101 protein-coding genes and 1 pseudogene (1 of these 102 cut by a window edge) are annotated in these 115343 nt (G+C 55.6%); 47 read left to right on the forward strand and 55 right to left on the reverse strand.

The annotated features are described in order from the left end of the window. The first annotated feature begins 139 nt into the window (after positions 1-139). The 7 genes from HB779_RS00545 to HB779_RS00575 all read left to right on the forward strand — a co-directional run bounded on the left by HB779_RS00545 (position 140) and on the right by HB779_RS00575 (position 9073). The gene (locus tag HB779_RS00545) at positions 140-1270 is read left to right on the forward strand and encodes a LuxR C-terminal-related transcriptional regulator (RefSeq protein WP_188342419.1); all 1131 of its coding nucleotides are present in this window, start codon (positions 140-142) and stop codon (positions 1268-1270) included. A 249-nt stretch (positions 1271-1519) separates the two neighbouring features. After that, a complete protein-coding gene (locus tag HB779_RS00550; RefSeq protein ID WP_188342420.1) occupies positions 1520-3019 on the forward strand; it encodes an MDR family MFS transporter in 1500 nt (499 codons plus the stop codon). 216 nt (positions 3020-3235) lie between these two features. Next, positions 3236-3487, forward strand: a complete 252-nt coding sequence (locus tag HB779_RS00555) for an acyl carrier protein (protein WP_188342421.1) — start codon at positions 3236-3238, stop codon at positions 3485-3487. Then, complete coding sequence (locus HB779_RS00560) at positions 3487-4659, forward strand: acyl-CoA dehydrogenase family protein (protein ID WP_188342422.1); 1173 nt, start codon at positions 3487-3489, stop codon at positions 4657-4659. Before HB779_RS00555 ends, HB779_RS00560 begins: the two co-directional genes overlap by 1 nt. Positions 4660-4665: 6 nt before the next feature. Then, a complete protein-coding gene (locus tag HB779_RS00565; protein ID WP_188342423.1) occupies positions 4666-5574 on the forward strand; it encodes an amino acid--[acyl-carrier-protein] ligase in 909 nt (302 codons plus the stop codon). An 8-nt stretch (positions 5575-5582) separates the two neighbouring features. Continuing rightward, positions 5583-6596: a DUF1839 family protein gene (locus tag HB779_RS00570; protein ID WP_188342460.1), complete on the forward strand. Its 1014-nt coding sequence runs from the start codon at positions 5583-5585 to the stop codon at positions 6594-6596. Then, complete coding sequence (locus tag HB779_RS00575; RefSeq protein WP_371823842.1) at positions 6596-9073, forward strand: glycoside hydrolase family 2 protein; 2478 nt, start codon at positions 6596-6598, stop codon at positions 9071-9073. The genes HB779_RS00570 and HB779_RS00575 overlap by 1 nt, the downstream gene beginning before the upstream one ends. 3 nt (positions 9074-9076) lie before the next feature. Here HB779_RS00575 and HB779_RS00580 read toward each other — a convergent pair whose 3' ends face one another. The 4 genes from HB779_RS00580 to repA all read right to left on the reverse strand — a co-directional run bounded on the left by HB779_RS00580 (position 9077) and on the right by repA (position 14961). Beyond that, positions 9077-10876: an alpha/beta fold hydrolase gene (locus tag HB779_RS00580; RefSeq protein ID WP_188342424.1), complete on the reverse strand. Its 1800-nt coding sequence runs from the start codon at positions 10874-10876 to the stop codon at positions 9077-9079. 186 nt (positions 10877-11062) lie between these two features. Continuing rightward, positions 11063-12571: a plasmid replication protein RepC gene (gene repC / locus HB779_RS00585; protein WP_188342425.1), complete on the reverse strand. Its 1509-nt coding sequence runs from the start codon at positions 12569-12571 to the stop codon at positions 11063-11065. Positions 12572-12734: 163 nt separating this feature from the next. Continuing rightward, on the reverse strand, positions 12735-13631 hold the full coding sequence (repB, locus tag HB779_RS00590; protein WP_244642333.1) for a plasmid partitioning protein RepB: 897 nt from the start codon (positions 13629-13631) through the stop codon (positions 12735-12737). Positions 13632-13737: 106 nt separating this feature from the next. Continuing rightward, positions 13738-14961, reverse strand: coding sequence for a plasmid partitioning protein RepA (gene repA, locus HB779_RS00595; RefSeq protein WP_188342426.1), 1224 nt, complete (start codon positions 14959-14961; stop codon positions 13738-13740). A gap of 918 nt (positions 14962-15879) precedes the next feature. Between repA and HB779_RS00600 the strand changes: the two genes are divergently transcribed. The 3 genes from HB779_RS00600 (at position 15880) to HB779_RS00610 (ending at position 17637) form a co-directional block, all read left to right on the forward strand. Beyond that, complete coding sequence (locus HB779_RS00600) at positions 15880-16587, forward strand: hypothetical protein (RefSeq protein WP_188342427.1); 708 nt, start codon at positions 15880-15882, stop codon at positions 16585-16587. A 162-nt stretch (positions 16588-16749) separates the two neighbouring features. After that, a complete protein-coding gene (locus HB779_RS00605) occupies positions 16750-17178 on the forward strand; it encodes a hypothetical protein (protein WP_188342428.1) in 429 nt (142 codons plus the stop codon). A 90-nt stretch (positions 17179-17268) separates the two neighbouring features. Next, entirely contained in the window at positions 17269-17637 is a 369-nt protein-coding gene (locus tag HB779_RS00610; protein WP_188342429.1) for a YbaN family protein, read from the forward strand. Positions 17638-17906: 269 nt separating this feature from the next. On the opposite strand, the gene HB779_RS00615 is transcribed toward HB779_RS00610, so the two are convergent. Continuing rightward, a complete protein-coding gene (locus tag HB779_RS00615) occupies positions 17907-19466 on the reverse strand; it encodes a Fic family protein (RefSeq protein WP_188342430.1) in 1560 nt (519 codons plus the stop codon). A 365-nt stretch (positions 19467-19831) separates the two neighbouring features. Between HB779_RS00615 and HB779_RS00620 the strand changes: the two genes are divergently transcribed. The 8 genes from HB779_RS00620 to HB779_RS00655 all read left to right on the forward strand — a co-directional run bounded on the left by HB779_RS00620 (position 19832) and on the right by HB779_RS00655 (position 27759). Further along, positions 19832-20311, forward strand: coding sequence for a GNAT family N-acetyltransferase (locus HB779_RS00620; protein ID WP_188342431.1), 480 nt, complete (start codon positions 19832-19834; stop codon positions 20309-20311). Positions 20312-20341: 30 nt separating this feature from the next. After that, positions 20342-21367: a glycoside hydrolase family 3 protein gene (locus tag HB779_RS00625; RefSeq protein ID WP_188342432.1), complete on the forward strand. Its 1026-nt coding sequence runs from the start codon at positions 20342-20344 to the stop codon at positions 21365-21367. A gap of 38 nt (positions 21368-21405) precedes the next feature. After that, the gene (locus HB779_RS00630; RefSeq protein ID WP_188342433.1) at positions 21406-23058 is read left to right on the forward strand and encodes an ABC transporter substrate-binding protein; all 1653 of its coding nucleotides are present in this window, start codon (positions 21406-21408) and stop codon (positions 23056-23058) included. Positions 23059-23114: 56 nt separating this feature from the next. Continuing rightward, positions 23115-24092, forward strand: a complete 978-nt coding sequence (locus HB779_RS00635; RefSeq protein WP_188342434.1) for an ABC transporter permease — start codon at positions 23115-23117, stop codon at positions 24090-24092. Positions 24093-24107: 15 nt separating this feature from the next. Further along, positions 24108-24986 carry an ABC transporter permease gene (locus tag HB779_RS00640; protein ID WP_188342462.1) on the forward strand — a complete coding sequence of 293 codons (879 nt, stop codon included), beginning with the start codon at positions 24108-24110 and terminating at the stop codon, positions 24984-24986. Continuing rightward, positions 24983-25798, forward strand: a complete 816-nt coding sequence (locus tag HB779_RS00645; RefSeq protein ID WP_188342435.1) for an ABC transporter ATP-binding protein — start codon at positions 24983-24985, stop codon at positions 25796-25798. Before HB779_RS00640 ends, HB779_RS00645 begins: the two co-directional genes overlap by 4 nt. Next, on the forward strand, positions 25795-26721 hold the full coding sequence (locus HB779_RS00650; RefSeq protein WP_188342436.1) for an ABC transporter ATP-binding protein: 927 nt from the start codon (positions 25795-25797) through the stop codon (positions 26719-26721). The genes HB779_RS00645 and HB779_RS00650 overlap by 4 nt, the downstream gene beginning before the upstream one ends. A 135-nt stretch (positions 26722-26856) precedes the next feature. Then, positions 26857-27759 carry an AraC family transcriptional regulator gene (locus HB779_RS00655; protein WP_188342437.1) on the forward strand — a complete coding sequence of 301 codons (903 nt, stop codon included), beginning with the start codon at positions 26857-26859 and terminating at the stop codon, positions 27757-27759. On the opposite strand, the gene HB779_RS00660 is transcribed toward HB779_RS00655, so the two are convergent. The 6 genes from HB779_RS00660 to HB779_RS00685 form a co-directional block, all read right to left on the reverse strand. Then, positions 27756-28832: an ABC transporter ATP-binding protein gene (locus HB779_RS00660; protein WP_188342438.1), complete on the reverse strand. Its 1077-nt coding sequence runs from the start codon at positions 28830-28832 to the stop codon at positions 27756-27758. The genes HB779_RS00655 and HB779_RS00660 overlap by 4 nt on opposite strands. Then, positions 28829-29764 (reverse strand): PfkB family carbohydrate kinase, encoded by a 936-nt coding sequence (locus HB779_RS00665; protein WP_188342439.1) that lies wholly within the window; start codon positions 29762-29764, stop codon positions 28829-28831. The genes HB779_RS00660 and HB779_RS00665 overlap by 4 nt, the downstream gene beginning before the upstream one ends. A 2-nt stretch (positions 29765-29766) precedes the next feature. Next, entirely contained in the window at positions 29767-30789 is a 1023-nt protein-coding gene (locus HB779_RS00670; RefSeq protein WP_188342440.1) for an SIS domain-containing protein, read from the reverse strand. Continuing rightward, positions 30786-31631, reverse strand: a complete 846-nt coding sequence (locus tag HB779_RS00675; RefSeq protein ID WP_188342441.1) for a carbohydrate ABC transporter permease — start codon at positions 31629-31631, stop codon at positions 30786-30788. The genes HB779_RS00670 and HB779_RS00675 overlap by 4 nt, the downstream gene beginning before the upstream one ends. After that, positions 31631-32512, reverse strand: a complete 882-nt coding sequence (locus HB779_RS00680) for a carbohydrate ABC transporter permease (protein ID WP_188342442.1) — start codon at positions 32510-32512, stop codon at positions 31631-31633. Before HB779_RS00680 ends, HB779_RS00675 begins: the two co-directional genes overlap by 1 nt. A gap of 77 nt (positions 32513-32589) precedes the next feature. Then, positions 32590-33828, reverse strand: coding sequence for an extracellular solute-binding protein (locus tag HB779_RS00685; RefSeq protein WP_188342443.1), 1239 nt, complete (start codon positions 33826-33828; stop codon positions 32590-32592). Positions 33829-34048: 220 nt separating this feature from the next. Between HB779_RS00685 and HB779_RS00690 the strand changes: the two genes are divergently transcribed. Next, a complete protein-coding gene (locus tag HB779_RS00690) occupies positions 34049-35263 on the forward strand; it encodes an ROK family transcriptional regulator (RefSeq protein WP_188342444.1) in 1215 nt (404 codons plus the stop codon). On the opposite strand, the gene HB779_RS00695 is transcribed toward HB779_RS00690, so the two are convergent. Then, complete coding sequence (locus HB779_RS00695) at positions 35264-36592, reverse strand: aspartate aminotransferase family protein (RefSeq protein WP_188342445.1); 1329 nt, start codon at positions 36590-36592, stop codon at positions 35264-35266. A gap of 148 nt (positions 36593-36740) precedes the next feature. Between HB779_RS00695 and HB779_RS00700 the strand changes: the two genes are divergently transcribed. Then, on the forward strand, positions 36741-37289 hold the full coding sequence (locus tag HB779_RS00700; RefSeq protein WP_188342446.1) for a cupin domain-containing protein: 549 nt from the start codon (positions 36741-36743) through the stop codon (positions 37287-37289). Here the strand turns inward: HB779_RS00700 and HB779_RS00705 are convergent, their stop codons facing one another. Then, positions 37290-37877 carry a LuxR C-terminal-related transcriptional regulator gene (locus HB779_RS00705; protein ID WP_188342447.1) on the reverse strand — a complete coding sequence of 196 codons (588 nt, stop codon included), beginning with the start codon at positions 37875-37877 and terminating at the stop codon, positions 37290-37292. Positions 37878-37959: 82 nt separating this feature from the next. Here HB779_RS00705 and HB779_RS00710 point away from each other — a divergent pair. The 5 genes and pseudogenes from HB779_RS00710 (at position 37960) to HB779_RS00730 (ending at position 42807) form a co-directional block, all read left to right on the forward strand. Beyond that, a pseudogene (locus HB779_RS00710) lies at positions 37960-38707 on the forward strand (CoA transferase subunit A). Position 38708: 1 nt separating this feature from the next. After that, positions 38709-39350: a 3-oxoacid CoA-transferase subunit B gene (locus HB779_RS00715; RefSeq protein WP_188342448.1), complete on the forward strand. Its 642-nt coding sequence runs from the start codon at positions 38709-38711 to the stop codon at positions 39348-39350. Positions 39351-39635: 285 nt separating this feature from the next. Then, the gene (locus tag HB779_RS00720; RefSeq protein WP_188342449.1) at positions 39636-40892 is read left to right on the forward strand and encodes an efflux RND transporter periplasmic adaptor subunit; all 1257 of its coding nucleotides are present in this window, start codon (positions 39636-39638) and stop codon (positions 40890-40892) included. Beyond that, positions 40889-41605, forward strand: coding sequence for an ABC transporter ATP-binding protein (locus tag HB779_RS00725; protein WP_188342450.1), 717 nt, complete (start codon positions 40889-40891; stop codon positions 41603-41605). The genes HB779_RS00720 and HB779_RS00725 overlap by 4 nt, the downstream gene beginning before the upstream one ends. A 2-nt stretch (positions 41606-41607) precedes the next feature. Beyond that, on the forward strand, positions 41608-42807 hold the full coding sequence (locus tag HB779_RS00730; protein WP_188342451.1) for an ABC transporter permease: 1200 nt from the start codon (positions 41608-41610) through the stop codon (positions 42805-42807). A 698-nt stretch (positions 42808-43505) separates the two neighbouring features. Here HB779_RS00730 and HB779_RS00735 read toward each other — a convergent pair. The 4 genes from HB779_RS00735 to HB779_RS00750 all read right to left on the reverse strand — a co-directional run bounded on the left by HB779_RS00735 (position 43506) and on the right by HB779_RS00750 (position 46388). Then, positions 43506-44138: an outer membrane protein gene (locus HB779_RS00735; RefSeq protein ID WP_188342197.1), complete on the reverse strand. Its 633-nt coding sequence runs from the start codon at positions 44136-44138 to the stop codon at positions 43506-43508. A gap of 429 nt (positions 44139-44567) precedes the next feature. Further along, positions 44568-45530: a DUF6454 family protein gene (locus HB779_RS00740; RefSeq protein ID WP_188342198.1), complete on the reverse strand. Its 963-nt coding sequence runs from the start codon at positions 45528-45530 to the stop codon at positions 44568-44570. Between the two features lie 77 nt (positions 45531-45607). Further along, positions 45608-46180 carry a peroxidase-related enzyme gene (locus HB779_RS00745; RefSeq protein ID WP_188342199.1) on the reverse strand — a complete coding sequence of 191 codons (573 nt, stop codon included), beginning with the start codon at positions 46178-46180 and terminating at the stop codon, positions 45608-45610. Between the two features lie 22 nt (positions 46181-46202). Beyond that, on the reverse strand, positions 46203-46388 hold the full coding sequence (locus HB779_RS00750) for a hypothetical protein (RefSeq protein ID WP_188342200.1): 186 nt from the start codon (positions 46386-46388) through the stop codon (positions 46203-46205). A 265-nt stretch (positions 46389-46653) separates the two neighbouring features. On the opposite strand from HB779_RS00750, the gene HB779_RS00755 reads away from it, so the two are divergent. Then, entirely contained in the window at positions 46654-46920 is a 267-nt protein-coding gene (locus tag HB779_RS00755) for a helix-turn-helix domain-containing protein (RefSeq protein WP_188342201.1), read from the forward strand. Between the two features lie 92 nt (positions 46921-47012). On the opposite strand, the gene HB779_RS00760 is transcribed toward HB779_RS00755, so the two are convergent. From HB779_RS00760 to HB779_RS00775, 4 genes are all read right to left on the reverse strand, one after another. Continuing rightward, positions 47013-47837 carry an alpha/beta hydrolase gene (locus HB779_RS00760; protein WP_188342202.1) on the reverse strand — a complete coding sequence of 275 codons (825 nt, stop codon included), beginning with the start codon at positions 47835-47837 and terminating at the stop codon, positions 47013-47015. Positions 47838-47921: 84 nt separating this feature from the next. Then, on the reverse strand, positions 47922-48836 hold the full coding sequence (locus HB779_RS00765; RefSeq protein ID WP_188342203.1) for an ABC transporter permease: 915 nt from the start codon (positions 48834-48836) through the stop codon (positions 47922-47924). A gap of 5 nt (positions 48837-48841) precedes the next feature. After that, complete coding sequence (locus HB779_RS00770; RefSeq protein ID WP_188342463.1) at positions 48842-49624, reverse strand: ABC transporter ATP-binding protein; 783 nt, start codon at positions 49622-49624, stop codon at positions 48842-48844. 111 nt (positions 49625-49735) lie between these two features. Beyond that, entirely contained in the window at positions 49736-50710 is a 975-nt protein-coding gene (locus HB779_RS00775; protein ID WP_188342204.1) for an ABC transporter substrate-binding protein, read from the reverse strand. Between the two features lie 118 nt (positions 50711-50828). On the opposite strand from HB779_RS00775, the gene HB779_RS00780 reads away from it, so the two are divergent. From HB779_RS00780 to kynA, 3 genes are read left to right on the forward strand one after another with little or no spacing between them, the layout of a single operon-like run. Continuing rightward, on the forward strand, positions 50829-51572 hold the full coding sequence (locus tag HB779_RS00780; RefSeq protein WP_188342205.1) for a GntR family transcriptional regulator: 744 nt from the start codon (positions 50829-50831) through the stop codon (positions 51570-51572). A 16-nt stretch (positions 51573-51588) separates the two neighbouring features. Then, positions 51589-52830: a kynureninase gene (gene kynU, locus HB779_RS00785; protein WP_188342206.1), complete on the forward strand. Its 1242-nt coding sequence runs from the start codon at positions 51589-51591 to the stop codon at positions 52828-52830. Beyond that, the gene (kynA, locus tag HB779_RS00790; RefSeq protein ID WP_188342207.1) at positions 52827-53666 is read left to right on the forward strand and encodes a tryptophan 2,3-dioxygenase; all 840 of its coding nucleotides are present in this window, start codon (positions 52827-52829) and stop codon (positions 53664-53666) included. The genes kynU and kynA overlap by 4 nt, the downstream gene beginning before the upstream one ends. An 11-nt stretch (positions 53667-53677) precedes the next feature. Here the strand turns inward: kynA and HB779_RS00795 are convergent, their stop codons facing one another. From HB779_RS00795 to HB779_RS00825, 7 genes are all read right to left on the reverse strand, one after another. Further along, positions 53678-54037: a hypothetical protein gene (locus HB779_RS00795; protein WP_188342208.1), complete on the reverse strand. Its 360-nt coding sequence runs from the start codon at positions 54035-54037 to the stop codon at positions 53678-53680. A gap of 238 nt (positions 54038-54275) precedes the next feature. Further along, positions 54276-55595, reverse strand: a complete 1320-nt coding sequence (locus tag HB779_RS00800; protein WP_188342209.1) for an NAD(P)H-dependent oxidoreductase — start codon at positions 55593-55595, stop codon at positions 54276-54278. 67 nt (positions 55596-55662) lie between these two features. Then, positions 55663-56685: an aldose epimerase family protein gene (locus HB779_RS00805; RefSeq protein WP_188342210.1), complete on the reverse strand. Its 1023-nt coding sequence runs from the start codon at positions 56683-56685 to the stop codon at positions 55663-55665. A 2-nt stretch (positions 56686-56687) separates the two neighbouring features. After that, positions 56688-57665 (reverse strand): ABC transporter permease, encoded by a 978-nt coding sequence (locus HB779_RS00810; RefSeq protein WP_188342211.1) that lies wholly within the window; start codon positions 57663-57665, stop codon positions 56688-56690. Next, the gene (locus tag HB779_RS00815) at positions 57662-58660 is read right to left on the reverse strand and encodes an ABC transporter permease (protein WP_188342212.1); all 999 of its coding nucleotides are present in this window, start codon (positions 58658-58660) and stop codon (positions 57662-57664) included. Before HB779_RS00815 ends, HB779_RS00810 begins: the two co-directional genes overlap by 4 nt. After that, a complete protein-coding gene (locus tag HB779_RS00820; RefSeq protein WP_244642321.1) occupies positions 58657-60195 on the reverse strand; it encodes a sugar ABC transporter ATP-binding protein in 1539 nt (512 codons plus the stop codon). The genes HB779_RS00815 and HB779_RS00820 overlap by 4 nt, the downstream gene beginning before the upstream one ends. 102 nt (positions 60196-60297) lie before the next feature. Further along, positions 60298-61278, reverse strand: coding sequence for an ABC transporter substrate-binding protein (locus tag HB779_RS00825; RefSeq protein ID WP_188342213.1), 981 nt, complete (start codon positions 61276-61278; stop codon positions 60298-60300). Between the two features lie 176 nt (positions 61279-61454). On the opposite strand from HB779_RS00825, the gene HB779_RS00830 reads away from it, so the two are divergent. Further along, positions 61455-62585: a LacI family DNA-binding transcriptional regulator gene (locus HB779_RS00830; RefSeq protein ID WP_371823837.1), complete on the forward strand. Its 1131-nt coding sequence runs from the start codon at positions 61455-61457 to the stop codon at positions 62583-62585. Here the strand turns inward: HB779_RS00830 and HB779_RS00835 are convergent. Both HB779_RS00835 and HB779_RS00840 read right to left on the reverse strand, forming a co-directional pair. Next, positions 62582-63940 (reverse strand): sigma-54 dependent transcriptional regulator, encoded by a 1359-nt coding sequence (locus HB779_RS00835; protein ID WP_188342214.1) that lies wholly within the window; start codon positions 63938-63940, stop codon positions 62582-62584. The two genes, HB779_RS00830 and HB779_RS00835, sit on opposite strands and share 4 nt — an antisense overlap. A gap of 2 nt (positions 63941-63942) precedes the next feature. Continuing rightward, a complete protein-coding gene (locus tag HB779_RS00840; RefSeq protein ID WP_188342215.1) occupies positions 63943-65814 on the reverse strand; it encodes an ATP-binding protein in 1872 nt (623 codons plus the stop codon). A 230-nt stretch (positions 65815-66044) separates the two neighbouring features. Between HB779_RS00840 and HB779_RS00845 the strand changes: the two genes are divergently transcribed. After that, positions 66045-67370 carry a dicarboxylate/amino acid:cation symporter gene (locus tag HB779_RS00845; RefSeq protein WP_188342216.1) on the forward strand — a complete coding sequence of 442 codons (1326 nt, stop codon included), beginning with the start codon at positions 66045-66047 and terminating at the stop codon, positions 67368-67370. Positions 67371-67422: 52 nt separating this feature from the next. Here HB779_RS00845 and HB779_RS00850 read toward each other — a convergent pair whose 3' ends face one another. The 7 genes from HB779_RS00850 to HB779_RS00880 all read right to left on the reverse strand — a co-directional run bounded on the left by HB779_RS00850 (position 67423) and on the right by HB779_RS00880 (position 74562). Further along, on the reverse strand, positions 67423-68784 hold the full coding sequence (locus tag HB779_RS00850) for an FGGY-family carbohydrate kinase (RefSeq protein ID WP_188342217.1): 1362 nt from the start codon (positions 68782-68784) through the stop codon (positions 67423-67425). Between the two features lie 6 nt (positions 68785-68790). Next, positions 68791-69114, reverse strand: a complete 324-nt coding sequence (gene rhaM / locus HB779_RS00855) for an L-rhamnose mutarotase (protein ID WP_188342218.1) — start codon at positions 69112-69114, stop codon at positions 68791-68793. After that, positions 69111-70112 carry an ABC transporter permease gene (locus HB779_RS00860; RefSeq protein ID WP_188342219.1) on the reverse strand — a complete coding sequence of 334 codons (1002 nt, stop codon included), beginning with the start codon at positions 70110-70112 and terminating at the stop codon, positions 69111-69113. The genes rhaM and HB779_RS00860 overlap by 4 nt, the downstream gene beginning before the upstream one ends. Continuing rightward, the gene (locus HB779_RS00865; protein ID WP_371823843.1) at positions 70109-71107 is read right to left on the reverse strand and encodes an ABC transporter permease; all 999 of its coding nucleotides are present in this window, start codon (positions 71105-71107) and stop codon (positions 70109-70111) included. Before HB779_RS00865 ends, HB779_RS00860 begins: the two co-directional genes overlap by 4 nt. A gap of 10 nt (positions 71108-71117) precedes the next feature. Beyond that, entirely contained in the window at positions 71118-72638 is a 1521-nt protein-coding gene (locus tag HB779_RS00870) for a sugar ABC transporter ATP-binding protein (RefSeq protein ID WP_188342221.1), read from the reverse strand. 67 nt (positions 72639-72705) lie between these two features. Next, the gene (gene rhaS, locus HB779_RS00875; protein ID WP_188342222.1) at positions 72706-73701 is read right to left on the reverse strand and encodes a rhamnose ABC transporter substrate-binding protein; all 996 of its coding nucleotides are present in this window, start codon (positions 73699-73701) and stop codon (positions 72706-72708) included. Between the two features lie 48 nt (positions 73702-73749). Then, positions 73750-74562: a DeoR/GlpR family DNA-binding transcription regulator gene (locus HB779_RS00880; RefSeq protein ID WP_188342223.1), complete on the reverse strand. Its 813-nt coding sequence runs from the start codon at positions 74560-74562 to the stop codon at positions 73750-73752. A 217-nt stretch (positions 74563-74779) separates the two neighbouring features. On the opposite strand from HB779_RS00880, the gene HB779_RS00885 reads away from it, so the two are divergent. The 7 genes from HB779_RS00885 to HB779_RS00915 all read left to right on the forward strand — a co-directional run bounded on the left by HB779_RS00885 (position 74780) and on the right by HB779_RS00915 (position 83476). Next, a complete protein-coding gene (locus HB779_RS00885; RefSeq protein ID WP_188342224.1) occupies positions 74780-76870 on the forward strand; it encodes a bifunctional rhamnulose-1-phosphate aldolase/short-chain dehydrogenase in 2091 nt (696 codons plus the stop codon). A 21-nt stretch (positions 76871-76891) separates the two neighbouring features. Next, positions 76892-78184, forward strand: a complete 1293-nt coding sequence (gene rhaI / locus HB779_RS00890) for an L-rhamnose catabolism isomerase (protein WP_188342225.1) — start codon at positions 76892-76894, stop codon at positions 78182-78184. 142 nt (positions 78185-78326) lie between these two features. Then, a complete protein-coding gene (locus tag HB779_RS00895) occupies positions 78327-79856 on the forward strand; it encodes an ABC transporter substrate-binding protein (protein WP_188342226.1) in 1530 nt (509 codons plus the stop codon). 88 nt (positions 79857-79944) lie between these two features. After that, complete coding sequence (locus tag HB779_RS00900) at positions 79945-80886, forward strand: ABC transporter permease (RefSeq protein ID WP_188342227.1); 942 nt, start codon at positions 79945-79947, stop codon at positions 80884-80886. Further along, positions 80886-81755 carry an ABC transporter permease gene (locus tag HB779_RS00905; protein WP_188342228.1) on the forward strand — a complete coding sequence of 290 codons (870 nt, stop codon included), beginning with the start codon at positions 80886-80888 and terminating at the stop codon, positions 81753-81755. The genes HB779_RS00900 and HB779_RS00905 overlap by 1 nt, the downstream gene beginning before the upstream one ends. A 2-nt stretch (positions 81756-81757) precedes the next feature. Beyond that, positions 81758-82969 carry an amidohydrolase/deacetylase family metallohydrolase gene (locus HB779_RS00910; protein ID WP_188342229.1) on the forward strand — a complete coding sequence of 404 codons (1212 nt, stop codon included), beginning with the start codon at positions 81758-81760 and terminating at the stop codon, positions 82967-82969. Positions 82970-82978: 9 nt separating this feature from the next. Then, entirely contained in the window at positions 82979-83476 is a 498-nt protein-coding gene (locus HB779_RS00915) for a RidA family protein (protein WP_188342230.1), read from the forward strand. Here HB779_RS00915 and HB779_RS00920 read toward each other — a convergent pair. Next, a complete protein-coding gene (locus HB779_RS00920) occupies positions 83473-84285 on the reverse strand; it encodes an IclR family transcriptional regulator (protein WP_188342231.1) in 813 nt (270 codons plus the stop codon). The genes HB779_RS00915 and HB779_RS00920 overlap by 4 nt on opposite strands. Positions 84286-84419: 134 nt before the next feature. On the opposite strand from HB779_RS00920, the gene HB779_RS00925 reads away from it, so the two are divergent. Both HB779_RS00925 and HB779_RS00930 read left to right on the forward strand, forming a co-directional pair. Further along, positions 84420-85631: an aminotransferase class V-fold PLP-dependent enzyme gene (locus HB779_RS00925; RefSeq protein WP_188342232.1), complete on the forward strand. Its 1212-nt coding sequence runs from the start codon at positions 84420-84422 to the stop codon at positions 85629-85631. A gap of 45 nt (positions 85632-85676) precedes the next feature. Beyond that, entirely contained in the window at positions 85677-87527 is a 1851-nt protein-coding gene (locus HB779_RS00930) for an ABC transporter ATP-binding protein (protein WP_188342233.1), read from the forward strand. Positions 87528-87564: 37 nt separating this feature from the next. Here the strand turns inward: HB779_RS00930 and HB779_RS00935 are convergent, their stop codons facing one another. Genes HB779_RS00935 through HB779_RS00945 form a run of 3 tightly spaced genes read right to left on the reverse strand, consistent with a single transcriptional unit; the run spans position 87565 to position 90544 of the window. Next, positions 87565-88761, reverse strand: a complete 1197-nt coding sequence (locus HB779_RS00935; protein WP_188342234.1) for an ABC transporter substrate-binding protein — start codon at positions 88759-88761, stop codon at positions 87565-87567. A gap of 29 nt (positions 88762-88790) precedes the next feature. Beyond that, positions 88791-89810, reverse strand: coding sequence for an N-acetylglucosamine-6-phosphate deacetylase (locus tag HB779_RS00940; RefSeq protein WP_188342235.1), 1020 nt, complete (start codon positions 89808-89810; stop codon positions 88791-88793). Next, positions 89807-90544, reverse strand: coding sequence for a glucosamine-6-phosphate deaminase (locus HB779_RS00945; RefSeq protein WP_188342236.1), 738 nt, complete (start codon positions 90542-90544; stop codon positions 89807-89809). The genes HB779_RS00940 and HB779_RS00945 overlap by 4 nt, the downstream gene beginning before the upstream one ends. A 124-nt stretch (positions 90545-90668) precedes the next feature. Here HB779_RS00945 and HB779_RS00950 point away from each other — a divergent pair, with 124 nt between their 5' ends. The 4 genes from HB779_RS00950 (at position 90669) to HB779_RS00965 (ending at position 95370) form a co-directional block, all read left to right on the forward strand. Further along, a complete protein-coding gene (locus HB779_RS00950) occupies positions 90669-91847 on the forward strand; it encodes an ROK family transcriptional regulator (protein ID WP_188342237.1) in 1179 nt (392 codons plus the stop codon). An 83-nt stretch (positions 91848-91930) separates the two neighbouring features. Further along, complete coding sequence (locus tag HB779_RS00955; protein WP_188342238.1) at positions 91931-93121, forward strand: glycine C-acetyltransferase; 1191 nt, start codon at positions 91931-91933, stop codon at positions 93119-93121. Between the two features lie 10 nt (positions 93122-93131). Continuing rightward, on the forward strand, positions 93132-94169 hold the full coding sequence (tdh, locus tag HB779_RS00960; protein ID WP_188342239.1) for an L-threonine 3-dehydrogenase: 1038 nt from the start codon (positions 93132-93134) through the stop codon (positions 94167-94169). 100 nt (positions 94170-94269) lie between these two features. Then, positions 94270-95370, forward strand: a complete 1101-nt coding sequence (locus HB779_RS00965; RefSeq protein WP_188342240.1) for a (5-formylfuran-3-yl)methyl phosphate synthase — start codon at positions 94270-94272, stop codon at positions 95368-95370. On the opposite strand, the gene fae is transcribed toward HB779_RS00965, so the two are convergent. From fae to HB779_RS00990, 5 genes are all read right to left on the reverse strand, one after another. Beyond that, positions 95367-95849, reverse strand: a complete 483-nt coding sequence (gene fae, locus HB779_RS00970; RefSeq protein ID WP_188342241.1) for a formaldehyde-activating enzyme — start codon at positions 95847-95849, stop codon at positions 95367-95369. The genes HB779_RS00965 and fae overlap by 4 nt on opposite strands. Positions 95850-95906: 57 nt before the next feature. After that, the gene (locus HB779_RS00975; RefSeq protein ID WP_244642323.1) at positions 95907-96701 is read right to left on the reverse strand and encodes an FkbM family methyltransferase; all 795 of its coding nucleotides are present in this window, start codon (positions 96699-96701) and stop codon (positions 95907-95909) included. Between the two features lie 267 nt (positions 96702-96968). Beyond that, positions 96969-98234 carry a glycosyltransferase family 1 protein gene (locus HB779_RS00980; protein ID WP_188342243.1) on the reverse strand — a complete coding sequence of 422 codons (1266 nt, stop codon included), beginning with the start codon at positions 98232-98234 and terminating at the stop codon, positions 96969-96971. Next, entirely contained in the window at positions 98231-100354 is a 2124-nt protein-coding gene (locus tag HB779_RS00985) for a capsular polysaccharide biosynthesis protein (RefSeq protein ID WP_188342244.1), read from the reverse strand. The genes HB779_RS00980 and HB779_RS00985 overlap by 4 nt, the downstream gene beginning before the upstream one ends. Positions 100355-100359: 5 nt before the next feature. After that, complete coding sequence (locus tag HB779_RS00990; RefSeq protein ID WP_188342245.1) at positions 100360-101784, reverse strand: capsular biosynthesis protein; 1425 nt, start codon at positions 101782-101784, stop codon at positions 100360-100362. Positions 101785-102151: 367 nt separating this feature from the next. Here HB779_RS00990 and HB779_RS00995 point away from each other — a divergent pair, with 367 nt between their 5' ends. After that, positions 102152-103354 carry a Wzz/FepE/Etk N-terminal domain-containing protein gene (locus HB779_RS00995; RefSeq protein WP_188342246.1) on the forward strand — a complete coding sequence of 401 codons (1203 nt, stop codon included), beginning with the start codon at positions 102152-102154 and terminating at the stop codon, positions 103352-103354. A gap of 95 nt (positions 103355-103449) precedes the next feature. Then, entirely contained in the window at positions 103450-104097 is a 648-nt protein-coding gene (locus tag HB779_RS01000) for an ABC transporter ATP-binding protein (protein ID WP_188342466.1), read from the forward strand. A gap of 18 nt (positions 104098-104115) precedes the next feature. Here HB779_RS01000 and HB779_RS01005 read toward each other — a convergent pair whose 3' ends face one another. Then, complete coding sequence (locus tag HB779_RS01005; protein ID WP_188342247.1) at positions 104116-104874, reverse strand: bifunctional 2-polyprenyl-6-hydroxyphenol methylase/3-demethylubiquinol 3-O-methyltransferase UbiG; 759 nt, start codon at positions 104872-104874, stop codon at positions 104116-104118. Positions 104875-104927: 53 nt separating this feature from the next. Further along, positions 104928-105737 carry an ABC transporter permease gene (locus tag HB779_RS01010; RefSeq protein WP_188342248.1) on the reverse strand — a complete coding sequence of 270 codons (810 nt, stop codon included), beginning with the start codon at positions 105735-105737 and terminating at the stop codon, positions 104928-104930. A gap of 348 nt (positions 105738-106085) precedes the next feature. Here HB779_RS01010 and HB779_RS01015 point away from each other — a divergent pair, with 348 nt between their 5' ends. Then, on the forward strand, positions 106086-107078 hold the full coding sequence (locus HB779_RS01015) for a capsule biosynthesis protein (RefSeq protein WP_188342249.1): 993 nt from the start codon (positions 106086-106088) through the stop codon (positions 107076-107078). Here the strand turns inward: HB779_RS01015 and HB779_RS01020 are convergent. From HB779_RS01020 to HB779_RS01050, 7 genes are all read right to left on the reverse strand, one after another. After that, positions 107075-107917 carry a lipopolysaccharide assembly protein LapB gene (locus tag HB779_RS01020; protein ID WP_188342250.1) on the reverse strand — a complete coding sequence of 281 codons (843 nt, stop codon included), beginning with the start codon at positions 107915-107917 and terminating at the stop codon, positions 107075-107077. The two genes, HB779_RS01015 and HB779_RS01020, sit on opposite strands and share 4 nt — an antisense overlap. Further along, complete coding sequence (locus HB779_RS01025) at positions 107914-108906, reverse strand: hypothetical protein (protein WP_188342251.1); 993 nt, start codon at positions 108904-108906, stop codon at positions 107914-107916. The genes HB779_RS01020 and HB779_RS01025 overlap by 4 nt, the downstream gene beginning before the upstream one ends. Further along, entirely contained in the window at positions 108884-111205 is a 2322-nt protein-coding gene (locus tag HB779_RS01030; protein WP_188342252.1) for a glycosyltransferase, read from the reverse strand. Before HB779_RS01030 ends, HB779_RS01025 begins: the two co-directional genes overlap by 23 nt. Before the next feature lie 159 nt (positions 111206-111364). Next, positions 111365-112549, reverse strand: coding sequence for a Hint domain-containing protein (locus HB779_RS01035; RefSeq protein WP_188342253.1), 1185 nt, complete (start codon positions 112547-112549; stop codon positions 111365-111367). Between the two features lie 60 nt (positions 112550-112609). Beyond that, entirely contained in the window at positions 112610-113311 is a 702-nt protein-coding gene (locus HB779_RS01040) for an outer membrane protein (protein ID WP_188342254.1), read from the reverse strand. Between the two features lie 146 nt (positions 113312-113457). Then, positions 113458-114612: a hypothetical protein gene (locus tag HB779_RS01045; RefSeq protein ID WP_188342255.1), complete on the reverse strand. Its 1155-nt coding sequence runs from the start codon at positions 114610-114612 to the stop codon at positions 113458-113460. A gap of 9 nt (positions 114613-114621) precedes the next feature. Further along, a protein-coding gene (locus HB779_RS01050; protein WP_188342256.1) for a glycosyltransferase family 1 protein crosses the window boundary here: on the reverse strand, positions 114622-115343 show its 3' portion. 610 nt of this gene lie beyond the right edge of the window; 722 of the gene's 1332 nt are visible here — the last part of the coding sequence; its start codon lies beyond the right edge, outside the window; the stop codon is at positions 114622-114624.

The following is a 115343-nucleotide window of genomic DNA, read 5'->3' on the forward strand; positions in this document are numbered from 1 at the left end:
CGCGCATGTTTTCCCGTTTCGAATCCGCGCGTTTCAAACCGCTCGCAGAGTTTGCAGCCTGCCGCTTGTCGTCAACGGCGGCCGCGCTCCTTGGCAAGTGGCCCTCAAGCAAGCTGCATAGAGATCAAAGGAAATCCAAATGGCACCAGCAACTCTTGCTCAGGTTTCGGAAATGATCGGCCTGATCTATCAAGCAGCTTACGATGAAGAGCAATGGGACCCGGCGATACACGGCATACGCCAGTTATTCAGCCGGGGGACGTCCCGTCTCAGCAATCATGCGATACGCAAGGTAGCGAACTGCGCCTTTACAGCCAATCCGGGTTACGGCTATTTCCAAAAATATGTCGAGAAATACGCTCAAGCCAATCTCTATCTCGGCTCCCGGCCAGCCGACGCTCTTCAAAAAGCCCGCTCCTTCGTCAATGCCTTTGAGATGGATCAATATGACGACAACGATCCTTCGACCGGGTGGACCGAGTCCCATGCCACATATGACGAACCACCCGCCAAGCAATTGAATGGCGGCCATGCTTTCAGCACTCTTCGGCATCGCCCAAAACCCAATTGCGACACGAGCGAGGTGGAGACCTTCGCGCTGTTGGCTCCCCATTTTGAGCGGGCAAGCCAGATCAGCCAGCAGATCAAGCTTGCAAATGCATTGAAAGCAACATTTTCACGCCTGCCTTTTGGCGCAGTCCTCGTCACTGCGGATTTACGTATCCTTGAAGTCAACGATATTGCTGCAGCCTGGCTCGACGACAACCAGACACAGTTGATGCAACGCAACGGGTTTTTGACGGCAAAGCCCGCTATCCATCGACCTCTGCAAAAATTGGCGGCCGATGCCTGCGGACTTCACATCAATGGCCTGATGGGAACCGGCGGGCGCATGGTGCTCGAAAAAACGTCTGAAATAGGCGCGGTTGCAGACTGCGTGCTCGAAGTGGCTCCTATTTTTGATTCACCTTTCCCGGGGATGACAATCGGGCGCTGCGCCATTGTCATCATCAAGAAAATACACATGGGCAATCCGGAGGGTTTGGACGAACATATCGGGGCCATTTTCAAACTGACACGGTCCGAAGCCCGGTTGGCTGGCCTTCTGGCTGCCGGATATTCGCTAAAAGATGCTGCCAACGAAGCAAATCTGAAGAACACGACTGCCCGCGCTTACCTTGAGCGGCTGTTTCATAAAACGGGTACGCACCAGCAAAGCCAATTGGTAGCCCTGCTCAAGAATGCCGCCCCTGCCCTCCTCAAAACCTGAAGCTATTTTTCTGTAATCATCCGAATAGACGACATCGTGGCTCTCATGAAATCGTGATGACAGCACCTCATGGAAATGACATCGAGGCGATTGACATCTGCTGCACGCAGGAGTTGAGATGCGCGCGAAGTCTTGCAGCTACGCTGCCATAGGCTCTCCCGCTCTGACCCCACAATATCCAATACCCGCGCGATGGCCCTCCAAAGGCCGACCAGTATTTTCTTCGCGGGTGGAAAGCCAGAAAACGTCATGTCTCAATCGGTTGATCGTTCAAAACGTCCATTTGTGGTTGCTTCGATCGTGTTGGCAACGTTCATGGTTGCGATTGAAGCAACGATTGTTGCAACCGCTATGCCGCGGATCGTCGGCGAACTCGGCGGCTTTACCTATTACAGCTGGGTCTTCTCCGCATTCCTGCTGGCACAGTCCACGACGACCGTGATCTACGGCAAGCTGTCCGACATTTTCGGCCGCAAGCCGATCCTGATCGGCGGCATCCTGATCTTTCTCTTCGGTTCGGCACTGGCCGGTTTTGCCTGGTCAATGACGTCGCTCATAGCATTCCGTCTGCTGCAAGGCCTCGGCGCCGGAGCGATCCAGCCAGTCACGATGACAATTGTCGGCGACCTCTACAAACTGCAGGAGCGCGCAAAAGTACAGGGCGTGCTGGCCAGCGTCTGGGCGGTTTCTGCCGTGACTGGACCGCTTGCCGGTGGCCTGATTGTCGATAATGTATCCTGGGCCTGGATTTTCTGGATCAATCTTCCGATTGGCGTGTTCACCATTATAGGTTTCTCGCTTTTTCTGCATGAATCGATCGAGCCAAGGAAAGCCAAAATCGACTACTGGGGCACAATCCTTTTTTCCGTTGCGATTGTTTCGCTTCTGGTCATTCTGACCGAGACAGATGCAGACCTATGGATACTTGTGTCTTTGGCTGCCGTCTTTGTCATCTCTGGCATCCTCTTCGTGCTGCAGGAGCGGCGTGCACCGGAGCCGATTATCTCGATTGCGCTCTGGGGTCAGCGGCTGATTGCCACCAGCAATATCGCCACTCTTCTGGCGGGCATGGCACTCATTGGCTTGACAACCATTCTACCCATTTATGTGCAGGGCGTGCTGGGCCGCTCACCCCTCGTCGCCGGATTCACGCTCACGATGCTGATTGTCGGATGGCCACTCGCCGTGATGCTTTCAAGCCGTTTCTTTCGCGCCTTCGGAATTCGAACGACACTGCGCGTCGGCAGTCTGATGTTCCCGGTCGGCGCATCATTTCTGCTCTTCCTCACACCCGACAGCAGCCCGGTTTCAGCGGGATTCGGCTCATTTCTCATGGGCTTCGGCATGGGGCTTATCAGCCTCACAAGCATCGTTCTTGTCCAGGAAAGCGTTGATTGGGCGATGCGCGGCAGTGCCACCGCATCAATCATTTTCTCGCGCAGTCTTGGCAATACACTTGGCGCGACAGCGCTTGGTGCAATCCTCAATATGGGTATCATGCATTTTGGCAGCGGTGATCTGGCGGCAAAGCTGCATGAGGTCATCAATCAACCATCGGGGCTGTCCAGCCTGTCGGCAAATCCGGCCATCCAGCTTGTGTTCCACTCCGCACTGCACTGGAGCTTCTGGGGTGTTTTCGCCGTTGCGATATGCACGTTCGCCACGACCTGGCTCATTCCGGTATCGCCCGATGCTGGCCGCAAGAAGCTGCCAACGCAGGAAGAGGTTCAGGAGGCCATGGCACCCTGACGCAACGCTTCAGGTTTCGGCGCAAGCCACGGTTGCATAGGTTGCGATATACAACCGACGACGCTTAAAGGTTGAAAATCCCCATTCCGATCCGTTTTCTTGGCAAAATGATTCCAAAAAAGACACCATAAGACGAAATACGTCGAGCAAAGCGATAGAAACTGGCTCCGCATTAGGGTATTGCAGACCTCTGTAAATATGTGCGGGGGTACATCAATGAACGAAGCTATTCGGGAACTCTTGGCCAAGGTGGGCGGTTTGCCGGTCTCGATCGATCAGATCACGGACGAGGAAGATCTTTACAATGCCGGGCTTTCCTCATTTGCATCAGTCCAGCTGATGTTGGGTATCGAGGACAAATTCGATATCGAATTTTCGGACCAATATCTCAATCGCAAATCCTTTTCGAGCATCAAGGCTATCGAGCGGACCGTAGAGGCGATCCTCAAGAACAACGAGGATGCCTGATGAACGCCGGCGCCGGTACAAGTTTGTTGCAACGCGCCACACGCGTTGCGGCCATCGCCGCTCAATTCGCTGACACGGTTGATAATGAAGGCCGCTTTCCGCGTGAATCCATTGCGGCGATGAAAGCCGAGCATCTGCTTGGCATCCAGATCCCTGCCGATCTGGGCGGAGAGTCAGCACAGGTCGAGCAAATCGCGGAAATCTGCTCCATCCTCGGACAGTCCTGCGCCGCAAGTGCCATGATCTTCGCGATGCATCACATCAAGCTGTCGAGCCTTGTCGAGCATGGCCAGTCGGCGGAATGGCACCGCGCCTTCATGCGCCGCGTCGCAGCGGAACAGCTCCTTCTCGCCTCGGCCACCACCGAAGGCGGTATTGGCGGAGATCTGCGCAACAGTATCTGCGCGATCGAGATTGAGGGCGCCATCTGCCGTCTCGAAAAGAATGCAACCGTAATTTCCTATGGCACGGAAGCAGATGCCATTCTGATCACCTCCCGCTCGGGCACAGAAGCTGTATCGTCAGATCAGGTTATGACAGTCTTTGTCAAAGACCAGTACACACTGGAAAAGACCAACGACTGGGATACGCTCGGCATGCGCGGCACCTGCTCCGAAGGCTTCGTCTTCCGTGGCAGTGCGGGCAAAGAACAGATCCTGCCGCACCCCTTCGCCGAAATCGCGGCGCAGTCGATGCTGGCCATGGCCCATCTCCTGTGGAGTTCCCTCTGGTACGGTATTGCAGTCGATGCTGTTGGCCGAGCGCAGTCTTTTGTCCGCGCTGCCGCTAGGCGTTCTCCCGGCGTCCAGCAACCCGGTGCACTGCGCGTGGCCGAGGCATCCAACATGCTGCAGATGCTGAAATCCGAAATCATTGCCTGCCTCAATGCATACAGGCTGGCCAAAGACGACGCGGATAAGCTCGCGTCTATGGGTTTTGCCATCACGATGAACAATCTGAAGGTCGCTGCCTCGCAGACGATCCTTCAGATTATCAATCATGCCATGCTCGTCTGCGGCATTATGGGCTATAAAAACGGGACGCCTTACAGTCTCGGCCGCCATTTGCGCGACGCCAATTCGGCGCAGCTGATGGTTTCCAACGAACGTATCCTCGGCAACACAGCCACGATGCTGCTTATCCATAAGCAGAACACCAGTCTCTTGGGGTAATACGACATGGACGCACAAATCTCTTTTCTGGACCGGTTGTTCACGAGCGGCCTGTTGCTCGACACCGGCGTTGACGGCCTTTACGGACGCAGCGGACGTTTTGAAGATATTATTGCTGCTTTCGAGCGGCTGATCGATCGCACGGGCGGCGATGACGGCGCTGAAGCAATCCGCTTCCCACCAGGCATGAACCGCGCCATCTTTGAAAAAAGCGGCTACATGAAAAGCTTCCCGCAGCTTGCCGGGACTATTCACAGCTTCTGCGGATGTGAGCTCGATCACGTCAACCTCATCCAGTGCATGGACGAAGGCAAGGACTGGACGAAGGAGCAGCAGGCAACAGAGATCGTTCTGACACCCGCTGCCTGCTATCCACTTTATCCTGTCGTGGCACAGCGCGGCAATTTGCCTGAGGATGGCGGGTTGTTTGACCTGCAGTCCTACTGTTTCCGGCATGAGCCGTCGAAAGATCCGGCACGCCAGCAGATGTTCCGCATGCGCGAATATGTTCGCATGGGCAAGCCGGACGAAGTCATGGAATTCCGCCAACTGTGGATGGATCGCGGCACGCAGATCATGCAAAGAGTGGGCCTGCCGGTCAATATCGACGTTGCCAATGATCCGTTCTTTGGCCGTGCCGGACGCATGCTCGTCAACAATCAGCGCGATCAGAACCTGAAATTCGAACTGCTGATCCCGATCACGTCGACCGAGAATCCAACAGCCTGCATGAGTTTCAATTATCATCAGGACCATTTCGGCACCAAATGGGGCATCAATCTCAATGATGGCACCACGGCGCATACTGCCTGTGTCGGCTTTGGGCTCGAGCGGATCGCATTGGCCCTGCTCCATCATCATGGTCTGGATATCGAGGCGTGGCCCGAACAGGTGCGCAAAGAATTGTGGGGCTGACCGGCAGCATGCAGGCAGTTTTCCCCCACATCAATCCCGAAGGCTACACTCCGCATCCGCTGCACTCGCAGGAGCGCATCTGGCCGGAAACCAATTGCTATGTCGATCTCTGGATCGAAGTTCTGGCGGCGCAAAATCTGCCGCCGGAGGCAATGCTGGGCTTCACACTGAATCAGGACTTCGAGGGTGACCAGTTCACCTTTTTCAAGGTTCCTTTGGAAGATCTGGAGACACTCTACGATATCCGCGTCGGCGAGCTGGCAATTTTCGATAGGGTCGAAAGTCATATCGCCGCCCAGATCGCCCGCGGCCGTCTCTGCCTGGTGGAAATGGACAGTTACTTCATGCCGGACACGCAGGGTGTGGGCTACCACAGTGAGCACGGCAAGACGACGGTTGCCATCAACCGGATGGATACAGAAAGTCGCAGCCTTGAATATTTCCACAATGGCAGCTTCTTCCGGCTGACAGGAGATGATTTCGACGGACTGTTCCAGCGGCATCTCACCGATGAGGACATAGCTTTTCTCCCCTATACGGAATTTGCAAAATTCCCGGACGGCAAGACGGACAGCGCAGCCATACGGGAAAAGGCTTTGCGTCTTCTGCCCGCTCATTTCGCCCGCAGGCCGGCACAAAATCCTATCCGTGCGTTCATCGAAGTGTTTCCGCAACAAGCCGAAGCCGTGGCTGAACGGCCCTTCGCCTTCTTCCATAAGTACGCCTTCAACACGATGCGTCAGCTCGGAGCCAATTTCGAACTTGCAGCGAGCCATCTCACGTGGCTGCGCCCGGATGAAGCATTTGCAACCGCAGCCGAGCACGCGGTCAGGATCGCCGAAGTTGCCAAGGCCACGCAGTTCCAGCTTGCCCGCGCTGTTACCCGCAAAAGGTTCGACCCCCTTGCCGCGGCACTCATTCCCGCCGCCGATGCGTGGGATCACATGATGGAAGCACTCGGCCGGGAATTGGGCGCACCCGCTGACCGGACGGTCGTTTCCGAAAGTCGCGAGGACGCTTGATAGCCGGTGCTGCGCCATTGCCAGTCGACAGTGGCCGTCTTCTGGATGACGGATGGCAACTCATTCTCACGGCGTCAGGTGAAGCAGCTCTGCCGGACAATCTCCACCGCGAAAGAATGCTGCTGAATGTCCCTGTGCCGGGCACCGTTGCTGCAGCATTGGAACAAGCGAACCAGTTTGAGCGTGGCGCGCCAACTCCGCTCAATCAGCAGGACGCATGGTATCTGCGTTCATTCCAAGACGAGCTGCCCGGATTGGCGACCCTTCATTTCGAAGGGCTGGCGACGATCGCCGAAGTCTACTGGAATGGCGCGCGTATACTTGCCACCGACAATATGTTTCTGGCTTTCGACGCTCCGGTGCAATTGAGCGGCAATGATGAGCTGGCCATATGTTTTCGGGCACTGGCACCGCATCTTGATCGCAAAGGCCCGCGCGCCCGGTGGCGCACCCAATTGATGAATAATCAGGGCCTGCGGCTCGTGCGCACAACCGCTCTCGGTTATATGCCGGGCTGGTGTCCCGAGATTCATGCGGCGGGACCATGGCGTCCGGTGAGGTTGCTGCGGCCCGATCCTGAACAGATATCAAACATCACAATCGCCAGCGCGCTTACTGATAAGGGAGAGGGTATTCTTACCGTCCACTTTGATTACTCGGGTACATGCGAGGCGCTTGTTGTTGAGTGCGCGCATGCCAAGATTGCACCTGTACAAACGAACAATGGCTGCTGGCAGGCCCGGCTTGTTATCCCTGACATAGCCGTCTGGTGGCCGCACACGCATGGATCGCCGGTTTTGCACGACGTGACGTTGCACCTCGGAAAGCAACAATTTGCTTTGGGGCGCACCGGATTTCGCAGCCTTCGGATTGACCACGATGATGACGGTCAGGGCTTTGCTGTAATCGTCAACGGCAAACGGATTTTCTGCCGGGGTACTGTCTGGAGTTCCGCTGATATTGTTCGGCTGCCGGGAAACCGGGAGGACTATGCGCCGTGGCTGCACCTCGCCGTCGAAGCCGGGATGAACATGATCCGTGTCAGCGGCATCACAGTCTATGAGAGCAATGCGTTTTTTGATCTGTGCGACGAACTTGGAATTCTCATTTGGCAGGATTTCATGTTTGCCAATTTTGACTATCCCGCGAAGGACGCGAATTTCGCCGCCAATGTTGATGCTGAGGCCCGGCAGTTTTTAACACGGACGATGGCGGCCCCGTCTCTGGCTATCCTGTGCGGCGGCAGTGAAATCTATCAGCAAGGCTCGATGCTGGGTCTGCCCGAGACGGTGTGGAAGGGACCACTGACCGAGGAAATTCTTTCCGCTCTGTCGGCCAGCCTTCGGCCTGATGTTCCCTATGTCGCCAATTCGCCCTGCGGTGGCGCCCTCCCCTTCATTTCCAATGCCGGCGTCAGCCATTACTATGGTGTCAGTGCCTATTGCCGTCCGCTCGATGACGCGCGCCGCGCCAATGTGCGCTTTGCCACGGAATGTCTTGCCTTCTCCAACGTTCCGGAGGCACGCACGCTGAAAGCCCATCTGAATGTTCCCGCAGTTCATGATCCCCGCTGGAAAGCGCGGGTTCCCCGTGACAATGGTGTCAGCTGGGATTTCGAGGACGTGCGCGAAGCCTATCTGGAAATGCTGTACGGTTTTGATCCCGCAAGGCTTCGCCGTGAGGACAACGAGACCTATCTGCATCTGTCACGGGCCGTTACGGCCGAAGTGATGGAGACAACTTTCGCCGAATGGAGGCGGCCGGGCAGCACTTGTTCCGGCGGTTTGGTCTGGATGTTGCAGGATCTTTTATCCGGCGCGGGATGGGGTGTCATCGACAGCACTGGAGAACCCAAAGCAGCATGGTACGGTTTGAAGCGCGCTTCTCGCCCGGTCAATCTCACCCTCACCGATGAAGGCATCAACGGGCTCGCGCTTCATATCATCAATGAGCGTCAGAATAGCCTGAACGCCATAGTTCAAATCAGTTGCCTGCGCGGCGGCAAGCAGCCGGTTGTTTCAGGGCGCCACGAATTGACCGTTGGGCAGGATGAGCGGATAACGCTGGCCGCCACAGATGTGTTTGGTGCTTTTTTCGACACAACCTATGCCTATCGGTTTGGTCCGCCTTCGCATGATGTGACTATCGCGCGTTTGAAAGAAGCGGGCACGGGCAGGCTTTTGGCGGAAGCCTTCCATTTTCCGCAGGGCCGGACACGCGCTTTCCACGATGCAGTCATTGAGCCGACATTGACGGAAGCAGACGGGCACTGGTTGCTTGATCTGGCAACACCTGTCGTCGCACAGTCAGTTCATGTGGATGTGGAAGGTTATCGGCCCGACGATAACTGGTTTCATCTCGCGCCCGGGGAAACAAAGCGGGTCAGGCTCGTACCGCATCCCGGCATTGAAGGTTCACCCCGACCGTCCGGCGAAATTCGTATCGCCGGAAGTTCTCGCGTCGTCTGGTTTGAATAATCCTTATACCGGAAAGCGCCGCGCCATCTGTTCAAGGGCGTCTATATAGGCCTTGCGAGCATGCTCCGGGGTAAGGTTGTGATCGGCGTCGGCAATCTTTTCGACCGATACGTTTGGATAGCCGGATACTTTTCCGTCCTTTTCATCGAAGTAGAAATCGAAATATTCCAGACCCGGGTCACGATAGCTGTAGAGCAGTTGCACTGGAACATTCCTGTCCTTTAAAGCGGCAAAGGCTTTGTAGACTGCCTTTCCTTCCGTCGTGCGATGGCGCAGTAAACGCCGCGCAAGGCCGCGAATTCTTCGGCCGATCCCGCCTGCAACATTTCGGGCAATGCCCGGAAAATCGAGTTCTCCGCGCACGAGGCGGCGAAATGTCGAGGCGCGCAGCAAACGGCTGCCATAGTCCTCAAGCGTTCTGTTGCCTTCGCGCACAGCCTCGTCAACGGACCGTCCGGGTTCCCAGTAGAAGGTAATTGGGTTGACGAGAACAGCACCAGCAAGACCAGGCTCTGCAGCGGCGTTCTGAAAGCCGAGATATGCTCCGCTGCAACGCCCCGCAACAACGACAGGAACAGCGGCTTCCCTCATTTTCAGAAATTCCAGCGCTTCGGCCACATCTGCATTCTGCGCCGTATGATAGAGAACCTGATCGGGCGCGCCCGGTACTGGCGGACTGTCAGAGGCATTGGCCGAGTCAAACCGCAATGAAGCAATACCGCGCCGCGCCAGTTCACGCGATATATGGACTATGGAGCGTCCCCAACCCGCATGCCGGTCATAGGCTGATGTGAGAAACAAAATTGTTGCGCCCTGCTTTTGAATCAGCGGCTCGCACATCACTCCGTAGAGCCGTTGTCCCTTGCCGAAACGCAGCGGCGTGTCGCGAAAGCCATCACCCTGCAAATGTCCGCCTTGTATCGGCGCAACGAAGCCCTTGTTTTCAGCCATGGGCAGCCGCGATGCGACACTGGCAACCCAGTCAGTTACCCGGTCAGCAATATCCAGCGGTAATTGCGAAATGACAGGATTAGAGACCAGCTTGTCATAGCCGGTATAATCCTCGGTCGTAACGGCGCCCCCAAATTGGGCGAGATGGGACGCAAATTCCTTGTCTGCAGGCCGGTCAGTTCGCGCCAGCACGAGACATTCCGGTACCAGCTTGCTGTCAAGTGTCATCAGGTTCGACCGGCGCAAACCCTCGCCGATTTCTGCAGGCAGTTTCAATGATGCAATCGATACGCCACTTTTATCACGCTGTGTCTCATCCAAACCAAGATCCGCATCCACCATTCCCGACCAGATTGACAGCTCGCGGATATAGTGCCGGCCGGAAACAACCGGAGCCATGAATCCAATGGCTTCGAGCCCGTCGATCCGGGCGGCAGCTTCTGCAGCAATGGTCGATCCCATACCTTGGCTGAGAACAATGATCCGTTGGCGACCTGAAAGGTTCTGGAGCAGCTCTGCTCCCGCAACAAGCGCATCGCTCCAGACGGTAAAGCCGCTGGAAAAATCCCCGCCGTCCAGCCCGTCACCGGTCCCCGGCCAATCGAAGCGAAACGAAGGAATTCCTTCGGCCGCCAGTTTCTCGGAAATGATGCGCCAGAATTTCCGGGTGCAGAGTTCTTCCAATCCCCAGGGACTGGCAAACAATACCGCTGCATTGCCTCCCGCACCAGAATCCGCGTCCTGAAAAAGACCGACCGTTGCACCGAATACAACCGGCTGCGCTGCTGCGCGCCCATATGCAGGCTCTGACGGAGCAAACTTCTCCCGCCCGATCACTATTTCCTTGTTCATGCTCTGTCTTCCCCCAATACCCAGCGGCATGACTTAACAGGGAATTCCCGGAAATTACTATTAGACCTCCTTGCATATTTGGTGAAACCATTCACGCTTCATGTTAATTATTTGTTTAGGTTAATTTTTTCTCCAAAAGAGAAGCTAGTACGCACTTGAGTTCCCCTGAGTAGGATTTACTATGATTCACTTCCCAACCACTCTGACATGTGTTCCATTTGCTCTGAGCTGGGCGAGAAGCATTGGCCAGACGGAGAATTCGCCCTTAGCGGCCTTGTCGGTGAGGGAGCGCAGATAGCCGCCGGCGGAATTGATGTGTCCGGCACGCTGCAGAATGCAGGCAATGGCAATCGCGGCGTTTTCCTGACCGAGAATAGTGCAGGCTTCCTCATAGGCAGAGGGACTGACACCGAGCATGGAGCGCACGACAATGGCGGCCCCCATCAGTTCCGACCAGCTGGAAAGACCGTTCTTGGCATAGGCAGCAATATCGGGGCAGGCCTGGCGGACAAGTCCCAGCGGAACGGGTTTGGCATCAAAGGCTGAGACAGAGGCACCAAGTGCGGCCAGATTGATGCTGCGGCCGGAAAGATCGGTGCGCAGGTCCGATATGTCATCATCGCCGTTCAAACCGGACGGATCAGACGGTGCATTCAACCCGCCAGCCATGGCACGGCCACCAGTAAGACCGCCCTGCCCTGCACCGGCAGCGTTCCGGTCCAGCTTGTCCGCGGTGTGCTGCACATCATGCCCGGGTGTGCTTTCAGGCTGCCCGGTTATTCCCTTACTGTCGCTGGTTTGTCCAAGCGCATCTGGTTGTGAGGTTGGTTCGGTGTTTCGGCCTTGGTCTTTTCTAAAGCCAGGTTCAAGATCAGAAGTGGATTTGGTGTTTGAATTTTGTTTGTGGCGCTCAAAATGAGACTCTTTGGCGCTTGTTTGTTGTAAATTCAGCTTATCCTGCAACAACTTGGAGATCTCAAGTTGGATGCATTCAAGGCCGTCAATGACAGGCTCCAGATCGTCCGCCGTTGCCTGACGCGGAAGTGCATCAATCACACCCCTGAATGCCGTGTGGTGGCTGTTCCAGTCGATGTGCGGCATTTCCTCAAAGCCAAGCTCGATCAGCTTGATGATATCGCGGCGCAGCAGCGTCACCCGCTCCTTCATCAGTTTCAGCTGCAATCTTGCCGAGCGCACCTCTTCTGCCATGGCTTCAAACTCTGAGGCACGCACCACCAGAGGTGCCAGCGAGAACCCGAACGCTTCGCCGCCCTCCCCTGCCCCGGTCGCACCTGCCGCCCCGGTTCGGGCCTTGCGGGCATAGCGTTTGCCATTGGGGCTGTCTTTGCGGAAGATCAAACCGGTTTCCACCAGTGCACTCAAATGCCGGCGCAGCGTTGCCGGCGCCATGCCGTGCGAGCGCAGCGACAATTGCACATTGGATGGAAACACCACCAGGCCATTAGCCTCGGTGAGCTCGCTCTGCGGATAGAACGTCAAAAGTGCATTGAGCACCACCAGCGCCCGGTCGGATATCCCGATCAGCGCCCGTGCTTCGCACAGCGAGCGAAACAGTTTCCATTTATCAACAGCGGCCTCCGGATCGACCTCTCTGGCCTGGACCTGCGTTGCCAGCATGCCAAGCGACAGCGATCGCCGCCCAAAGGGCGTCGTGAATGCATTCCCGGTCTGCATGTCTCCTACCTTTCAATCAGGCAAAAGAAACCCGCTCGCCAAAACGACGCCAAACACTCTTGACACTGATTCCCGGAAATGCGATTCTCAAGCTGCTTACACTTTGAGAGGGCTTCCAGGACGCTGTTTTGGGGGCCTTTTCTTTTGGTGATTATCTCTCCAGTTAAAGTTGCCTTATACGCGGTTCACTCTTTTCACGGCGTTTGAAGGCCGCGAAAATCTCGGGTAGTTTTTCAATGAGATAGTGCGCAAATTCCGGCGTCCTGGTCTCATCGATAATGACACGTGTTCGTTCTTCGCTCTGTTCGATCTTAGCAAAATCCAGTCCGCCGTCTGATTTCAGCGGGTAGATATAGGTCCGGACGGCCTGTTTCGGCTGCAATCCTTTGAGGATCAAAGCAAAGCGTGCATCGCTGTCCAGCTTGAAGAAGCGCTCGCGATCAATGGCATCCTTCCAGTCGATCTCGCTGGCCTGCAGCAGCTGTGACAGCTGTTCCCAGCGCGGACGGCCCACTTTCGGCGCCGGTCCAACTTCACGGATCAATTGTTCGGGAAGAGAATTTGCGATGGCAATCATCGTTGACAGATTGCCCTTGTGCACAGACAAAGCCCCCATCAAGGCATGGCGATCAATCCCATGCGCTTCCAGACGGGCAGCAAAAAGCGCCCGTTCAATAAAAGACAGATCCTTGCGCTCAAGGTTTTCCTTGCCTTGCGCAACGATAAGCTCTTCGTCTGAAAGCTCGCGAACGATTGCTTTGACCGGCTGGCCTATCTCCTTCAGCGCCGCAAGACGGCGATGACCGTACGCAACCTGATAGCGGCCTTCAATCCGCGGGCTCGGCCGTACCAAAATCGGCACCTGCTGGCCATGTTCGGAAAGGCTCAGTTTCAGCTCTTCGAAGTCCGAAGTGTCGATATCATCCAGACGATCGCGAATGAATGATACATCAATCAACAGTGGATCGAGCTCGACCACATGTTCACCAGCAGCGAGTTTCTCGCGCAGCGCCTGCGCCTCATCCGCATCATCAGACAGGCTTTGCAGCGACAGTCCCATCGCTTTCAGCGATCCGGACTTTGCGCGGGCTTGGTCTGACGGTGCTCTTCCTGTGACGCCTCACTGATTGGCGTCATCATGGCTTTCAAAGCATCACGGCGTTTGTTCATGGCACCCTACCCCATGCTTCACGCACCAGACCTTCAATCTCCAGATTGACCGCATCCAGTGATTCAATTGCCCGGTCATAGGTGGCGCGGGTGAAATATTCACGGCCGACTTCATAAAGCGTCTGCTTGGTTAGTCCAGCGTCGGAGATGGCTGTGGATTTGAGCAAGGCATTGGTCAGAACCCGCTCGCCGAACAGGCTTTTCATCAGGCCGACAATCTGGCCTTGCGGCCCATCGCTGGGCTCATAGCGGGTGATGACATAGCGGAAGAAATCATAATCCGCATCGCCGCCCGCCTGCTCCACAACATCCAACAAACCGGCAGTCATATGCAGGAACTGCGACATGGACGCCACGTCAAGCATTTGCGGATGGATGGTCACCAGAACGCTCCGCGCGGCACACAGAGCCGACAGCGTCAGGAAGCCGAGCGATGGCGGGCAATCGAGGACAACAACATCGTAGCGATCATCAACCGTCTGCAAGGCACTGGCAATGCGCGAGAAGAACAGGCGTTCCGAGCCACGGCGCTTTTCCGCAAGGATGCGCGGCGTATCGTGTTCGAATTCCTGCAATTCAAGATTACCGGGAATAATATCGAGACCGGCAAAGTAGGTCTTGCGGATAACATCCGTCAGCGGCCGCTGCTCGTCGTCATAACGGATCGCCCCATATATCGTATCATTCTCTTCCAGATCGAATTCCGGCTGGATACCAAACAATGCCGAGAGCGATGCCTGCGGATCGAGATCAATGGCAAGCGTACGATATCCGCGCATAGCAAAATACTGGGCGACATGCGCCGCCGTCGTTGTTTTACCAGACCCGCCTTTGAAGTTCGTGACCGCGATAACCTGCATATGGTCATTGGCCTGACGGATAGGCAGATAGCTCTTCTTCGACTTTGCCAGATGCGTGCGAATCTCGTGAACCTGATCAAGCGAATAAAGCCGGCGCCCACCCGCTGTCTTTTCAGCCTCCGGCCCCTCGCCGGCCAGTGACAAATGCCGTATGTAAGCATCCGTCACACCGATGAGTTTAGCGGCTTCCCCAGACGAGAATTTACGCAGTTCCTTTTCGGCTGTTGGTGGAAAAGCGCGGGAGCGCAATTCCTGCAGCTGGGCGCTCAAGAGGTTTGCGTCAGCCTCGACAAGACGCGTCAAAGAGCGCACCTTCTTACCGGTACGATGACTCTGGTCTTTTTCAGTGGAAGACAACATAAACGCTCTAAATCCAATTTTCGAGATTAAAGCGTAAATTCGCCTGAGTCTGCGTGAGTCGTCAAGCGATTTAAGGTTAACGCTTTTTTCGTCGTCGCGCCTGTTTATAACTCGATCGAATGTTCTCAGTTGAGAACTCTGGGCGACAATCTCCAACGACCTTGGATTGGATCTAATAAAGTTGAAAATTGTGTCGCAGTAGGATCAAGCGAACCCGTTTCCTGGATTGACGGCATCCCAGTGAATCACAGGATTCATCGCACCTCTCTCAAATGTTCTCAGCTGAGAACTACGCAGCCTTCTTGCCCTATCCTCACAATTTTTAACAGCTTAACAGTTGACGCCATGAGCGTTGCATGAGACCTATTACGTGCGGTTCGATCCACCCAGTTCTATACTTATCGTATTATGGTCGCGCTCCCGTTTAGCCGTTTATTCCCACCACAACGATGGATCGAAAAATCCAAACGGGCGAAGCTAAAGCCTTCATGTCTTCCGCTGATTTTAATAGTTAACAGTTTCTCAATATCTTAGCCGTTCAACCACAACCCGGCATGTAGCTTGGATTGCTGCCGGTAAAGGCAAGCCCATATTCACAAATACTCTTCAATAAGCGCCGTCAAAACAACCTCCGGTAGGAGGCGAGCCTCACTTGCAATCGACAAATGAGAAGATCATGCTGCAAGCGTATTGATGCATGACACTGGATTAATTCGATGCGCAATTCCGTTGAAAATATTCCCGAATTGGAGACATTTTCAGCCACAATCGAAGTGCAGATTTGCTTTGATGACTTCGGATGATGCGTTGAAATATGCTTCATCCGTAGGGACGGGAGCCATCGAGATATTGTTAAACCGGAACGCATGGTGCGTCCCCGGGGGAAATGCGAACCTTTATCGCAAGGAACACATGACGATGAACCAGTTTCTTACAAACACGCTCGCCGCAACGGTGATTGTCAGCGCCGGAATGACATTATTCGCTCTCCCAGCTTCGGCTGCGAGCACAGCGGCTCAGTCCGTCACCAAGGAATGCAGCACGCAATACCAAACCGCCAAGGACGCGAATAAACTCAATGGTCAGACATGGCCACAATTCCTGTCCACCTGTAGCGCCAATTTGAAAACCGACGCAGCTGCACCAGCGCCAGCGGCTCCAGCAGCCAAGCAGGCAACCAAGGATGCGGCAAAGCCAGCCAAGGCGGCAACAGCGGCTCCAGCCGCTGCCGGAACCATGTCGGCCAAGGCAGTGACCAAGGAATGCAGCACCCAGTATCAGGCCGCTAAAACTGCAGGGACGCTCAATGGTCAGAAATGGCCGCAGTTCCTGTCCGCTTGCAGCGACAGCCTGAAGTCTGATCAGTCGGATGCCGCAACGCCACCCGAGCCAACCGCTGCTGCCGCTGCCGCGCCAGCCAAGATGACTGCCGGCAAGACTGCCGCCGCAGCACCTGCGACAGGCGCCAATGGCAAGCCATTGTCTGCGGGTGAAATTGCATTCCGCTCACGCATCACCGAGTGCGGTGCTGAATGGCAGAAGGCAAAAGCCGCCAACAAGGTCGCTGCGGGCGTTACGTGGCCACAATACTGGAGCACATGCAACACCCGTCTGAAGGCTGAATAGAAGCGCTTCATTCATACCACTGTTGATCCAAACGAGCGCCCGGACAGGATAATTCCCTGTCCGGGCGTTTCTGCTTGCAACCCCCGGCTAATTCTGGCGTCATTCAATTCTCACGAAGGCTTTGTAAGGTTCAGTCACGGCTTTGCATAAATGGAGAATGATATGCCGATACAGGATATGGTGGATAGCATCGCGACCAGTGCCAATCTTGATCCGCAGGTGGCGGAAAAAGCGGCGGGAACAGTGCTGTCCGTGCTTCAGCACGAAGCCCCAGAACAGGCGTCCGTACTGTTTGCCAAAATTCCGGGTGCAGCCCAGCTTGCTCAAACCTTCGATGTCATGGCTGCTGGCAATCAGTCCGGCGGCGGGTTGCTTTCCAGCATCACCGGCTTCCTTGGCGGTGCTGCGGGTGAGAAGGTTGGCGCAATTCTCAATGGCGTTGCAGCGCTGAAAGCAAGCGGGTTGACGGTCGAGCAGATCCAGCAAGCCGGTTCTGCCGTGATTGCCCATGCCAAACAATCTGCTGATCCGCAACTGGTCGATAAGATTGTCAATTCGGTCCCCGGACTGAAAGGCCATTTCGGCCTCTGATCCCATGTGAAAAGCGGCGGGCTGACATTTGCCGCCTTTCCAGATAAACCGCTCTTCGTATCGTTCAAGCGATACAAGGGAGCGGTACAGATGAAGGGGACAAAACGCGCGGTCTATTTTGCGCTTGGATGGGTGATGGTAGCGCTTAGCTTTATCGGCGCGCTGCTTCCCATCATGCCCACAACCATTTTCCTGATCATCGCTGCCTGGTGTTTCGGCCGGTCATCGCCGCGTTTTGAAAAATGGCTGCTGGAGCATCCGGTCTTCGGCCCAACTCTGGTCCAGTGGCAACGTCACGGCGCTATTCCTGCAAGGGTGAAATGCATTGCCTGTGGCGGCATGGCATTTGGCTACGGCTCGTTCTATTATTTCGCCAGACCGGCACCATTGCTCGCTACTTTTGTGGCGCTCTTTTTTATCGCTTGTGCCACCTATGTGGTTTCCCGACCCAGTGGCTAGAGCAAATTTTGTTTATTCGAAGCCAGTTCTGTTTCTCGGATGGCGAGACAATCCACGCGGAAGGTAGCAAGGCCGATGTTTTCCCATCGGACGAAGCTGCCTGACAAAGTGGGTGTCCGCCAGCCGGAAACCCGAAGGGCCGGGTGAATTTGGGCCAATTCCTGCGGGCTTTGACGTCGCCCGATGGGAAAACATCGGCCTTGTCAAACCCCTTGACCTTGCCCACAAATTCCCTCCGGCAGAACGGCTCCAAATAAACAAAACTTGCTCTAGGGGAGGGGAGGACCAACAGGCTCCACACCGTCAAAGGCATCCCTGACCAACCCTTCGATCACGGTGATTTCCGCGTCTGTCAGTTTGACAAACACACCCTCACGCCGCTTGCGGCCCAGTGTTCCGTTGTTCTGCCTAATGTAGATAATGAGATCCTGCGCCAAGCGATCCGGCATTTCGACCGCGTTCATAATCGCATGCAGAGCCTGGTCATGGCGTTTCAGATAATCAATCTCCTGCGGCAAATCCTTTTCAATGGTCCGCTGCACACACGCATAGAGGAACTCCGCCTCCGCAGTACAATCAAAATAGCGGTAAAGATCCGCCGTATCGTTCGTCACTTCGATATTGCGATCCGGTGTCACTTTCCAGTCGATGTCCTGCATCAGCGGTGAAGAATGTCCCTGCAGAACGGTGCGATAGTCATCGATCCGGTCAAGCATCACCGAGGAGACAGGGAACACCATTCCCGCCGGAGAGAACTGCCGCTCCGTCAGCACGTGATGAATAAGACAGCGATGCACCCGGCCATTTCCGTCAGCGAGCGGGTGAATATAGACGAAGCCGAATGCGATCGCCGCCGCTTGCAAAACAGGATCAAGACCCGAGGGGCGCATGCGATCATTGCATTGTCCAAGGCCATCCATAAGACTGGTGAGATCATCCGGCCGCGCACCGATGAATTCGGGCAGGGGATCATTGTTGTGATCCCGCTCACCGAGAAAGACGCCATCGGAACGATAACCGATTTCAGTAAAACGGTCATCACCGATGAGCAGGCGGTGCAGGCGATAAATTTCCGTCTGATCCAGCGGCCGTTTGCCAGCCTCGAGCACCGCACGCCCCCAACGCTCCAAACGGCTCTGTGGCGCACGCTCACCTTCAATGGCGAAGCTGGCACGACTGTCCGCCAGCAGCATGAAACTCGCCGCACGCGTCACCAGATGTCCGCCCGTCCGCCCGATTGTCTCGCGTGCCTGACGGGCGATATCGAGAGCGATGAACGATTGCAAGGCCTCCGTCCGGCGAATGACTGGACAGAACGCCGCCGTCCCCAGCAGATTGTTGCGTACCCGGTGGCGTTTGGACAGCAATGCCTCGCCGGTAAAATAAAGTTCCGTATCGAGCACATCCACCGCTGCCAGATTATCGGCGTCATCAATCGGCAATTGCTGCCCGGTTAGATACTCGTAAAGGAACCAGACACGCCGGGCGACGGCGCCCGTCGGCGTTGCGGTGATAAACTCCACCATATCCGCCTGAGGCAATGCCTCAAATGCCCGTTTGAGAATAAGAAGATCAATCGGCTCGTGCCGCAGGGCGAAGCTTAAGTGATCGGCAGCTTCACCGCTGGTGCTATAACGCTTGTCATAGACGGTCCAGCTGCCTTCAACCCGTCTGCTGCCGCCCACATATTTTGCCGAGACACAGGCTGGCTGCCGTACAGGTGCCCGGATCCCCAATCCCTGCACCAGAGCTGCCAAGCCGATAAGCTCGCAATCCTTGGGAACGAGTTCGCCTTGGAAATAATCAACGGGATGAAGATCAAGCTGCATGGATCGAAAACCTTGCGTTAATATCGAAATTCACACGTTTTATATCATCGATATCGAAATTTATATAAACCTTAGCGAATCGAAAAGTCAAAGCAAATATCGAGAACCACATGGAAAATCCTTTATATATCGAAAACTAATCATACCTCAAAATCGCCGACAACAAAGACCAATCACAAACCAATCCGGCCAACACCGGCATTATCATCAGAAACATCGGCAGCAACTCGCTCTACAAGGCTTACTTCTGGCAACGAGACCCTACCAATTAGAAACCAGTTGACAACAGCCCTCAAAAATCCAACTCTATTACATTAAAAGGGGATATATTCCATTATATTGGAATTTCATGGTGAGGAGCATCGGTGGCTGATTTACTCGTAGGCTTGTACTCCGACAAGCTGGCAGAACTAAAAGAGAAGGCTGAACGCGTCCCCGTAACGATCCGGCCCGTGCTTGCGCCCGAGGCGCAGCTCGTCGCAAATTGGGTGGGTGAACACTTCAGCGCCAACTGGGCCAGCGAAGTCACCATCGCCATTACACGCCAGCCATCCGCCTGTCTCATAGCCATCGAAAATGGCGAGCTTGTGGGCTTTGCCTGTTACGACGCCACGGCGCGCGGTTTTTTCGGCCCGACCGGTGTCCATCCGGACCGTCAGGGCAAGGGGTTCGGCCTCGCACTTTTTTCCGCAACCTTGCAAACCATGAAAACTCTCGGCCATGCCTATGCGTTCATCGGCGATGCAGGGCCGGTCGACTTTTATGCCAAGGCCGCAGACGCCATCGAAATTCCTGCCAAAGACAAAGGCATTTATCAGGGCATGTTGCGCGCCAAGCGGACCTAGCCCCAATCACAGACTCATGGAGTGAACACCGTGTCCAGCCAATTGCCTCTCGCCCTGTTTGTCGGCATTCCAAACCCCACCCTGTCACCCGACGAGATCGCTCTGTTTCGCGAAACGAATCCGCTTGGCCTGTTCGTCGGCCGCCGCAACCAGCGCGAACCGGAACAGGTCAAGGCATTGATCCGCAGTTTTCGCGAAGCGGTCGGCCGCGAAGACGCGCCTGTTTTTACCGATCAGGAAGGTGGCCGTGTCCAGCATCTCGACGCTGGTCCATGGCCTTTGTTCCGCAGCTTCGGCGAGTTCGCCCGGTTGGCGCACCATGATCTTGATCTGGCAAAGAAGGCGCTCCGCCTGTCATCCCGGGCCATGGGCACGATGATGACTGAGCTTGGCCATTCCAGTGGCTGTTCGCCCGTGCTTGATCTGGTGTTCGATACGACCAGCGACGTTATCGGCGCGCGTTCCTTCGGTTCCGATCCTGAACTTGTCACGGCGCTTGGCCGTGAGGTCATCGAGGGTCTTCTGGAAACCGGCAATATGCCGGTCATGAAGCACATTCCCGGTCATGGCCGCGCTACACTCGATTCCCATAAGGAACGGCCCGTGGTTGATGCCAGCAGGGAAACGCTGCTTGCCACGGATTTCAAGCCGTTCATCGATCTCAAGAACACCCCTTGGGCCATGGTCGCACACGTGGTCTATTCCGCCTATGACCGGGAACAGCCTGCGTCCGTCTCGCCCATCCTTCTCGACGTCATCCGCAACGACTTTGGCTATGACGGTGTGCTTATCTCCGATTGCATTTTCATGAATGCGCTCACCGGCACCATGCCGGAACGCGTCGCTCAGGTGCTTGATGCAGGCTATGACATTGCCCTGCACAGCCATGGCGATCTGGCTGACAGTGAAGCGGCTGCCAAAGCCTCGCGTCCACTCACCGCCGAAGCGGCTCGCCGCATCGCCGCCGCCAATAGTCGTCTCGGTTCGCAGAAAGTGGATATCAAGGCGGCTCATGCCGAAGTTGAAGACATGTTTGCGAGCGCGCTCGTCAGTTAAGCCAGCTCAATTCAACCAAAGAAAACAGGGGAATATACATGTTGAGAAACCGTCTGTTTGCAGCAGCCTCTGCATTCGTTCTTCTATCTGCGCCCGCAATGGCGCAGACCGTGCTAACCGTCAATATTGAACCTGCCACCACCTGGGTGCGCAACTTCAATCCGTTTAATCAGACATCGGCACGTCAAAGCACGCTCGACTTCATCTATGAGCCGCTCGTCATATTCAACCGCTTCGACAACAACAAGCCGAATTATCGTTTGGCCGAAAGTTTCAAACTGGCGGACGATCTGAAAAGCATCGAGTTCAAGCTGCGCCCAGATCTCAAATGGTCTGACGGAAAGCCGCTGACCTCCGCAGACGTCAAATTCACTTATGATTATCTGAAGAAGTTCCCGGCGCTGGATTTTGTCAGCATCTGGAAATTCATCGATGGCGTCGAGGCTGTCGATGCGCAGACCGTGCGTTTCAGCCTGATTAATCCGAGCTCACTGGCCGCCGATCAGCTGGTGCAGGTGCCCATCATTCCGGAACATATCTGGAAGGACATTGCCGATCCGGTCACCTTCGCCAATGAAAACCCTGTTGGCAGCGGTCCGATGACCGAGATTGCCCGCTTCACCGGTCAGACCTATGACCAGTGCCGCAATCCGAACTACTGGGACAACAAGGACCTGAAGATCGACTGCATGCGTTTCCCACAGCTTGCCGATAACAACCAGATCCTGACTGCGACCGCCAATGGCACGCTGGACTGGGGTGTTTCGTTCCTGCCCGACGTGGAAAACACTTATGTTGCCAAGGACCCGGAGCATTTCCATTATTGGTATACGCCGGGTAGCATGGTCGCCTTCCTGTTCAATCTGGAAACAGCCAATGAGAATAACCGCAAGGCGTTCAACGACGTGAAGTTCCGCCGCGCCGTCAGCATGGCGCTGGACCGGCAGGGCATGATTGATGTCGCCGGCTATGGCTATCCCACACTCAACGATGATCCGTCGGGTATGGGCGAGCTCTATAAGAACTGGTCCGATCCGTCGGTTCTGGCTGATTTCGGCAAGTACGGCAAATATGATACCGATGCTGCCAAAGCCTTGCTGGATGAGGCTGGTTATGTCGACAAGGACGGCGACGGCTTCCGCGATAATCCGGATGGCAGCAAGATTTCATTCTCTTTGATCGTGCCGAATGCCTGGACTGACTGGATCGACACCGTGCAGATCGCCATCGAAGGCATGCAGGCCACTGGTCTTGATGTGAAGATCGCCACTCCGGAAGAGGCCGTCTGGTCGGGCAATTTGATCAATGGCAGTTTTGACATGGCTATCAACAGCCTGCCAGCCGCTGCGTCGCCCTATTATCCCTATCAGCGCGCCTATAACGAACAGGATAAGGGCAAGACCCGCTTCACGTCGCAGCGCTGGTTCAATCCTGATCTCGCCAAGCTGCTGGTGGACTTTACCCGCACCGCCGATCCGTCTGCCCAGAAGGATGTGATGAACAAGGCGCAGCGCATCGTTGCGGAAAACCTGCCGATGATGCCGGTGTTCAACAATCCCAACTGGTATCAGTACAACACCAAGCGTTTTACCGGCTGGTCAACGAAGGAAAAGCCTTTCGTTAACCCTTCGATCACACGCAACAACCCGGCGCGTCTCATTCACCTTCTGGCGCTTGAGCCAGTTCAATAAACATCGCAGCAGGTGGAGACAGTGACTGACTGTCTCCACCGCGATGGGAGATGCATATGGCTTTCCTGCTCCGCCGACTTGGATTCTATCTGGCAGCCTTCATTGCGGCTGCCACGATCAACTTCTTCCTGCCGCGCCTCATGCCGGGAGATCCGATCCAGATCATGTTCTCAAGCACCGGCACCGAGTTATCAGCTGAGAACCTTGAATCGCTGAAACTGACCTTCGGTTTTGTCGATGGGCCGCTTTGGCAGCAATATTTCACCTATCTCAAAAGCATCTTCACCGGCGATCTCGGCCGCTCCATCAAATATTTCCCTTTGCCGGTTACCGAAGTCCTCGGCCATGCGCTGATCTGGACTGTCGGACTGATGGGCACGGCCACTTTGATCAGTTTCACGCTCGGAACATTCCTCGGCATTCTCGCCGCGTGGCGGCGCGGCAGTGTGTTCGACGTGGTGGTTTCGGTGGGCGCGATTTTTGCCACCTCGGTTCCGGCAGTCGTCACATCGCTGATCGTCCTCTTCTTCTTCGGCTTCACTTTGAACTGGTTTCCCACCGGCTATTCTGCCGATCCGGCACTCGATCCATCATTCTCACTCACTTATATCGGGAGCGTACTCTATCATGGCCTGTTGCCGATGCTCACCTTGTGCACGGTGTTGACCGGCGGGTTCGCTGTCACCATGCGCAACAATATGATCAATCTGCTGGGTGAGGATTACATCGTCATGGCCCGGGCAAAGGGTCTGTCCGACAGCCGCGTCATGATCTGGTATGCGGCGCGCAATGCGCTTCTGCCCACCGTCAGCAGTCTCGCCATCGCCATCGGCACCGTACTCGGCGGGTCGCTGGTGACGGAAGTGGTGTTCAACTATCCGGGCCTCGGTAACATCCTCTATCAGGCCATCCTCGCAAGAGACTATCCTGTCATTCAGGGGCAACTCCTGATCATGACTGTCGCCATGCTTGTTGCCAATTTCATCGTGGATATCAGCTATGTGCTGCTCGATCCGCGCCTGCGGAGGATGTGAGCCATGAAGCCACTCATTGCCGGACTTGTCCGCAACCGCAAAGCTCTTGTCGGCATGATCATCCTTCTGATCATCGTGCTGATCGCCGTCGCGGCACCATTGCTCACCGGCTACAATCCGGCCGCGCGCGTCGGCAGGCCCCATCAGCCGCCGTCAGCCGAACATTGGCTTGGTACAACGCGCATCGGTCAGGATGTCTTTGCCCGGCTGATCTATGGCGCACGCACTTCGCTCGCCGTCGGCTTCGGGGCAGGGCTTCTGATTACCGTACTTGGCACTGCCCTTGGCATCATTGCCGGTTATCGCGGCGGCAAGACCGATGAGATCATCAGCTTCTTCACCAATATGGTGCTTGTCGTGCCCAACCTGCCGCTGCTGCTCGTGCTCGCCTCCTTCATCGGTCAGGCCAGCCCGATGGTGATTGCCATTATTCTTGGTCTTACCTCCTGGGCCTGGGGTGCACGTGTCACCCGCGCTGAGACGCTGTCCGTCAAGCAGAAGGACTTTGTCAAATCCGCCGAAATGATGGGCGAGCCACGCTGGCGCATCATGACCTTTGAAATCTTTCCCAATCTGATTTCCATCGTTGGCATCAATTTCATCGGCAGTGTGATCTTCGCCATCATAACGGAAGCAACACTCGAATTCCTTGGCCTCGGCGATCCCAAAACAGTTTCGTGGGGCATGATGCTCTACAACGCACAAAAAGCGTCGGCTCTCTCGGTCGGCGCATGGTGGGATATCCTCACGCCGTGCTTCGCACTTGCGCTTCTCGGCGTCGGGCTTTCGCTATTGAATTTTGCCGTCGATGAAATCGCCAATCCACGTCTGCGCACCGGAAACAGCATGAAGCGCTGGTCATCGCTGATCCGCTCAGGGGAGGGACGCCTGTGACTGCACCTTTGCTTTCGGTAAAAAACCTCACCATCGATTATATCGGCGACACCACGGATTTTCGTGCCGTTGACGATGTCAGCTTTGATGTCGCGCATGGCGAAATCTTCGGTCTTGCCGGTGAATCCGGTTGCGGCAAAAGCACCATTGCCTTTGCCATCAGCCGCCTGCACAAGCCACCGGCACTGATCCGCTCCGGCAAAATATTGCTGGAGGGCAAGGATGTCCTCGATCTCAACCCTGTTGAGCTGCGCGACTTCCGCTGGCGCGAAGTTGCCATGGTGTTTCAGAGCGCCATGAACTCGCTTAATCCGGTATTGCGTATCGAAGCGCAATTTTACGACGTGCTTCATACTCATCAAGGCATGAACCGGGCACAGGCACGCGAGCGCACGGCCGAAATGCTGCGTCTGGTCGATATCCCGCCGGACCGCATGAAGGACTATCCACACCAGTTCTCTGGCGGCATGCGTCAGCGCATCGTCATTGCCATCTGTCTCTCACTCAATCCGAAGATTGTCGTCATGGATGAGCCGACAACAGCGCTTGATGTGGTGGTACAGAGGGAAATCCTGCAACGCATCAATGAACTGCGCCGTACTTTTGGCTTCTCTGTACTGTTCATCACCCATGATCTCGGTCTGATGGTGCAATTCTGCGACCGCATCGGCATCATGCTGGCGGGCAAACTGGTTGAACAGAACACCGCCGAGAAAATCTATGGCGACCCGCAGCATGAGTATACGAAAAAGCTCTGGGCCTCGTTCCCCTCATTGCACGGCGAAGCCATCACCGACGGGGCGGCATCATGAACGATAAGCAGACTGCTATTTTGACGCTTGACCGTGTGTCAAAATCCTTCGGACGGCCGCCTTTCACAGTGAACGCCGCACAATCCGTTTCCTTTGAGCTGCATGCGGGCCGGACGCTGGCGCTTGTCGGCGAGTCCGGCAGCGGCAAGACCACCTGCGCGCGGCTTGTCATGCGGGAATACACACCCAATGAAGGCCAATTGCTCTTCAAGGGCAAGCCAGTCGCCACCGATAATGCCAAAGCACTGGCGGCCTATCGCCGTTCCGTTCAGATGATCTTTCAGGACCCGTTTTCGTCCCTCAATCCGGCCCATACGATTGACTATCATTTGCGCCGCCCGTTGCAATTGCACCGGCGCGATCTCAGGGGCCGTCAGATCGACGGCGCCATCGAAGAGTTGCTGACGCGGGTCAAGCTCGATCCGAAAATCATCGCTCACAAACATCCGCATGAATTGTCCGGCGGACAGCGCCAGCGCGTTAACATTGCCCGCACGCTCGCGGTTGGTGCTGAAGTGATTGTCGCGGACGAGCCAACCTCAATGCTCGACGTATCGGTGCGGCTTGGCGTTCTCAACCTGCTCAATGAGATGAAGCGGGATATGAAGCTGGCATTGCTCTATATCACCCACGACATTGCCACCGCCCGCTATGTCGCCGAGGATATTGTCGTGATGTATGCCGGACAGATCGTTGAATGGGGCAATGTCAACAAGGTCATCGACAATCCGCAGCATCCCTATACAAGACTGCTGCTGTCAGCGGTTCCGGACCCCGAAATGCGGTTCGACGATCCGAAAGCACATCTGAAGGCCGGGGATGTGGAAGAAATCCGCCGCCTGTCTGCAGTGCCGCAGGATCGCACCATCGCCATCGATCAGGATCATTTCATCCGGCAGGTTGCGAGCAGCAGGGCAGCTTAAAGTTCAACTTGTGATTGACTGAAACTGCCGGATGATTGCACAATCCTCCAAATAGAACCAAAGTCGAAGTCGAGGCTCTGGTTCGCGTGCGTGATGCCACCTAAGTAGGACGGGCATTACCCGAGGAGACATGCTGTGGATAAAATCACCGAGCTTGCACAATTAATCGAAAAACACACGGGCGCCGATGGCCTTTTTTCGACCGATATTCCGCGCCTGAACCTTGCCCGCGCTTCAGCTCCATCCGAACCGAACCATGTCGTCCACGAACCTGCGGTTTGCATTATTGCCCAGGGACGCAAGCGAACCATGCTGGGCGACGAGGTCTATTACTACGACAAGGCGACTTACCTGACCGTTTCTGTCGATCTGCCGATTGTCGGCCATGTTGTCGAAGCCTCTAAAGATGAGCCTTATCTTTCTCTACGTCTCGATCTCGACCCCACCATGCTCAGCGCATTGCTGCTTGAAGCCCCCAAAGACAGCTTTAGCAATCAGCTGCCTGATCGCGGCATGTCACTGAACCCGATGGGCGAGGATCTGCTCGACAATGTCGTTCGGTTGCTGCGGCTGCTCGACACCCCGAGGGACATTCCCATGCTGGCGCCATTGGCTGAGCGCGAATTGCTCTACAGGCTGTTGACTGGAGAACAATCCGGACGGCTCAAGCAGATTGCGCAGTCGGAAAGCCGTCTGCAACAGGTCAACAAGGCCATCGGCCTGATCAAGCGCAATTTCCGCAAGACCCTGCGTATCGAGCATGTGGCCTCTGAAGCCAATATGAGCCCGTCTTCCTTCCACCAGCACTTCAAGGCTGTGACCTCAATGAGTCCGCTGCAATACCAGAAGCAACTGCGGTTGCAGGAAGCGCGACGGCTCATCCTCAGCCAGTCACTCGACGCGGCGACGGCCGGTCACGCCGTGGGCTATGACAGCCCCTCGCAGTTCAGCCGTGAATATGCGCGGCTATTCGGCCAGCCGCCCCTGCGGGACATTGCCCGCCTGAAGGATCTGCCAGAATATCTGATGGAAGCTTAAAGCCTCTTGCCGGTTGCCTTGTCGAAAATATGCAGGGCGCCGGCATCGATGGTGAAACGCTGTGCGGCGCCCGCAGTGACAGTGGATTTCGGCGGCAGGCTGGCTGTCAGCCGCTGATTGCCAATCGTTGACGTAACCACCAGTTCGGGACCGGTCAGCTCAACCACCTCAACCATCGCATCGATACCCGCAGCCGTATCGCCCGCATTGGTCAGACCGAGACTCTCGGGGCGAATACCGATCACCACATCGCGCGCTTGAGCCGCCTTCTCCCTGATATCAGCGGGGAGGGGGAAATTGCTCATCGAGCCGTCAATGTGAACAACACCGTCGGCGATGGTAGCTTCCAGCATGTTCATCGGTGGCGACCCGACAAAGCTTGCGACATAGCGGGTCGCCGGGCGATTATAGATTTCATCCGGTGTTGCCAGCTGCTCGATCTGCCCATCGCGCATCACGGCAATGCGGGTGGCGAGCGTCATGGCTTCGATCTGGTCGTGCGTGACATAGACAATGGTTGTTCCCAACATCAGGTGCAGGCGCTTCAGCTCCGTGCGCATTTCCATACGCAACTTTGCATCGAGATTGGACAGAGGTTCATCGAACAGGAAGATTTGCGGATCGCGCACCAGTGCCCGGCCAATCGCCACACGCTGGCGCTGACCGCCGGATAGTTCCGAGGGTTTGCGTTCGAGCAGGTTTTCAATCTGCAGGATTTTTGCCGTCTTCTGGATGGCTTGCGTCCGTTCCGCTACCGGGACTTTGCGCATTTCGAGGCCAAAGCCGATATTTCGCGCCACCGACATGTTCGGATAGAGCGCGTAGGATTGAAACACCATGGCGATGTCGCGGTCTTTGGGATGCACGCCCGTGACTGAACGGTCGCCGATACGCACATCGCCTTCCGTCGCCTCTGCCAGTCCGGCAATGATGTTAAGCAGCGTGGATTTCCCGCAACCGGACGAGCCGAGCAGGACGAGGAATTCACCGCTTGTCAGCGACAGATCGATACCCTTGAGGGTCTCCGCTGTGCCATAGCGTTTGCGAATATCGATGAGTTCAAGGGCGCTCATAGCGCTGTCTCCGGCAGTGTCTCGAGATCATGGCTGTCATAGCGGCGTGGTACGGTGGATATGGCTTTTGAAGCCACATGCACGCCTGCCGTGATGCTCTCCTGCAATGTTTGCTCGCGGGCGAGCGCCGCAAGAAACGCGGCATTGAATACATCACCGGCACCAATCGTATCGGCAACAAAAACCAGCGGCGCGCCCACTGAAACCAGCTCGTCGTCAGGCCCGACAGCCAAAGCCCCGTCTGGTCCGCATTTGACCACGACAATCGCGCTTTCGGGCATGAGCGCTTTGAGCTTGCGGGCAGCGTCGGCAGGTTCGACACTGTTGGCGAGACGCGTGGTTTCCACTTCATTGAACAGAGCGCAATGGCAGCGCGACAACCACTTGTGCGTGGCGACGCGGTTGGCCTCGGTCCAGCCGGCAATCGGCCAGCCCGTATCCAGCGCAATGCGGATATTGTTGGCATCGGCCCAATCAAATACTGCATCATATTGTTCGACCAACGTATCGGTGAGGAACGATCCGCACAGCAGCACATAGCCGCCGCGCAGCCGGTTTGTATCCAGCGTGGCAAGCACATCCGGCCACGACAAAGCACCGAGATGCCCCTTTGTGGTAAAGAAAGTACGCTCGCCATTGGGATGCGTAATGCCGACCGAAAGCGTGGTGCCTGTCGGGGCCACTGGCCAGCGTTCCGCACGCGAACCAAATTCCTTCTGCAACCATTCCCCGAACTGGTCTGTGCCGACATTCGCGGCAATCTGGAAATCAACGCCCAGACCTTCCCAGGTGAGCGCCGAATTGCCGGCCGACCCGCCGACACGCAGCTCATCATAATCAACCATGATCTCCGTTCCCGGCGTCGGCCAGGGATCAGCCGGGCCGAGGATCAGATCGACATTCACATTTCCAATAACTGCCAGGGGAAGCATGATCATTCGCTCCGCGTGATCTTGGTCGTGCGCACCGGCGTTCCCAAATCAGCGACCCGCTGACCCGCGAAAGCAATCATGAATTGCTGGGCAGCGGGCAGAAGCGCAAAGATGGCTGCAATACCACTGGCCTCGCCGACATTCACTGTCGTTGCACCTTCAACGGGGGTTTCACCGGAAGCATCGAACACCACGACCGGTGATCCGGCTTCGGATGCCGAGAGCGCCATGCGGGTTACGAGTTCAGACGTGGCATCCTTGGCACGGAACAGCACGACGCCGATCTTCGGCCCAAGCATTTCCATCGGGCCATGCCGCAGCTGACCGCCTTCCAGCGAGAAACAGGGAATACGCGACAATTCCGTCAGGCCAAGTGCAATGGCTTCGGCAACGCCTTGCGTGCGGCGGCCAGACGTGACCACTGACGTTACATTGCTGAGCGCCGCCACAGCTGCATCGACTTGAGAGATCTTACTGGTTTTAAGAATTTGCAGTGCCGCTGCCGGGTCCTCACCAAGTGCTGTGAGGATAGCCAGATGCAGCGCGAAAGAAACAGTAAGACTGCGTGTCGCCGCGAAGGCATTTTCCGTTCCGCCGGCACCCACCAGACAGGGCACCGTACGGGCCAAAGTCGATCCGCCTTCCAGCGTCAGACCAAATGTATCGGCAGGAACACCGGCCTCGGCAAACCAGCGCACCACTTCGGCGCTTTCACCGGACTGCGACGTCATCAAAATGGTCTTGCCCGCCAGCGGCACCGGCTGCCCCAGTTGTTCCGACAGGGGCATGGCGACAGCATCGATACCCAGACTGCGATAAAGCGGCTCGACTGCCCGGCTGACAGCATGCGAGCCGCCCATGCCAAGTAGAAGGAGACGTTTGGTCTTGCGCAGGGATTGGGCGATGGTAGCGGCAAGCGATGCATTGGCTTCGAACGAGGCAATCGCATCGGCATTTTGCCGCGCCATTTCCTTTTCAATCGCGATAAGGCCCACCGGCCGGTTGGGTTCAGAAGTCATGCTCATCCTTTGACGCCGCCATTGGTCAGGCCCGAAATCAGGGCACGCTGCATAAAGAGACCGATAATCAGCGGGGGCAGGGCGGCCAGCACACCCGCTGTAGCAATCAGTCCATAATCGGAGACCCGTCCGCCCGCGAGATCGGCGATGGCGACGGTGAGGGTTTTTGCCCGCTGGTCGGAGGTGAACAGCAGTGCGTAGAAGAATTCATCCCATGCCAGCAGAAAGGCAAACAGCGCGGCGGTCGCCATGACAGGCGCCGCGAGCGGCAAGGTGATCAGGCGCAGGATCTGGTCGAGCCGCGCACCATCAACCGTAGCGGCACTTTCAATTTCACGCGGAATGGAGTCGAAACCCGATTTCATCAGCCACGTGGTGAAAGGCGCAAGGATGGTCAGATAAACCAGCGCCAGCCCGAACACATTGTTGAGCAAGCCGAATGCCGATAGCGCCATGTAAAGCGGAACGGCCAAGGCAACTGGCGGTAGCATGTAGGTTGCAATGACTGCATAGAGCGACCAGCCGACACTCGGCGTGCGCGATACGGCCCATGCGGCGGGAATGGCTACGATCAAGGCTGCCGCCGTCGCCATACCGGCAACTTTGAGGCTGTTGAACAGCGAAGCAACGAAGGCTTCACCCGCGCTGTTGGCAGCCGTCGAAAGCAGTACGCCATAGCGGGAAAGGTCAATCGTCTCGGGCCACCAGCGCAGCGGCTTGGTGATGAGGTCCGTTGTCGATGAAATGCTCATGATAAAGAGCCAGACCACCGGCGCCAGAATAACGGCGGCAAGCAGCAGCGCGGCAAGATAGACAAAGATGGTGGCAGTGAGGCTGCGGCGTTCCATCAGGAAGCTCCTGCACTTTTGCGGATCAATGCCGCATAGGCCACGGCAAGGATGGTCACGAGAAGGGTGACAATCAAAGCGAGCGAAGCGCCCGACCCCGCTCGCTGGAAGGAGAACGCTTCCTGATAGACAAGGATGGACAGCGTGCGTGTGCTGTTGGCCGGACCGCCGCGTGTCATGACCCAGATAATGTCGAACACCTTGAAGGCTTCGATGGTACGCAGAACCAATGCTACCATCAGCGGACCAGCGAGATAGGGCATGATAACAAAGCGGAAGCGCGACCATGCTCCCGCACCGTCCACCATGGACGCGGCGGTAATATCGCGTGGCACGGCCTGCAAAGCGGCCAAGGCAATCAGCGCCACCAGCGGAAAGTTCTTCCAGCAATCGGCAACAATCAGCGCAGCCAGTGCCGTGCCGGGTTCGCCCAGCCATGAACGATAGGCATCGAGCATGCCAATCTGCGTCAGGGCGGCATTCAGCGCACCATATTCGGGATTGTAGATCAGCCGCCACAATGTGGCATTGACCACCGTTGGCAGCGCCCATGGCAGGATCATCAACGCCCGCAAAACCGAGCGGCCATAGAATTGCTGGTTGAGCAGCAGAGCGGCCAGAACACCGATGATCATTTCGGCGCCGACAGAGAGAACAGCAAACAGCGTTGTGGTGATGAGCGTGCGCTGGAAATTCGAGCCGGACAGGATTTTTACATAATTGTCGATGCCGACGAAATTGCCTTCGGTGCCCACCAGTTTGGCATCGGTAAAGGAGAGGCGCACCGTATCGATCAGCGGCCAGCCGATAATCGCAATCATGACGATGAGGAGTGGCAACATCAGAAGCCACGCGCGTGTCGTAATCCAGTTGCTCGTCATGAAAATCAGCCTGCCACAATATCAATCATTGAGAAAGATACGGGCGGCGGAGCAAATCCGCCGCCCGTATGGTTGTATCAGAGACCGCTGTTTTCAGCGGCGGTTTTCAAAGCGTCTTCAGGCTTGGCTGTACCCAGAAGCGATTCCTGCACGGCCTGCTGCAAAGCAGTCGACAGTTCCTGATATTTCGGCGTTGTCGGACGCGGATACATGGCAGCGAGACTCTGCTTGGCCGCAGCAATCAGCTCTTCCTGACCCTTGGAGACGGCCGGGTCCGTATAGGACGAAGCCCAGATCGGCAGGCTCAGCTTGGCATACTGGTTCTGCGTCTGCTGCGAGGTCATAAAGGTGATGTATTTCCACGCTTCATCCGGATGCTTGCTGGTCGAGGTGATACCAAGACCCATTGAACCGTTGACGGCAGAAACCGTGCTCTTGCCATCGATGCCGGGTGCCGGAACAACGCCAACCTTGCCGGCAACCTTGCTGTCCTTCGGATCATTGGCCATGTTGTACATGTAGGTCCAGTTCAGCGCGAAAGCGGCCTCGCCATTCTGGAACACGCGGCGCACGTCCTCTTCCAGGAATTCCTTGGAATTGGGGTTGGTGAGACCGGACTTGTAGCTATCAACCATATAGTTGAGTGCATCGAGACCGCCACCTGTCTGGAAGACCGGCTTGCCGTCTTTGATAAAGTCGCCGCCATAGGCGCTGACCAGCGTGGTGTAGTCGCAGATCGCAGCTTCCGCCTGTGACCAGCTCCAGGCAATCGGCGTTGCCAGCAAACCCTTATCCTTGATTATTTTGGCCTGCTCGGCCAGTTCGGCCCAGGTCTTGGGCGGCGTCTTGATACCGGCCTTTTCCAGAATATCCTTGTTGTAGAACAGATATTTTGTGTCAAGAATCCAAGGCATGCCATAACGCTTGCCGTTATATTCAACCGTGGTCCACGCGCCCGGCAGAACGCCAGTCTTCATGTCGCCGGTGATCTTGTCGGATACATCCAGCAAGACCTTGTTGGTTGCATATTCCGCAGGCCAGATTACGTCGAACAGAACGACGTCGTAACCGCCGCCGGAACCCTGTGCCAGAACCGTCTTGTCATGCAGGCCTTCATAGGGAACGAATTCCAGATTGACGGTCACATCCGGATTGGCCTTGGTAAAGGATTCCGTCATTGCACGCACATCCGCCTCGCTATAGGCAGCCTGCGCCATGAACAGGGCATTGATCTTGGTTTCTGCGTGGGCGGGAGAAGCAAGGGCTGCTCCCAGAAGTGTCGCGCCGAGCAGCGCGGTCTTTACGGATTTCAACATGGTACCTCCTATTGGCCTTTATAAGTTCCAGCCTGCCCGTCGTGGACAGATGCCGATTCGTCGTCACAGTCCGGGAGCTTTTCTGTTCAGGACCTGTCCGTGACGTGCTTACGTCCAGCCAGTGCTCACGTTCCCCAAGACTCTTATGGTCTTTTGCATTAAATCAATTGTCTTGACTTATTTCTTGATCAATATTGTTCTGGAGTCAATAGGGGGCGTAATGGACGCGAGAAAATCGATCCGGGCCAAGAGTGGAACCAATCTGGGTGGTGCCAGCGCGCACAACCGTCGCATCATGATCGATGCGCTGCGGGTCAATGGCGCCTTGTCGCGGGCTGACCTTGCGCGGGCAACCGGGCTGACACCGCAGACAGTTTCCAACATCATCGAGGAACTGGCGCAGGATGGGCTGGTACGCTCACAAGCCAGCGTCCGCAAGGGGCGCGGCCAGCCGGCAACACCTTACCAGCTTGTACCGGAAGGCGCCTTCGCCATCGGCCTGCAGATCGACCGCCATGTCACCCGTACGGTGATCGTCAATCTCGTCGGAGATGTGCTTGTGCAGTTCGAGGCCAAGCTGCCGGCGGGCGGTCCGGCCGAAGGTGTTGTCGTCATTCTTGATCTCGTCAAAAAGGCGCGCAAAGAACTGGCCGCGCAATTTCCGCAAGCGGCGAAAAAACTCGTTGGCCTTGGCCTTGCCATGCCGGGACCATTCGGCATCAACGAGCTTTACGACGATCCATGGATGATGACCGCCTGGCAAAACTTTCCGCTGGTCGAACGGGTCGCCGAAGGCACGGGCCTCGAAGTCGCCCTGCAGAATGACGCGTCAGCTGCGGCAACGGCGGAGCGCTTGCTCGGCGCGGCGCATGGCCTTGATCATGTGGTCTGTATTTATCTCGGTTATGGTCTTGGCGCGGGGCTGATCCTCAACGGCGAACTCTATGGTGGTGCCTATTCGAATGCCGGTGAGATCGGGATGATGCTGGCGCTGGCTCCCGGTGATGGTTCGGATGTGGAGCCGCTGGAACACTACACGTCGATGGCCTCCCTATGCAACGTGCTGGGACTGGATCATTCAGACCCCAGATTGTTCGAACAGGTCACCGACGCAGTAATCAAAGGCGGGCCCGTGGTGGAAAGCTGGATCGCCAATGCTGCCGAGCGCCTGCGCCGGACGGTGCAGATGCTGGAATCCATCTTTGATCCGCAAACCACCATTCTGTGCGGTGGCGCACCAAAAGCACTAATCGATAGTTTGATACAGCGGATGGAACCGGTCATGCCCTCCATTGCCGACCGGGCGTCCCGCTATCCCGAGCCCCGCCTTCAGGCAGGGCTCGCTGATCCTTGGTCGGTCGCCTTGGGAGCGGCAGCGGAACCGATCGCCCGGGCCTTCGACCCGCGCTTCTCGGCAATTCTCAAAACACCCTGATCAGGCGGCGTTTTTAATCGCATCACCCAGCATGGAAACAATGCTGTCGATCTGATCATTCTCGATGATCAGAGGCGGGGAGAGGGCGATGATATCACCAGTGACGCGAACCAGCAGACCCTTCTTGAAGCAGTCTGTAAAGACGTCATAGCCACGAGCACCGACTGCTTCAGGGCGCGAGGCCAGTTCAATACCGGCAACGAGCCCGATGGTGCGGATATCAATGACGTTGGCGAGGCCCTTGAGGCTATGGATTGCGTCCTGCCAATGTTCCGCCACGTCAGCGGCGCGGGTCAGCAAGCCTTCTTCCTCATAGACTTCCAGTGTCGCCAGACCAGCGGCGCAGGCCACCGGATGCCCCGAATAGGTATAACCATGGAAAAGCTCGATCTGGTTTTCCGGTCCATGCATCAGCGCATCGTGGACGGTTTCGCTGGCGAATACCGCGCCCATCGGCACGGCGCCATTGGTCAAGCCCTTAGCTGTTGTCACAAGATCAGGCACCACGCCGAAATAATCCACCGCAAACGGCGTACCAAGACGGCCAAAGCCAGTGATGACTTCGTCGAAAATCAGCAGAATGCCATGCTTCTGGCTGATGGCCCGCAGGCGCTCCAGATAACCTTTTGGCGGCAGCAGCACGCCAGTTGATCCGGCGACTGGCTCGACAATCACGGCAGCAATGGTTTCCGCACCGTGCAGCGCCACCATGCGCTCCAGATCATCCGCCAAATCGGCACCATGTTCCGGCAGGCCTTTAACGAAAGTATTGCGCACGGGATCGTGGGTATGGCGAATATGGTCCGTGCCCGGCAGCAACGGGAAAACGCGGCGGTTATTGACCAGACCGCCCACCGAAATTCCACCGAAACCGACGCCATGATAACCGCGTTCGCGCCCGATCACCCGGTTACGCGTGCCCTGACCAATGGCACGCTGATAGGCGATGGCGATTTTCAGTGCCGTATCCACCGATTCCGATCCGGACCCGGTGAAGAACACTTTCGTCAGGCCAGCTTCCTTGCCGCCCGGTGCACGCGCAGCCAGCTTCTCGGCAAAATCAAAAGCCAGCGGATGGCCCATCTGAAAGGACGGCGCATAGTCCATGGTCACGAGCTGACGGGCAACCGCATCGGCAATCTTCTCGCGGCCATGCCCGGCATTGACGCACCAGAGGCCAGCCGTGCCGTCAAGCACCTGTCCGCCATCGACATCGGTGTAATACATGCCCCTGGCGGATGCGAGCAGGCGCGGTGCCGCCTTGAACTGCCGGTTCGCCGTGAAAGGCATCCAATAATTTTCGAGTGATGGGGTGTTGCTCATAAGCATGGTGGAAGCTCCTCTTCTTGCAAGAGGGAGCCATGCTTTCTATTGGGCAACAAGTCCTTTTCTGATAACAGACAACCCATTGATTTTACTTATATGGTAATGCATAAATTCATTATATCGAACATATGCAACAGCCACGGAGGCGCCCATGCATATCGACCTTGGCGGACGGTTGCGGTTTTTGCGGCAAAGACACAGTCTTTCACAACGCGAACTGGCCAAGCGCGCAGGCGTGACCAACTCCACCATATCGCTGATTGAATCCAGCCAGACCAATCCGTCAGTCGGCGCATTGAAACGCATTCTTGACGGCATTCCCATCGGGCTTTCCGAATTTTTCGCCATTGAACCGGACCGCAAACAAAAAGTGTTTTACGAGGCAGGCGAGTTGGTCGAGATCGGCAAGGGTAATATTTCCTACCGGCAGATCGGCGAAAATCTCTTCGGCCGTGCCCTGCAAATTCTCAAGGAACGCTACGAACCCGGCGGCGATACCGGCCGCGTGATGCTGGTGCATGAGGGTGAGGAGGGCGGCGTCGTCATCAGCGGACGGCTTGAAGTCACCGTTGATGACCAGCGGAAGATTCTCGGCCCCGGCGATGCCTATTATTTCGAAAGCCGCCAACCACATCGCTTTCGCTGTGTCGGGCCAAACCCTTGCGAGGTTGTGAGCGCCTGCACGCCGCCGACGTTCTGATCACCGCAGCGATGAAAACCAGGCGATCAGTTCGGCGCTGTTGTGCAGGCCGAAGGCGCGCATGATGCGGGCGCGGTGCGCCTCGATGGTGCGTTTCGACAGGCCGATTTCCCTCGCAATCTGCGCATTGGTCTTGCCCTGTGAAACGAGCGTCAGAACCTGTTTCTGCCTATCCGAAATGAGGCTGGCATTACCCGCCACGGTGCGGTTCATCGGCTCGAAACAATAGAGCGCTTCGGCGAAGGGATCGGCATGGTTGCCGCTGCGTCCGCGCACCCGGCACCAGAAGCTGGTGCCGTCACGCCGCCGCATCACCCGCTCGTCATAATAGACGCGGCCACCAGCAAAATTGGTTCGCCACATTTCTCCCGTCCGCACAAAATCGGTGATTTTGGGATAGAGGCGGCTGAAACTCTGGTCGATTAGTTCGACGCGCTCATAGCCGAAAGTCTCGGCGAATTCGAAATTGCAATCGCGTATGATACGGTGTGTCGCATAGACCATCGGCACCGGCATGTCGGTCAGGATGAAGCGTTTTGCGCTTCCTGCAACGGCAATGTCGGAGATAGGAAACTCGGCTGCGGTCATGCAGTATTAATACGACTACCTGTGCCCTCAAGACAAGCCATACCGTTGCGGTAACGGCAGCGTTCCGAACCTGCCGCAGAGGATGGAGAACAATGGGAGAGTGTTCTTGAAAAAAGTTCATCGAGAAGTGAGTGATGCACTCGACGGCGTGCTGTTTGATGGCATGACCATCATGGCCGGCGGCTTCGGCCTGTGCGGCATTCCTGAGGCCCTGATCTACGCGATCCGGGATTCAGGCGTGAAGGGTCTCACCGTCATTTCCAACAATGCAGGCGTGGATGGCATTGGCCTTGGCGTGCTGCTTGAGACCAAGCAGATCCGCAAGATGATTTCGTCCTATGTTGGCGAAAACAAGCTGTTTGCCCAGCAATACCTTTCGGGCGAACTGGAGCTCGAATTCAACCCGCAGGGTACGCTCGCGGAACGTATCCGCGCAGGGGGGAGCGGGCATTCCGGCGTTCTTCACCAAAACGGGTGTTGGCACCATCATTGCCGATGGCAAGGATGTCCGCGAATTTGACGGCGAATCCTATGTGATGGAGCGCGGTCTGTTCGCTGATTTGTCCATCGTTCATGCGTTCAAAGGCGATACGGAAGGCAATCTCGTCTACCGCAAGACTGCGCGCAACTTCAATCCGATCATGGCAACGGCTGCCAAAGTGACGGTTGCAGAAGTGGAGCATCTGGTTGATGCGGGCAAGATCGATGGCGATCACATCCATACGCCGGGCATTTTCGTCAAGCGGATCGTGCACGTGCCTAATCCCGCCAAACATATTGAACAACGGACGACCCGTCCGCGTCTTGTCGCAGCAAGCGAGGTGAACTGAGATGGCCTGGACACGCGATCAGATGGCCGAACGGGCCGCAAAGGAATTGCAGGACGGTTTTTACGTCAATCTTGGCATCGGTATTCCCACCCTTGTCGCCAATTATATCCCGACCGGCATGAGCGTTCAGCTTCAAAGCGAGAACGGTATGCTCGGCATGGGACCTTTCCCCTATGAGGGAGAGGAAGATGCCGATCTCATCAATGCCGGCAAGCAGACCATCACCGAATTGCCGACCACCAGCTATTTCTCCGGTGCGGACAGCTTTGGCATGATCCGCGGCGGCCATATCGACCTGTCGATTCTTGGTGCCATGCAAGTGGCACGCAACGGCGATCTCGCCAACTGGATGGTTCCGGGCAAGATGGTCAAAGGCATGGGCGGTGCAATGGATCTCGTCGCAGGCGTCAAGAAAGTCGTCGTCGTCATGGAGCACGAGGCCAAGGGAGAGGCAAAACTGCTGGAGGAATGCAATCTGCCTTTGACAGGCAGACGCGTCACCGACCTCGTCATCACCGATCTCGGCGTTTTCACCATCGAGCGGCGCGGCGAGCCAAAGATGACGCTGATCGAGATTGCGCCCGGCGTCACGGTTGATGAAATCAAGGCCAAGACACAGGCGACGTTCGACATCGCTCTTTAATTATTAATTAGTGTACCGGCGGAGAAAATTGCTTCGCCGGTACTATTCTTCCTTGGCTTGCTCTTGCCGCCACTGAAACAGGCCCGTTCTATCGGGATTTGGCTTGCAATGCTGACGCAATCTCTTCCTGCCACACTTCTGCAGAAGATTGAATTGTGCCCATCCGCCAGCGCGAATGGCTATCAGCAAAAAAGGCTTACAGCATTGAAGTCTGTTTTTATTGCGTTTATGTCAGTCAAAGCGCTTTGGCGTATCATGCAACCAATCAAGCGGATGACATAGAGCGTGGATTCCTCAAACAGCCAACCTGACCTGAGCAAGACACTGGCCGCGATTGTCGATAACGGCAGCAAGCGCAATATTTTTCGCAGGCATCCTTTTCTCTGGGGCGGGGGCGCACTTGTTGTCGCCGGGATTATTGCCGCCTCGCTGTTTTCGCGCGGCACTCACTATGATTATACGCAGCGGCCGCTGACGAAAGGCACATTGTCGATTACCGTCTCAGCAACCGGCACAGTCCAGCCAACCGAACAGGTTGATGTATCCAGCGAGCTTTCCGGCACTGTGCGAACGGTACTGGTCGATTACAACAGTTTCGTTGCCAAGGGTGATGTGCTGGCAACGCTTGATATCGATACGATCCTCAGCAACATCGAAAGCTCGAAGTCTAAACTTCTGGCATCACGCGCCCGCGTTGTGCAATCGCAGGCAACGCTTGCAGCCAAGAAGAACGCATTTGAGCGGATGACCTCGTTGCAGGACAGCCGGGTGTCATCCGTGCGCGAACTGGATGTTGCCAAGTCGGAATACGATTCTGCCGTTGCTGCCCTTGATGTCGCGAATGCGGAAGTTACAGTCTCCGAGGCCGAGTTGCAGGTGAACCAGACATCGTTGCAGAAGTCGAAGATCATCTCTCCGATTGATGGTGTCGTGCTCAGCCGCTCGGTTGATCCCGGTGCGACGGTAGCCGCGGCCTTTCAAGCACCGATCCTGTTCAAGCTTGCCGGCAATCTGAAAAAGATGGAACTGCAGGTTAATGTCGATGAGGCTGATGTCGGTCTGGTCAGGCCGGATCAGGACGCGACCTTCAATGTCGATGCTTATCCCGACCGTACTTTCCCGGCAAAGATCGTCAACATCCGCTTCCAACCGGAAACGGTGTCGAACGTCGTCACCTACAAGGCCATGCTGGCAGTTGCGAACGAAGATCTGGCTTTACGTCCCGGCATGACCGCGACGGCCAACATCAAGGTCAACGAAGTCAAAGACGCTTTGCTTGTGCCGAATGCCGCCTTGCGTTTCACACCGCCGAATGAACCGGCAAAGCCCGAAGCAGCAAGTGCCACCGAACAAACGCCTGCGGTACCCGATACCAAAAAGGAAAATGGATCATTGCGGGCTGTCTGGGTTTTGCGGGACGGCAAGCCAGTCAAGGTTGATGTCCGCGCAGGCGCAACCGACGGGCGCAACACCATCCTCCTCTCCGGCAATATTAAGGAAGGCGACCAGGTCATCATTTCAGCAAGTACGCCACCGAAATGACCGGACAGCCACGACAAACAACGCCGTTGATTGAGTTCCGGCGGGTCACCAAGAGCTATGGCGAGGGTGAAGCCGCCGTCCATGCCTTGGCCGGCGTCGACTTTGCTATTGAGCGCGGCGATTTCGTTGCGATCATGGGGCCATCGGGCTCCGGCAAGTCCACGGCGATGAACTTGATCGGCTGTCTCGACCGGCCAAGCACGGGACAGTACCTTTTCGGCGGTACGGGCATTGATCAGCTTGACCGGCATCAGCAGACGACGTTGCGGCGCGAATTGCTCGGGTTTGTCTTTCAGGGCTTCAATCTTCTGCGCCGCACGTCAGCCGTGGAAAATGTGGAACTGCCATTGATCTATCGTGGAATGGGCCGCACCGAACGGCGGGAGCGGGCGCTGGAAGCCTTACAGCAGGTGGGTCTGGCAACCCGTGCCAACCACGTCCCCTCGGAATTATCCGGCGGCCAGCAACAGCGTGTTGCGATTGCCCGCGCAATTGTCACGCATCCGCAGGTGCTGCTTGCCGATGAGCCGACTGGCAATCTCGATACGAAGACAAGTGTGGAAATCATGGAGCTGATTTCCGGCTTTAACCGTGACAGCGGCATCACGGTGATCATGGTCACACATGAACCGGACATTGCCGCCTATGCCAAGCGCACGATCCGCTTCGTCGATGGTCACATCCAGAGCGATGAACGCAGACAGGATATCTGACAATGCTGCTTGAAGCGTTCCGGCTCGCCCTGCATTCCATGTCGCGCAATCTCATGCGTTCTTTCCTGACAATGCTGGGTATTGTCATTGGCGTCGGCGCAGTGATTGCCATGGTCACCGTCGGCAACGGCACCAGGCAAAGAGTGACCGGTGAAATTTCGAAACTCGGGACCAACCTGCTTTTTGTATCGCCGGGCAATCCCGAGCGCCGCTCCACTCTGCCGCCACGCACCTTTGATATCCGGGATATCGATGCCATTCGCGATCAGGTTCCGGGCGTTGCCGCTGTCGCACCGCTCGGTCAGGTGTCGGGCACAGCCATCCGCGAAGGCAACAGCCGGACGGCATCCATTATCGGCTCCACCAACGATTACTTCACCACCATGAACTGGCAGCTGGCGAGTGGCCGCAACTTTCTTGAATCGGAAGAACGCAGCGGCCGGTCGGTTTGCATTATCGGAGCAACTGTTCAGAAGGCCCTGTTCGGCGACACTGTTCCTGATGGTGACCGCATTCGTATCAACCGCATATCCTGCGAAGTCATTGGTACGCTCGCCTCGAAGGGCAAATCCGTCGATGGCCAGGATCAGGATAATACGGTGCTTATTCCGTTCCGCATGTTCCAGCGGCGCATTGCCGGTTCTACGGATGTGTCGCTGATTACCGTTTCTGCCAAGGATGGGGCAACTGCGCCGGTGAAGGCCTCGCTGGAGGAGCTGTTCAAGGAACGGCGCAAAATCCGCGAGTCCGGGGATCGTGATTTCGAGGTGACCGATCTCAGCCAGATCCTTGGCATCGTCTCCATGACGACAGTGATATTGACCGGGCTTCTGTCTTCTATCGCGGCTGTCAGTCTTCTGGTGGGCGGCATCGGCATCATGAACATCATGCTGGTCTCCGTCACCGAGCGAACGCGTGAAATCGGCGTGCGTCTGGCCATCGGTGCGACAGAGCGCCAGGTACTGACACAGTTTCTGGTTGAAGCGATCGTGCTGTGCCTGATTGGCGGCTTGATCGGGATGGTCATCGGCCTGTTGCTTGCCTATACGGCGGTAAGCTTCATGAGCGTGCCGTTTGTGCTTGACCCGTCAATTGTCCTGATTGCCTTCGGCTTTTCGGCCCTGATCGGTGTGATTTTCGGATACTTCCCCGCGCGCCGGGCCGCCAGAATGAACCCGATAGACGCCTTGCGCTATGAATAATCACATAAAGTGATGACAATGCGAGCTGTTAGTATGAGCAGCGCTGGCAAACTCTCTTTAAAACATGAAGTTAAGGCAAATTATTTCAAAAGTTGCAGTAAATCTAGATGATAATAATTTATTAGATAATGCACATAGTAAAGTATAAGACTCACATTGCTGACTACTTAACATGGAGGAATGTTAATGTTTGGAGATCTTCTGAAAACTATTCTTGAAGCTGTGGCTTCTATTGTGGCAGCAATACTTGGCGCATTGCCACTATAGCATATTATTATCCGGGTGCCTAACTCAGGCATCCGGATTTTTACATAATATTACACATGTATTATGTATAGTCTCATATAAATTCATAAAATATTCATAATTATTCATTCATGATAATAATCATCAAAGTATACAAGCATAAATACTTGTGTTTTTTTGTCTTATATTTATCCGCCGTCGTGGAAATATGAGGACCGGATTAATGGGCTTCGTATAAACGGGAACGAAGAGAAAACAGTCGTCAGACGGGCAGGGACTGATGGGCGGGATCGCTGCCAATGCTGCTAACCATTTTCTCTCCGAACAGTGCCCGCTATGGTTAGGCACTCCTACACCGCGAGCCTGCGAACGGGACTGATATCCACATTCTCACGGATAGTACGCAAGGCGTAATCCCGGCCACGGGACGGCGACCGGGATCGTGCCTGTCGTTAGAATCGGTAGTTAAGACCGGCTTTCAGTTCATGACTGCCAATGTCGGTTTCGCTGCGGCCAAGCGCCGACGTTGCCTTCACATTGGGTGTATGGATGTAGTTGTATTCGACCTTGGCCGAGAGACCACCGGCAAATGCCTGCTCCACACCGGCGCCAACGAGATAGCCGGCTTTCCAGCCACTGGTATCACGCACCTTGTCACCTGCGTCGAACTTGGTCATGGCCACGCCAGCCGTTCCGTAGACAAGTGTCTGGTTGAAACTCAGACCTGCCTTGGCCTTGGCTGCGGCGCGCCATTTTTCCTCGATCTTGCCGCCAAGTACCTTATGCTCGGCACCACCGAGATAAGAGCCTTCGATTTCAGCACCGAGCACGGCTGGACCCATCTGAACGTTGTAGCCGCCCTGGATACCGCCACTCCAGCCGTTTCTGTCGGCGAAGGGGTTGGGCATCTTGGTGAAGGCGGTACCGCCGTGCGCGCCGATGTAAGCCCCGCTCCATTGAAATGCGGGCGGGTCATTATAGGCGGGAGCGGAATTATAAAGGTCGGCGGCGACCGCCGGCCCGGTTGTTAATGCGGCCAGCGCAAAAGCGCCCGCCAGCAAGACAGTTTTTCCCTGAGAGGACATCGCATTACTCCAAACATACAAGCGCATGATCCACCGAACTGTAAGGCGACATGTTAATGCGCGGGTTCAACTCTTGAGAGCCTGATACACTTGGGAGGATCATGCTCTGCTACAGTTGTCTTCCGGCGCGCTGGTCACCTGATCTGTGGGCTGGCCACCGAAACTGACGCAAAACCTTTGCAATCGACCGCCCCATTTCCCATGCAACTACGCACCGGAAGACAGGGCTAATTTTGCAATTGAAGATTGCATGCACATTGCACAAAATTTCAAAACCAAAGTTTTTATTATATATTTCAATAATTTATACTGATTATGTTTACGTTTTTTTAATCAATAGTCTGGACGGCCATGTCTTCGCTAGCCGCCCAAAACAAGCATGGGAGCGCATCCGCCTCTATACTCACTGGTTATAGTTGTGCCTTAGGCTTATTTGCCCTGCGCTTCGTAAATATAGATCGTCGACTTGTCATCCTCAGGCATGAAATAGGCCTTCAATCCCTTGTCGGTGGGTTCGATCCAGAAAGGGTTCTGCGTCATCGGCAGGCCCGACTCCGTCCAGAGTTGTACCGGAACCTGATAGACCGGATCATTCGAGGTGAGATTGACGATCTCAAGACCACCCAACGAAAATTTCGGACTATCCTTCTTGATCTGATAGGCGGTCAGACCGCCACAGAGCATCTCGCTCTCGCCAAGATATTTGCAGTCCTGATAATCGATGTAGTGCGAAGGATTGAGCTTGGCGAGCTTCTGCCGCTCCACATCGGCATTGGTGACTTTACCGTCGCCATCCAGCTTGAATGCGTAGAAACGGCGCGAGCCCCAGCTGACCGCATTCAGTGTCTTATCCTTGGTGTCATGGATGACACCGCCGAGATGATCCCTATAACGAAAAACTTCCTGCGGCTTCATGGTCTTTGGATCGACCTTATAGATGATCGCGGCACTGTTCGGCCGGTACTCGGCCACAGGAACAAAGATGGACGTGCCATCGAAATCGATACCACCGGGATGATAGATGGAGCCTTCACCCAGCACAAGATCTTCAAGAAGATTGCCCTTGGCATCGACCTTGAACAGATGGCCCCTGCCTTCGCCGGTATCGCGGTCATAACCGTCTTTTGGCTGCTCATATTTCATTGTTGGCTTGGTGATCTCGACTGAGGTGATGTAGAAAACGTCGCCTATCTTCACCATGCCCTGCGGGTGGAATGTTGGAAAATTCAGCTGTATTTGTTCGACCGGCTTCCAGACTGTGCTGCGATCGAATGTCTTGAGACGTTCGCTGATGGTGCGGCCAGCGGCAATGGTTTCCGCCGATGCAGGCGAAAGAGCCATCATTGCCAGCGCAGCGATTGCTGCTGCCAGTACAGTTCGTTTTGCAGACATCTTTAATCCTCCCGAGCGTTCTTTTGTGAAGACCTATCCGGGCGAGATGACAGCAGCGTGAAACTGCTCAGTCTCCGTTATCCGCGCCCCAGCATATAGAACTCGTCATTCGGACGCATATTGGTGGTGTTCGCAAGCCGGTTCGACATGGCAAAGAAAGCCGCGATCGCCGCAATGTCCCAAACATCCTCCTCGCTAAAGCCATGCGTTGCCAAAGCAGCGAAATCCGCATCCTCAACCTTATGCGCTTCAACCGAAACTTTCATGGCAAAGTCGAGCATGGCTTTCTGCTTGGGCGTAATATCGGCTTTGCGATAATTGGTGGCGATCTGGTCGGCAATCAGCGAATTTTTTGCGCGTATGCGCAGAATGGCCCCATGGGCTATCACACAATACTGGCACTGGTTAGCGGCACTGGTCGCCACGACGATCATTTCCCGTTCCGCCTTCGTCAACCCGCCCGGTTTATCCATGAGCGCATCGTGATAGGCAAAGAAAGCCCGGAATTCATCCGGGCGATGCGCCAGCACCAGAAACACATTCGGGACAAAACCGGACTTTTCCTGAACCAAAAGGATCCTGTCAGCAATATCCTGAGGCAATTCAGTAATGGAAGGAGTCGGGAAGCGGCTAATTTGTGGCGATGACATCGCTTCGGAATCTCCAAAAGGTTTACCGGGTCTTCTCCACCACGCAGACCGGGCCCCTTTCCGGATGGCGTGCGTCCCGGTCAACACAGGTCGCGTCGTAGCGGAACGTGTCATAATAAACACCACCCGCACAGCCTGTCAGCACTGGAATGGTTGTAAACAGTGTTAAAAACACGGCTTTCAAATATTTCCGGCCCGGATGGTTCATTTCTGTGCCATAGCTCCTATATATACCCTGTCACAAACGACACAGTGGCGTAACAATCCACTGATATTCTTTAGGAATTGGTCGAGTTAACATTCCGCGAGTCCTCAGTACTTTACCGAAATCTGGTGCCTAAATAAGGCGCGTTCTGACCGGCTTTTTGATCACGATTTGTGTGATCGAATATAAAAGGCTTGATCGAACTCGATGGACGTATAAGTTCTGCCTTCCGATTTGTTAACCAACCATTCACGTTAGGAGCAAAGCGATGAACTCAACCGTCGGCGACTATTCATTGCCAGAAGCCATATCCACGGCGATAGCCAATGGTACAAACATTGTTAGGGCGTTCCGCGAGCAATTCGGATATTCCGTAGAGGATTTGGCCGTGGCATGCGGTCTGACTACCCTCGAAATTGATACAATTGAAAGCGGGCAGAATTCCGACCCGACGAAATTGGAACGCATTTCCCACGCTCTCGGGCTGCCGGCAAATGCGATGACACCAGACGTTTCCAAACGTCTAAGTGCATGAGACAATTGATTTTTTAAAAATCAAAATTCAAAAGGCTGTCAGGGTCATATCCCATCCCTGACAGCCTTTTGATTCATAATATCCTGATTTCATCAGAGACAGAGCAGCGTGCGTGTCAGCAAGTGCTCCGCATCCATAAGACCGTCGATCACATCGAAATGATGCTTGCCGGGCTCTTCCACCATATCCGCATGGCACTCGAAACCCGACCAGATATTTGCCAGAAGCGCGCTTTGACGAATGAATTCCGGCCGTTCCGCGCCGCCAACCCAAGCCGTTACATCAACCCCTTCCTGCGGTTCGAGCAGGGCAGGGCTCTCAAGTCGCGCTTCCACGGGATCAAGGTGCAGAGTCTCGTTCATCCGGGTTTTCATCAGGGGACGCAGATCGCCGAGCGCTGATACAGGCACGGTCTTGCGGACACGATGGCGAATCGGTTGACCCAAGGTCGATGTCGCACAGACCATGCGCGCAACCAGATGCCCGCCAGCGGAATGGCCGGTCAAATGGATCGGACCCGCAATTTCACCCGCAGCATGGGTAATCGCCGTTCCGATCTGCAGAGTGATTTCACTGATCCGCGCTTCGGGGCAAAGCACATAGGACGGTATGGCTACCGCAAATCCATGTGCAAGCGACCCCTTGGCCAGATGCGACCACGTGGATTTGTCAAAATTCATCCAGTAGCCGCCGTGGACGAACACAACCAGGCCCTTCGCTTCGCCGCGCGGCAGGAAAAGATCGAGAACGTTTCGGTTATGCGGGCCGTAGCTGATATCGGCTTTGAGGCGGCCGGCAGACGTCATTTCCTCGCGAAATGCTGCAGCCTGCGCCTTCCAGCGCGGCGGAAAATCATTTCCACCCGGAATATAGGCCCCGTTTGAATAGGCTGCGTCCCAATCGAATTTCGCGCTCATGACGGTTCCCCCATCGATGCCGTTGCCCAAGACTATCAGAGGCTTGGCCCGGAGCAAATCCGGGCCGTCACCCCTTAAGGCCTGTTATTCGCGCACCTTCTCGCGAATGTGCGTAGGGCCGCCGGATTTACGCAGGTTCGGCAAAGCCAGCATGAGGAGCACGAACGCTCCGGTTGCGAACTTCAGGTCAGCGGGCGCCAGTCCGAGCGTCAGACAGAAGGAGATCAGCTGATAATAGACGATGGAGCCGACAACCGGTGCCAGCACTTGCCGCCGGATCGATTGGCGTCCGGTAATGGCTTCGCCGATAATCAGCGCGGCAAGACCGTTGATCAGGATACCGAAACCCATATTGACGTCGACGAAACCTTGCGTCTGCACCATGATGCTGCCGCCGGTGGCCGATAGCGCGCTTGCAGCACCCACACCCATGATCGTCGCAATGCCAACGTTAATGCCCTGTGCTTCAGCCATATCCGGGCTTGCACCGACAGCCCGCATAGACGTGCCTTTCTCCGACATGAAGAAATACAGCATCAAGCCGACGACCAGTGCGATCAATGCACCGACGATCAGGATTTTGACCCAGGAAATGTTGGCAGAAGGACCAGCAAGGATCGTGAAAACAGTATCATAGGTGAAGAGCGGGATGTTCGTGCGCCCCATGATGCGCAGATTGATACTGTACAGCATGGTCATCACAAGGATACCGGCCAGCAGCGTATTGATCTTGAAACGCAAATGGATGAACGCCGTGGTGCAGCCAGCGAGAAACCCGCAAGCCAGCGCCACACCGCACGCCAGAAACGGATTGATACCCATACTGATCAGCGTGCCGCAGACGCAACCACCCAGGGGAAATGCACCTTCCGACGTCAAATCGGGAAAATTAAGAATACGAAACGGCAGCATAACGCCAAGCACCACAAAGGCGACGATCAAGCTCTGCGCGATGGTAACGGGGATGAGACCGTAGAAACTGGTAAGAATGTCCAGCATGCCGCTCAACTCCCCTGCAACGCGATGGCATCGGATTTCGTATGAAACCGGTCGATGAGATCAGACACCGTGATACCGCGCTTCTCTTCCTGTCCGATTTCAAGCAAGACCTTGCCCGCATCCATCATGACGATCTTGTTTCCGTATTTGATCGCATGTTCCATATTGTGCGTAACCATCAGCGTGGTCAGCTTCAATTCCTCAACCGCCCGCACGGTTGTATCCATCACCAGTTTGGCGGTGCGCGGGTCGAGGGCTGCCGTATGCTCATCGAGCAGCAGCAGCTTGGGGCGGGTCGAAACGGCCATCACCAGAGACAGCGATTGGCGCTGCCCTCCGGACAGGAGCCCGACCGGCATATCCAGACGGTTTTCAAGGCCAAGATTGAGCTCCGCAAGCTGATCGCGATACTTGGCTTTGCGCGGCGCCGTCAGTCCATAGGAAAAGCCTCGCGGCTTGCCGCGCAGTTCCGCCAGCAGCATATTCTCGCCAATCGTCATGGTCGGCGCAGTGCCGATCATCGGGTCCTGGAACACACGGGCGATGAACTGGGCGCGGCGATGCGCATTCAGCTTGGTAACATCTTGACCATCAATGGTGATACGGCCCGCATCCAGCGGCAACTTACCGGAAACGGCGTTGAGGAAACTTGATTTCCCCGCACCATTGCTGCCGATAACGATACAGAAGTCAGCCGGTTTGAGCGCGATGTTCAAGCCATCAAGCGCCCGGCGCTCATCCAGAGTGCCGCGATAAAAAATCTTGGTGCCGCCAGTGACGGCAAGCATGTCGGTAGTCATGTTGGAGCCCCTCAAACCAGGGCTTAACGCCCCGTGTCAAAAGTTCCTGCGCCGGATGATGGCGCAGGAACTATATGTTTGCAGACGATAGGAGAAGGCTTATTTGACCAGGCAACCGCAATCTTTGAAAGAATCCGGAACTTTATGCCCGGCTTTTTCCAAAACCTTCGCATTGATCAGTGCGGTATGGTCCGCATAGGACGGCTTGATCGGCGCAAGGCTTGCGGGTGACTTTCCGGCAATGATCTCGGCAGCAAGCTTGGCAGCGTTCTGGCCAACCTTGGTATAGGAGACTTCAAAGGCAGCGGCGACAAGACCGTCACGCACAGCCTGAGCCGAGGCATTGACGATCGGTATGTTGATGCTGAGCGCGGCGGCAGCAACAGCAGGCACCGCAGGCTGTACGAGGTTCGACGCCGGAACGTAAATGACATCGGCCTTGCCGGCGAGCGAGCTGACACGGATCGGAATGTCGTTCGTATTGTCGAGGCCAACTTCCACAACCGTCAGGCCCTGCGCGGCAGCAGCAGCTTTGACCAGCTTAAGCACGGCAACGTCATTGTCTTCGCCCGGATTGTACAAATAGGCGAGGCGCTTTGCATCCGGCAGCAGCTGCTTGATGAATTTGACGACCGAATCGACATCCTGCAGATCGGAAGCGCCAGTCATGTTCTTGTCACCGGCTTCCCACGAAGGGGTGAGCTTGGCAATAACCGGATCCGTTACAGCGGCAAAAACAACCGGGGTTCCGGTATTGCCAACGATCTGGCGCGCGCCCTGCGCAACCGGCGTCGTAACGGCAAGAATGAGTTTTGGATTGCTTGATGCGAGCTTGGTGACCATCTGCGGGATGAGCGTTGCATCGAAATTGACCTGCAACTCATCAAAAACCGCATCGGCAATACCGAGCTTCGTCAGTTCGGCTTTGAACGCTGTTACAGTCTCATCCAGCTGTGGATGCTTGCCAAACTGCGCAATGCCAATTTTTGTTTCGGCATAGGCTGCGCTGAGCCCAAGTGCCATTCCCAATGCCGCAGCCAGCGCTGTCCGCACGACTTTTTTCCCACCGATCATCGATTGTTCTCCACTTTTTGTTGGCTTTTTATTGGCCTCGCCTCCTCAGGCTTGAAAATAATATAACAAACGTGAAATGATATACAAATAGAAAATGGCAAAGGCCGAGGGGAATACGATGGCCGAAAGCATCAAGTCTGAAAATCTCTATACAGCGCTGCGCTCGCGTATTCTGAATGGCGATCTGCAGCCCGGACAGTCGTTGCGGCTGCGTGCACTTGCTGCTGAACTTGGCAGCAGCGCCACGCCCGTGCGGGAAGCCTTGAACCGCCTGCAGGCGGAGAGCTTTGTCACCACGGAAGCCAACAAGGGCTTTCGGGTTGCGATTGTCACGCTGGAAGAATTGGAGGATCTGGAAGCGGCGCGTTCCGTTATAGAAACCCAGCTTCTTATCAGTTCGATCGAGAATGGTGACCGGAATTGGGAAGCCAATCTCGTTGGCGCGCATTACCGCCTGTCCAAATGCGATGTTCCCAATTCATTTTCGCAATTTGAAGCCATTGATATCTGGGACGTCGCGCATACGGAATTCCATCTGGCACTGATTGCAGGCGCTTCGTCAAAATGGCTGTTGAATTTTGCCCAACAGCTGCATGCCCAGCTGCATCGCTACCGCCGTCATATCATCTTGCGGATCGATCACATTACCCGCACCGCCGAGGAAAACAGTGATAAATCCCTTGGCAATCTTTCCCGTGAGGCACTGGGGATTGATGCGCACAGCGCGCTGATGGATGCGGCACTTGCCCGTGACAAGGCCAAGGCAGAAACGCTGATGCTCGATCATGTTCGCCTTGCCAAGGATGCCTTTCTGAAACTTGCCAAAGCCAGCGGTATATCCGGCATTGAAACCGCCGCCTGACAGACCAAAGAGAAGAATGACGATGACATTGATCGATGCAACACAGTCCGACCAAACCGATCCGCTGCGCCATTTCCGCGACAGGTTCGAGCTGCCGCAGGGAGTGATTTATCTCGACGGCAATTCGCTCGGCGCCCTGCCGAAGACTGTCAAAGCAAGGGTCGCACGGACCATCAGCGAAGAGTGGGGCGAGCAGCTGATTCGCAGCTGGAACACCGCCGGATGGGTCCACTTGCCGCAACAGGTCGGCGGCAAGATCGGCCGTCTCATCGGTGCACAGGACGGATGTGTCGTTGCTGCTGACAGTACATCAATCAACCTCTTCAAGGTGCTTTCCGCCGCCCTTAGTCTCAATCCCGACCGAACAGGCATCGTTTCCGAGCGGGAAAACTTTCCGACCGATCTTTACATTGCACAAGGCGTGGCCAAGCAGATCGGCCAGGGCCATCAGCTTGCATTAGCAGGAAAGCCCGGCGATATCCCTGCAATGCTGACCAGCGACGTGGCTGTTCTTATGCTGACCCACGTCAATTATCGCACGGGATACCGTCACGACATGGCTGCCATCACCAAGGCAGCGCATGACAAGGGTATTCTCGTCATCTGGGATTTGGCCCATTCTGCGGGTGCCATGGCGATTGATCTCGCTGGCGCTGATGCGGATTTTGCCATTGGCTGCGGCTATAAATATCTGAACGGGGGGCCCGGCGCGCCAGCGTTTCTTTACGTTAATCCACGTCATCACGGCGGTTTTCGCCAGCCGCTGTCCGGCTGGTTTGGTCATCGTGCGCCGTTCGAGTTTGAAGCAGCCTATGCGCCATCAAATGGTATTGAGCAATATCTCTGCGGCACGCCGCAAGTCCTTGGCCTGGTCGCCATGGATGAAGCGCTTGCCCTTTGGGAAGACGTTGACATGGCTGCATTGCGCGCCAAATCCGTAGCCCTGTGCGATTTCTTTATTCAGGAAGTCGAGGTTTTCGCCGATGAGTTCGGCCTGAAACTGGTCACGCCGCGCAATGCGGAACAGCGCGGCAGTCAGGTTTCGTACTCTTGCGATAATGGCTATGCCATCATGCAGGCGTTGATTGCCCGCGGTGTCATCGGTGATTTCCGCGCGCCGGATATTATCCGCTTCGGCTTTACCCCGCTCTATCTGAGCTTTGCCGAAGTGTCCGGGGCCGTGACCATCCTTCGCGATATTCTGGCGACACGCAGTTGGGATGCACCGGAATACAAGGTGAGGGGAGCCGTGACATGAGCCGCACGCCTTACAATCCGGAGACAGAAGGCGCGCAAATGTCCTTCGACGGGCGCATGTCCTATGGGGATTATCTGCGGCTGGACAAGATTCTCACGGCTCAGGCGCCGCTTTCCGATGCGCATGACGAGATGCTGTTCATCGTCCAGCATCAGGCATCGGAAATCTGGATGCGGCTGGTCATCCACGAACTGATGTCTGTGTGCGAGCATATTGCCAAAGACGACCTTGCACCCTCGTTCAAGATGCTCAGCCGTGTGTCGCGTATTCTCGACCAGCTGAATTCGGCATGGGATGTGCTGAGAACCATGACGCCGAGCGAATACACGACATTCCGCGAGGCACTCGGCATGTCATCCGGCTTCCAGTCATTCCAGTACCGGGCCATCGAGTTTCTGGCGGGGAACAAGAATGCCGCCATGATGCGCCCGCACGCCCACAAACCGGACATTTACAACTGGCTGGACGGCATCCTGCATATGCCGAGCATTTACGACCAGTCGATCCGGCTGCTGGCACGCAAAGGCTTTGCCATCGACAAGGCAATGCTGGAACGCGATTGCTCATTGCCCTATGAGGCCAATGACAGCGTGCGCAATGCCTGGCTCGCAGTGTACCGCTCGCCGGAAACCCACTGGCCGCTGTATGAGCTGGCGGAAAAGCTGGTGGATTTCGAGGACTATTTCCGCCGGTGGCGCTTCAACCATGTAACGACGGTGGAACGCATCATCGGCTTCAAAACAGGCACAGGCGGAACATCCGGCGTCAATTACTTGCGCAAGATGCTCGATATTGTGCTGTTTCCGGAATTGTGGAGCATGCGGACCGAACTCTAGGTCCGCAACACTCAGGCGGCGTGTTTATCGATAGCCACGCAGTCCATCGCAGACTTGGCATGAATATGATTGCTATGAGCAAAGCCATGTTTGGCAATCGCAGCAAGATCATCATCAGGCTGGATTGGACGCGACCACCAGTTGTCATTGAGCGTCCAGCCTTTGGCCGTGGCACTCTCGACTTCCTGACTGTCGGGACGCAGTACACAGGATTCGTGCATGATACGCGCATTGGGCGAGCGCTTGCTCATCATCTTGCGGCCCTCGGCGAGCGCTGTGGCTTCATCCTCGGCAATCACAAGCTGATGAAACAGATAACGTGTCTGTTTATACTTGGTCAGATAGGCAAATTTGACTTGATACGCTGGCACTTCATTCTCCTGCACCAAAGACTCAGTCGTTAACCATTTAATAATATTGGCGGTTGACAGGGCTTTTTCAAGGAGAACGAGGTTTTATACAGATTTATTTACGCGGAACTATTGCCGGCGACATTTCAGCAAGCTGTTGGTTTGTAACCACAAAATGACTTTGTTACGAAGGCGAAATAAAAAGCCGTCCTGATCTTGGATCAGAACGGCTCAATAGTGGCGCCAATTGGCTTGACGCTTATTGGCCGTATACGAGTTTGTCCTGGCGCTGTCTGAGTTCGACGATCTTGGAACCGGGGATGGGTGCGGCATTGGCGCTGGTGATGAGTTCACCCTTGGCAATCGGTGCCGTCACCGTGCCGCCCTGCAGCAGGCCGCAGGGGATGGCTTTGGCCGCACGCGCTTCCGGCGCCGTCATGATCCAGGCGCGGTAGCAGTATTCACCAATGGCATCGAGCCTGTCGCCGGGCTTCAGATCCTTCTTGGCCACCGCACAGACTTCTGCAACCGGTTTGGCCAGCGGCACCATGTCGGCCTTGCCGTAGAGCACAACGCGGGCGCAGGTCAGCGGCACTTCGAGGGACGTCAGGTGATAGGGCCGGTGGAAGGTGAAGTAAGGACCCTTGCCCATCTTCAGGTCTTCCATGCGCTCCGAAATGCGCGGATGCGACATGTCGGCCACCACGAACACACCCGGTGCCACACCCTTGCCGATGGAATAGTCAACCACGCCGACACGCGAGAGAAGTCCCCCATCCTTTTGCGGGATCAGCGTCTTGTTGAGCTGGTCGAGCGTGGCGGATGGGCCATGCATGCCCGCCTTATCAGGCACAAGCCCGGTGGCATTGGCAATGGCTGCCATTTCCACCATGGTCTTCGAGCCATCGACGAATTCCACCAGCATGCGCACATTCATATGGCGGCGCGCTGCCTCCTCCTCATATTCATCGGGAATGGCATCGATGTTGAGCGGGTTGTTCTTGCCCTTGCCGGCCGCCACGATCGGATGACCCATGGCCGAGACGAATTCAATCAGTTCCATGCACGAGGATGGCTCATCACCAGCACCCAGCGAATAGGTAACGCCAAGGCGATCCGCCTCGCTTTTCAGGTACGCGCCGATGGTCACGTCAGCCTCGACATTCATCATCACCAGATGCTTGCCGTGCTCCATGGCGCGAAGGCCGATCTCGGCTCCCACAGCAGGAACGCCGGTGGCATCGATGACCACGTCGATCAGATCATTCTCGAGGATCAGATTGGCATCGCTGGTGACAGCAATCCTGCCGCTTTCCATTGCCGCCGTCAGGCCCGAAGCCGTGTTCACCTCTTTCGAGTGTCCCGGTTCCTGATAGGCGATATCGACGGCCTTCAGCGCATTGGGCAGGTTGAGCTCGGAAATCGCACCGATTTCCACGCCCGGCATATGCGCCACCCGCGTGACAATGTCCGTGCCCATCTCGCCCGAGCCAATCAGGCCGATCCGGATCGGACGCCCCGCATCCGCCCGCGCCTGCATGTCTCGCGCCAATCCCGTCAATGCTACATTGCTCGCCATAAAATATTCGCTCCTCACCAAGCTGTGCTGCTTCGGCATAGGACGGGAAACGGCAATTGGCAACTGTCTACCGATTGTAGAAACGGAATTCCGTATGCTGGCGATAAGTCTCGCCCGGGCGCAGGACCGCACTGGGGAAGTGCGGTTGGTTGGGACTATCGGGAAAGCACTGTGCCTCCAGACAAAGGCCGGCATGCGGGCCGTAGCGCTTGCCATCAAGGCCAGCGAGAGAGGGTGCAATCATCGCGCCATCGTAAAACTGCAGGCCGGTTTCACTGGTATGAACCTGCATTTCCAATCCATTGCGCGCTCCAAGCGACGCGGCGAAACGCAACCCGTTACGGGGAGTGCCGCTGAGGACGAAATTGTGATCGTACGAGGCAGAGGCATGCGTGCCGATCAATTGTGGCAACTGGAAATCGAACGGTGTTGTCTCCACCGGCGCTATTTCACCGGTCGGAATGAGATCGGCCGATACAGGTGTGTAGCTGCTGGCAAAAATCTGCAGCGTGTGATCGCGGATATCATCTGAACCATCGAGATTGAAATAGCTGTGCTGGGCAAAATTGGCGACAGTGGGCGCATCGGTATCGGCCTCCACCTCGACGCGAAGCGTGGAATTGTCACCGAAGCTATAGGTACACCGGACATTCATCGCACCGGGAAAGCCTTGATCCCCATCGGGCAAGTGCAATGCGAGCGTGACAGAGGAAGCGTTCCAGTCTGTGACGGTCCACAAACGTTGCGAGACGCCATTCGCACCACCATGCAGGGTCTGCTTGCCACCCTCATTGCGGTTCAGTTGATAATCCTTGCCATCAAGGCTGAAGCGCCCATGTGCGATGCGGTTGGCATAGCGGCCGACCAGCGCACCGAAGTAAGGCGATTGCAGCGGGTAGGGATCGAATGTATCGAAACCGAGAACGACCCTTTGCAGCTTGCCATCGAGTAACGGCACCTGCAGGTCACGGATTACCGCACCCCAGTTCAGAATATGTGCAAGCGCCCCCGAGGGCGACTGGATGGTCGCCTGAAACACCGGTTCGCCCGAAAACATTCCAAATGGTTGTGGTCCAAGCAACGCACGCATGATCAATATTCCTTCACGGCAGCAGTGCTGCGCGCGGAAAGCTTTGCCTGCAGGATCACCACAATCAGCAGGAATAAGCCGCGAATAACCGATTGCCAATAGGCCGAAAGCGAAATCCAGCCCTTGCCGTTTTCAAAGTTGAGCACATTGAAAAGAATACCGAGAAGCAGCACACCCGCCAGCGTTGCCCCGACCGAACCAACGCCGCCGGTCAGCAACGTGCCGCCGACAACCACTGCGGCAATGGCAAAAAGCTCCCAGCCCACACCTTCGATCGGCTGTCCCGCGCCAAACTGCGCCGCAAGGATCACCCCCGCCAGACCAGCCAGACCGCCACTTGCCAGATAGACCAGAAACTTGATGCGGTCGGCGGGCAAGCCCATCATGCGCGTTGCATCTTCATTGCCGCCGACCGCCAAAACGCCGCGTCCGGTGCTGGTGAAGTTGAGCACCACCCAGCCGACGACATAGGCTGCCAGCGCGATCCATGCGGGAATGGGAAAGCCGAGGAGATTATCCTGACCCAAGGTCGTGAAGCCACTCTCATAGGAGACTGAAACCGACTGATTGTCTGCCAGCAGCAAAGCCGTACCGCTGGCGGCGAGCATTGTCGCAAGCGTCGCAACAAAGGGCATGATCTTCAGCCGCGTGACCAGCGTCGCATTGACCAGCCCGACACAAAGCCCCGCACCGACACCCGCACCGAGCCCGATCCATGCGCCTTGCGGACTGAACAGCGCCGCGACGACGCTGCCCAGCGCAGCTGTCGAACCCACGGAAAGATCGATGCCGCCGGTCATGATGACAAAGCACATGCCGAGCGCCACCAGCGCAAACATGGAATTGTAACGTAACACGCTGGTGATGTTGAAAAAGCCAAGGAAATAGTCGTAGCGCAGCCAGCCGAACAGGATGAGCAGGAGGAGGGCTAGAACCACGCCGTAACTGCCAAGCAGAGAAAGAAGTTTTGAGCGTGTCATGCGTGTGCCCTGCCTTGCTGCTGGATCCACACGGCAAGCACGATAATCCCCGCCTTGACCACGAGCGCGGCCGCATCTGGTACGCCATTGGCCAGCAGAGTGTAGCGCACGAGCTGGATCGTCATAGCGCCCAGAAGCGTACCGATAATGGTTGCCTTGCCGCCGCTCAGCAGCGTGCCACCCACGGCGACCGCCGCAATAGCGTCAAGCTCCATGCCGAGGCCGACCTGATTGGCATCACTGGAAGAATTGATGGCAATAACCACCAGCCCGGCAATGCCCGCACACAATCCGCTGATGGCATAGACGAGCAGTTTTACCTTGGCCACGGCGACACCGGACAGTTCCGCCGCCCGCTCATTGCCGCCTATGGCGATGATCTGGCGGCCAAAGACCGTCCGCTTCAATACCCAAGCCGCCGCAAGCACGATGATGACCATCAGGATGACCTGAAACGGAATACCGAACACCCGGCCAAGTCCGATGAACTGGAATTGCGGCACGCGGAACGTCTGCAGATTGCCATTGGTCATCACCTGCGCAATACCGCGCCCGGCAATGAACAGCACCAGCGTCGCGACAATCGGCTGGATTTTGAACGATGCAATCAGCCAACCATTGAAGAGGCCAAACAGCCCGGCAATGGATACCGAGACAATCATCGCAACAGCAACTGCGAGATAGATGTTCTCAATAGGGATGATTTTGCCGAGAAAGATCATTGGCGCCAGTGCGCCTGATATTGCCATCAGCGACCCGACCGAAAGATCAATGCCACCCGTTGCAATCACCAGCGTCATGCCGACAGCAACGATCACAATCGTGCAGACCTGTGTGAGATTCACGTTGAGCGTCTGTATCGTGGCAAAGTTGCGCGTGAAAATCAGGTTGAATAGGATCAACAGAACCAAAGCGATCAGCGTGCCATAACGCGCCAGAAAATCGAACGGATCAAACGATTTTGCGGCTCGGGCCGCCGATGGGGAATAGCTCATGGCCTTGCCTCCGCAATCACTGGCGCATTGCCATGGGCCATTGCGCCCATAACAGCGTCTTCTGTCGCGGCAGCACGATCAAACTCGGCAACGCTGATGCCCTCGCGCAGAACGAAAACCCGGTCAGCGCCTTCAATGACCTCTTCCAGTTCGGAGGAAATCATCAGCACTGCCAGCCCCTGATCGGCCAGGGACTTGATCAGCGACTGAATTTCGCCCTTGGCGCCGACATCAATGCCGCGTGTGGGCTCATCGAGAATGAGCAGCCGCGGGTTCATGGCCAGCCAGCGTCCAAGCAGAACTTTCTGTTGATTGCCGCCTGAGAGTTCGCGCACTTTCTGGTCGGGTCCCGAACATTTAATGCCGAGCTGTTTGATAAAGCGCTCGACGATTTCCCGCTGCGCCTTCTCATCAATAATGCCGGATTTGCTGAGCTTCGGCATCAGCGCCAGCATCATGTTTTCGGCAACGCTCATTTCCGGAACAATGCCCTCACTCTTGCGATCTTCCGTGCAGAAACCCATGCCTGCGGCAATGGCATCGGAGGGTCGCTTCGGATCAAACACCTTGCCGCCATAATGCATCTCACCGGCTCTCAACCGGTCGATACCAAACACCAGCCGCGCGGTCTCAGTGCGCCCAGCGCCGAGCAATCCGGCAAATCCGGCAATCTCGCCGCTGCGGATATTGAAGGAAACGTCCTGAACAATCTGACCAATTGCGAGGTTGCCCGCGGACAATAGAACCTTGCCGATTTTCGTTTCATCCCGTGCACTGAAAGCCGTGGCATGGCCTTCGGTTCTCTCGATATTGCGGCCAAGCATGGAAGAGACGAGATCGATCTTTTCGATTTCGTCCATCCGCGCTGTCTTGATCGTCTTGCCGTCACGCATGATCGTCACACGGTCGCAGACGGCATAGAGTTCGTCCAGTTTGTGGCTGACAAACACCACCGAAACACCTTCCTGCTTCAACTGGCGGATGACATTGAACAGCACACCCACTTCGCGCTCATCCAGCGACGACGTGGGCTCATCCATGATGACCAGCTTGGCAGAAAAGCCTATAGCGCGGGCAATCGCCACCATCTGCTGGGTCGCGGTGTTGAATTCCATCAGGGGACGGCGCACGTCAACGCGGATGTTGAAGCGTTGCAGCAGTCCTTCGGCCTCCCGGTGCATGGCACTCCAGTCGAGAAAGCCGAATTTGCGCTTTTCGCGCCCAAGGCAAATATTTTCGGTGATCGACCGGTACGGAACCAGATTGATCTCCTGATAGATCGTGCTGATGCCGTTCGCCTGCGCCTGTTGCGGCGAGGACACTTCAAATGGCTTTCCGTCAAAGGCCACATCGCCGGCATCGCGGCGGTGATAGCCCGTCAGAACCTTGATCAGCGTTGATTTGCCTGCGCCGTTCTGGCCGATGAGTGCATGCACCTCGCCGCGTCTGACCGAAAACGAAGCGGCCGAAAGGGCAGGTATTCCGGCAAAGCGTTTGTCGATACCCGTCATCGACAGAAGGTCATCGGTGTCCATAGCAAAGCCATTTCTTGATATTATCGGGATTTCTGCCGATACCTTGCGCATCAGGCAAAGAAAAAGCCAGCGCCCAGTATAGAGCGCTGGCTTTGTCAACAATCAATAGGCGGAGCTTAGGAGCTTGGCCGCATTGCTGGAATCATAGAACTGATCCGGATTGATGATCTTCGGCGCAATCTTCTCTCCGGCAGCATAGGCGACAGCCGTGTCATAGGCCTTGGGGCCGAAACGCGGATTGCACTCGACCACAGCGGCAATCTTGCCATCAACCACGGCTTGCACGGCTTCCTTGCCGCCATCGATAGACAGGACGAGAATATCCTTGCCCGGCACCTTGCCTGCTGCCTCAATCGCCGAAATCGCGCCAATCGCCATTTCGTCATTGTGGGCGTAGATCACGTTGGCATCAGGATGCGCCTGCAGCAAAGTTTCGGCAACCTGACGGCCCTTATCGCGGGCAAAGTCGCCGGTCTGCGATGCAACGATCGAGAAGTCCGAATGCTTGGCGATCACATCGTCAAAGCCCTTCTTGCGGTCATTGGCAGGGGATGATCCTGTCGTGCCTTCCAGTTCGATAATCTTGGTCTTGCCCTTGCCGTTGGCGACGAGCCATTCACCGATGCGCTGGCCTTCTTCAATGAAGTTGGACCCGATAAAGGTCACATAATCATCACCGGCCTTGGCAAGGGATGGATCAACGCTGCGGTCGAGCAGGATGACCGGAATACCAGCATTCTTGGCGGCCTTGATCGCCGGGATCAACGGCTTTTCTTCACGTGGCGCGAGGAAAATCAGATCCACACCCTGTGCGATCATTGAATTGACGTCGGCCACCTGCTTGGCGGCGGAACTGGCGGCATCCGTATAAACCAGCTGCCAGCCGCGCTTCTTGGCTTCTTCCTGCATGCTGGCCGTCTGGGCCAGACGCCATGGATTGTTGCTTTCGGTCTGGGCAAAGCCGACCTTATAGGTATCTTTCTTCTTCAGCGGCGGAGAAGCCGCGAAAACGCTACCGGCAGCCATGGCGGCAACCAGCCCGGCAGCGGATGTGATCAACAGGGTACGACGAGTGATAGACATACGAAATTTCCTCCCAGAAATTCACAGCGTGGTAATTCCACTGGCCTGATCATCTTCATTTATAAAAATTAGTCAATAATTATTTATGTTGATTAGTCGGCAATTCTGCTCATACTATTTTACGCATGGTCTGATTGATTCAGATGCGTTACGGCATTGCAAAGGGCACTTTTTGAATGGATGATCCAGTGGATATCAGGATCACTGAAAAGAAAAAAACCACCAAGGTGGCAACCCGGCGCAAGCGTGTCGGCAAACGCGTGACGATGACCGATATCGCCCGTATCGCGGGATGCTCGCAGGCAACAGTTTCCTTTGTTCTCAACAAGACACCGGGCATCAAACTCGCCGCCGAAACACGCGAACGCGTGATCGAAGCCGCCCGTTCACTGGGCTATGCCGCACCCAATTTCGCCCATCTCGATGCCGCCGACACCTATCTGCCCGCCATTGACGGAAAGATCGGGTTTGTCGTCGATCAGCTGGCCACCAGCCCGGAAGCGGTTGTTGCCATCGAGGGCGCCCGGCAGGCATCCTGGAATGCGGGCAACATCATTCTGGTCGCCCAGACACTCAACGATCCGGAGATGGAGCCACGAACCATCCGCGCATTGCGCGAGCAGGGTATTTCGGCGCTGATTTATATGGCGATTTTCACGCGCGAAGTGGCGCTCCCCGAATATCTCTATGATCTCGATATCCCGCTTATCCTCTTGAATTGCTACACGGCAGACCATGCCTTTCCCGCTGTTGTCCCGAGCGAGATCGCAGGTGGCCAACACTCGACCCGCCATCTCATTCAGCACGGTCACCGCCGTATCGGCACGATCACCGGCGAGCCGTGGATGGAAGCCGCCAAGGATCGCTTGCGCGGCTATCGCCGGGCGCTCGCCACGGCCGATATCCCATTCGATCCGGAACTGGTCATCGAAGGCGATTGGTCGGCCAGCGCCGGGTACAAAGCCACCAAAACACTGCTGGCTCTCAAGGACAAACCAACGGCCATCTTCTGCCAGAACGACCGGACCGCCATTGGCTGCTACGAAGCTCTGAAAGAAGCGGGTATTCGTATCCCCGAAGATATCTCCGTCATTGGCTATGATGATGAAGAAATTTCGCGCCATCTGCATCCGCAATTGACCACGTCGGTTCTGCCGCACCGTGCGATGGGCCGCTGGGCAATCGAACAGCTTGATATTTACGACAGGACCGCAGGCACGCGCTATCCCATTACCAAGCTGGAATGTCCGCTGGTCGAGCGCCTGTCGGTGACCGACAGCGCTGAAACCGCGATTCTGCCGGTCTAATCGCCCGCAGCCTTGGCCTTCACATAGTCCGCACGGTCGATCCCGTGACGCTGCAATTTGTCATAAAAAGTCTTGCGCGGAATACCCAGCGCCTCGATCGTTGTGCGCACATCTCCATTGCTGCCAGACAGGGCATCACGAATAAGCTTGGCCTCATATTGCTCCATCGCCTCGGGCAGATTGAGTGCCACATCGCTGCGTACAACACGCTCGCCTTCCATCTCACCCAGCCCCAGCGCTACACGTTCGGCAAAATGCGCGAGTTCACGCACATTTCCTGGCCAATCATGATCCATCAGACGGGCCCGCATGGCACCTGTCATTTCCTGCGGCTCCGTCTTGAAACGGACAGATGCACGGTGCAGAAAATGCGTAAACAGCAGCGGGATATCCTCCTTGCGCTCGCGCAAGGGCGGGATTGAAACCGTCACCACATTCAATCGGTAGAACAGGTCTTCGCGGAAATTCGCCCGCTGTTCCGGGCTGCCAAGATCGACCTTGGCAGCAGCCACCACGCGCAAATCCACCGGCCGGTGTTCATTGGTGCCAAGCGGCGTGATCTCGCGCATTTCCAGCACCCGCAACAGCTTTACCTGCGTTGCCAGCGGCATGCTCTCGATCTCGTCGAGAAACAGCGTTCCGCCACTGGCATATTCTATACGCCCGATGCGCTTTTTCTGCGCGCCGGTGAAAGCTCCGGCCTCGTGTCCGAACAGTTCGCTTTCAATCACCGACTCCGGCAGGGCACCGCAATTCAGCGCAACAAAATTCCCCTGTTTGCGGCGGCTCCATTCGTGCAAAAGCCCGGCGGCCACATCCTTGCCGCTGCCTGTTTCACCCGCAATCAGAACATCCACATCCGCATTGGCCACGTGCCGCAAGGTCTTGCGCAGGTTCTGCATAACAGGCGTCTGCCCGATCAGCGGCACGGCCTCATCCGAAGCCTCCATGACCTGCCGCAGCTGGCGGTTCTCAAGAACGAGATGGCGCTTCTCCGTCGCGCGCCGGATGCTCTGCACCAGACGATCAGCCGGGTAGGGCTTGGCGATAAAGTCATAGGTGCCTTCCTGCATCGCCTCCACAGCCATTTCGATATCGCCGTGACCAGTGATCAGAATGACCGGCAGATCAGCATCCATTTCCCGCAGGCGGCGGAAGAATTCCAGCCCATCAATATGCGGCATGCGGATATCGCTGACGACAATGCCAGCGAAATCCGGCGTGAGAAAACGCAGCGCACTCATCGCATCGGCAAACGGAACCACGCTGAAACCGGCAAGTTCAAGCGTTTGCCTGTTGGCGTTGCGCAGATCGTCGTCATCATCGACAAAGGCGACAAGCGGTTGAAAATCCATGATCAGACAACCCTCTTGAGATGAACGGTGAATTCGGTTCCGGCACTGCTGCTTTCAACGTCAATGCGCCCGCCATATTCGGCAACGATGTCATGACAAATAACGAGACCAAGACCGAGGCCCCGATCCTTTGATGTATTGAAGGGTGTAAACAGCGCCTGCATAATATCGGCAGGGATGCCGGGCCCATTATCGGCCACCATCAGTTGTACGTCGTCGCCGTCCACAGCGTAGCGGACACTGATCCGGCTTGTAGGTCCGCCTTCAGTCGCTTCCAGCGCGTTCTGCATCAGATTGATCAGAACCTGTTCCAGCCGGATGCGGTTGCCGTGAACCTTGAGATCAGCGGGCGGCGTCTCGGTTGTGATTTTACCGACAGTCTGCCGGAACCGGCTGCCGAGAAGCAGCAGCGCGCCTTCGATCACATCACTAACGACTGCCGGACCCGCGTCGCCGGTGCCCTTCCTCGAAAAATTTCGCAACTCCTCGGTGATATTGCCGATGCGTTCGGTTAATCCGGCAATGGCCGACAGGTTTTCCTTGACTGGTTCCATCTGATCGCGTGCCAGAAAGGTTTTCGCATTGTCGGCATAGGAGCGAATGGCGGCAACCGGCTGGTTGATTTCATGCGCAACGCCCGCGGTCACCTGACCGAGAATGGCAAGCCGGTTAGCCTGCACCAGTTCCTGCTGCACTGTTTGCAGCTTGGTCTCCGTCTTCTGGCGCTCCTCCGCCTGCATGACGAGTTCCGCATGGGCTGTGCTCAATGCTTCCGTACGCTCCGCCACGCGGCGCTCCAGCTCCAGCCGCGCTTCCTCCTGCCGCTGCAACCGCCGCAATGCCAGCCCGCGGCGGCGCAGAAAGAAGGCGGTAGCACCCAGAATGGGGGCAAGGATGATCAACGCGACAAGCTGGGCAGACCGGATGGTTTCCATCACCGCCGCTCCAGCCGGGACCAGCAGCTGCAAGGTCCAGCTTGTTGTCGGCACGGGAACGCGGACGCGGACATATTCCTGCTGTTCGCTCGAACCCGGCAATTGGGCTGTAACCCTGTCCGGTTCTGTTTCTGTCAGTGCGGGTGTCACATCCAATGGTGTCAGGGGTGCTGCGCCAAACTGCAGGCTCTCGCGGATAGGCGCCTGCTGTTCGGCCGGTATTGGCGCCTGCGCCATGAAACGCCACTCGGGAAAGCTGGTGATCAGGACGATGCCACGCTGGTCAATCACATAGGAGGGGTCACTGCTGCGCCGCCAGTCTCCCTCCAACTCGTCAAACTCGACCTTGACGACAATGACGCCGAGCATTCCGGAGGGTCCATCGATGCGCCGTGAAATGTAAAGGCCCGGCCGTTTGCTGATGGTCCCCAGCGCATAATGTTCGGCGCTGCCCGTCGCGACCGCGCGGGTATAATAGGGACGGAAACTATAGTCGATGCCGACAAAGCTTGTCGGCTCCTGCCAGTTGCTGGCCGAGAGTGCTGTGCCTTTCGCATCGAGCAGATAAATGACCGAGGCGTGAGTCCCTTCAATGAGACTTTCGAGCTTGCGATCAACCAGATGCAACATACCCGCACTGCGCGAGGTCAGCGCACTGATAACATCACGGTCCTGCGACAGGACAAAAGGCAGGGACCGCTGCTTTTCCAGCACGGTCCGCAACAGAACAGCATTCAGTTCCGCAGAGCTTTTTGCGCGGCTCTCCAACGCCAGATAGGCGCGTTTGCGGCCATAATCATTGGCGACCAACAGCGCAGCCAGGATTAAAAGCGCAGCAAGAAACCCATAGACAATTTTCAATCGGGCACCCGATGAGTCGGTTCGGTGCTGCGGGACAGGTGCGCTTTCAGCTTGAATAGCCATGATATACTTGTGCATATATCCGCACGATTGACAATATTTTTGTGCGAAATTACGCACATATGCAAACGATCCATACTCCTGCAACAATTATAATGTTTGAAAAACAATAGTTTAGCAAACTAATTCGAACTGGCACGGACCTTGCTAATTGTTCTCGCATGAGGACGCGCATGTCGTTCTCGAAAAAAAGGGCCCGGGAGGCTGACAGGTTTCTGCCAGACGCGGCTCGCACCATGGAGGAAGACATGAGTCCTGTGACGATCAGCGCAGCCCCGCAGCCGCGCGTCAAAAAACCAATTTACACCCACCTGTATTTTCAGGTCATCGTTGCCATCACCATCGGCATCGCGCTTGGCCACTACTACCCTGATGTCGGTACAAGCATGAAACCGCTTGGCGATGCCTTCATCAAACTGGTGAAGATGATTATTGCTCCGGTTATTTTCCTTACAGTCACCACCGGCATTGCCGGGATGAGCGATCTTCAGAAGGTCGGCCGTGTTGCCGGCAAGGCAATGATTTACTTCCTGACCTTCTCTACACTCGCGCTGATCGTTGGCCTTATTGTTGCCAATGTGGTCCAGCCGGGCGCTGGTATGAACATCAATCCCGCGTCACTCGATCCGGCCGCCGTTTCAACCTACACCCAGCAGGCGCATGAACAGAGCATTATCGGCTTCCTGAACAACATCATTCCAACAACCATTGTTGGCGCCTTTGCATCCGGCGACATTCTTCAGGTTCTGTTCTTCTCGGTCCTGTTCGGTATTTCACTGGCCATGGTTGGTGAGCGTGCTGCTCCGGTGACCAACTTCCTGCATCTGCTGTCCGCACCGATTTTCAAGCTGGTGGCGATCCTGATGAAAGCCGCCCCTATCGGTGCTTTCGGTGCCATGGCCTTCACCATCGGCAAATATGGTATCGCCTCTGTCGCCAACCTTCTGATGCTGATTGGCACGTTCTATCTGACATCCATTCTCTTCGTGGTTATTATCCTCGGTGCAGTTGCCCGCTATAACGGCTTCTCGATCTTCGCGCTGATCCGTTACATCAAGGAAGAGCTGCTGCTCGTCCTCGGCACCAGCTCCTCGGAAGCCGCTCTGCCGACTTTGATGGCGAAGATGGAAAAGGCTGGCTGCAAGAAGTCCGTTGTTGGTCTCGTTATCCCGACCGGTTATTCGTTCAATCTGGACGGTACCAATATCTACATGACATTGGCGGCCCTCTTCATTGCGCAGGCAACCAACACACCTTTGACGCTGACCGATCAGGTTCTGCTCCTGCTCGTTGCCATGCTCAGCTCCAAGGGCGCGGCAGGCATCACCGGCGCAGGCTTCATCACTCTTGCTGCTACGCTATCCGTTGTTCCCGCCGTGCCGGTTGCCGGTATGGCCCTGATCCTCGGTATCGACCGTTTCATGTCGGAATGCCGCGCCCTCACCAATCTGGTGGGCAATGCGGTCGCGACGATTGTTGTCGCCCGCTGGGAAGGTGAACTTGATAAAGGTCAGCTTGATCGCGCACTGCATGGTGGTGTCAGCGAAGAGGAAGCACTGGCCTTTGCAGGCTGATTGATCTTGCCAATGACCTAAAACTGAAAGGCGGGCTTCAGGCCCGCCTTTTTCATGTGAGGCTTTCGCGCCAGACTTTGGCGTAAGCGTCGAATGCCGGACCCAAGGGCTGCACATTGCCAACGGCTGTGTGTACTGGAGCCGTAGCTCCCGCCAGAAGCGCCGCACCAAGACTGGTGCCTGTCGATCCCGGCAGCGCGATGACATCCCGCTTGGTCAGGGAACGCAGGGCAGACAGATAGATGGCATTGCGGGAAAAGGGGCCTTCAACAATGGTAGGCCCGCTCGCCCCGATCAGCTCCAGACTGACGTGGTTCATCATCGCCGTGTACAGCGATGCAACCGCGTTTTGTTCGCCGGGCAACATTGCTTCACCATGCAGCCAAACCGCTTCCCGGTTTGGAAATGGACCCGTGCCTTTGACAAGACTCGGCAGGACCATACGTTTCGCCTCAATTATCCGCTTCAGGGTGTCAGCATCCGGCATCGACGCGTTGCCACCCGTGAGAAGATCAAACTCCCTGCCGCCCATGAAGCGGGAAGAGGGGACCGCGTTGCCATAGGCATCGACATTGGCCAGCGTGTCGCGCTCCGGATCAAGCTTGTTGAGTTGCCCGCCCACCGCAAAAGAGACCACCCATGTGCCGGTTGAAACGACTGAAAACGGCGAGGTTCGCGTCATCAGATGCGGCAGCAGTGATGCATTTGAATCATGAATGCCACAATAAACCGGAATGGTTTTGCCGATGCCAATCTTGCTCTGAAGTGGCTCAAGCAAATCCCCGATATGATCGAAAGCCGAGCGGATCGGCGGCAGGAGTCGGCGCAGATCCAGCGTATCGACAAGACCGGAATAGGCTCCCGTCTGCGGGTTCCACAAATCCGTATGACATCCAAGCGACGTCACTTCATTGACCACAATGCCCGTCAGCCGCCAGACCCAATATTGCGCATAGGTGAGGACGGTTTTGACCTCTGCGAACAGGGCTGGGAATTGCGTCTTCTGATAATGGATCTGCGCGCCAACATTCAGCCCGCCCGCAAGATAAGGCGAACGCGTCTCGGCAAAATCCGGCCGCAAGTCGGCATAAGCCTCGCGCACGGTGTCCGGATAGATGTGCTCATAATCGAGTACAGGCATGGCAAGCCCATTGTCACCCAGCAAAACAGCGGACGCGCCATGCGCGGTTACCGAGATCGCATCGAAACCCGGTGCTACGGCAAAGTCCGTCAGGGATTGCACAAAGAAGGTCCAGAGCACATCAACATCATAATGCGGATAGGGCCCATCCCTGATCACGCGATTGGGGGTGCTGCGCGTTGCCAGCTCAACACCTGTCACTGCGTCGACCACGACGAGCTTGGCATTGGTCTTGCCGACGTCGATAACGGCTATGTGGCGCGGCTTCTCCATCGCCGGTCAGGCCAGATGAAACAGGCGAACAAGATCGGACTGCACCGGCGAATCGTCCGGATTGGTCACCATGATATCGGCCATATGCGCCCACCACTTTTGCATCACCGGATGGGCAGGAAGGTCCTGCATTGTGTGTCCGTCCGGGCGCGTCAGCACGCCGAACAATGTATTCGTTTCACGGTCCAGATGGATTGAATAATCCTGCACACCAGCACCATGCAGCAGCACAACAAGCTCCGGCCAGATCGCATCATGACGCCGCTTGTATTCCTCTTCCATGCCCGGATTGAGCAGCATCTTGAACGCATATTTTTCCGGCGTGCTCATGCATGCTTCCTCTGCCGGAGCCGGCGAATGATGATCGGCAGCGTGATGGTGATGATCAGCAGCAAGCCAATGAAGATCGACATGACAATACCCGGGACATTAAGAAGGCCAAGGCCGAAAGTAACCAGCCCCATGACAAAGGCCGCAATGACAACGCCGCCAATAGTGCCGGAACCACCGAGAATGGAAATGCCGCCAAGAACCACCATGGTAACGATTTCAAGTTCCCAGCCCTGCGCAATCGACGGGCGGGTCGAACCAAGGCGGGACGTCAGGCAAACGGCAGCAATGCCGGACATAAGGCCTGTCATCAGGAACAGCGTAAACTTGATCCGCTCGACGCGAATGCCCGAGAACCGTGCGGCGAATTCATTGTTGCCGATGGCGTAGACACGCCGGCCGAAATTGGTGGAATGCAGCAGGACAGCAAAGAGGACAGCGAGCACCGCAAACAGGGCGAATTCAAACGAAATAACCCAAAAAACATAGCCCTGACCGAAATAGGCAAAGGATGCGGGATAGCCGCCATAGGCTTTGTCGCCGAGAACGATATAGGCGATGCCCCGAAACAGGCTCATCGTCCCGATGGTCACGACGATGGAGGGCAGGCGCAGGCCAGCCACCAGAATGCCATTGACCACACCGCAACCAAGGCCAACCGCTAGACCTATAGCCACCAATCCCGGCGTTCCCACACCGACTTGAGCAGCCGCACCCATGGCCGTTGACGCGAGCGCGATGATCGCCGCAACGGATAGATCAATCTCACCGGCAATGATCAACAACGCCATGGCAAAGGCGACCATCGCCTTTTCGGTGAAGTTGAACGTGGCGTCGGAGAGGTTCCAGGCATTAAGGAAATAGGGTGAGGCAAAGGAATTGGCGATGAAGATCAGAATTGCCACAACAAGCAGCAAGGCTTCCCAGCTGGCGAACAATCGCGTGGCGGATGTGCCAAGACGATCCGGAATGTGACGCTTTTCGCTGACGGCACTCATGCGATTCCCTCGATCTTTTCCGATGCGCCGCGATCCCGCAGAATGATACGTCCACGCCGCCGTTCCTGCCGCGCATTGAAGATGACAGCAGCGATGATAACGCCGCCTGAAATGGCCATTTGCGAGAATGGCGAAATATTGATGACCGGCAATGCGTTCTTGATCACACCGAGGAACAGTGAGCCGAGAACGGCACCAGCCACAGAACCGATACCGCCGAGTGTCGATATGCCCCCGATGACACAGGCGGCAACACTGTCGAGTTCGAATCCTGCGGCAATATCCACATAGGCAACTGCGTAGCGCGAAACCCAGAGATAGCCGCACAGACCAGCAAGAGTGCCAGAGATAACGAAGGCGAAGAAACGCGTACGGCCAACGTCGATACCGGCATAGACTGCAGCAGTGGGATTGCCGCCCGAAGCATAGATGGCACGGCCAAGAAAGGTGCGTGACATCACGATGTAAATGACGCCGACAATAACAATCGCTGTCCAGCCGAGAATGGGGAGGCCAAGAAACACTTGACGCGGTGTTTGCAGAAACGGCTCGGTCATCTGATGCGCGTTGACCCAGCCGCCACCGGACAACACGAATGCCATACCGCGATAAATTGTCAGCGTCCCCAAAGTCACCACGATGGAAGGAATGCCCAGCTTCCAGACAAACAGGCCATTAATGGCACCGAGAAGCGCGCCGATCCCAAGAGCGATCACCACGATGAATGCAAGGGGAAGACCGGGATGAGCGGCATTGAGCATGGCAACGGCCATGCCGGTAAAGGCGACGTTGGCAGCAACCGAAAGATCAATCGATTTGGTCAGGATCACCGTCATCTGGCCCAGGGCGAGGATGATCAGGATCGACGTATCGTTGAAGATGTTCGACAGGTTTGACGGGCTGGAAAAGCCGGGAGAACGTGAAGAGAAAACGCCGAGCAGAACGGCGATAATCACCACCAGCAGCATTTCGCGATACTTGAAAAGGTACTTGATCATCATCGCCTCATGCATTGCCGGTTGCGGCACGAACCAGCGTCTCGGCGCTGAGATCGGCACGTTCGAACAGGCCGGCGGATAGGCCTTCGCGCATCACCAGTACACGATCGGACATCCCCAGAATTTCCGGCAGTTCGGAAGAGACCATGATAATGCTCAGGCCTTCACCGGCGAGTTCACTGATAAATGCATGCACCGCAGCCTTCGAACCGATATCGATGCCCTTGGTCGGCTCGTCCAGAATGAGAATTTTCGGCTGTGTTGCCAGCCATTTGCCGATGACCACCTTCTGCTGATTGCCGCCTGAAAGCGTGCCGACGGGTACGGAAAGCGCAGCGGCGCGCAAGTCAAAACGTTCGGCATATTTCCGCGCCAGCGCCAGTTCTTCAGCGGCGCGCAGAAAGCCTGAACGCGAGGTGCGGCCAAGCGATGGCAGGGAGATGTTCTGATAGATTGGAAGCTGCAACACGGCACCGTGCCGCCCGCGTTCTTCCGGCACATAGACGATACCGGCATTGATCGCATCGCCGGGCGAGCGGATATCGAGCGCCTTGCCCTCCAGCGTAAGTTTGCCGGCTGAAGGCCGGGTTACACCAAACAGCGACTGGCAGATTTCCGAACGGCCGGCACCGACTAGTCCGTAAATGCCGAGGATTTCGCCTTTGCGTAGCTCAAACGAAATATCCCGGAACTCGGTCGGGTGGCTGTAGTTTTCCACTTTCAGCACGGTTTCACCCAGCGGAATATCAACCTTGGGGAAGGCATGTTCAATGGAACGGCCCACCATCAAACGAACGATGTCGTCCTGGCTGATATCGGCGAGTGTACCGCTGCCCACGGCCTTGCCATCACGAAACACCGCATAATTATCGGCAATTTCATAGACTTCATCAAACTTGTGACTGATGAAGAGAATAGCTTTGCCCTGTGATTTCAGGCGTTTCACAATCTGAAACAGGTCATCCACTTCTTTGCGCGACAAGGCTGCAGTCGGCTCGTCCATGATGACGATACGCGCATCAACCGAAAGGGCACGGGCAATGGCAACAAGGTGCCGCTGGGCGATGGACAGATCCTTGAGCCGGACACGCGGATCGATATTGCTCTCAAGCGAATGGAGAAGGGCCAGCGCACGGGCATTGACGCCCTTCCAGTTGACCAGACCAAGCGTGGTCTTCGGCGCGTGGCCAATAAATATATTCTCGGCCACCGATAATTCATCAAACAAAACAGTTTCCTGATGAATGGCCGTAACGCCATGATGGATAGCATCCTGCGCATTGGCAAACACGACCGGCTTGCCGTCGATATGGATCTCGCCTTCATCCGACTGATAGATTCCGGTCAAGATTTTAACGAGTGTCGACTTTCCGGCGCCGTTTTCACCGATCAGCGCGGTGACCTGACCTGCAAAAATCTCGATATTGACCTCGTTCAGGGCCTTCACCCCAGGGAACGATTTGGAGATCGCCCGCATTTCCAGAATCGGGCTTACGGACGGAAGCTCAGCGAGGGCGGCATGGGTCATGGGCGTACCAATGGGTTAAAAAATGCCCGGCAGGAACTCTGCCGGGCTTTGAGGCCATGTTGCCGGATCAGAAAATCTTCGAGAACTGATCGATGTTCTTGGAGTCATAGACGAATGGGTCTGCCATGGCAGCTTCACCATTGTCGCCAATCTTGATTTTGCCCATACGGCCCGCATTGATCTCGCTGCCAGCCTTGCCGTCCGTTTCACCCTTGACCAGGCGATAGGCAATTTCGGTTGCGGAATAACCAAGATCGATCGGGTTCCAGATGGCAAACTCCTTCGTTGCACCGGACTTGATCGCGCCGGCCATTTCCGATGGGAGACCAAGGCCCGTTACAAAGACAGTGCCAATCTTCTTGGCATCGGCGACAGCCTGCGATGCAGCCAGTACGCCGACGGTGGTGGGTGCAACAATGACCTTCACATTCGGCTGTGAGGTCAAGAGCCCCTGTGCTTCGCGGTAGCTCTTGTCAGCAAGATCATCACCATAAACGGTCGTCACGAGATTAAGACCGGGGAAGTTCGGCAGTTGCTTCTTCATTTCGGCAATCCAGGTATTCTGGTTTGTCGATGTCGTGGTTGCCGAGAGAATGGCGAAATCACCCTTGCCGTCAGGCAGATGGGCAGCAGCAAGCTGCAGACACATTTTGCCAATGAGTTCATTGGATGACGGATTGAGATGAACGATGCGGCCGTCCTTGGCCACGGCCGAATCCCACGAGATGACCTTGATGCCGCGGGCCATGGCTTTCTTGAGAGCCGGCACAACTGCATCCGGGTCGTTGGCGGAAATCGCAATGGCGTTGACGTTCTGTGCGATCAGCGCGTTGATGACTTCGATCTGGCCTTCCGCCGTGGTCGAGGTTGGTCCGGTATAGATGACCTCCACGCCGCCCAGTTCTTTTGCTGCTTCCTGCGCGCCTTTATTGGCCGCTTCAAAGAAGCCATTGCCAAGCGATTTTGCCACGAGGCCAATCTTGATCGTTTCGGCCTGTGCCTGCGATGCGAGCATGGCAACGGCGAGCGCCGATCCCAATGCGAGTTTCTTCAACAGATTCATTTTTCATCCTCCCTAGATTAAAATTACACCGTTCCGGCGCTTTTGTTTTTATGCGACCGAAATGGAATCCTTTGCTTTGTCCTGAGCTCCCACTTTTGCGACGATCAACTCGACACCGGCATCCTCCACCATTTTCCGGTCGGCATCTGAAATTCCATCGTCAGTAATAATGGTCGCAACGCGCTGCAACGGGCACAAGATCAGGCTCGAGCGCCGCGCAAATTTGGTCGAATCGACCAGAAGCACCAGTTCGTCAGCCTGATTGATGAGCTTCTGCTCGCCCTGAATGATCAACGGATCGGATTCCATTGCGCCAAACGGCCCAACACCGACCGCACCCATGAACATGCGCTTGCCGTAGAAATTGCGGGTCACGTCATTGTCGAACGGCGAGAGGATCATGCTCTGCTCGCGATAGATCATGCCGCCCGGTATGATGACGGTGCTCTTGGAATTCTTCACCAGATGTTCGGCGATGGCGAACGAATTGGTCATGATCTGCAGGCGGCGCGTTGCCAGATAATGCACCATCTGGAATGTCGTCGTGCCGCCATTGAGGATGATCGCCTCACCATCGGCACACAGATTGACTGCCTCGCGGGCAATCGCACGCTTCTTGTTGATGTTCTCGGCCTCGGAGACCCGGAAAGGGCGGCCAGCCAATGCGGTCTGCTGTGGTGGATGAATGGCCTCGGCACCGCCACGCACACGGCGCAACTTGCCGGCAAGATGCAGCGAAGCGATATCCCGACGGATCGTTGCTTCCGACGCTTCCGTCAGTTCGGCAATGTCCTGAATGGTGATGAACGGCTTTTCCTGAACAGCGCTCAGGATAATTCGTTGACGCTCACGTTCGTGCATTTCTCTCCTCCACTCCCGTCAAACATTGCGCAAAATTGTGAATGATGTCAATCAACTTCAATCAAATAATTTCATGTGCACTGCACAATCGACAATTTATGATCGAATTTGATCGTTTATGATTGACAACAATTCGTCGCCTGCTTCATATCTAGTGAAAATTCACATGGCTGGGGATTCATTGCCTGGCCATCAGATGACGTATCGGGAGGCATATATGGCAGACAAGGTCCAACTTCTGGATAATCGTTGGGATGACCAGATAGCGGCGGGGCTGGATGAGCCCGGCAAGCTGCTCTATCGCTCCAATCTGCTGGGTGCCGACAAGCGCATCACCAATTACGGCGGCGGCAATACTTCGGCGAAAGTATCGGAAACCGATCCGCTGACGGGCAAGTCTGTGGAGGTGCTGTGGGTCAAGGGATCGGGCGGTGATGTCGGCACGATCAAGCTTGATGGTTTTGCCACGCTCTACATGGAAAAGCTGGAATCACTCAAATCCATCTATAAGGGTATTGACGACGAAGACCGCATGGTCGGCTTTCTGCCGCATTGCACCTTCAATCTCAACAGCCGCGCGGCCTCTATCGATACGCCGCTGCATGGTTTCGTGCCCTTCAGGCATGTCGATCATATGCATCCCGATGCTATTATTGCCATTGCCGCTTCGAAGAACTCGCGCGAACTGACCAAGGAAATTTTTGGCGATGCAATCGGCTGGCTGCCATGGCGCCGTCCCGGCTTTCAGCTTGGTCTCGATCTCGGCGCCTATGTGGCTGCTCACCCGAACTCCAAGGGCGTGGTGCTTGAAAGTCACGGTCTCTTCACCTGGGCCGACGATGCCAAGGATTGCTACGAACTGACGCTTGATATCATCAACAAGGCGATCGTCTGGTTCGACAGCAAGACCGCAGGCAAGATTGCATTTGGCGGAGAAATTGCGCGGAGCCTCGATGCATCGAGCCGACGCGCCATCGCGGCAAAGCTCATGCCGGAAATTCGCGGCAAGATCGGCGTTTCCGAGCGCAAGCTAGGGCATTTCGACGATCAACCGGCTGTGCTTGAATTCGTCAATTCCAAAGATTTGCACCCGCTGGCCGCGTTGGGCACCAGCTGCCCGGATCACTTTTTGCGTACCAAGATCCGTCCGCTGGTTCTCGATCTTGATCCGGCCAACCCTGATGCAACCATCGAAACACTCGATGCGGCATTGGAAGCTTACCGTGCCGATTACGCGCGCTATTATAATGATTGCAAGCACGCCAACTCGCCCGCCATGCGCGATCCCAATCCGGTGATTTTCCTGATCCCCGGCGTCGGCATGTTGTCCTTTGCCAAGGACAAGGCGACGGCGCGCATTGCCGGAGAATTCTATGTCAACGCGATCAATGTCATGCGCGGTGCATCATCGGTTTCCGAATATCAGGGACTGCCCGAACAGGAAGCCTTTGACATCGAATACTGGCTGCTCGAGGAAGCAAAGCTGCAGCGCATGCCCAAGCCGAAATCACTGGCTGGACGCGTGGCATTTGTCACGGGCGGTGCAGGCGGCATCGGCCGTGCAACAGCGGAGCGGCTGCTGGGGCAGGGTGCTTGCGTGGTTCTTGCCGATATCGATACGGACGCGCTGAAGACCGCCAATGCCGATTTTGCGCAGCGCTACAGTGCTGACGCGGTGCGCAGCGTCCAGCTGAATGTCACGGATGAAACCGCTGTCATCGCGAGTTTCGCCGAAGCATCCGTTGAGTTTGGCGGCATCGATATTCTTGTTTCCAATGCCGGCATTGCCTCCTCGGCGCCAATCGAGACCACCGATCTTGCCATGTGGAACCGCAACATGGACATTCTGGCAACAGGCTATTTCCTTGTCTCGCGCGAAGCGTTCCGGTTGTTCCGGCGGCAGACGATTGGCGGCAATGTCGTGTTCGTGGCGTCCAAGAATGGCCTTGCCGCTTCACCCAATGCCAGTGCCTATTGCGCGGCCAAGGCGGCGGAAATTCATCTGGCCCGCTGTCTGGCGCTGGAGGGCGCAGAAGCCGGTATCCGTGTGAACACGGTCAATCCCGATGCTGTTCTGCGCGGCTCGAAAATCTGGAACGGCGAATGGCGTGAACAGCGTGCCGCCTCGTCCAATCTGCAGGTGGAGGAACTTGAAGAGCATTATCGCAAGCGCTCGCTGCTCAAGCTCAACGTGCTGCCGGAGGACATCGCCGAGGCCATTTATTTCCTCGCTTCCGACGCCTCGGCCAAATCGACGGGCAATATTATCAATGTCGATGCTGGCAACGTGCAAAGCTTCACGCGATAAGAATAGTCCTGGGAGGACATCATGGTTGAACTGCACATATCCGGCGAACTGATCGCGGCGGAAAACGACAAGCTTGCTGCGACACACAAGAGCGATTTCGAAGCGCTTGGTGCACATCTCGCCCGCCGCAACATTGATATTGAAAGCATTACCAGCAAGGTCGCCGAATTCTTCGTGGCGGTGCCCTCATGGGGCGTGGGTACAGGCGGAACGCGCTTTGCCCGGTTTCCCGGCCAAGGCGAACCGCGCGGTATTTTTGACAAGCTCGATGATTGCTCTGTCATCAATCAACTGTCACGCGCCACACCCAATGTGTCCCTGCACATCCCGTGGGACAACGCTGACCCGAAACAGTTGAAAGCCCATGCCGACGCGCTCGGTCTTGGCTTCGATGCGATGAATTCCAATACCTTTTCCGATGCACCGGATCAGGCGCATTCCTACAAGTATGGCTCGCTCAGCCACGTGGATGCGGCCACACGCAAGCAGGCCATTGAACACAACATTGAATGTATCGAGATCGGCAATGCGATCGGGTCAAAAGCCCTGACGGTATGGATTGGCGACGGCTCAAATTTTCCGGGTCAAAGCAATTTTGCCAGATCATTCGAGCGCTATCTCGGCGCCATGGCGGAAATCTACAAGGCACTGCCGGACGACTGGCGCATTTTTTCCGAACACAAGATGTTCGAGCCCGCGTTTTATTCCACCGTGGTTCAGGATTGGGGCACAAACTATCTGATCGCCCAGACTTTGGGACCAAAGGCTTTTTGTCTGGTCGACCTCGGTCATCATGCACCAAACACCAATATCGAGATGATTGTCTCGCGGTTGATCCAGTTCAAGAAACTTGGCGGCTTCCATTTCAATGATTCCAAATATGGCGATGATGATCTCGATGCAGGCTCCATCGATCCGTACCGATTGTTCCTCGTGTTCAATGAATTGGTGGAGGCGGAAGAACGCGGCGTCGAAAACTTTCATCCGGCGCATATGATCGACCAGTCGCACAATGTGACCGACCCCATTGAAAGCCTGATTTCCAGCGCCAATGAGATCCGCCGGGCCTACGCGCAAGCACTGCTGGTTGACCGCGCAGCACTTGGCGCGTCTCAGGAGAGCAATGATGCGCTCATCGCGTCAGATACGTTGAAGCGGGCATACCGTACCGATGCCGAACCCATTCTGGCGGAAGCACGCCGAAGGGCTGGTGGTGCCATCGACCCGATTGCTGCCTACAGAGCCAGCGGCTACCGGCAAAAGGTCGGGAAAATACGGCCAGCCAGCACAGGCGGCAGTGGCGGTATTATCTGACCGCATTGCCTTCAACCAACCCCATCAAGGCAGCGCCACCGCGCTGCCTTTTTCTTTTTGTTTGACAGCGTCCGACTCATTTGATCTTATTCTACTATAAAACACTATATATCATAATAATAGAATAACGAAGGGGAATGTCATGAAATCACTGAAACTCGCACTCCTATTGGGTTCTGCGCTGATCGCCCTTAGCCCGTCGGCCTTTGCCCAGACCAAAGGCGGCGTCATCAATGTCGCCACCATCGGTGAACCGCCAACGCTCGACGCGATGGCCTCGACCGCTGATCTGGTCGGCATCGTTTCGCAGCACATTTTCGAAACCCTTTATACGTTCGATGAAAATTGGAATCCGGCACCACTGCTCGCAGCCAGCCTCCCGGACATTTCCGCTGACGGCAAAATCTACACGATCAAACTGCGCACCGGCGTCAAATTCCACGATGGTACGGATATGGATTCGGCAGACGTTGTCGCCTCGCTGAAGCGGTGGACGCAGATCGCATCGCGCGGCAAACAGGTCGCATCGCTGATTACATCCATTGATGCCGTGGATGCGTCCACAGTCCGCATCACGCTCAATGCTCCCCATGCACCGCTGCTGTCGCTGCTGGCATTCAACAATGCCGCAGCGATCATTCTCCCAAGCGAAAAGCAGCAGAACCCGATGACCGAACCCGTCGGCACCGGGCCTTACAAGCTGAAGGAACGCAAAGCCGATCAATATATCCAGCTCGTGCGCTTCGATGACTACAAGTCACCGGAAGGACGCGAAAACGGCTATGGCGGCGCACGTCATCAGTACCTCGATGAAATCCGCTTCGTTCCAGTTCCCGATGCCAATACCCGCGTCGAAGGTGCCCTCTCAGGCCAGTTCGATTATGCAGACAGCGTGCCGGTGGAGGCCTATGGCCGGTTGAAGGGTCAGAAAGCCACAGAGCCAGTCCTGCTGAAGCCATTCGGCTGGCCGGTCTTTGTCCTCAACACGGCGCAAGGCCTGACCAAGAACCAGGATATGCGCCTGGCGATCCGCGCATCGCTGAATATGGAAGACATGCTGGCCGCAGCCTTTGGCAGCACGGATTTCTATTCGCTCAACGGTTCGTTCTATCCGGCTTCCTATAGTTGGGCGACTGATGCCGGCGTTCAGGATGCCTATAATGTTGGCGATCCTGAAAAAGCGGCGGCACTCCTCAAAAAGGCCGGCTATGACGGCAAGCCGGTACGCATTCTCACCAGCCGCCAGTACGAGTTCCACTACAAAATGGCGCAGGTTGCCGCTGAATATCTGAAAGCTGCAGGAATTGCCGTTGAGTTGCAGGTGGTCGACTGGGCAACTCTGACCCAGCGCCGCGCCGATCCGGCGCTTTGGGATATCTATATCAGCCACAGCCCGTTCCTGCCGGAGCCCGCTCTGATTGGGGCACTTTCGACCAGCGCGCCGGGCAATTGGGATACACCGGCCCGCAAGGTGGCAGTCGATGCCTTCAATGCCGAGACGGACCCGAAGAAACGCATCGCCCTGTGGGCGGAAGTCCAGAAGGTGATCTATGCAGAAGCTCCGATCATCAAGATCGGCGATTTCAACGCGCTGTCGGCGAAATCTCCCAAGCTGGAAGGTTTCACACCGGCACCATGGCCCTATTTCTGGAACGTGTCGCTCAAAGAGTAATCTGAACTGACCCGGCGCGGACGGCCAAAACCGTCCGCTGCCAGTCCCATCTGTCCATGCCTCGTGTAGTCAGGATCGAACCGACCTTATGCTTCGTTACATCTTCCAACGCTTTATCGGCATGATTGTCGTGATGTTTCTGGTGGTGACCATCGTGTTCATCATCGTGCGCGTCACACCCGGCGATCCTGCTGCCGTCATGCTCGGACCGGAAGCAACCGCTGCCGACATCGCGCAGTTGCGCACAGCGCTGGGGCTCGACCAGTCGATTATCGTGCAATATGTCTACTTCATCGGCCAGTTGCTGCAGGGCGATCTCGGCCGTTCGATCTTTCTCGATCAACCGGTTCTGACCGCATTGGCGCAACGCGCCGAACCGACCTTCTTTCTCACAATCTTCTCCATCCTGATCGCCAGCATCATTGCCATTCCGATCGGTGTCTACGCGGCGTATAGACGGGGCTCGATCTTCGATCAGGCGGCGACAGCGCTTGCCATGCTTGCTGCCAGTATTCCCAGCTTCTGGCTCGGTTTGATCCTGATGCAGGTCTTTGCGGTGCGCTTCGGCATTTTCCCGGTTTCCGGCTATGGCGGACCGGACACGACGCTGGGCGAACGGCTTTACCATCTGGTGCTGCCAGCCTTTGCGCTCGGTATTGTCTCCTCCGCTCTGATCATGCGCTTTACCCGCGCCTCGATGCTGGATGTGCTGGGGGATGACTATATCCGCACCGCCCGCGCCAAGGGTGTTGAAGAGCGCAGCGTGGTGCTCAAACATGCTTTCAAGAATGCCCTGATCCCGATCCTCACCGTTATTGGCCTGACCGCTGCCGTGCTCATATCCGGCGCTGTGGTGACGGAAACCGTGTTCGGTCTTCCCGGGGTTGGCAATCTGGTTGTGTCGGCTGTGCTGCGCCGCGATTATCCGGTCATTCAGGGGGCACTGCTCGTCATTGCCGGGCTCTACGTCATCATCAATTTCGCCATCGACATGCTCTATCTCGTCGTTGATCCAAGGGTGCGCTACTGATGTCAGACATTGCCACAACCGCTCCCCTCAGCGAACGCAGCAAGTTCTTCCGCGTTCTCATCCGCCGCAAGACCGTGCTCTTCGGTCTGATCGTTCTCGCGATCTTCATTGCATTGGCCGTTCTTGCACCACTGATTGCGCCTTATGCCCCCAATAAGCTCTCGATCATCAACCGGCTGAAACCACCGAGCGCCCAGTGGATATTCGGCACCGATGAATTCGGCCGCGATGTATTTTCCCGCACGATCTACTCGGCCCGACTGTCGCTGCTCGTTGGTTTCGCCGTGGTGGTCCTGGCATCGCTTATCGGTGTCACGATGGGCATTCTTGCGGGATTCTTCCACAGGCTCGATGCCCCGATTACCCGCCTGATCGATGCGATGATGGCCTTTCCGGATATCCTGCTTGCAATCGCTCTGGTCGCAGCGCTTGGACCTTCGCTCACCACCGTCATTATCGCGCTCAGTATCGTCTACGCACCCCGGCTGGCCCGTGTCGTGCGTGCCTCGACGCTGGTGATCCGCGAATTGCCCTATGTGGAAGCGGCGCATGCGCTGGGTATTTCGACACCGCATATTCTGACGCGCCACATCCTGCGCAATCTTCTGTCGCCTATCCTGGTTCAGGGCACACTCCTGTTTGCCCACGCCATGCTGGCAGAGGCTGGTCTGTCCTTCCTTGGGCTTGGTGTCAGTCCCGAAGTGCCCACATGGGGCACAATGATTGCCGCCGGCCGCCAATATGTCGGTCAGGCCGACTGGATGACCCTGTTTCCCGGCATTGCCATCGTGCTCTCCGTTCTCTCACTGCAAATGGTCGGCGATGGTTTTCGCGACCTCCTAGACCCCCGCCTCAGAAAGGATCTCTGATCATGCCTGCCCCATCCGCAACCGACGGTCCATTGCTGCTGACCAATGTCAAACCGGTTGCTTTCGGCCCCAATACGCCCTCCGGCACTATCGACATTCTGATCAATGCTGACGGCAAGATCGCCGAATTCGGCCCATCGTTGAATATTCCCGGCGATATCCGCAGGCGCGATATGAAGGGCGCCTGGATTTCCCCCGGCTGGACCGATCTTCATGCGCATGTCTGGCATGGGGGCACGGATATTTCCGTCCGCCCGCAGTTGTGCGGCGTTGAACGCGGCGTGACCACCATTGTCGACGCGGGTTCAGCCGGCGAAGCGAATTTCCATGGTCTGCGCGAATACATCATCGAACCGGCGCGGGAACGCATCAAAGCCTTCCTGAACCTCGGTTCGATTGGCCTTGTCGCCTGCAACCGCGTCAGCGAACTCAGCGATATCCGCTCTATCGATCTCGACCGCACAGTCGCCTGCGTCAATGAAAACCGCGATCATATTGTCGGCCTGAAGGTGCGCGCCAGCCACGTCATCACCGGTTCATGGGGTGTCACACCGGTCAAGGTTGGCAAGAAGGTCGCAAAAATCCTCAAAATTCCAATGATGGTGCATGTGGGCGAACCGCCCGCGCTCTATGAGGAAGTGCTCGAGATTTTGGGACCGGGCGATATCATCACCCATTGCTTCAACGGCAAAGTCGGCAGCAGCATCATCGAAGACGAAGATCTCTTCGAACTGGCCGAGCGTTGCGCGGGTGAGGGCATCCGGCTCGACATCGGTCATGGCGGTGCCTCCTTCTCCTTCCGTGTGGCGGAAGTGGCGATCAAGCGCGGCCTGTTGCCATTCTCGATCTCAACCGACATTCATCTGCACAGCCTGAACTATTCGGTCTGGGACCTTGGCACGACCATGTCGAAGCTTCTCAGCGTCGGCATGCCATTCGACAAGGTTGTTGAAGCCGTCACGCTGTCACCCGCATCCGCAATCGGGCTGCCAACAGACAATCTGTTGCAGGTGGGCAAGCCGGCGGAGTTCACGATATTCGAGCTGGTTGACGCAGACCTCAGCGTTATCGACTCGCTGGGCGATGAAGCCACGCTCGACAAGCTGTTCGAGCCGCGCATGGTTGTCCTTGGCACAGAAACCATAGCGGCCAGCCGCTATCAGCCGGTGAACCCTGAGCGGGTCAACCACCGTCATACCCATTCGCACCGGTAAGGAGTTCGCGTGAGCCATTTAACCAGTCCAGCAATTGATGCTGGCACATCCCCTTACGACAGGTTGAAAGAGCTGGGTATCGTTCTGCCGCCAGCACCGCGTCCGATTGCCAATTTCGTCACGCATATTCAGGAGGGCAACATGCTCTACCTCTCAGGGCAGGGCCCGCGTGAGGATGACGGTTTCATGCATACAGGCAAGGTGGGTGACACCGTCAGTGTTGAGGATGCCTATAAACATGCCAGGCTCACAGGCATCAACCTGCTGGCCGTGCTGCAAACGGCATTGGGGGATTTAACCCGCGTGAAACAGATCGTGAAGCTGCTGGGGATGGTGAATGCCGCCCCGGATTTCGCCGATCATCCCTCCGTTATCAACGGGTGCTCCGATCTGCTGATCGACGTGTTCGGCGATGCGGGACAACATGCCCGGTCAGCCGTTGGCTTCGGCTCGTTGCCGGGCAACATAACAGTGGAAATCGAGGCGATTGTCGCTTTGAAGGATTAGGAATGACTGCGCCAGCCCATCACCGTTTCGATCCGTTCAGCAGAGGCCTTGACCTCGGCCGTATAACGCTCGGGATTATCGGCGATCTTCTGTTCGGGAAGAACAATGGAGATGGTGGCAACGCATGTGCCTTTGTCGTCACAAACCGGCGAGGCAACACAAGCAACCGCATAGTCGGATTCGCCCGCCTGAATGGAGATGCGCGATTCCAGCGCTTCTCCCGCAGCCTTGGACAGGGCCGACGGTTCAATTACCGCACGGCCGGTCGGCGAGGATTTGGCACAGCGCTTGAACAGTTCCAGCCGTTCGGTTTCCGGCAGATGGCCAACAAGCAGACGGCCGGATGCGGTCCAGTTCAACGGAACGCGCGTGCCGACACGCGAGGTGACATGGAAATGGCCGGGACCATCGGCCATGGCCAGCACCATCATGTGATCGCCGTCCCGGCCGCACACCTGCACGGTTTCGCCCGAAACACGGCTCAGATTGTGCATCTCGTGATTGGCAACATCGAGAAAATCCAGCGAGCGGGCATAGGCAAGACCATAATGGTAAAGCCGCGCCCCGAGCCAGACGGTGCCATCGCTGTTGCGGGACAGAAGGTTCTTTTCGACCAGATCGTCAATGATCACATACACGGTGGAAAGCGGCGCACCAATCGCTTTGGCAATGCCGTAAACCCCGGCCGGGCTGCCCGTTTCGTACAAATGGTCGAGAACCTGCAAGGCGCGATCAATACCGCTGACACGCGAACGGCGGGCCACTGTTTCCGGCTGTTCGGCTTTTTCAAAAGCGGGAGTTGCACCCATGTCTGATATCTTTGCGTCCACGTTCAGGCTCCTGGCAGGATCGATTGGTCTTCACACAGCTTATTACATTATAATGGCATACGTGCCTAGCAAATGGAATACGTTGCACACAGCAACATTTCGAGGAGAATAGCATGACCGACTCTCACACCCCGGATGATATCCGCGAAACGCTCGGGCTGCGACCCGTTATCAACGTCTCCGGGACGATGACGTCGCTGGGCGCTTCAATCGTGGTCCCGGAAGCTGTTGCCGCCATGACGGCAATCCTGCCTCAGTTCGTTGAGGTCAATGACCTGCAGAAGAAGTCAAGCCCCGTTATTGCCCGGCTAACCGGCGGCGAAGCAGGTTTTGTTACCGCTTCCTGTTCCGCCGGCATCACCCTTGCGGTTGCAGCCGCCATGACCGGCAATGATCTTGCCGCCATCGAACGCTTGCCTGACACTACCGGCTTGAAGGATGAGGTCATTATCCAGATGGGACAAGTGGTCAGCTATGGCGCACCGGTGGATCAGGGTATCCGTCTTGCCGGTGCCAAGGCTGTTCTGGTTGGGCAGGCGACGTCCTGTTACCCCTATCATCTGCACGGTGCGATCAACGAACGTACCGCCGCTGCCGTGTTCGTTGTCTCGCATCATACGGTTCAATACGGCCTTGTTGCCCTGAAGAAGTTCGCTGAAGTCTGCCATGCCCGCGGCGTGCCTGTTATCGTTGATGCCGCCTCGGAATATGATCTGAAAATCTTCCTCGAACAGGGCGCTGACATTGCGCTTTATTCTTCCCACAAATTCCTTGGCGGCCCGACCGGCGGTATCGTCGCCGGAAGCAAGGAATTCGTCCGCAACACCTTCCTGCAGAACATGGGCATTGGCCGTGGCATGAAGGTGGGCAAGGAAAGCATCCTTGGAACCATCGCGGCGCTCGAAGCGTGGGAAAAGCGCGACCATGCCGGTATTCGCGAAAGAGAAACCGGCTACCTCAATCTCTGGCAGCAGACACTTACCGGCAAGCCGGGGGTGACCACGGTTATCGAGCCTGATCCAACGCACAATCCGCTTGATCGCATTCGCGTGAATATCGACCCGCAGGCGGCGCATATCAGTGCGTGGGATCTCGCCGATGCATTGGCGCAGGGCTCACGCCCGGTGATCGTAAGAGATCACGAGGTCGAGCACGGTTACTTCTATATGGACCCATGCAATCTGCATCCCGGCGAAGAAACCATCGTTGCCAGCCGTCTGGTTGAAGAACTGGGTAAGGCGCGGACCTCGAACGAGATCATCTCGACGCCCGTGGAAAATCGCTACAACCGCCGGATCGCCGGTCTCATGCGCTGGCCCGATTAGGACCAGACGACTGTCACCATCTGCCTGCGGAAAGGATGTCTACCCATGGAAAATCGTCAGTCTTCTCGTCCAAACAGCCGGGGCAATCCGTTTGCACCTGTACTGTCCGTGTCCGGCCTGACGACATCCTTCCAGTCCGACGGCAAATGGCGGCCGGTAGTGCGCAATGTTTCGTTCGATGTGGAGGCCGGAGAGACGGTGGCTATCGTTGGTGAATCCGGCTCCGGCAAAAGCGTCACATCCCTGTCGATCATGCGGCTGTTGCAAAAGGACAAGAGCCGCATCGAAGGCAAGATCCTGCTCGGTGGCAAAGATATTCTGGCGCTTCCCGAAAACCAGATGCGTGCCGTGCGCGGCAATGACGTCGCCATGATTTTTCAGGAACCGATGACCAGCCTCAACCCGCTGTTCACCGTGGGCCAGCAGATCAGCGAAGCCTTGCTCTGCCATTCCTCCATGTCGCGCGCGGAAGCAAAGGCCGAGACCATCCGGCTGCTGGAAAAGGTTCGCATTCCGGCCGCCAAGTCGCGTTTCGACGAATATCCGCATCGCTTTTCCGGCGGCATGCGCCAGCGTGTCATGATTGCCATGGCGCTGGCCAGCAAACCGAAACTGCTGATCGCGGATGAGCCGACAACGGCGCTTGATGTGACGATTCAAGGCCAGATTCTGGATCTGATCAAACTGCTGCAGGAAGAGGAGGGCACTTCTGTCCTCTTCATCACCCACGATATGGGTGTCGTGGCTGAAATCGCTGACCGCACGGTCGTGATGTACAATGGCGAGGCGGTTGAAACCGGCAAGACCGAAGATATTTTTGCGCGACCGGAACATCCCTATACGCGCTCGCTTCTGTCGGCCGTGCCTATTCTCGGATCGATGAAGGGCCTCAAGCGTCCGCTGCGCTTTCCGGTTGTTGATCGCGCAACCGGAACATCCGATGTTCCCGTAGAAACCGCCGATACCGTCAAGTCAGAAGCCAAGCCACTGCTTGAGGTGAAGAACCTCACCACGCGTTTCAACATCCATTCCGGCATGTTCGGTCAGCTTGAAGGCCGTGTGCATGCGGTGGAAAACTTGTCCTTTACACTGCAGCCGGGCGAAACCCTGTCGCTGGTCGGCGAATCCGGTTGCGGCAAGTCTACAACCGGACGCTCCATCATGCGGCTGGTACAGCCGCAGAGCGGTGAAGTTCTTCTCAATGGAGAAGATGTCCTTACAATGGAGCCAAAACGTCTGCGTGACATGCGCCGCACCATGCAAATGATCTTTCAGGATCCATTTGCCAGCCTCAACCCGCGCATCCCTGTCGGTGCGGCCATTGCCGAACCCTATCTTGAACACAGACTGGGAACACGGGCACAGGCCCGGGACCGCGTCGCCGACCTGCTGGAGCGCGTGGGACTGACGGCGGATATGGCGAGCCGTTATCCGCATGAATTTTCTGGTGGGCAGAGACAGCGCGTCTGCATTGCCCGTGCTTTGGCACTCGATCCCAAGCTGATCGTGGCTGACGAATCCGTTTCGGCGCTCGATGTATCCATCAAGGCGCAGGTGATCAATCTGCTGCTCGACCTGCAAGCCAGTCTCAATCTGGCCTATCTGTTCATCTCGCACGATATCGCCGTTGTTGAGCGCGTCAGCCACCGGATCGCCGTCATGTATCTTGGCGAAATCGTCGAGATCGGCTCGCGCGCGGCAATCTTTGAAAATCCGCAGCACCCCTATACGCGCAAACTGATTTCAGCGGTCCCGGTTCCCGATCCATCGCGGCGCGGCGTCAAGCGGCCTGTCTCCAACGATGAGATCAAGAGCCCGGTCCGCACACCGGATTTCATCGTGCCGGTGCGCCAGTACAATGAAGTCTCGGCTGGCCATCTGGTTCAGATACAATAGGGATCACGGCAGCTGTCCGCCGTGATCCGATTTGCAGTTACTTGGACTTCTTTGAACCGACAAGTTCGTCCCACTTGCGGAAAGCGATGACCATCTTGTCAGGCTTGAGCGGCAGTTCAATTAGATTGTTGGCAATCAATCCGGCATATTCTTCACGCCCGAACTGTTTGATCACATCCTGACTGTGCTGCGGTGCCATCGACAGAGGCACGTTCTTTACCGCCGGACCGGGATAGAGATAGCCTTCATCATAGGAATAAGCCTGCGCCTTCGGTGTCAGCAGAAACGCCATCAGGTCGAGGACCACGGCTGCCTTGTCATCGGCAATGCCTTTCGGCATGCACATGAAGAAGGCGTCCGATACCCAATGGAAGCCTTTGAGCGTCCCGATCTTTGCGGTTTCCGGTACGATGCCCAGCGCCCGTGGATTGATATCCCAGCCCGTGGTGCTGATGATGATATCCCGTGACCCTTCACCGAATTCCTTCATTGTCGCGCCGGTACCAGCCGGGTAGTAGTCTATGTACTGACCAAGATCGGCGAGATAGGCCCAGGTCTTGTCCCAGCCATTGACCGGATCCTGCGGGTCTTTGTCACCAAGAATGTAGGGAAGCCCCATCATGAATGTGCGGCCGGGACCGGAATTGGTCGGGCGGGCATACATGAACCGTCCGGGATTTTCCTTGGCCCAGGCCAGCAGTTCTTCAGCGCTCGCCGGAACTTTTTTCACCCGCTCCGGGTCATATTCGATCAAGGGGCCGGATGGATAGTAGTTGACCACCACGCCAAAGCCATCGCCCTGTGCCTTGTGCAGAGCCAAAGCAGCGGGCTCATAATTCTCTTCGATGCCCGGAAACTTGTCGGCAAAATCCGGCAGGATTTTCAGCCAGGTTTCATTGGCAAGTCCAGCCGCCAGTCCGTCACTGCCGGTGAGCACGATGTCGATATCAACCCGGCCCGCGCTTTGCTGTGCCTTGAGCTTCCCTGCCAGTTCTGTCACCGGTGCCTTGGTGAAGATGATACGTGAGGCCCGTTCCGGATAGGCCTTGGCGTATTCTTCGAAGGCAGGCTGCATCAGTGCCAAAGCACCACCAACATCCATGACGGTGACAACGACCGGGGCGGCGGGGAGGGCAGGAGACTTGGCCCACGTGCTCGTCATACCCGCCACCACCGAAGCGCTCATCCCGCCAAGCACCACCCGGCGGTTTATTCGAAACTGATCATTTCCCATGTAAATTCCCCTTATTGTTCTTAGATATTTCAGGCGTAATGTCTGCTCTCACTGCCGGTACGGACACGGCGGACGGTCATTGCGTCAGACCATTCAATTTCCGTATCGGGCAGCGTGATATTGTGGGCATGAAGGACGGGGGCGAGCGCATCAAGCAGCCGCGTTGAGGCCATTTCGACGGCCTGATCAAAACGCGCAATGCCCCAGCGGACCAGATTGCGCACGGCACCATCAAGACACAGCGACGAACCAGCCAGGCCAATTGTACCGGGCAGGCGAACGGTCCCGTCTTCAGACCGTTCAATCCGCATTCCGGCAAAGTCATAAGTACCGGCCGCAACGGCCGCAGCAGCGACGGCATCAGTCACCAGCGCCGACCGTTCGAAACCCTTGGCCCGTATCAGTGATTTCAATGCCTTGGGTGGAAGGTGAATGCCATCGGCAATGAATGTGGCCAGCAGCCGGTCTTCGCCAAGCTGGGCAAACAGCGGATTATCCAGCTTCGCCATGACCTGTGGAATACCATTGCCAAGATGCGTCGACATGGTTGCACCTGCCGTTGCGGCGACATCGACCATGGCAAAATCGGCTGAGGAATGGCCAATCGACACCAGAACATTCCGGGCTTTCATTGCGCGAATGAAATCAAGGCCACCGGATATTTCCGGCGCAACGGTCACCAGCAGAATGGGGCGTTTCAGCAAAGCCTGCAGGCGGCTAACCAACGCCGGATCGGCGGCGGTCATGGCCCCTGCCGGGTGGCAGCCGGAAAAGCCCTGTGCCGGATTGAGAAACGGTCCTTCCAAATGATATCCCGGACACATAAGAGACCCGAGTCGGCTCGCTTCAATGCATTCGTCCAGCACGGAAAACCGCGCTTCCAGCTCGTCGGGATAGGCCGTGATGATGGTCGGCAGGCACGTTGTGACGCCCGTCGCCAGCATCGCTTCCAGCGCATAATCGAGCGCATCGGGCGTCAGATCGGCGGAGTTAAAATCCACACCGGCAAAACCATTGACCTGAATATCGACGAGCCCCGCTGTCATCATGACAGTTTCGATGCGGAATCTGGATCAAGCAGCATGATTGTTTGCGGATGGGTCTGAATGATCGAAGCCGGGTGGCGCGGATCGACTGCGCCCTCCATCGCATCCCTGACCGCCTGCGCCTTGCGTTCGTCGGGAACGGAAAGAATGATCAAACGGCTTTTCAATATCTGCCGGATGCTCATCGAAATGGCCTGCTGCGGCACGGCCTCAAGCGAGGGGAACCAGCCTTCGCCCATCTGCTGTTTGCGGCAGGCTTCATCCAGCGTCACGACGATATAGGGCTCGTCCGTGTCGAAATCGGCGGGCGGATCATTGAACGCCAGATGGCAGTTTTCGCCGATACCGGCAAAACACACGTCGATATCATGATCGGCGATCAAAGCGCCAAGGCGCTTGGCTTTCGCTTGCGGATCACGTTCGGCATTGACCGGATGAAAGGTCACCTTGCCGCCAAGCGGCACAATGAAACGTTCCTGCAGATATTTGCGGAAGCTGGCGGGATGGGTGATGTCCATGCCGACATATTCATCAAGATGGAATGCCGTCACCCGGGACCAGTCGATATCAGGCGCAGCAACAAGATTCTGCAGAAGTTCGAACTGGCTCGCTCCGGTCGCAACAATGATCGAAGCTTTGCCGTTAGCCACAATAGCCCTGCGAATAGCCGCAGCGCCAAGCTCGGCACCGGTCGCGCCCAAGGTCTGCTTGTCAGATAAAATACGCACGTCCACCATGGGCTTTACCAACCTTCTTGCATATGCTTTTCACCGTAGGCGCCATTGTAAGCATAGCTGTCCATGGCTTCGCAAGGTATTTTAGAATAATATTGTTCTAAAATAAGAATAGGGTTGTTTCCGCATGCTTCTGACCATCGACGAGACGCGCTATGACGACGCCCATCAGCGTGATTGTGCCCGCGTCATTGCACTGATTTCCGCTGGCAATCAGCATTCCCGTCCGGGCATTGCCGAACTGCTCGAAATGACATCGACCACCACGTCAAAAGTTGTTGGAGATCTCATTGCTCGTGGTCTGCTGGTGGAAAAAGCCGGTGAAAAAAGCGGGCGCGGCCGACCCGCTATCCAGATTGCCCTCAATTCCGGGCGGCTTGGTGCCACGGTCATCCACATCTCCAGCCGGGCCCTGCGCGGCATAGTCGTGGATTTCGGCGGCAATATTCTTGAGCGTCAAAGCCTCGATATCCCAACAGGTGCGAACGCCGATCAGATGACATCCGCGATGCGGGGACTTGTCGAATCCCTCAAAGCCAGACTGCCTGATGGTATGCAGCATCTCGGCACGTCGGTTTCTGTATCTGGCGTTGTCGATGTGCAAAGCAAGACATGGCTGCTAACCTCCCGCTGGCCCAACATTCGCGATTTCGACATTGCCGCCGCGCTTGAACCGGTAACGCCTGCGGTGTTTGTTTGCCGCCATCTTGATGCAGAACTGAATGCCCGCACCTTGCAGGATCCGGTCTATGGCACCGACAATACGCTGCTACTGCATTGGGGCTGGGGTATCGGCCTTGCCTATAGCGTCAATGGTGACCCGTTTATTCGCGCCGGTGGTCCATTCGGTGAAATCGGCCACTGGCGTTTCAACCTTTTGGAAGACCGGCCCTGCGGTTGCGGCAATTATGGCTGTCTCGAAACAGCGGCATCGCTCTGGGCGCTGCTGCCGCAGATGCGCGAAATCTGGCCGGACCTGTCGGAGGATGAGGAAGTGCTGGCAGGACAGATGGCTGAACGGCCCTTGATCGATATGCCCGATATCCAGACAGCATTAAAGCTCACAGCACGTTCGCTGGCGAATGTCTGCCGTCTGCTTTTCCCCAAGCGGGTGATCATGACCGGGCCATTCGTTGCCAATTCAGATGTCTGGCAGGCATTCGAAATGGCCTTCCGCGCTGAAGGGTTGATCGGAACGCTCGACCTGCCGGTACTGATAGCCGACAAATCCAGCGAGGAATTCGCCATTCTTGGCGCTGTCCGGCCACTGCTCAATCTGGGGCTTGAGACATTCATCCGATCGTGAGATGACACTGCCTGCGAATATTCGATTGCGCGCAACAGCCACGGCCCGCCGCCGGTAGCACAAAGCAGGACACCACACGGATCATGACACAGCAATTCATCGATCACCTTTCGACAGAGCTGAAGGGTTTGAAGGAGGCGGGACTTTACAAGTCGGAGCGCATCATCACCTCCAAGCAGGCCGGACGGATTGAAGTATCGGGCGGCGCCAAGGTTCTGAATTTCTGCGCCAATAATTATCTCGGCCTTGCCGACAATGAGGAACTGGCCGAAGCTGGCAAAGCTGCCCTCGACCGTTATGGCTACGGCATGGCTTCCGTGCGCTTCATCTGCGGCACGCAGGAAGAGCACAAACAGCTGGAAGCGCGGATTTCCAGCTTCCTTGGCCTTGAAGACACGATTCTTTATTCCAGCTGCTTTGATGCCAATGGCGGTCTGTTCGAGACACTGCTCGGCGAGGACGATGCGATCATCTCCGACGCGTTGAACCATGCATCGATCATCGACGGCGTGCGTCTGTCCAAGGCCAAGCGCTTCCGCTATGCCAACAATGACATGGCTGCGCTGGAAGAAGAGCTGAAGAAGGCGGAAGGCAGCCGCTTCAAGCTCATCGCCACCGACGGTGTGTTCTCCATGGACGGCATTATCGCCAACCTGCAGGGTGTCTGTGATTTGGCTGAAAAATATGGCGCGATGGTCATGGTCGATGACAGCCATGCGGTTGGTTTCGTCGGCAAACATGGCCGCGGGTCCGCCGAACATTGCGGCGTCGAAGGCCGTATTGATATCATCACCGGCACACTCGGCAAGGCACTTGGCGGCGCATCAGGCGGCTATACATCAGGGAAAACCGAAGTTATCGATTGGCTGCGCCAGCGTTCACGGCCCTATCTCTTCTCCAATACGCTCGCACCGGTCATTGCGGCAGCGTCGCTTAAAGTTTTTGACCTGATCGACAATGGCGCCGACCTGCGCGCACGGCTCAGCGCCAATGCCACGCATTTCCGCCGCGACATGACCAAGCTCGGCTTTACCCTTGCCGGTGCCGATCATCCGATCATTCCCGTCATGCTGGGTGAAGCCACGCTCGCACAGGAAATGGCATCACGCATGCTGGAAAAAGGCGTCTACGTCGTCGGCTTCGCTTTCCCGGTCGTACCGAAAGGTCAGGCCCGCATCCGCACCCAAATGTCCGCTGCCCACACAACCGAAGATGTCGCCCGTGCTATAGACGTCTTTGCCGAAGTGGGTCGTGATCTCGGCATTATCAAATAGGAACAAAACCATGTCGAACATGATGAAGGCACTGGTAAAGGCAAAAGCGGAACCGGGCATCTGGATGGAAAGGGTTCCTGTTCCGGAGCCCGGCGCCAATGATGTGCTGATCCGGGTCAAGAAGTCCGCAATCTGCGGGACGGACGTTCACATTTACAATTGGGATCAGTGGGCACAGGCAACAATTCCGGTGCCGATGGTCGTGGGCCATGAATTTTGCGGCGAGATCGCTGAAATCGGCTCGGCCGTGACCAAATATAAGGTCGGCCAGCGCGTTTCCGGCGAAGGCCACATTGTCTGCGGGACATGCCGCAATTGCCGGGCGGGCAGGGGGCATCTCTGCCGTAATACACTGGGTGTCGGCGTGCATCGTCCGGGTTCGTTCGGCGAATATGTCTGCATTCCCGAAAGCAATGTCGTGCCGATTCCGGATGATATTTCCGATGAAATCGCTGCGATCTTTGATCCGTTCGGCAATGCCGTTCATACTGCCCTGAGTTTCGATCTGGTTGGCGAGGATGTCCTCGTAACCGGTGCAGGTCCTATCGGCATCATGGGCGCCATGGTTGCCAAGCGCTCCGGCGCACGCAAAGTGGTGATTACTGATATCAATCCGTCACGCCTCGCACTCGCCAAGAAGATGGGTATCGATCACGTGGTCGATGCATCGAAGGAAAATCTGACCGATGTCATGCGCCAGATCGGCATGACCGAAGGGTTCGACGTGGGTCTTGAAATGTCCGGCGCGGCACCAGCTTTCCGTGACATGATCGACAAGATGAACAATGGCGGCAAGATTGCCATTCTCGGCATTGCGCCGACCGGCTTCGAGATTGACTGGAACAAGGTCATCTTCAAGATGCTCAACCTGAAGGGCATTTACGGCCGCGAAATGTTCGAAACCTGGTACAAGATGATTGCCTTTGTGCAGGGTGGTCTCGATCTGAGCGAGATCATTACCCATCGCCTGCCGATTGATGATTTCCAGACCGGATTTGATGCCATGCGCGCGGGCAGCTCCGGCAAGGTGGTTCTCAGCTGGCACTAATTATGTGCCGGTTTCGCAATGACGCCATTTCATGGCGTCATAATCGGCGCAACATTGCGCCGATAGATGTAGTTCATGGTGCATTCGGAGGTTTTTGCCCATGACCAAGATGCTTGCGACCGTTCACAGCGTTGAAGAGGCGGAAATTGCCCTTCAATGCGGGGCCGATGTTATTGACCTGCCGACATCCGATGTGGAGACACTGCGGCCTTATGCAAAAATAGCGGCCGGCAAGGCTTTGCTGTGCGCTACGCTGGAACGGCAGGACGCGCCGGAGCGTGCGGGGGAACTGTCAGCGCTCGGCGTCGGTTTCATCAAGATCATTCTTGAACCGTCCACATCCGCAGATCCGCTGCCCGATCTTGGCAATGACGTGAAATGGATCGCTGTTATTCATGTCGATCTGACAAGCGAGCTGCCTGACGCCGCCAGCCTTGCAGCGCAATGTTTCCATGCCCTTTTGCTGGATACAAGCAATGGGTCACGCCTGCTAAACCATCTGCCGCTTTCAACCATTGATGCCTATGTCAGGCAGTGCCATGCCCTGTCATTGCTGGTGGGCGTTGCCGGAGGGCTCGAAACGCCGGATATTTCCCGCCTTTTGAGTTTTCAGCTGGATATTCTGGGTTTCCGCGAAGCGCTTCTGGATGGTGCAGGAACGATTGACCTGCAGGCCACGGCCAAAATCCGTGAGCTCATTCCCGAGGAACGCCGCACCAGCCTTGCACCCGGTGTTGATTATCAGTTGTTGGCCGCGCGCGGCTATTTCCCCGACCCTGCCGAAGAAGGTCTTGGCACGGACAAGATTTTTGTCCGCGACTTCGTCCTGCCGGTGCATATCGGCGCCTACAGTTTTGAGCATGGCATTGCCCAAAAGGTGCGGTTTGACGTGACTGCCGAAGTTCTGCGTGTCACCCGCAACCCTGAAGATATGCGCCATATCGTGTCCTATGACCTGATCATGGACGGTATCCACGCCATCGTCGCACGCGGCCATGTCGAGCTTTCCGAAACGCTGGCCGAGCGCGTGGCCGCTTTCATTCTGGAAAACCCGCGCGTAACCCGTGTCATCGTCCGTGCGGAAAAGCTGGAACTGGGACCGGGCGGCGTTGGCGTCGAGATTGAGCGCAAACGCGAAATGCAGGCAGCTCCGGCGCTACCGGCCAATGCACCAGCACCGCGCCAGCGCCGCGATCATTAAGGTTTTCGAGCCAAAACTTCAGCCGCAGTGGGTTTGCCTGTGATGGCGCGTTGAATGGCCTCTTTTGTCGCCTGATAATTGTAGTCATGAATTTTCGCGTCGTCACTGGCCTGCCAGTGGATGAACACGCCGACGCAGATGAACAGATTGTCGGCTTCGTTTTGCGGAATGGTGCCATCTGCTACCGAATCGCGCACAGCTTCGGCAATACCAAGCTGTGCTGGCCCGAACAATTGCATGGCCTGACCGGCGCCCCGGATCGTCACCTTGTTGTACATGACAGTGCTTGGCTTGCACGGCAGGTTCGGCTCGATCACCGCCAATACGGACGTAAATCCATCCTTATTGTTGGTGAGCGCATTGCAAAAGGAGGTTTCGACCGCACTGCCACGCGGCCCGATCAACAGGTCAATATGGGCAACCTCGTTGCCATCGCCCACCAGCGATTCCCCGACCATAACCCTGTTGATGATTTGCATGCCGATTCCTCCGTCCTGAGCAGCTATAGCTCAAGACGGAGAAAACCGGAAAAACAATCAGAGCGTGAGATCGAGTGTCTTTAGCCGCTCCGCCACGTCAGCCTTGCGATCCGGATGAATGGCAAGAATGTTGGCTACTCTTCCTGACGGAAAGGCGAGATCTATCGCCTGGGCGCTTGGTAAATGCCGCACGGATTTATCAAGCACTTCCCATATCTCGTAACCCCAGCCTGCCAGCTGATCGAAAATCCTGCCCGGCGTGGTCCTTGAAAGGGCGGCAAGCACATCGCGGTTGACCTCGACCAGCATGGTCGGATTCGAGGACGGAATGGTCTTGGCAGCTCCGGCAAAAAACAGACCTTCCGCGCCTTCAATATCGATCTTTATCGAATCGGGCTTCAATCCTTTGACGACAGCATCCAGTGTTTCAACTTTCGTGCTGCGCTCCGACTTCGTGTTTCCCGAACCGGCAATCAGACTGGTTGCGCCAGCATTGACCGTATGCTCCGCAGCATTGAGTTCCATGGTGCCGGGTGCGTCGGCAAGCGCGAGCTTGTGCACTGTGACGACTTTCGACAGCTTGTTTTCCACGATGGATTTGCTGAACAGATTCCACAAGTGTGGGAGCGGTTCGAAGGAAACCACCTTTCCAGAGAACCCCGGCTTTGTGGCCACAGACAGGGAATAGTAACCAACATTGCCGCCAACGTCGAAAAACACGCCCTTATCCGGGGTCACAGCTTTTATGATGTCGATATCGAACTTCTCATAACCGCCGTTAAAGATACCGAACGTCATGTGATATTGACGCAAATCGAGATAAATCTTGAAGTTGTTCTTTGTTTCGAACAAAACCTCGATACTTCTCGGTACAAAATTCTCAAAAATAACTTCCGCGTGCTTTTGGTGAAATTCCACCGAAGAGAGAAATCTTCTTCGATGTTCGCCAAATGAAATATCCGAAATGTTCAACAAATGTTCGGATATGACTTTTTTCTCTTCAGGGTTTGCTTCGCGTCCAAGGATAAATTTGTAGCAATTCAAAATATCATTGTAACTCGTCATGACGCCTTCACATTCATTGGAATTCATTTGCTACATTGATGGAAAGTCTTGCGGTCACCGCACAGTCTGTACGGCATTTTCTAACAATTCATCCAATACTTGAAAATGTCCATTCCAATCTTGTGAAGCATGCTGAGATTTGCTGCGATATTCACTGGTATGAGCATCAATTGCGGCCCGCCATCCCAGCCCGTCACACGGATCAAGCAGGGTCGCCTGATCGCCTATGATCTCTTTATGTGATGGAATGTCTGATGCAATCACCGGTGTGCCTGTTGCCATGGCTTCAGCCACAGGCATGCCATAGCCCTCAACGAACGAAGGGGCGAGGAGGGCCGCGGCGCCGGACAAGAGGTCGGCCAGTGCGGCATCGCCGAGATCAGATACCTCGATCACCATATCACGCAGTTGCGGACAGCGATCGAGCGTTGCAAAGACCTGTGCATTTTCCCAGCCACGCTTGCCGGCAATAACCAGACGCGGCGCGCTGTCACCATCACGCTCGACCAGCCAGCGCCACAATTGCAAAAGCAGAATGTGATTCTTGCGCGGCTCAATCGTACCGACGATGACAAAGTAGGGATTCTTCGTCCGCGTTACACCTGAGCGATTCGTCTGGCGGAAACTGCTTTCGATGCCGGGAGGCAAAATGGCAATCGGCGGGGCTTCCCGGCCACGATCTTCGGCAAACGAACGCAGCGAGCGGGCAGTGGTCTGCGAATTACACAACACAAGACCAGCATGACGCAGCACGGTTTCCATCCGTTGCAGATGGCGTTGCGGCTCTCTCTTGCGGACAAATTCCGGATGGGTAACCGGAATGAGGTCATGCACATAGAAAACCCCACTCCGCCGTCTGCTATCAAGCCATGAGAACGCAGCTGGCCTGTCGAGATTGGTATGCGAAACATGCACAAAAGGTGCATTGCGCTCCACCGGACCCGCCGGAAGCCATGCCCGCAATGACTTGCCGGCAGCCAGACTCCATTGCTTTATTTTTGTCGGCTGCGCCGGAGCCGATGCGCGCTTCAAATCGCACCAGGAAATTTTTCCGTCGATGGCCGCGTAGATCTGTTCCAGTTCCATCGATTGTTTTGGGCTGAGTGCTGTTCCTGACCAGCGTTTGCTGAGATCCGTAATCAGTCCTGTTGCACGCCCCTCATCGATAGCGATCGGCTTGTTGCGGCCCATCTCGACAAAGAACGAGCTGCGCGCCCGGGCCCAAAGGGCATATTGCAGTTCAAAACGATCAATACCCGTTGGCGTCGAGTAGTGGGACCGTCCGATCAGCCGCGAAATATCCATTGCAATTGCATTCATCTTGCCCACCCCAGCCGGTGCAAAGACCGGCGTATGAAATTGCGTTTTTCGCCACGTGTTCTATGAATTTCGTTGATCACGTCTTCGACCTCGCAGGGCAGTCCCGTGTTGCCGGAGAGGTAGCGCGGATAAAGGATGAGAACGCCCGCGATCAATTGGTCCAGTGACAGCTTGCGCCGCGGCCGCAGCGGCGTAACGCCATCACGGGTCAGTCCCCAGCCCGCATAGAACGGTAGCCCGTAGCACGAGACGGGGCGGCCACGGATCAAGGCTTCAAAGCCCATCTGCGATGTTGCGACATGCACTTCGTCGCTGACGTCAAGCAGTTCGCCAACTGCAACATTGCCGACCACCAGATCGGCTATCTCATGCAGCAATGCGGCGTCGGACAGCCCCTTGCGCTTGCCAGCCAGCAGATCGGGATGCTCTTTATAGATGAGGAAGGCATCGGGCTGGCGGCGGCGCACGATGCGCAACAGGTCGATATTGGAGACACAGTTCGTCAGGCCCAATCGCAGCGAGGCGTCATCGGGAACCTGTCCCGCGACAAGGATGATGGGCCTGCCGCCAGCCAATTCGCGGTAATCCGGCGATTCATCCGCGTCGAGATTATATTTGGTGATGCCATGACGGACGATCTGCTGGCGCAGACGCACGGCTCTTGCGAGCACATCCGGGTTGAATTTAGCCGTCCGAAGCAGCCGCTCCAATCCACTTTCGCTTGTTGCATCGTAGTAGATGCCCTCGCGATCAATACAGAGCGAAGATGCAGGCGTCAGACTTGCTCCAAGACCTGCCGAGCGGATGAACCCGTCTTCCATGCGCAGCACCGGCAAAGGCAGGGATAGCGGGGGGACGCCGTCCGGCATGGGTGTCTTGTGACCCCAACGGACCAGATAATCGGCCTTCGCCAGTTGCTCGTTGCTTGGCGTTTCACTGCAGAACGTCACCTGGGACAGAGGCCCTTGCAGGAAGCCTCTGACAGTGGGCCATTTGTGCCGGGAGAAGCCTGCACAGAGATAACGGCCGCGCCGTTCCAAAGCATGGTGACGCCAGGCAATCAGCCGGTCAATCGCCTTCTCCGCTGTCGTCTGCATACGTGTGACAGGATCAACGTAGAGCGGGTATTGCAGAAGCGTTGCGGCAACGAATGCATCAAGGTCGACCTTGCGGTTGCGGCGTCGCAGGGCGGCGCTGGCTATCTCGCCTTCTGCCCAATCCTGGGTCAGTCCCCAACCCGCATAGAACGGCACGCCAAATGTCGTTACCGGCACGGAGCGCATTAGCGCGTCAAAGCCGAACTGACTTGAAACCGTCCAGACTTCATCAACAACATCGAGCAAAGCATGGGGAGAAATATTCTCATCGATAAAGCGAACATTCGGCTCATCGGCAAGGTGGCTGAGATAGCCCCTGGCAAACCCGGCCACAATATCCGGATGACTTTTGACAAGAACTGTCGCCCCCGGCACCGCACGCGCTTCCTGCCACATGTGCCGGAAGGACTGTTCGTTCGCGCCTGCACCTGTAACCGAATAGTCGCCCGCAACCTGATCAATAAGCAGAATACGCCTGCCGCGACTTGCGGGCAGGGAAACCGGATAATCCAGCAAGTGATTGTATTTGGTCAGCCGCTCCACAACGATCTGGTGGCGCAGATTGCGTGCACGCTCCAGTTCCGGCTTGTTCGCATCCCTCAACAGCAATTCTTCCAAACGCGAGGGTTTGGCCGCATTGAAATAGATACCGACGTCATCCGCGACCATGGAAACAGGTGGGGCACCGGTTTTGCCGAGCCCGACGGATCTGAGAAATCCATCTTCCAAAGACCAATAGGGCAGACCACGCAACCGGGCCAACGTCTGGGCCATCCGGGCCAGCGGCTTTTCACCCCAGCCGACCACGCCATCCGCGTCAGTCCAGGCAAATTCCGCTGATTTGATTGCTTTCGCCCCAAGTGCCGGGCCAATCAACGGGAAACGTAACTGCGTTGGCAGAAATGCCAGAAGCTCCGAGCCTTGCGGCGGCAACCATCCGGTTGATGCAAATGTTCCGATGAAATCGGTACCGAGGCTTGCCGGAATTGTCTCGCGAATGGGGAGCGTTCTTGCAAAAGCCATGGCGATCAATTCGGAATGTCAGGTGACAGGGGAGAGAATAGATCACGGTCCCGGCCGGATGCCGAAGGATCCTGCGCGCCCTCCATCTGCCGCCCGTGAACAGCGTCCGGGGCGGTCACGGTAACGACCTTCAAATCTGTCTGAAGCTTTTGAACAACGCGCTTGCACGTCGTCTCGAGCAGGCTGCGCAGATAGAAGCTGCCATTGATCAGGCTCTCGTCGTGCATCCGAGTATTGAATGCCTTGACTGCATCGCGGCGCGGCGCGGTTGGCGAACACCAGAAACCGTCCATCCCATACGCATCGTCCTGATTACGGCTGCCAAGCCCCCAGACCAGATCGCGTTTGTTATAGATGGCTTCACCAAGTGCAAGCACGGGTTTGCCGTGATTCAATGCAAGCAGTCCGGATGTGCTGTTGACCGTCACCAGACCGAGAGAATGGCGAATGAGCAAGCCGATCGAGCCATCGTCGACAATGTGCACCCGGTCTGCACACCCGGCAATCCGGGCCAGTTCCATTGCAAAAGGCCGGTAACTCTTATGGCCGCGATCCATAGGATGTACCTTGATGACCAGGTGATGCGAGGGCGCTGCGAATCGCTTGAACGAACGGATGCTCTCGGTGATGAGCTTTTCCATGGTCCAGCCGCGACCGTGTCGTAAAAGCTGCTGGTCGTCATGAACCTGCAGAGCAACGACGAAATACTGGTTCTCCAGATTCTCGATCAGGTTCAGCATCAATTCGTTGTTTGCGGGGTAGTGGCGAATCTTGCGGCAGAAGTTCCGGGTCCAGAGAATGGATTCTGAAAATATTCCGCGGCTCCGATGATGGAGATTGCCACGAAAGAAGACCGCGCCCGTCATCTTGGCGAGGTAGTAGCGAATGGCAAAGAACGTCATCGCCCGAAACAGATTGCCCTTCACGGGCTCCACCGGTCCGGCGGCCGAATACCCATGGTGGACAGGTTTCGGACGGCGCAGCGGCGACAGTGCGTTGTTGCCATCCCATTCACAGGTAATGAAGTTCGGGCGCACATAGCCTTCTTCAAAACAGGAAACTGGAACGCCGGCACGCAGCGCCACCATAATGGCCTGGCGGTGATAGGGTCGGCTGTCGCCAAACAGAACAATTGCCTCAGGCCGCCTGCTGCGGATGAATACCTCCAGCCAATCAGACCAGGCGTCCATTGAACCACAGAAATTCAGCGTGCCGGTACCATGGGAAAACAACCAGTCACCGCCATTGAAGTTAATCTTGAGGACATCATAGCCCTCAGCTTCAAATGTGCCGCCCAATGTACGGAAAAATGGCCCGACAGGGCCTTGTAACAACAGAACCAGCGGCTTTTCGGAAGTAAGGCAGCGAATTGCGCGTCCACGACTCGGGAAAGGAACGATTGTACCAGATTGCCCGGATTTCTCCTTCACAGGTCGTCAAGCCCCCTTCGCCATCGGCTTCTGGCTGACGCAACGCCACTCAGAACCCAAAACAAACGCAATTTCAGACAGTTATTTCATTCTGATTTTTTTGGCGCCATACTAATTCCGCCACAACAAGTATAATTACGACAATAAGATATATATTTGGTGTAGTATGGTTTTTATTGTACATTTGTTTTTCAGTGTTTTAAATTATACCAATAGTTCCAAACTGTTATAATTGCGCAATGTTTATTTTATCTATATCTTGCGTAGCAATTGACCTCTGTGTTTCTCTTATGGAGACGAGTATGAAGTTGGTGTTGCCAAGCAAACGTTACATTCCCGGCTTCTTGACCCATAGTTGCGTGATCGCATGACACGACTCAGTCCCAACGACGAATTTCTTGATTACATGACTCTGGTTGATATCGGACAGTGCGGTGTTAGCCCCGCACAGAAGGGCGAGCAACTGCGCCGGATAAAAGCATGGCTGCGGCGCCACGCCCTGTTGATTGTTCTCGTTATTATCCCGACGACTTTGGCAACGATCTATTACGGCTTCATCGCTTCGCCGCAATATGCTTCAGAAACACGATTCGTTGTTCGCAGCCCAAACCGGAATGCGGCCGGCATGCTGAGCGGATTTCTGCAAAGTACAGGCTTCGTGCGGGCACAGGACGATAGTTACGTCGTGATGGAATATATGGAATCGCGCGCCGCCGTCAGCACGCTCGAGTCCGCGAGCGATTTGCGGGAAATACTCTCGCGGCCGGAAACAGATTTTCTGACACGTTTCCCCAGACCTTGGAGCGATGGAACGGAAGAGGCGCTTTACAAGCACTATCTCAAGTTCATGACGATCGACACGGATTCAAGTGGCGGGGTTACAACACTGGAAATGCGTGCTTCCCGTGCTGAGGATGCGCAGAAACTAACGGAAGCGCTGCTCGTCGGCGCTGAAACGCTGATCAATCGGCTGAATGAACGAGCCCGTCAGGATGCTATCCGTTTCGCCAAGCTTGAGGTAACCGATAGTGAAAAGCGCATGGCAGAGGTGCAAAAGTCACTGACGGATTTCCGCAACAAGGTGGCCATGATTGATCCCGGCAAGCAGTCAGCGGCTATGCTCGATATGCTTGCGAAATTATCTGACGAGGTTTCCAAGAGTAAGGCTCAATATGCCGCGCTCATCCAGCAAGCGCCACAAAGCCCGCAAATTCAGTCGCTGCGCAGCAGCATTGATGCGATGGAAACTCAAATCAGCAACGAGCGGTCCCGCATTGTTGGCGGCGACGCGTCGATGGCCCCTCTTATCTCTCAGTATGAACAATTGCTGCTGCAGCGCGAGCTTGGCATGCGCATGCTGGAATCGTCGGCAACATCGCTCGAAAATGCAAAAATCGAGGCGCAGAGACAACAGCTCTATCTCGAACGTATCGTCAATCCAAACCGTCCCGACTATGCGCTTTATCCGAAGCGGCTCTATTCAATCTTTCTGGCCTTCGCAATTTGCTTTGCGAGCTTCTGGATCATCCGCTTCCTCCTCAACCAGATCTATGAACATGCCGAATCATGAGTTCATCTGACACCATCGTTTTCAACGGTAATGACGGCGCGCCGCCGGTGCAGTTCACGACAAACGTTCCCTCCCCTGTTCCGTCAGGAGACGGCATTATCGGGGCTTACAACCTTGTCAAAGAATACCCTGTTCAGGGCGGCATGCGCCGTGTCCTGGACAATGTCAGTTTCGAGGTGGGGCCGGGCGAAAAAATTGCAGTTCTTGGCCACAATGGCGCTGGTAAATCCACTCTCGTCCGGCTGATTGCGGGCATTGAACCACCCACATCCGGCAAAGTAACCCGCTCCATGTCTCTCTCTTGGCCTATCGCACTCAGTGGCGGATTCGGTGGATCAATGACCGGGCATGATTGCGCCCGTTTTCTGTCCCGAATCTACAACCGGCCGGTCGATGAAATTCGTGACACGGTTGAAACATTCAGCGACCTTGGCAAATACCTGAAAATGCCAATCAAGACCTATTCTTCCGGGATGCGGGCACGCTTGTCCTTTGGCCTTTCCCTTGCAATTGATTTTGATTGCTATCTGATTGATGAAGTCATCGCCGTTGGCGACCAGCGCTTCCAACGCCGGTCATTTGATGAGCTGTTTGTAAAGCGAAAGAACCGAGCCATGATTATTGTTGGCCATACTCTGGATATCATCGCCGACCAGTGCAAGTCCGCTCTCGTTCTGAAGAACGGCCGGGGCCGTGTCTTCGACGATGTGAAATTCGCGTTCGATATTTACGCCTCGCTGTAAGCAGCCGAACCGGGCGTCTCAATCGCGTTGAGCGATAAAATAATACGCGTGGATTCCCGTGGTTGAGCGATCATGTATCAGATGGACCTTTGTCATCTGGTTTTTATGGAAAAGCGCCAGGACCGTGTTGGCGTCATAGTCATACATCTGGATATCCGGATGCCCATAATTATCGCGGTCGATGAAAACCGTTTCATTCTTGTAGTAATCGTTGCGAAAATACATGACACGATCGTTGTAATATTCGGTGCGGTTGGCAGTTTTGAACAATGGCACGTGCAGGGAGGCGACGCCGCCGCTTTTTACGCATTGCAACAGATCATTGATGATGAAATAGCCACGGCGGGGCTCAATATGCTGCAACACGATATAACTGTTAAGCCAGTCAGCCTTCACGCCCTCCTTGACCAGAATCTCTGGAGATTCGACGCAGCGCACATTGTTGAGCCCGTGGCTCGCAACATTCTTGAGGGTGATGGAGCGCATCGTTTCCGATATGTCGATGCCAATAGCGCTCTCTGCCTGCTCCGCCAAAGGGATAAGCAGCCGCCCTACACCGCAGCCAAAATCGATAACCGATTCCTTTGGCGTCGAGAAATCCGGAATGAGGCCCTTTATCAATGCGGTAAGGTTGGCGATATCCGCACGCCCAGTGGCAAAGAAGGTGTCCTTGTGCTTTTTCGTCAGCTTTTTTGACTTGAACTCATCCTCGGTAAGGACAGCCCAATAGGCATTGTCTTGCGCCAGCTTTTCCCAGTCTTCATTTGTGTCGCGCATGGGATCCTCCATCGATGCTGTTCAGGTTTCAGCGAAAGGCCAAACGGGGTGGCCTACTCAAACTTAATATGACTTTTGACATGCTCGATCAGGTAAAGGCCAACGGCCGTGGTGAGCAGACAAGAGGTGAAAATATATGAAACGTCATAGAACGGTTTCACCGCATCACCGAAAGTGCCGGCGCGAAACATCTCAAAACAGTGAACGGTCGGAACGTAGAGGGCGAGTTTCTGCACATCATGCGGCAGCCACGCCACCATGAAAAACATGCCCGATACGGGCAGCATCAGATATTGCAAGGGCGGGACCAGCTTCTCCACAACCTCGAAGATTTCTGCCAGACCGGCGAGGATCAATCCCGCGCCAAAAGAGAACCACGCCATAAACAGCCAGCCGGCCAATATAAGACCGAGATCAGCAAAAGGTTCGATAAATCCCGCCAGAACAGCACCGGTATAAACAACCAAAAGCGCGAATGTCGTACCACCGATTTCAAGCAGTGCACGCGCAATCAGTGCGTCGGCAAGTTTGATCTGCCGATGATACATCAGGGGTATATTATGCTTCAGGCAGGATACCATGTGAGATGAGATATGCCGCCAAAGCGTCAATGGCATATACCCGCTGAGGACGAAGGCGATAACCGTCAAACCATGGGCTTCGTGCCGCATCAATGTCCACAGCAGCATGACGCCACATGTGAGAATCATCGGCTCGAGAATCAGCCAAAGGAACCCGATATTTTCACGGCCATACCTGGTGATCATTTCGCGCATGACCAGTGCACCCAGCACCCGCAACTGCGCACGCAACCCAATCCAAAATGGTGAACGTTTGTCAGATTTCGATAGAACAGCTTTCATCGAATGTTTTCTTCGACTTCCATTCACATACACGTCAGAAATGAACCATATACGTTCTTTCTCTCAACGCAAGGATCATCCAAGTACTTCACAAGGCATTTGTTTTAGCATTATACTGATATAGGTTTTAATACAGCGTGAAGGCAATTATGAATGTTGTCATCACAGCATCATATAAGGATTAATGCGATCAATAATCTTTCACCCGATGCATTTGTTCCAGCAGTTAAGCTAAAACGGCGTGGTTTGTTTTTTAAACTGTGGCGGCTACGCTTTCCGTTTATTATTGTCGTTCTTCCGGTTGTATCCGTCAGTTTGTATTATGCATTTATTGCGGCTCCGATGTACGTGTCGCAATCTTCCTTTGTCGTTCGCGTTTCCGCTCCACCCTCATCGTCGAGTTTTGGCAATTTGCTGCAGAACAGTGGCATCACGCGTTCGCAAGACGATACGTTTTCCGCACAGGAGTACATCAAGTCGCGTGATGCGTTGGAGCTGATGAGCAATGCCCTGCCGATCCGCAAATACTTCGCCAGACCGGAGGCGGATTTCTACTCACGTTTCCCGGCACCGTGGCAAAGCGGCCTGTTTGAAGAACTCTTCAAATATTATTCCAGCCGGGTGCGGATCAGCCACAATGATACGACCGGTATCACAGTTCTCAAGACATCAGCATTCCGGCCCGAAGATGCCTTTGCCATGAACAAGGAATTATTGCAGTTGGGCAGCGACCGACTGATGAAAATGAATGACCGCGCGCGCGGCGATGCAATCCGGTTTGCCACCGCGGAAGTCGCTAATGCCGAGCAGCGCATGATTGATGCGCAGAAAGCCATTACATTGTTCCGCAACAAGGAACTCATGATTGATCCGGGACAAAACTCAACATCTCTTGTCGAGTTGATGAGCCGGCTCAGTGCCGATCTCGCTTCGGCGCGTGCAAATCTTGCCGAGACCAGAGAGACCGCCCCGGATTCAAGTGCTCTGCCGTTCATCACCAGTCGGATCAGCGCTCTCGAAGAGCAGCTGAAACTTGAACAAGCAAAAATCGCTGGAAATGACGGCTCGATTGCTCCACGCATTGCAGACTATGAAGCCCTTATCCTGCAGAGAGAATTTTCCAACAAAGCATTGCTGTCAGCCTTGGATTCGCTCAAAACCGCGCGGGCGGATGCCAGAAGACAGCAGCTTTATCTGGAAGTCATCGTCCCGGCCAACCAGCCGGACAAGGCAGAACTACCAACCGAGCTCAAAAACATCACCATCGTTCTGCTGGTAACGTCCATCGGCTATTTGCTTGGCTGGCTGCTTCTGACCGCTATCCGCGATCATAGCAATTAGGCGGATGACGAGAAGCAGGTATAGATTTCATTAATACAACCCTGAATTTCCCGCTCGTGAGGCGACGTGGAATCAACGTAGCCCGCCCGCTCGAACTGCCGGTTGCGAGCCGCGATATAGTGTGCCAAGGCTGCGCGGTAATCGCCCGCTATCTTGTTAAGGTGGCCCAGTTGCACGTCCACATCTTCCAGACTGTCTGGATTGAACTCATTGGCATAGTCGCGATATTGCCCGTAAAGTGACCTTGCTTCTTCAAAATCACCGTCTTCCTTGGTAACATTGGCATAGACCGCGATCATATCAATCTGGCCGTTCTCCACGACAAGCTTCCGCAAGGCGGCGCGTGCCAGGGACCACTGCCCGGCATCCACCAGACGCATGGCGGCCCTTCGATCATCATCAATGCCGGGTTTCGACGAACTATTGCGCGATACGCTGACATGCCGTGCAATATCCAAATCATCGGGGGCCAATTTTGAGGCTTTTTTATACCAGTCATGGGCTTTCTTCATATCACCCATCCGGTTGAACAGGTGCCCAAGCTGGACATGAATATCAACGTCACGCGGATTAAGACCCAAATATTTGCGATAGGCAGTTTCGGCCTTGTCGTAACGCCCAAACTCCTTCTCGCTATGACCAAGCTGCACCAGAAGACCCGCCCGGGCGGGACTGTCCGCCACAGCGCGCGCATAGAACTTAGCCGCGCTTTCCCAATCGCCCCGATCACGGGCAGCGTCCGCTTGCGCAACAGCGCTCGGCGGCGCGTTTGTTATGTTGGCTCCAACCACTTCAAGCCCACGTTTCGCAGAGCGCAAAGAAAAGGGTAGCTTTATCATGTCTGAGCCTCACGCGGATTTTCCCGCTGCATAGATACTTCCCGCAGCCGCACCCAATGCAGTTCATCGGCAGTTTCAATCACTCTGAGCCGCAATTCGACAAACCGGTGCTCTTTGCGGATATCGGCAAGAAGACCGCCAACAAACGATCCGGCAATCGTAAAGTCCAAGAGAATGTCGAGGCCGGAATTGGCAACAAGCTGAACAGCAATTTTTGCTGCGTGATCTTGAACGAGATCAATCTTGACCAGCCACGACCCTTCCTGAAAGCTTCGCTTCGGGCCAACCATGAGCCAGCCGGGGTTCACTTTCCAGCCGCTATCGACGACATTCACCGGTTGCCGCAAAAGATCAGGACCTATCATCCATCCGGAATTCGGAACTTCCCGGATAAAAATCAAAGTCTCCTGTCCATTCAGGTTGTAAGCCAGTCCTGCAGGCATCGTTTGTGCTGCACTTTGATCCGCCGGGCCGTCCATGGCTTTCTCATTTTCCTCCAACGTATCCCACAACGAGAACTGGCCATCGCGCCGCGCTATTGCAACAACCTGTTTGACGATGTCGGCACGGGTTTTGACATTGCGTCTGAGATCAAATTCAAAGGACAGACGCTCCTTCTCAGATGGCTCCCGTCCACAGATTTTTGAGAAACTGTAGCGAAGAAACGCCACATTATCGTCAGGCGCAAAACGCGTGAAATTTTCGAGCAAGGCAAACTGGTCCGCCGGACGCCGTATCACCTGCGCCACAAATTCATCGAGCTTGCCATTGGTATCCGGAGATGCTGACCGCAAAGCGTCAATTATCTTCATACGGTTTGTGCCATTGCGAATAGCCTGCGCAAGATTATGCCGCTCTTCAACCGGCAGATCCGTCGCGGTCAAATTGAACGCGGAGGCCCAAGCATCGACGAATGCATCGGCTGACAGCGAAAAGACGTCTTTTGGCAAGGCTTGCAACGGGATTTTATGCAGCTCGGCGATTGTCATATTTTCGACCCAACATTTGTTCGATGACCACAACGTGACGCGCCGCGACGCGCGGGTAAGAATTCCACTCGGTAGCCTGTCGGCGATCGGCATCGCGCAAACCAAGCAGCGCAAGATTTTGTGCAAGACTTACCAGCGCCTCGGCCACACAATCAACATCCACCGAACGCACCACATGGCTTATCGGCCACATGTCACGCAGAACGGACGAGCGGGAGCAGAGAAGCGGGCGGTCAGCCGTCATGGCTATTCGTGCCGCACCGGTCGCGGTTTCCGTGGAAGCCCCATAGAGAAATGCCAGCAAATCACATCGGGCAAGCTCGTCTGAAAGCTCCGCCTCATCGACGAAATCAAAACGGGCTGATGCCACGTCGTGCAGATCAAAATAGTTGAGCAGATTTTCTACGGTGACGCGCGATGCACGTGATTGATCATTGGGCACCATGCAATTGAGCAGTTTAAGGCGCAGCCGCGGCTCGAACAGGCGTGCTTTGGCAAAGGCCCGCACCAGGAGATCTATGTTCTTATGCGGCATGAGGAAGCCAAACGAGCCAATCGTGAATGTCGACGGTTCCGGCTGTGGACCATTGTCCAAACTTTCGCGAACCCCGTGTGGCACGACCACAGGATTAGGGTGACCGGCATTCGCCAGAAGTCCGGCATCTTCGGCCGAATGGACAAAAACGACATCAAATGCCTTGGTCCATTCCAGATGACCGCCGCGCAGCGTCTCTTTCACACTGTGCATCGTGATGATGCGAAGCTTGTGGCTCGTATGCTGAAGTGTGCTTAGCAGCAGTTCCATATCGGGTGTCGAAAAATGCCCCGGATGATGCTGTATCCACACGACATCACCACGTGCCTGCTCGATCTCACCAATGAAACGCGTCAGCGATGCAAGGTCATAGCCCCACGGCCTCGTCGTTATCGCAGCCGTTTCAGCTGTTTTTTCCGCTGCACTATCCGGCAGGGCATCATCAACGATCCTGCGAGCATAAATATGTGAAAACCGTCCGGCGAGAGCGGGCGTAGAGAACAGGTGGCCGGAATAGGTTGCGAGACCGCATTGCTGCTGCCACGACGAAACAAGATCAATCGTCCACGGCCGCTTGAATCCGGCAATGAGTTTGACTGGCTTGGCAATCGCAGAAAGGACCCGGCCCGCAACTGCCTGCCAACTCATATGATCATCAAGAAGCTTCAGCGCATTTTTGCTGCGCATGCGCGCCTCCTCCTGGTTGCTGAGTGCCGCCCGCATCTGTTTTCCCAGATCCGCGACAGAAGGTTCGGCCCACAAACTGAGCGAGCCGGAGACATGCGCCAAGGATGGCGCCATATGATAGTCGACAAGCCAAGCCGTGCGGGGCGTGCAAAAATCGACCTGTCCACTGTAACCAGTCGTGACAACGGGCACCCCCAACCGCATCGCTTCAGCCAGCGGCAAACCAAAACCTTCGCCCCGGCTTGGCGCGACCACAAGTGCCGCTGTCCGGTATAGGGCGAGGAGCTCATCCGGATCACAATAGTCTTCAATCAGGATGACCGGCGGTGCGTCTTTCAACGCACCTTCAAACTTTGTCATCACCTTGCGGAGGATATTATCCGGATTGGGAAATGTCTTGATAACAAGTTCGACCGGTTCATCCTGCTTGAATGTCTGCGCATAGGCTTCAATGAGCACATCGATACCCTTGCGCGGAAAGCACGAGGACACGTGTAAAATCCGCTTTTTGCCATTGGAGGGCAGCGGCGATACGGCGCCCACTCCCGAGTCTGCGTGAACGTGGTCAGTGCCGTTGCCAACGACCTCGACGGGAATGGTAAGTCCGGACTGTACGAAGGCCTGCTTAACGAAATTGGCGGTAACCATGACCAGATCAAGATCACGGTTGAAGCGCGATACAAGATATTGGGGAACTTCCAGCTCTTCCCAGGCAAAATTTACATAAGCATTGAATTTGCCCACCATATCATGCGTGACTGGCGGCCATGTATTACGCAAATGGACGTCAAAGGTTTGACCTGCCGGATATTGCGGAAGCATCCGCCGTTTAACTTCCGGTGCCGCCGAAATACGGGCATCCGTTTGCCAATCCGACTCCGATGTATAGCAAACAATATCGATGCCGGTTGCGATAAGTGCCTGTGCAAGAAAGCGGTTGACGATAGCGAGACTGTAGTCGCCCTTGAATACACCGTCAAAAAAAACACGTTTGCCCGCGAATTTCCCAAGCAAAACCTTCAAATCAGTCATATTTTCATCAAGCGTATAAGGTGAAGCCAATAGTTCACTACGCATTCACTGCTCTCCAAAGCACTTATTAAAATGATTTCATACTGAAAAATGCAAATTGTAAATGGAGTATATTCTATCTCAACGAGATATTCTTGTTACATATGGTTAAAAGCATAGGATGCGCTCCGATGAAGGAGCGCATCCTATATTTATTACTTCGATTTATGAAGCTTTTGATTCTTCCATGCCATAGCCAAGTGCTACTTCGCGCTCTGCAAGCAAGGCACGAGCCTTGTCAACGGCTGGACCCCAATAGGTGAGGGGATAGCAAGCTTTCGCCTCTTTGGCTTTTGCCGAAGTGAACTGGAGAACACCGGGCTCAAGGAAGACATTTCTGTTGCCAAGATCAAGGTAAGTTTCAGCCTGCGCACCTTCAGCCCAGATTACATCATGCTCTTCAAGTTCGACGTGGAAGTAGTCGATAGGGCTGAGAATGATTTCCTGGGTGATCGTTGTCCCATTGATCAAAAGCTTTGCCGGAATGAGCGCGCCTTCGATGAACATGCAATGATCCGGAGAGACGAACAAATCCCGATGCGGTACATTTTCAGCGATGGCTCCGGCACGGATGCGAACCGGAAGTTCATCACGCGGCTTGTCCATAGCTTTCGGATCAAGCTTGCGACTGCCAATCCATTTCACAGCCACTGCGCCGTTGTTCAGACTGAGAACAAGGTCGCCTTCCTTGAGGAATTCCACAGGTACTTCGCCATCCGGCGTTGCAATCATGGTGCCGCGGACGAAGCAAGGCGTCAGGAAGGTAAGTGTGTCTGTGGTGTCACTGTAAGAGTAGGTCGCGCCGGCAGGAATGGTATAGGATACCGTAGCAAGACCCAATAGCCCCACACCGTGGAATGTAACCACATTGCCTGCCTGAGTGACACTGTTCGAACCGGTAATGGTAACCGTATCGCCGTTCTGCACATTCACAATGGTCGGAATCGACGTCAGAGGAAGGCTCAGAAGTGTCGATGGCATATAGGTGAAATGCCCACTACCGGCAGCATTGGCAAAATCGACCGTCGTCGTGTTCAACACTTCGACACTCAGAGCGGCCTGGTTGATGATCAGATTGCTGCCCGCACCGATATTGTAGTTGAACGTTGAGCCGGCACCAACGCCCGCAAGCTGTGCGCTTACCGTCAGCGTCGCGCCGTTGACCACATTAAGCGTTGTGGTGGTTAAGCCCGTAACGCCTGTAAAGTTGGTAACGGTAACGTTGACACCGCTAACGGTCAAAGTGGCGTTAGAAACCAGACCGAGATTTATTGTGTCTCCGTTGGCCGCACTTGTGGAATCGATTGTTGTATTTGTATTCTGAAGTAGCTGAACGTTTAGAATAGCCATAGCAAATCCCTCTCTGTTAAGAGCTGAGTGTTCGTTGTTTTATGCTCAGAATGAAGCGGATCAGAACTTGTAGTTCAGACCGATCCTTACAGTGTGAAAATCTGACGTTGCTTCTGTTGTCAGAATATCATCACCAATCTTGCGGCTGCCCAAGTTGATGTATTGATATTCAAGTTTTGCAGTCAGATGGTCAGTAAAGGCATGTTCCACACCAGCGCCCGCAACCCAGCCCGCGCGAGTCTTGCTTTCATCGATATAATTAACGCCGTCGACATCGACCTTGTATTTAACATTGCCGTAGGCCAGACCGCCTGTGCCGTAGATCATTGTGCGATCCCAGGCATAGCCAAGACGCGGACGGAGTGTTCCGAACCAGTTGATTTTGGAGCTGGCATGAACGTCTGAACCGAGGAAGCGCGTTGTGAAGTCATCATTGACATCGCCGCCCTGGAAATCCGCTTCAAGGCCGAGAACGAAATTGTTCATCTGATAGTTGTAGCCAATCTGCCCGCCGCCGAAGAAGCCGCTGTTTTCCAGCTTGTCGACGTCACCCAGATACCGGCCGAAAGTCCGCAGACCGACTTTATCATCGCCGGCGAAGCCATAGCCAGCGTTCACACCGGCATAGAAACCTGTCCATGTAAAAGCCGGTTCGGTGAATACTGCTTCCGGAGGAGCCTCTGAAACTGCATCAGCTGCGTAAGCACTTCCCGATAGAACTGCCGCCGCAAAGAACAAACCAATAGCACCAAATTTCTGCATGACTTCCACCTTAAAAAGACCAACTTTCAGATGGAAGAATGACATGTAATATTTATTCGAGATATACTTTAATTACATAAGATTCACTAAATATAGTCGTCGTTTGTATACAGTTGTCGCATTTTGTATTGCATCAGTAAAACGTGTTATTTTGGATGGTTAACAATTTCTTGCGGCACTCCAGATTGCTCGACATCCCGCTCTGGAAGCACATCCTCCATATCTGGAGGAGAATCAGGGTCCGTGACATCGATGGGGCTCAATTCGGCAGACCAATACGCGATAGATCCTTCAATGGAACCAGTATCGGTAAAAAGTCTGATTTCAATCGGCTCTTTGGGACGTTCAATATGAAAAGCCGCCTCCGCGGCGAAAGAGCCAGTACCGGAAGGGCGAACGCGAATCTTGCTGAGCAATTCAGAATTGTGGATTTCAATCGTAAAAATCTGTCCATAAATATTCTGATTAATGCCGAGAGCAAATCTGGCATTCCATTCGCCCGCCGGGAGATGGAAGTAAGGGCCATAGACCAGACAACGCGCGCGCCCAACAAGATCAATCTCGCCCGCTGCAGTTGCGCCGGCCTTGTCGGCAAGAAGAAAGCTTTCATGCGGCCAAGTCAAAGATGGCTTCTGCCCCGTCTTCATATACCCGTCAAATGGTTGCAAAACCTGTACTGCAAGTTGACGCAACTCGTCTGGAAGCTCTGAACAGCCATCTCCAGGGGCTGCGTATAGATGATTGATCCTCGCCACAGATGTTTCGAAATCGGGGATTTGATTGACGCTCGTCAGGGTCTCCGCAGCCTCAAGGCCTAAATGTTTCAGACATCGCACCATACTGGCCGTAGACAACGATATTCCCAGCTTGCGGCACATGTGGCCAACAATTCGATGGATAGGCAGATTACTGACTTTGTCGCGCTCAATATTTACGAGAAAGGAGTGAGATCGCATTTGTGAAAGACAGGCGATACTTGCGGATAGTGAGCGCACAATCGAGATGTCATGCACTTGCATTTGCCTTGAAAGATAGAGCGTCGCATCAAGCGCATTCTCGCTGAAGACGATGTAAGGAGCCTTAGTTCCCAATAAAAAGCCGCATAGATCCGTGGCAGGATAATGTGAGGTAACGATTACATCCTCGCTCGTGCGGTTTTTCCAGGCACTCTGTAAATCGTCCAGCGTTTCCACATGAACAAAGCTATGATCAACGAACGCCTCGCGCGCGATCGCCTGCAGGGCGGCGTTGCCCCAGAACGACATCAAACCAGGCATTCCCAGAGCAACAAGAAGTGTCATTGGCTTGTTTCACAAACTCCCGTTGAAGAGACCGTCATAGAGTGCACCAACCGCTTGATGATAACGCTCGGGCGAAAAAAATTCTGCTTGTTTTGGGCCGAGTTTTGCAAGGTGATCGCAAAGATCATTATCATTTGCCAGAGCCTTCACCGCGTTGCGAAGTGAATCAGTATCGTACGGATCGATCAGCAATGCGGCATCACCAGCAATCTCGGGCACCGAGCCCTCTGTCGACGTCAGCACCGGTGTACCAAGCTGCATCGACTCCAGAACCGGCAAGCCAAATCCCTCGTAAAGAGACGGGAACAGAACAGCTCTGGCACCGCGCACCAAACTGATAAGCAAGGAGTAGGAGACGAAATCGAACCGATGAATACGGCGGCCCGGTACAATTCGATTTTCTGTCTGCGAATAAAACCGAAAACGCTCATCATCAATCAGCAACTGAGTCTGATCGCCCTTCCAACCGGGCGCACCAACAATAATCAGGGGTATATCGACTTTGGCTGACAGATAAGCCTCGACCAAACGCGACAGGTTCTTCTTGGGCTCAAACGCTCCAAAGAACAGAAAGTACTTTTTCCAATCCAGATTAAAGATGCCGGCGATTTCATCCGCCGCAACATCCTGAGGCTTGTTGCGCAGATCCAGCGGGACGTGGACAGCCTGGTAGGTATTGGTAACCCGTTTCTCATCCACATTGAGAATCTTGATGATATCCTGTCTCGATG

Source organism: Phyllobacterium sp. 628 (genome assembly GCF_014189505.1).
In the GTDB taxonomy this organism is placed as follows: Bacteria; Pseudomonadota; Alphaproteobacteria; order Rhizobiales; family Rhizobiaceae; genus Phyllobacterium.

Excerpts from the sequence above, each read along its gene's own strand:
- HB779_RS00680 (WP_188342442.1), bottom strand. The coding sequence starts at position 32,512 with ATGACGAGCAACTGGATTACGACACGCGCGTGGCTTCTGATGTTGCCA.
- HB779_RS00695 (WP_188342445.1), bottom strand. The coding sequence starts at position 36,592 with ATGCTTATGAGCAACACCCCATCACTCGAAAATTATTGGATGCCTTTC.
- HB779_RS00820 (WP_244642321.1), bottom strand. The coding sequence starts at position 60,195 with ATGGACACCGATGACCTTCTGTCGATGACGGGTATCGACAAACGCTTT.
- HB779_RS00860 (WP_188342219.1), bottom strand. The coding sequence starts at position 70,112 with ATGAGTGCCGTCAGCGAAAAGCGTCACATTCCGGATCGTCTTGGCACA.
- HB779_RS00965 (WP_188342240.1), top strand. The coding sequence starts at position 94,270 with ATGACCAAGATGCTTGCGACCGTTCACAGCGTTGAAGAGGCGGAAATT.
- HB779_RS00845 (WP_188342216.1), top strand. The coding sequence starts at position 66,045 with ATGAGTCCTGTGACGATCAGCGCAGCCCCGCAGCCGCGCGTCAAAAAA.
- HB779_RS00745 (WP_188342199.1), bottom strand. The coding sequence starts at position 46,180 with ATGTCATCGCCACAAATTAGCCGCTTCCCGACTCCTTCCATTACTGAA.
- HB779_RS00810 (WP_188342211.1), bottom strand. The coding sequence starts at position 57,665 with ATGACACGCTCAAAACTTCTTTCTCTGCTTGGCAGTTACGGCGTGGTT.
- HB779_RS00740 (WP_188342198.1), bottom strand. The coding sequence starts at position 45,530 with ATGTCTGCAAAACGAACTGTACTGGCAGCAGCAATCGCTGCGCTGGCA.
- HB779_RS01045 (WP_188342255.1), bottom strand. The coding sequence starts at position 114,612 with ATGACACTTCTTGTTGCTCTGGGAATGCCTGGTTTGATGTCGTTCTGG.
- HB779_RS00840 (WP_188342215.1), bottom strand. The coding sequence starts at position 65,814 with ATGCACAAGTATATCATGGCTATTCAAGCTGAAAGCGCACCTGTCCCG.
- tdh (WP_188342239.1), top strand. The coding sequence starts at position 93,132 with ATGTCGAACATGATGAAGGCACTGGTAAAGGCAAAAGCGGAACCGGGC.
- rhaM (WP_188342218.1), bottom strand. The coding sequence starts at position 69,114 with ATGAGCACGCCGGAAAAATATGCGTTCAAGATGCTGCTCAATCCGGGC.
- repB (WP_244642333.1), bottom strand. The coding sequence starts at position 13,631 with ATGGGACTGTCGCTGCAAAGCCTGTCTGATGATGCGGATGAGGCGCAG.
- HB779_RS00760 (WP_188342202.1), bottom strand. The coding sequence starts at position 47,837 with ATGAGCGCGAAATTCGATTGGGACGCAGCCTATTCAAACGGGGCCTAT.
- HB779_RS00660 (WP_188342438.1), bottom strand. The coding sequence starts at position 28,832 with ATGAGCGCCCTTGAACTCATCGATATTCGCAAACGCTATGGCACAGCG.
- HB779_RS00690 (WP_188342444.1), top strand. The coding sequence starts at position 34,049 with ATGGACGCGAGAAAATCGATCCGGGCCAAGAGTGGAACCAATCTGGGT.
- HB779_RS01005 (WP_188342247.1), bottom strand. The coding sequence starts at position 104,874 with ATGCGCGACACAAATGAAGACTGGGAAAAGCTGGCGCAAGACAATGCC.
- HB779_RS00635 (WP_188342434.1), top strand. The coding sequence starts at position 23,115 with ATGGCTTTCCTGCTCCGCCGACTTGGATTCTATCTGGCAGCCTTCATT.
- HB779_RS00910 (WP_188342229.1), top strand. The coding sequence starts at position 81,758 with ATGCCTGCCCCATCCGCAACCGACGGTCCATTGCTGCTGACCAATGTC.
- HB779_RS00675 (WP_188342441.1), bottom strand. The coding sequence starts at position 31,631 with ATGGAACGCCGCAGCCTCACTGCCACCATCTTTGTCTATCTTGCCGCG.
- HB779_RS00705 (WP_188342447.1), bottom strand. The coding sequence starts at position 37,877 with ATGACCGCAGCCGAGTTTCCTATCTCCGACATTGCCGTTGCAGGAAGC.
- HB779_RS00775 (WP_188342204.1), bottom strand. The coding sequence starts at position 50,710 with ATGATCGGTGGGAAAAAAGTCGTGCGGACAGCGCTGGCTGCGGCATTG.
- HB779_RS00545 (WP_188342419.1), top strand. The coding sequence starts at position 140 with ATGGCACCAGCAACTCTTGCTCAGGTTTCGGAAATGATCGGCCTGATC.
- HB779_RS00750 (WP_188342200.1), bottom strand. The coding sequence starts at position 46,388 with ATGAACCATCCGGGCCGGAAATATTTGAAAGCCGTGTTTTTAACACTG.
- HB779_RS00805 (WP_188342210.1), bottom strand. The coding sequence starts at position 56,685 with ATGCGTGCGTTGCTTGGACCACAACCATTTGGAATGTTTTCGGGCGAA.
- HB779_RS01040 (WP_188342254.1), bottom strand. The coding sequence starts at position 113,311 with ATGCAGAAATTTGGTGCTATTGGTTTGTTCTTTGCGGCGGCAGTTCTA.
- HB779_RS00665 (WP_188342439.1), bottom strand. The coding sequence starts at position 29,764 with ATGCTTCCCCTGGCAGTTATTGGAAATGTGAATGTCGATCTGATCCTC.
- fae (WP_188342241.1), bottom strand. The coding sequence starts at position 95,849 with ATGCAAATCATCAACAGGGTTATGGTCGGGGAATCGCTGGTGGGCGAT.
- HB779_RS00870 (WP_188342221.1), bottom strand. The coding sequence starts at position 72,638 with ATGACCCATGCCGCCCTCGCTGAGCTTCCGTCCGTAAGCCCGATTCTG.
- HB779_RS00755 (WP_188342201.1), top strand. The coding sequence starts at position 46,654 with ATGAACTCAACCGTCGGCGACTATTCATTGCCAGAAGCCATATCCACG.
- HB779_RS00610 (WP_188342429.1), top strand. The coding sequence starts at position 17,269 with ATGAAGGGGACAAAACGCGCGGTCTATTTTGCGCTTGGATGGGTGATG.
- HB779_RS00895 (WP_188342226.1), top strand. The coding sequence starts at position 78,327 with ATGAAATCACTGAAACTCGCACTCCTATTGGGTTCTGCGCTGATCGCC.
- HB779_RS01030 (WP_188342252.1), bottom strand. The coding sequence starts at position 111,205 with ATGCGTAGTGAACTATTGGCTTCACCTTATACGCTTGATGAAAATATG.
- rhaS (WP_188342222.1), bottom strand. The coding sequence starts at position 73,701 with ATGAATCTGTTGAAGAAACTCGCATTGGGATCGGCGCTCGCCGTTGCC.
- HB779_RS00825 (WP_188342213.1), bottom strand. The coding sequence starts at position 61,278 with ATGTCTATCACTCGTCGTACCCTGTTGATCACATCCGCTGCCGGGCTG.
- HB779_RS00735 (WP_188342197.1), bottom strand. The coding sequence starts at position 44,138 with ATGTCCTCTCAGGGAAAAACTGTCTTGCTGGCGGGCGCTTTTGCGCTG.
- kynU (WP_188342206.1), top strand. The coding sequence starts at position 51,589 with ATGACGATGACATTGATCGATGCAACACAGTCCGACCAAACCGATCCG.
- HB779_RS00935 (WP_188342234.1), bottom strand. The coding sequence starts at position 88,761 with ATGGGAAATGATCAGTTTCGAATAAACCGCCGGGTGGTGCTTGGCGGG.
- HB779_RS00650 (WP_188342436.1), top strand. The coding sequence starts at position 25,795 with ATGAACGATAAGCAGACTGCTATTTTGACGCTTGACCGTGTGTCAAAA.
- HB779_RS01035 (WP_188342253.1), bottom strand. The coding sequence starts at position 112,549 with ATGGCTATTCTAAACGTTCAGCTACTTCAGAATACAAATACAACAATC.
- HB779_RS01020 (WP_188342250.1), bottom strand. The coding sequence starts at position 107,917 with ATGATAAAGCTACCCTTTTCTTTGCGCTCTGCGAAACGTGGGCTTGAA.
- HB779_RS00560 (WP_188342422.1), top strand. The coding sequence starts at position 3,487 with ATGAACGCCGGCGCCGGTACAAGTTTGTTGCAACGCGCCACACGCGTT.
- HB779_RS00800 (WP_188342209.1), bottom strand. The coding sequence starts at position 55,595 with ATGGCGAGCAATGTAGCATTGACGGGATTGGCGCGAGACATGCAGGCG.
- rhaI (WP_188342225.1), top strand. The coding sequence starts at position 76,892 with ATGGTTGAACTGCACATATCCGGCGAACTGATCGCGGCGGAAAACGAC.
- HB779_RS00565 (WP_188342423.1), top strand. The coding sequence starts at position 4,666 with ATGGACGCACAAATCTCTTTTCTGGACCGGTTGTTCACGAGCGGCCTG.
- HB779_RS00580 (WP_188342424.1), bottom strand. The coding sequence starts at position 10,876 with ATGAACAAGGAAATAGTGATCGGGCGGGAGAAGTTTGCTCCGTCAGAG.
- HB779_RS00700 (WP_188342446.1), top strand. The coding sequence starts at position 36,741 with ATGCATATCGACCTTGGCGGACGGTTGCGGTTTTTGCGGCAAAGACAC.
- HB779_RS00925 (WP_188342232.1), top strand. The coding sequence starts at position 84,420 with ATGACCGACTCTCACACCCCGGATGATATCCGCGAAACGCTCGGGCTG.
- HB779_RS00605 (WP_188342428.1), top strand. The coding sequence starts at position 16,750 with ATGCCGATACAGGATATGGTGGATAGCATCGCGACCAGTGCCAATCTT.
- HB779_RS00630 (WP_188342433.1), top strand. The coding sequence starts at position 21,406 with ATGTTGAGAAACCGTCTGTTTGCAGCAGCCTCTGCATTCGTTCTTCTA.
- kynA (WP_188342207.1), top strand. The coding sequence starts at position 52,827 with ATGAGCCGCACGCCTTACAATCCGGAGACAGAAGGCGCGCAAATGTCC.
- HB779_RS00725 (WP_188342450.1), top strand. The coding sequence starts at position 40,889 with ATGACCGGACAGCCACGACAAACAACGCCGTTGATTGAGTTCCGGCGG.
- HB779_RS00885 (WP_188342224.1), top strand. The coding sequence starts at position 74,780 with ATGGCAGACAAGGTCCAACTTCTGGATAATCGTTGGGATGACCAGATA.
- HB779_RS00600 (WP_188342427.1), top strand. The coding sequence starts at position 15,880 with ATGAACCAGTTTCTTACAAACACGCTCGCCGCAACGGTGATTGTCAGC.
- HB779_RS00830 (WP_371823837.1), top strand. The coding sequence starts at position 61,455 with ATGGATGATCCAGTGGATATCAGGATCACTGAAAAGAAAAAAACCACC.
- HB779_RS00980 (WP_188342243.1), bottom strand. The coding sequence starts at position 98,234 with ATGAATGCAATTGCAATGGATATTTCGCGGCTGATCGGACGGTCCCAC.
- HB779_RS00555 (WP_188342421.1), top strand. The coding sequence starts at position 3,236 with ATGAACGAAGCTATTCGGGAACTCTTGGCCAAGGTGGGCGGTTTGCCG.
- HB779_RS00945 (WP_188342236.1), bottom strand. The coding sequence starts at position 90,544 with ATGGTGGACGTGCGTATTTTATCTGACAAGCAGACCTTGGGCGCGACC.
- HB779_RS00955 (WP_188342238.1), top strand. The coding sequence starts at position 91,931 with ATGACACAGCAATTCATCGATCACCTTTCGACAGAGCTGAAGGGTTTG.
- HB779_RS00715 (WP_188342448.1), top strand. The coding sequence starts at position 38,709 with ATGGCCTGGACACGCGATCAGATGGCCGAACGGGCCGCAAAGGAATTG.
- HB779_RS00880 (WP_188342223.1), bottom strand. The coding sequence starts at position 74,562 with ATGCACGAACGTGAGCGTCAACGAATTATCCTGAGCGCTGTTCAGGAA.
- repC (WP_188342425.1), bottom strand. The coding sequence starts at position 12,571 with ATGCAGACCGGGAATGCATTCACGACGCCCTTTGGGCGGCGATCGCTG.
- HB779_RS00835 (WP_188342214.1), bottom strand. The coding sequence starts at position 63,940 with ATGGATTTTCAACCGCTTGTCGCCTTTGTCGATGATGACGACGATCTG.
- HB779_RS00905 (WP_188342228.1), top strand. The coding sequence starts at position 80,886 with ATGTCAGACATTGCCACAACCGCTCCCCTCAGCGAACGCAGCAAGTTC.
- HB779_RS00770 (WP_188342463.1), bottom strand. The coding sequence starts at position 49,624 with ATGCTTGCCGTCACTGGCGGCACCAAGATTTTTTATCGCGGCACTCTG.
- HB779_RS00815 (WP_188342212.1), bottom strand. The coding sequence starts at position 58,660 with ATGAGCTATTCCCCATCGGCGGCCCGAGCCGCAAAATCGTTTGATCCG.
- HB779_RS00930 (WP_188342233.1), top strand. The coding sequence starts at position 85,677 with ATGGAAAATCGTCAGTCTTCTCGTCCAAACAGCCGGGGCAATCCGTTT.
- HB779_RS00850 (WP_188342217.1), bottom strand. The coding sequence starts at position 68,784 with ATGGAGAAGCCGCGCCACATAGCCGTTATCGACGTCGGCAAGACCAAT.
- HB779_RS00570 (WP_188342460.1), top strand. The coding sequence starts at position 5,583 with ATGCAGGCAGTTTTCCCCCACATCAATCCCGAAGGCTACACTCCGCAT.
- HB779_RS00950 (WP_188342237.1), top strand. The coding sequence starts at position 90,669 with ATGCTTCTGACCATCGACGAGACGCGCTATGACGACGCCCATCAGCGT.
- HB779_RS00920 (WP_188342231.1), bottom strand. The coding sequence starts at position 84,285 with ATGGGTGCAACTCCCGCTTTTGAAAAAGCCGAACAGCCGGAAACAGTG.
- HB779_RS00780 (WP_188342205.1), top strand. The coding sequence starts at position 50,829 with ATGGCCGAAAGCATCAAGTCTGAAAATCTCTATACAGCGCTGCGCTCG.
- HB779_RS00940 (WP_188342235.1), bottom strand. The coding sequence starts at position 89,810 with ATGATGACAGCGGGGCTCGTCGATATTCAGGTCAATGGTTTTGCCGGT.
- HB779_RS00995 (WP_188342246.1), top strand. The coding sequence starts at position 102,152 with ATGACACGACTCAGTCCCAACGACGAATTTCTTGATTACATGACTCTG.
- HB779_RS00765 (WP_188342203.1), bottom strand. The coding sequence starts at position 48,836 with ATGCTGGACATTCTTACCAGTTTCTACGGTCTCATCCCCGTTACCATC.
- repA (WP_188342426.1), bottom strand. The coding sequence starts at position 14,961 with ATGTTGTCTTCCACTGAAAAAGACCAGAGTCATCGTACCGGTAAGAAG.
- HB779_RS00670 (WP_188342440.1), bottom strand. The coding sequence starts at position 30,789 with ATGAGCATGACTTCTGAACCCAACCGGCCGGTGGGCCTTATCGCGATT.
- HB779_RS00685 (WP_188342443.1), bottom strand. The coding sequence starts at position 33,828 with ATGTTGAAATCCGTAAAGACCGCGCTGCTCGGCGCGACACTTCTGGGA.
- HB779_RS01025 (WP_188342251.1), bottom strand. The coding sequence starts at position 108,906 with ATGACAATCGCCGAGCTGCATAAAATCCCGTTGCAAGCCTTGCCAAAA.
- HB779_RS00550 (WP_188342420.1), top strand. The coding sequence starts at position 1,520 with ATGTCTCAATCGGTTGATCGTTCAAAACGTCCATTTGTGGTTGCTTCG.
- HB779_RS01010 (WP_188342248.1), bottom strand. The coding sequence starts at position 105,737 with ATGAAAGCTGTTCTATCGAAATCTGACAAACGTTCACCATTTTGGATT.
- HB779_RS00985 (WP_188342244.1), bottom strand. The coding sequence starts at position 100,354 with ATGGCTTTTGCAAGAACGCTCCCCATTCGCGAGACAATTCCGGCAAGC.
- HB779_RS00900 (WP_188342227.1), top strand. The coding sequence starts at position 79,945 with ATGCTTCGTTACATCTTCCAACGCTTTATCGGCATGATTGTCGTGATG.
- HB779_RS00730 (WP_188342451.1), top strand. The coding sequence starts at position 41,608 with ATGCTGCTTGAAGCGTTCCGGCTCGCCCTGCATTCCATGTCGCGCAAT.
- HB779_RS00615 (WP_188342430.1), bottom strand. The coding sequence starts at position 19,466 with ATGCAGCTTGATCTTCATCCCGTTGATTATTTCCAAGGCGAACTCGTT.